Source organism: Caulobacter sp. GW821-FHT10E02, assembly GCF_059415225.1.
Genome location: NZ_JBWKMV010000002.1, coordinates 218,105 through 330,852, shown reverse-complemented (window position 1 = coordinate 330,852; position 112,748 = coordinate 218,105). Strand labels below are relative to the sequence as shown.

Sequence of the window (112,748 nt, the reverse complement as noted above, 5' to 3'; positions counted from 1 at the left end):
GGAAGAGTGGGAAGAGTTCTAAGTAAAGCGGCGGGTCAGCGTGAAACTAGACCTGCGGACAGCAGAACGCCCCCGCCGACCGAGTCGACGAGGGCGTTATGTTCCCCCTAGGTGGAGGAGAAGCTTACGCGCCGCCCGGGAAGCGGAACGGAACCTTCACGGTGCCGGTCTTGGCGCCCATCGGGAGCTTTTCGGCGATGCACATGGCGGCCTTGTCGAAGCCCTTACCGGCGGCGCTGTTGTCGACGACCTTGCAGTCCGACAGCTTGCCGGCGTCGGCGGTGCATTCCAGCATCACCTGAGCGGCGTCGCGGGTGTTCGCGAACTGCTGCAGGCAACGGCCCATTTGATCTTCAAAGCCGCCAGCGGCCGAAGCGGCCTGAGCGACGAAAAAGCTGCCAGCGATTCCCGCGGCAATAGCGATCGGATATTTCATCCCGCTGCTCCCAGTAAAAGTGTCACGTCCTGTGGACGACGCGCCAATCGGACGCAGGAGGGTTCTCGCAGAAGCGAGTTAAGAGAATCTGAGTCGGCGAATAATATTGTGGTTTACTTCCGGGTAACCACCGTCGCGGCCGTCACGAGACGGTCATTGAGCAATTCGCTCTTTATAGATTCCACGCGCGGGGACCTGCGACCAAATGACCACCTGGGGGCTACCAGCGCAGGTTATGTCGAATTCCTTTTAACCAAGTCAGAGGTTGTTAGGAATCTATCGGGATTATCCGGCTTCAATGTTGGCGATCCGTGGGCACGGACCGCTGGTTGGAGGGGACCTGCGATGAAACGGATTCGTCTCGTCGATCTGCCGTTGATCATTAAAATCGGCGTCGCGCCGGCTTTCGCGCTGTTGATGCTGGCCTTGATGGCCGGCGGCGCCATCGTCGTTCAGAAGAGCCAGTCGGCTGCTCTGAAGCAGGTCGTGGAAAGCGACATGCGCGAAAACATGGAGATCCAGAAGATCTCCAAGCGCATCTCGAACATCAACGGTGAGCTTTACACCGTGATGACCCACAAGGCCGGCAACATCGACGTCGCCAAGAACGACGCGCGCATGGCCGCCGTGCTGACCGAGACCGACGCGGTGAAGAAGGAGCTGGGCGCGCTCAAGGCCAAGCTCCCCGCCAGCGAACAGCCGAAGATCGTGGAGCTGATCAAGCAGCTCGATGAGTGCCGCAGCGCCATCGACACGGTCAGCGGCATGATCGGCGTCGACTTCAACATGGCCGTCGGCTTCATCGCTCCCTTCGAGGAGCAATACGCCAAGATGAGCACCACGCTCGACCAGGTCGTCGCCGCCGCCAACAAGCGCATCGACAGCGAAAGCGCCAAGCGCCAGGCCGAAGCGACCGCCGCGATGAGCGTGACGATCGTGATGTCGCTGATCACCCTGGCCGCCGTCGGTGGTCTGGCCCTGTTCACCGTCATGACGACCCGCAAGTCGATCAACGACATCGCCGGCGCCACCGACAAGCTGTCGAAGGGCGACAACACCATCGACCTCGAGAAGCTGACGCGCGGCGACGAACTCGGCGCCATCGTCTCGGCCCTGAAGGTCTTCCGCGACAACCAGCTTCACCTGGACACGCTCCGGGCCGAGCAGGAGAAGTCCGCCGCCCTCACGGCCGACGAGCGCCGCGCCAAGGAAGCCGCCGCCGCGGCCGCCGCCCAGGAAGCCTCGACCGTCGTCAGCAACCTGGCCCAGGGCCTGGAGAAGCTGGCCTCGGGCGACCTGACCTTCCGCGTCACCGCCGACTTCCCCGGCGAGTACCGCAAGCTGAAGGACGACTTCAACGGCGCCATGGGCTCGCTGCAGGAGACGATGAAGGTCATCGCCGCCTCGACCGACGGCCTGCGCACCGGCGCCGACGAGATCGCCCACGCCTCGGACGACCTGTCGCGCCGCACGGAACAACAGGCCGCCAGCCTGGAAGAAACGGCCGCCGCCCTGGACGAGCTGACCGCCACCGTGCGCCGCACGGCCTCGGGCGCCCGCCAAGCCTCGGACGTGGTCTCGACGACGCGTGGCGAAGCGACGCATAGCGGCCAGGTCGTGCATCAGGCAGTGTCGGCCATGGGCGAGATCGAGAACTCGTCCAAGCAGATCAGCCAGATCATCGGCGTGATCGACGAAATCGCCTTCCAGACCAACCTCCTGGCCTTGAACGCCGGCGTCGAAGCCGCTCGTGCGGGTGAAGCGGGCCGCGGCTTCGCGGTCGTCGCCCAGGAAGTTCGCGCCCTGGCCCAGCGTTCGGCCGAAGCGGCCAAGGAGATCAAGGCTCTGATCTCCAGCTCGACCCAGCAGGTCAGCCAAGGCGTCAGCCTGGTCGGCCAGACGGGCGAGGCGCTGCAACGGATCGTGACGAAGGTCGGCGAGATCGATGCGCTGGTCACCGAGATCGCGGCCTCGGCCGCCGAGCAGGCGACCGGTCTGAACGAAGTCAACACCGCCGTGAACCAGATGGATCAGGTCACGCAGCAGAACGCCGCCATGGTCGAGGAATCGACCGCCGCGACGCACTCGCTGAAGGGCGAAACCGCCGAACTGGTCCGCCTGATGGCCCGCTTCTCGGTGGGCTCGGGTTCCTCGGCCTACAGCCGCCCGGCTGTGGCCGACACGGCTCAGCACGCTCCGGCGCGCAACCCGGTGGCCGAGCAGCAGGCTCGCCTGAACACCTTCGCCCGTCCGGGCCGGAGCAGTGGTTCGGCGGCCGTCGCCCAAGCCCCCGCCGTCGATGGTTGGGAGGAATTCTAGATGGCCGCTGCGATCGCGCTGCCTGAAACCCTGGATCTGAAGGCCGCGGCCCCTCTCAAGGCCGCCTTCCTGGAACGCCGCGGCGCGGCGATCACCGTGGAAGCCGATCAGGTCCGTCGCCTCGGCGGTCTGTGCCTGCAGGTCCTGCTGGCCGCCCGCAAGGCGTGGGACCAGGACGGCCAAGTCTTTTCCATCAAGGGGCCTTCCGAGGCCTTTGTCGAAACCACCCGTCTTTTCGGCGCCGAAAGGGCGCTCCTCTCGGCGGAATTCCAAGGAGCTGAATCGTGACGCGTACGGTTCTCACGGTCGATGATTCCCGGACCATGCGGGACATGCTGCGCATGGCCCTGGTCGGCGCCGGTTTCAACGTAGTCGAGGCTGTCGACGGCGAGCATGGCCTGGAGGTTCTCTCCGCCCATCGCCCGGACATCATCATCACCGACATCAACATGCCCAAGCTGGACGGCTTCGGCTTCATCGAGGCGGTGCGGGTCGACGACGACTACCGCGCCATCCCGATCCTGGTGCTGACCACGGAAAGCGACCCGGCCAAGAAGCAGCGGGCTCGCGAAGCCGGCGCGACGGGCTGGATCGTCAAGCCGTTCAACCCGGAAAAGCTGGTCGACGCGATCCGTCGCGTCGCTGCTTAGGCCCGGCCAGTACCGCGTACCGAGTTTTTGACTACCCGTTGCTAGACGCGAATTAGGACGTACGGGATATGGACGAGCTAGAGGCCATCAAGGTCACCTTCTTCCAGGAATGCGAGGAGCTCCTCGCCGACCTCGAGGGCGGTCTCCTGGCCATGCAGGAAGGCGCCGGCGACAGCGAGACCGTCAACGCCGTCTTCCGCGCCGTACATTCGATCAAGGGCGGCGCTGGCGCCTTCGGCCTCGAGCCGCTGGTGCGCTTCGCCCACGTGTTCGAGACCCTGCTGGACGCCGTGCGCGCCGGCTCGGTGCCGAACACCGTTGATCTGGCCGCCGTCCTGCTGCGCGCCTCCGACATCCTGGCCGACCACGTCAGCGCCGCCCGCGGCCTGGGCGATGTCGACATGGCCGCCTCGGCCGCCATGGCCGCCGAGCTGGAAACCTGGACCGACCCGAACGCCGCCCCCGCTGCCGCCGCTCCGGCAGTGGTCGAGGAAGCCGCGCCGGCCCCCGTCGTCGCTGCCGAGCCTATCGTCGCCGCTGACGACGCCATGGACGATGACGACCTCGGCTTCATCTTCGTGCCGCAGACCATCTCGGTCGAGGCGCAGGCCGCCGACGCCGACCTGGTCCCCTCCAACGTCTGGACGGTGTCGATCCGTCCGAAGTCGGACCTGTACCGCAAGGCCAACGAGACGGCGCTGCTGCTTCGTGAGCTGAACCGCCTGGGTCCGATCAAGGCGACGCTGGACGACCGCGCCCTGCCGGCCCTGGAAGACCTGGATCCCGAAGCCGCCTTCGTGACCTGGAGCGTCCGCCTCGAGACCGAGGACGACGAGGCCGCGATCCGCGAAGTCTTCGAATTCGTCGACGGCGACTGCGACCTGGAAATCACCCGTGGCGAAGCCGCCGTCGAGGACGCCCTGGCCTCGCTGCTGACCGTCGCCGAAGCGCCCGTCGTCGAGGCCGTCGAGCCTCCGCTGGCCCCCGTCATCGAAATCGCCGCTCCGGCCCCCGTCGCCGAGGTAGCGCCCGTCGCGCCGGCTCCGGTCGCCGAAGCCCCCAAGCCCGCCGTCGCCGCCGCGCCGGCCGCCGCCACGCCGAAGGCCACCCAGGTCGAAGTCCCGGGTCCCGGACAGTCGGTCATCCGCGTCGACCCCGAGCGCATCGATCGCCTGATCGACCTGGTCGGCGAGCTGGTCATCAATCAGGCCATGCTGGCGCAACGCGTCGGCGAATATGGCATCGCCCCGTCCTCGAACCTGGCCATGGGTCTGGATGAGCTGGAACAGCTCACCCGCGAGATCCAGGACAGCGTCATGGCCATCCGCGCCCAGCCGGTGAAGTCGGTGTTCCAGCGCATGCCGCGCCTGGTCCGCGAAGTCGCCAACATGACGCACAAGCAGGCTCGCCTGGTCATGGACGGCGAGAACACCGAGGTCGACAAGACGGTCATCGAGCGTCTGTCCGACCCGATCACCCACATGCTGCGCAACGCCATCGACCACGGGCTGGAAAGCCCCGAGGAGCGCAAGGCGGCCGGCAAGAATCCCGAAGGCGTCGTGCGCCTGGCCGCGCTGCACCGCAGCGGCCGGATCGTCATCGAGGTCTCGGACGACGGCAAGGGCATCAACCGCGAGCGGGTCTTCTCGATCGCGGTCAAGAAGGGCCTGATCGCCCCCGACCTGCAGCTGACCGACGAAGAGATCGACAACCTGATCTTCCTCCCGGGCTTCTCGACCGCCGACAAGATCTCGGACGTGTCGGGCCGCGGCGTCGGCATGGACGTGGTCAAGCGCTCGGTCCAGGCCCTGGGCGGCCGCATCTCGATCACCTCGCGCCCCGGTCTGGGCTCGACCTTCACGCTCAGCCTGCCGCTGACCCTGGCCGTCCTGGACGGCATGGTGGTCGACGTCGCCGGCGAGACCCTGGTCGTGCCGCTGGCCGCCATCGTCGAAAGCCTGCGTCCGAAGCCGGAAGAAGTTCGCCCGCTGGGCCCGGTCGGTTCGGTGCTGGCGGTCCGCGACAGCTTCGTGCCGCTGATCGACGTCGGCCAGGCCCTCGGCTACCGCACGCACTCGCCCCATCCGACCGACGGCGTCGTGCTGCTGGTCGAAGGTGAAGACGGCTCGCGCGCCGCCCTGGTGGCCGACGCCATCCACGGTCAGCGCCAGGTCGTCATCAAGTCGCTGGAGCAGAACTACCAGCAGGTCGAGGGCGTCGCCGCCGCGACCATCCTGGGCGACGGCCGCGTCGCGCTGATCCTCGACGTGGACGCCACCATCGCCATGCGTCGCCGCGAAGGCGGCGCGCCTCGCCCCACCGAACCCACCCTCATCGCCGCGGAGTAAGTCATGACTGACCATGCCACCGCCACAGGGATAGACCGCAGGGAACTGATCTCCTTCCGCGTAGGGGACCAGGAGTACTGCGTGGACATCATGGCGGTCCGCGAGATCCGGGGCTGGAGCCCGGCCACGGTGCTCCCGCAGTCGCCCGGCTTCATGCGCGGCGTCATCAATCTGCGCGGCGCGGTGCTGCCGATCATGGACCTGGCCTGCCGTCTGGGCATGCCGGTGATCGAGCCGACCGTCCGCAGCGTCTTCATCGTCGTCAAGGCGGGCGACCGCACGGTCGGCCTGCTGGTCGACGCGGTCTCGGACATCCTGTCGGTCAATGACGACATGATCCAGCCGACGCCGGACATGGCCTGCGACACCGTCCGCAACTTCGTGCGCGGCATCATCTCGATCGAGGGCCGCATGATCAGCGAGATCTCCTTGGACCGCATCCTGCCTGAACGGGAGGCCCTGGCCGCCTGATGACCACTGGTTCCGCTTCCGTTTCGGACCGCCGCGAGGCCCTCGTCGATGGCGAGTTCGCGTTCACGTCCCAGGACTTCAAGCGCATCGCCGCGCTGCTGTACGACCTGGCCGGCATCAGCCTGCCCGACAGCAAGGCGACGCTGGTCTATTCGCGCCTGGCCAAGCGCCTGCGCAATCTCGGCATGCGCTCGTTCACCGAGTACTGCGCCTTCGTCGCCAGCGACAAAGGCCATGACGAGAGCCAGGAGATGCTCCGGGCGCTGACCACCAACGTCACGCGCTTCTTCCGCGAGCCGCACCACTTCGACGACCTGCGTCAGAACGTGCTGGAGCCGGTGGCCGACAAGGTCCGCGCCGGCGGCCGTCTGCGCCTGTGGTCGGCGGCCAGCTCGTCGGGCCAGGAGCCCTATTCGATGGCCTTCACGGTGCTGTCGGTGTGGCCGAACGCGGCCGATCTGGACATCCGGATCCTGGGCACGGACATCGACACCAACGTGCTCGCCACCGGTCGCGAGGCCGTCTACGACGAATCGCTGCTGGAAGGCATTCCGGCCTCGGCGCGTGGTCAGTATTTCGAGCGCGACGCCTCGGATCGCCGCGCCTGGCGCGTTTGCGAGGCCGCTCGCAGCCTGGTGGCGTTCCGGGAACTAAATCTCAATGGTCCGTCGTGGCCTATGAAGGGGCCTTTTGACGCCATCTTCTGCCGGAATGTCGTGATCTATTTTGATGAACCCACCCAGGAACGCGTCTGGAGCCGCTTCGCGCCGCTCGTCGCGCCTGGCGGCCGCCTCTATGTCGGCCACTCGGAACGTGTTGGCAGCAACATCACCGCGTTCGAGAGCAGCGGCCTGACCGCCTACCGGAAGGTGGGTCGCTGATGCCGAAAATTCGCGTTCTCGTCGTCGATGACTCCGCCACCATGCGGAGCCTGATCACGGCGGCCCTCAATCGTGACCCGGACATCGAGGTGGTCGGCGGCGCCGGCGACCCGTTCGAGGCTCGCGGCATGATCAAGACCCTGAACCCCGACGTCGTCACGCTCGACATCGAGATGCCGAACATGAACGGCATCGAGTTCCTCGAGAAGATCATGCGCCTGCGGCCGATGCCGGTGGTCATGGTCTCGACCCTGACCCAGGCCGGCGCCGAAATGACGCTGCGGGCCCTGGAACTGGGCGCGGTGGATTGCGTGGGCAAGCCCGCCGACGCCACCGGCACCCAGGAAGCCCTGGCCGAGATCGTCGCCAAGGTGAAGATCGCGGCGCGCGCCTCGGTCCGCACCAACGCCGGCGCCGCGCCGGCCTCCGCGCCGACGCGCCGCAAGGACTTCATGCCCTCGGGCGACATCGTGGCGATCGGGTCGTCGACCGGCGGGGTGGAAGCCCTGCTGTCGATCCTGACCCTGTTCCCCGAAACCTGCCCGCCGACGGTCATCACCCAGCACATGCCGGCCACCTTCACCGCCAGCTTCGCCGCGCGCCTGGATCGCGCCAGCGGGGCCAAGGTGCAGGAAGCCACCGACGGCGCGCTGCTGGAGCCCGGCAAGGTCTATGTCGCCCCCGGCGGCGCCACGCACCTGGAGGTCGTTCGCTCGGCCGGCCTGCGTTGCCGCCTGGTCCAGGGCGACCCGGTCAGCGGCCACCGCCCGTCGGTGGACGTGCTGTTCAACTCCGTGGCGGCCGCCGTCGGCGACAAGGCGGTCGGGGCCATCCTGACCGGCATGGGCCGCGACGGCGCTCAAGGCCTCCTGGCCATGCGCAAGGCCGGCGCCAAGACGCTGGGCCAGGACGAAGCCTCGTGCGTCGTCTACGGCATGCCGCGCTCTGCTTTCGAACTTGGCGCTGTGGAGAAGCAGGTTTCCCTGTCCCACATGGGCCAGTCCATCCTCGATCTGGCCTCCGCGAGGCGATGAACCATGCCGCAAGCTAGCACCATCTCCGTACTCGTGGTCGACGACCAGCTCACCATGCGGGCTCTGATCCGCAATGCGTTGCAGCAGATCGGCTTCAAGGACATCCGTGAGGCGCCGGATGGCGAGGAGGCTCTGAAGAACCTCCTGGCCAAGCCCGCCAACCTCGTCATCTCGGACTTCAACATGCCGAAGATGGACGGTCTGGCCTTGTTGCGCGCCGTGCGCTCGCACCCGCCGATCCGTCAGACCGCCTTCGTCATGCTGACGGGCCGCGCCGACCGCGAACTGGTCCAGCGCGCCGTGCAGTTCGGCGTCAACAACTACTGCGTCAAGCCCTTCACCGTGCAGGGCTTGAGGGAGAAGATCGAGCAAGTCTTCGGGCCGCTGACATGATGCAATTCTCCCATAACGACGACCCGGAACGGGCGATCAAGGTTCACGTGACCCAGGGCGAAAGCCATGTGACGACCGACCCGCAGGTGGTGATGACCACCGTGCTGGGTTCGTGCATCGCCGCGTGCATCCGCGATCCCCAGGCCGGCGTGGGCGGCATGAACCACTTCCTGTTGCCGGACTCCGGTGACGGCCGCACCGGCGGCGACGCCGTGCGCTATGGCGCCTACGCCATGGAAGTGCTGATCAACGATCTGCTGAAGAAGGGCGCCCGCCGCGAGCGGATGGAAGCCAAGATCTTCGGCGGGGCTAAGCTGTTCGACGGCCTGTCGGACGTCGGGGCCAGCAACGCGGCTTTCGCCGAGCGCTTCCTGCGCGACGAAGGCATCCCGATCGTCTCGTCCAGCACCGGCGGGGTATCGGCCCGTCGCGTCGAGTTCTGGCCGACCTCGGGCCGCGTGCGTCAGCGTCTGGTGGCCGTCGACAACGCGCCGCAGGATGTCCGTCGTCCGACCCCGGCCCCGATGCCGGCCGCGGCCAGCGGCGACGTGGATCTGTTCTGAACCTGATGACCGCCCAGCCGCTCCAGACGCCGACGATCGCACCGACCGAGCACCTGCCGGTCGGGGAGCTGTCGCGTCGTCTGGCGGTGGAACTGGCTTCGGCCGCGGCCATGTGCCGGGACTGCGAGCATCTGGCCGGCGACCTCGCCAAGGGCGGCGCCTCGCTGGAGAACCTCACGCGCCTGCAGTCGCTGGACGAGTTGAGCCAGCGCCTGCACGGCCTGTCCGAGGTGCTCGAGCGCATCGGCCAGCACGCCAACGGCGAATGGAACGTCTCGATCGAGCCGCTGCTGAGCGGTCTTGGCCTCTCCGACATGGTCGTGCGCCTGCGCGCCCAGGAACGCCTGGGGGAGCGCGCCGACCCGGGCGAGCTCGACTTCTTCTAGGCGCGCGATGGCCGACCCGCTCCTACCCTCGACGCGGATCAATCTTGAGAAGGCCACGGTTCTGGTCCTGGACGACAACGGCGCCTCGCTGGACATTTTGTCGCAGGTGGTCTCGGGTTTCGGGGTCAAGCAGCTGTTCCGGGCCGAGAGCGTCATGGACGCCCAGGCGCTGATCCGCACCAAGACCTTCGACCTGATCATCAGCGACGTGCAGATGCCCGTCACCGACGGTATCGAATTCATCGAATGGCTGCGGCGCGAGGGCGGCGAGAACAACCGCTACGTCCCGGTCATCCTGGTCACCGGCCACACCCGCACCTCGCAGATCTTCAAGCTGCGCGACGCGGGCTCGAACTATGTCGTGGCCAAGCCGATCACGCCCAAGGTGCTGCTGGAGCGCATCGTCTGGGTGGCCCGCGAGGAGCGGCAGTTCATCGAATGTGATAGTTACATCGGGCCTGATCGGCGTTTCAAACACGAGGGACCGCCGCCCGGATCGGATGGGCGGCGTAAAGACGATCTTCCGGCGGAGGTGGGCGAGGCGCAGGCGCCCAATATGTCGGACGACGAAATCGCCAACATGATGCGCCCAGCGAAGGTGCAGGTATGACCGTCCGCAAATTCCGTCCGCCCAACCGGCTCGCCGGCATGATCAAGGAGCGCGGCGGCATCCTGGCCAAGGACGCCATCGTCGCCGCGGAAGCCGGGGTGGAGACCCTGCGCGAAGCCTCGCTGGCCGCGCTGGATCAGACCATCGCCGAGATCGAGCGCCGCTTCGGCAAGGCCGCCGAGGACCGCGAGAGCGAGTCGTTCGAGGCGCTGTATCTGCTCAGCTCGCGGATCATCGACGTCGGCCACTTCGTGTCCGAGACCGGGGTCGACAAGGCCGCCGTGTCGCTGTGCACCCTGGCCGACAGCCTGGCGGAAGCCGGGGTCTGGCGCTGGGACGCGGTCGACGTCCACCTCAACGCCCTGCGCCTGCTGCGCGCGATGGGGGGAGAGCTGCCGGCCGATCAGCGCGCGGCCATGCTGGAAGGCCTGTACCAGGTCAGCCATCACAAGGCCGACGAGAGCTAACGTTTCAGTAGCCCCTACTGTGACAAATGCGTCGTTATGTGTCGGAAAGGCAACGGCGGCGTCGGTCTCTTGGGTTGTGTCCGCTTTGTGGCCTTGTCGGCCGTCATTCGCTTTGTTAGTCGTCTGATACCGGTGTCAAAAACCAACGTTTGCTTCTGACACCGGTGGCAAAAATGAAGATCTAAAGGCCGGGGGCGGTTTCGTGGGAAGGACGCGAAACCGAAACGAAGGCCAAGGACGGCGGTGACGCCGTCTTCAATGGTCAACGGGAGGAGGTTCTATGTCCAAGAATACCAAGGGGCGCGTGCGCGCTCTGCAATACGGCGTGTCCGGTAGCGCTCTGGCCCTGGCGATGGTTTTCGCCGGCGCCGCATCGGCCCAGGAAGCGCCCGCCGCCGCGGCTCCGAGCGATGAAGTCGAAGCCGTCGTCGTCACCGGTTTCCGCGCCTCGCTGGCCAACGCCCTCGACATCAAGCGTCGTGAAAACGACTTGGTCGACGTCATCAAGGCCCAGGACATCGCGGATTTCCCCGACCTGAACCTGGCTGAATCGCTGCAGCGCGTGCCGGGCGTGTCGATCGACCGCGACGGCGGCGAAGGCCGCACCATCACCGTCCGGGGCCTGGGTCCCGACTTCACCGTCGTGCGCCTGAACGGCCTGGAAGCCCTGGCCACCACCGGCGGCAAGGACAGCTCGGGCGGCGCCAACCGCGGCCGTCAGTTCGACTTCTCGATCTTCGCCTCGGAGCTGTTCAACAGCATCACCGTGCGCAAATCGACCTCGGCCATGAACGAGGAAGGCTCGCTGGGCGCGATCATCGACCTGCAGGCCTCGCGTCCGTTCGACTTCGGCGGCGCGGCCCTGAGCATGGGCGGCAAGATCGGCTGGAACGACCTGTCGCGTAAGAGCGATCCGCGCGTGACCTTCCTGGCCAGCAACCGCTGGGACACCGGCATCGGTGAAATCGGCGCCCTGATCTCGGTGGCCTATGCCGAGCGCAAGACCCTGGAAGAGGGCTCGTCGACCGGCCGCTGGGAAAACCCGAGCGTCGCCAACAACTCGGCCACGGCGTTCCCGTTCTACTCGAGCACGACCAGCTTGGTCGGCTCGAACTGTCCGAACCTCACGGGCCCCCTGTCGCCCACGGCCTATAACCCCGCTGTCCCGCCGGGCCTGTCGTGCGCGCAGATTGGCCAGACGACATCCAGCACCAGCGCGCCTAGCGGCGCCGCGGCGGGCACCGCCAACAACCTGTGGCACCCGCGCATCCCGCGCTATGGCCGCCTGCAGTACGATCAGAAGCGCCTGGGCGTGACCGGTTCGCTGCAATGGCGTCCGACCCCGAACTCGACGCTGAGCCTCGACGCGCTGGTGGCCAACTTCACCAACAACCGCGACGAGACCTATCTGGAAGTCATCTCGTTCAGCCGTAGCGGCGCGGGCCTGCCCCAGACGGACGTCGTCAACTACACGGCCGACAGCAAGGGTCACCTGATCAAGGGCACGTTCGACGACGTCGACGCCCGGGTCGAGTACCGCCACGACGACCTGAAGACCGAGTTCAACCAGTTCACCCTGGCCTACGACACCAAGTTCGGCGAGGCGGGCCACCTGAACGTCACGTACGGCCAGTCGCGCTCGATCCAGGACAACCCGGTCCAGACGACCTTCTCGTTCGACCGCTACGACAGCGACAACTACAGCTACGACTACTCGGCCAACGACAAGCTGCCGAACTTCAACTACGGCTTCGATCCGACCAACCCGGCCAGCTTCGAATACCGTCCGACCAGCGACAAGGGCGACGCCTCGCTGCTGCGCCTGCGTCCCAGCAAGGCGGTCAACACCTTCAAGACGTTCCGCGCCGATGTCGACTATCAGATCCTGAACGGTCTGAAGCTGCGCTACGGCGGCGACTACAAGGAATACGGCTTCAGCTCGTGGGAAAAGCGCCTGTACTCACGCCAGCTGGCCAACAGCGCCGCGGGTTCCTACACCGCCGAAGCCGGCTTCGCCCTGCCGGCGGGCGTCAGCATCGCCGACGTCTCGCGCCTGATCACCGGTTTCGGCCGTGGCCTGGACCTGCCGTCGGGCGTGCCGACCTCGTGGCTGGCCCCGGACCTGGACAAGCTGAAGGCCAAGCTCGGCTACGACTGTAACTGCATCAACGCCAACGGCGACTTCCGTCTCAGCACCCTGAACCAGCTGGGCGCCGTGCGGTCGATCACCGAGAAGGACACCGCCTTCTACCTGCAGGGCGACTTCGACTACGACGTCTTCAACATCCCCGTGCGCGGTAACCTCGGCGTGCGCTGGATCAAGACCGAGCAGGCCGCCCTGGGCCACTTCAACGCCGGCAGCATCGCGCCGGTGACGGTGGCGACTCCGTTCGGCAACATCGTCCAGACGGTGCCGGTCGACGGCGTGCAGACGACCTCGCGTGAGTACACCAACACGCTGCCGTCGCTGAACATCTCGGCCCAGCCGCTGGAGAACTTCTTCATCCGCTTCGCGGCCGCCAAGGTGATGACGCGTCCGCAGCTGCAGAACCTGACGCCGGGCTACACCGCGATCAGCCAGGCCAACCAGACCCTGACGCGCGGCAATCCCGACCTCAACCCGATGCTGGCCAACAACCTGGACCTCAGCTTCGAGTGGTACGTCGACAAGGAAACCCTGCTGTCGGCCGGCTTCTTCCAGAAGGACATCAAGTCCTACATCCAGCAGACCGCCGAGGTCATGCCCTACGGCGCGACCGGTCTGCCCACCAGCCTGCTGAGCAACAACAACACGGTCGACACGCCGTTCACGGTCACGACCAACGTCAACAGCCCGGGCGGCAAGCTGAAGGGCTTCGAACTCAGCGCCCAGCGTCCGTTCACCTTCCTGCCGGCTCCGTTCGACAAGTTCGGCGCGATCGTGAACTACACGCACGTCACGAGCGACATCCAGTACATCATCCGGGCGCCGACCTATGCCGGCACCCCGCGTGTGCAGACCGCTCCGGCCGTGCTGCTGACCCAGCCGCTGATCAACCTGTCGCCCGACGCCTTCAACGCCACGCTCTACTACGAGAACGCCGGCTTCAAGGCGCGCATCTCGGGCTCGTATCGCGACCCCTACCTGATCCAGGTCGCCCCTTCGGCGACCAACAACAACGACGTCCGGATCAAGGAAAAGACGTTCAACCTGGACACCCAGGTCAGCTACGAGTTCGGCAAGTTCACCGTCACCCTGGAAGGCATCAACCTGACCGACCAGGAAGACAGCAAGGTCGACGACTCGACCCGCATGTCCTCGGAAGAGTACGTGCACTACGGTCGTCAGTTCTATCTGGGCGTGAAGTACAAGTTCTAAGCCTGTACTGCCGCTCGGCCTAAAGAGAGGGCGCTGACCGCGAGGTCAGCGCCCTTTTCTTTGTCCGCTGCGAACCCGGTCCGACTAGTTGGAAACCCCGTCGATCCAGGTGGCCGTGACGTTCAGCTGCTCGTCCAGCAGGCAGAAGTCCGCCGCGTAACCCGGGGCGATCCGGCCGCGCTTTGCACCCAGTCCCAGGAACGCCGCCGGAGCGGCCGAGGCCATCATCACCGCGTCGGCCAGCGACAGGCCCAGCATCGACACCGCGTTGCGCACCGCGCCGGCCATGTCGAGGTCCGAGCCGGCCAGGGTGCCGTGGTCGTCGACGCAGACGCCGTCGCGCACGACGATCTCGCGACCCTGCAGCACGAAGCGCTTGTCGGCCATGCCCACGGTCGGCATGGCGTCGGTCACCAGCATGAAGCGGTCCAGCGGCCGGGTGCGCAGGGCGATCTTCAAGGTCGCAGGATCCACGTGACGGCCGTCGACGATGATGCCGGCCCAGGCGGTCTGGCTTTCCAGCGCCGCGCCCACGACGCCCGGCTCGCGGCTGGTCAGCGGCGACATGGCGTTGAAGAGGTGCGTGAAGCCGGTCAGGCCGTGAGCCAAGGCCTGGCGCATGGTCTTGTAGAGCGCGTTGGTGTGACCGGCGGCGACGTGGACCCCGGCGTCGGCCAAGCGCTGGATCATGTCCGGCGTGGTGCGCTCGGGGGCCAGGGTGACCAGGGTCTTGCCGACCTTCAGCGAGGTCAGCAGGTCCAGGGCCTCGTCATCGATGACGCGGAACTTGTCGGCGTCGTGGATGCCTTTGCGCTTGGGGTTGAGGAACGGGCCCTCGATATGGACGCCCAGCACGCCGGGCACGCCCTGCTCGATGGCCGCTTCCGTGGCGCGCATCGCCTGGTCGACGACGGACAGGTCGTCGCTGATCAGGGTCGGCAGGAAGCCGGTGGTGCCATAGGGGCGATGGGCCGCGCCGATCGCGGCGATCGCCTCGACCGTTGGGCTGTCATTGAACAGAACCCCGCCGCCGCCATTGACCTGGGTGTCGATATAGCCGGGGACCAGCAGACCGCCGGCCAGGTCGTGCGCTTGCGCGCCAGTCGGAACCGCGCCCGCGTCGATGACGCCGGCGACGAGCCCGTTCTCGACCAGGACGGCCTTGCCTTCGACGACGCCGGCTTCCGTCAGGACGCGGCCATTTACGAGTACAGCCTGCATCAGACGGTTTCAGTGACCTTGTTGAGGTGGGGCGGGCTGTCGGGATCGTAGCCGCGCGCGACCGAAAGCGCATTGGCCATTCGGTAGAAGCTCTGGATCATCAGGATCGGCTCCAGCACCGGGTGGCTGGACAGGGTCGGCAGGCCGCCGGCCTCACCGGGGCCGGCCAACAGGACGTCGGCGCCGCGCTCGCGCAGGCCCTTGGCCATGTCGTCGACACTGGCGCGGCTCTCGTCGTTCTGAGCGAAGACCAGGGCCGGGAAGCCCTCCTTCACCAGGGCCATCGGGCCGTGCAGCACCTCGGCGGCGCTGAAGGCCTCGGCGTGCAGGCCGCAGGTCTCCTTGAACTTCAGGGCCGCTTCCAGGGCGACCGCGAAACCGACGCCGCGCCCCAGGACATAGAGGTTGCGGGCCAGCTTCAGGCGCTCGACGGCCGGGGTCCAGTCCAGGGTCCAGGCCTCGGCCAAGGCGGCCGGCAGGGTCGACAGCGCCTTGGTCAGCGCCTCGTCCTCCGTCCAGGCGGCGATCAGCTGGGTGATGGCCACCAGGGCGGCGATGTAGGACTTGGTGGCGGCCACCGACAGCTCGGGGCCGGCATGCAGCGGGATCACCTCGTCGGCCAGCTCGGCCAGCGGCGAGTCGACGACGTTGACTAGGGCCACGGCATAGGCGCCCGCGGCCTTGGCCGCCTTCACCGCCGCCAGCAGGTCCGGGCTTTTGCCCGACTGCGAGATGGCCAAAACGAGCGCGCCTTCCAGGTTGGGCGAGGCGTCATAGACCGAGCTGACCGACAGGCCGGCCGACGAAGTCAGCACCCCGGCCTTGGTCTCGATCAGGTAGCGGGCGAAGGTGGCGGCATGGTCGCTGCTGCCCCGGGCGCAGGTGACCACCACGCGCGGCGGGTTGGCGCGCAGGCGCTCGGCCAGGGCCTGGATCTTGCGGGCGTTGGCGGCCAGCTGGGTCGCGGCGACGGCCGAGGCTTGCCCGGCCTCCAGGAACATCTTCGTGGATTCAGGCGACAGCCGCGCGGGCGCGGGGGACTCGGGACGGGTCAAGACGGTCGCCTCCAAAAGATGCTCCTTAGGACTCAAGCCAATCCACTCAAGAGAGCGAATTTAGTTCCGCGACGAAGTCGTACGCGTCACCGCGATAGTAGGATTGTGTGACTTCCACCGCCCGGCCGTCGCGCAGGAAGCCGCGCCGCTCGATCAGCAGCCCGGCGTCCTTGACCGGCACGCCCAGCAGGTCGGCCTGCTCGGCCTGGAACAGCACCGCGCGCAGCCGTTGCAAGGCGCGCACGGGCCGATGGCCGGTGGTCTCCAGCGCTTCATAGAGCGAGGTGCCGACCACTTCGGTGGAGGGCAGGGCGAAGGCGGCGATGGTGGTGTACTCGACGGCCATCGGCGCGCCGTCGGCGTAGCGGATACGGGCGAAGCGATAGACCGGCGTGCCGGGCGACAGGCCCAGGGTCAGCGACTCTTCCGGAGTCACCTGGCCCTCGGCGCGGCTGATCCATTCGCTGCGCGGCACGCGTCCGCGCGAGATCATGTCCTCGGTGAAGGACGACAGCTTGGAGAAGCTCTTCTCCACCCGCGCGGCGACGAAGGTGCCCGCGCCCTGGCGGCGCGTCAGCAGGCCCTCGCTGACCAGGCCGTCCAGCGCCTTGCGCACGGTGATGCGCGAGATGCTGAATTCTTCGGCAAGGTCGCGCTCGGCCGGCAGGGCGTCGTCGGGCGACAGCACCTTGGTCTGGATGGCCTCGCGGAGCGCGCGCTGCAGCTGCTTATAGAGCGGGGCGTGATCGTCCTTGGCGTCGAGCCGGCCGATCCGTTCAGCAAACGTCATTTACAGCCTCCCCGACAACAACCGCGCAAATCGACGGCGCCGCGATACCGGTCCTCGATAGCATATGACCATTTTCATACCAATAAGAACGTGGTCTGCAATTGGTTTCTTTTTGGCCTTGTCATCCGCAAAATTTCCGTCACAGTTCTCTCCCGAGGCCTGAGAAGTACCACTTTCTGCGGAACCTCCCAGAAAATTGGTATCATATTGGGCTTGGGGTTCGGCTCCGGTCCAGTAGGCCCGGCAAAAATGGGGAGAAGCCGAGTTATGAAGAGTTTCCACAAATCCGTCCTGGCCGCGTCAGCCAGCGCCCTGGCCGTCATGGCCGCCGCGCCCGCCTTCGCGCAAGCCAACAGCGTGGAAGAGGTTGTCGTCACCGGCATCCGCGCTTCGCTGCTGCAGTCCATTGAATCCAAGCGCCGCGCCGACGCCATCGTCGACGTCGTCACCGCCGAGGACGTGGGCAAGTTTCCGAGCACCAACGTCGCCGAAGCCCTGACCATCGTTCCCGGCGTCACGGTCGACCGCGCTTTCGGCCAAGGCGAGAAGGTCAGCATCCTGGGCACCGACCCGGCGCTGAACCGCACCCTGCTCAACGGCCAGACCGTCGCCTCGGCTGACTGGTTCATCCTGGATTCCCCGGGCCGCACGTTCAACTACGCCCTGCTGGCCCCGCAGATCGTCGGCAAGGTCGAGATCTTCAAGTCGCCGGAAGCGCGCATCGACGAAGGCAGCATCGGCGGCACCGTCATCGTCAACACCCGCAAGCCGCTGGACCTGAAGGCCGGTCTGGTCGCGGGCGCGGTGAGCTACCTCTATAACGACCGCTCCAAGAAGGGCGACGCCCAGGGCTCGCTGCTGCTGAGCTGGAAGAACGACGCCCAGACTTTCGGCGCCAGCTTCTCGGTGCAGCGCGCCAAGGACCAGCTGCGTCGTGACGGCGTCGAAAGCTACGGCACCATGGCGGCCAACCAGTGGGCCGGCGGCAATCCGGACAACCCGGTCGACTCGCGTAAGGCTGGCTGCGTCGGCACCTGCGCCTCGACGCTGACGGCCAACCTGAACGCCCGCAGCCCGAACGCCTTCGGCGCCTCGTACTTCGAGCAGGACCGCACCCGCACGACCTACACCACGGCTCTGCAGTGGAAGCCGACCGACGCCCTGTCGTTCGACTTCAACTGGATGAAGATCAAGGCCGACTACGACAACACCAACCAGTCGATGTACGCCTTCCAGGGCAACACCTGGAACAGCCTGGGCGCCCTGACGGGCATCGAGGTCAACAACGGCGTCGTCACCAAGGCCTCGTTCAAGAACGCGCTGAGCGTGCTGGACGTGCAGTACCGCGAAGCCGAGCTGAACTCCGACACCTACCACCTGAAGGGTCAGTACAAGGGCGACGGTTGGGACCTGAACGGCGAGATCGGCAAGTCGACCGCCGACGGCGGCACCAAGCGTCAGGTCTTCCTCGAATACCTGAACTGGGCCGACTACACCGTCGACCTGTCGGGCGCGCCGAAGACCCCGGGCAAGCTGACCTACGCGACCAACGTGATGGGCAACCCGTCGGCCTTCGCGACCGATCCGGGCTGGAGCGGCAACCTCGTTTCCAAGCCGACCAGCGACGAAGAGAAATACGCCCAGATCGACCTGGGCAAGGACTTCGACGGCGTCATCCAGCGCGTCCAGGTCGGCTACAAGCGTCGTGAACACCAGACCGGCCAGCAGTATTCGGGCATCGCCATCACCGGCGTCGCCGCTCCGGCCTCGCTGTTCAACCCGTCGACCGTGCCCAGCAACTACCTGAAGGGCTTCGACGGCGTCGGCACGCAGATGGAGACGCGCTTCCGCATCGATGGCCAGTCGATGGTCTCGTACGTCGACAGCGGCAAGTGGCTGGCTCCGGGCGCGACCATGCCCAAGCCGTCGATTTTCGCCGCCGCCGAGTTCACGGCCGGCAACTGGAACATCCAGGAAAACATCGACGCCCTGTACGGCCAGGTGAACTTCAAGGCCGACAACGTCCGCGGTAACTTCGGCGTCCGCTACGTGAAGACCTCGGTCGACAGCGCCGGTTACGTCTGCAAGCCCGGCGCGGCCTGCAACGCCCAGGCTGACTGGACCTGGCAGACCAGCAAGAAGAGCTACGACAACGTCCTGCCCAGCGTGAACGTCATCGTGGACGCGCGCGACGACCTGGTGTTCCGCTTCGCCGCGGCGCAGGTCATCGCCCGCCCGAACTATGCGGACATGACCAACTACTTCTGGCTGTCGGACGGCATCCTGACGGGTGGCGGCGGCAACCCGAACCTGGAGCCCTACAAGTCGAGCAACATCAACGGCTCGGTCGAGTGGTACTTCCAGCCGCAAGCGATCCTGTCGGCCGAAGTGTTCTACAAGGACATCTCGAACTACATCCTGACGCGCACGCAGCCGGAATCGTACTTCAACCAGTCGCAGAACAAGGTCACGACCTATCAGATCAGCCGTCCGTTCAACGCGGGCTCGGCTGAAGTGAAGGGCGTGGCGGTCGCCTACCAGCAGAACTTCGCCTACGGCTTCGGCCTGCTGGCCAACTACACCTACGCCGACGCTTCGGGCCAGGGCGGCGCGCCGCTGCCCTACAGCTCGAAGAACCAGATCAACGTCAGCCCCTTCTATGAGCACGGTCCGTTCTCGGCCCGGGCGACCTTCAACTGGCGTTCGAAGTACTTCACCGGCGTCGACCGCGGCGACGACATGTTCGTCAAGGCGGCCAAGTCCCTGGACGCGACGGTCGGCTACGCGATCAACCAGAACATCACGATGTCGGTCTCGGGCCAGAACCTGCTGGACACCGAGTACTACTCGTACGCCAACACGACGGCCCTGGCGCGCGGTGTCTACCGCACGGGCCGCAAGCTGCAGGCCACGCTGAACGTCAGCTTCTAAGCCGACGTCCGGCGGCGGAGGCTCCCCCTGGGGTCTCCGCCGGCCACGGCGCATTGATTGAACCCCTCCTGACTGCAAGCATGGAGCTTGGGCGGGGCGGCCTGGCCGTCCCGCCCGCTTTTTGCCGCCTATCCTTCTTGCGAGGCCGCGTGACCAAGACCCCGCTGCGCACCATCGCCGTTTCGGCGTTCGCTCTGGCTTCCGTGCTCGCGACGAGCGCCTTGGCCGATACCGCTGGCCTGACCCTGACCCCCGCGCCGGCCAAGGCGGTCCGCGCCGAAGGGGCCTTCAAGCTTTCCGCCGCCACCCGCATCCACGTCGCCAAGGGCGATGTCGAGGCCAAGGGTGTCGCGCAACAACTGGCCGACCTGATCCAGCGCTCGCGGGGCTTCCGTCCCGCCGTGGTCGAAGGCGCGCCGACTGCCGACGCCATCGTCCTGACCCGCGAGGGCCCCGCCGGCGAGGCCTACAAGCTCGACATCTCGCCCAAGTCCGTGACCATCGCCGCGGCCAAGCGCGCGGGCCTGTTCTACGGCGCCATGTCGCTGTGGCAGCTAGCGACGCCGGACGAGGCCAAGGGCCCGGTCGCCGTCCCCGCCGCGTCGATCGAGGACGCCCCGCGCTTCGCCTGGCGCGGCCTGATGGTCGACAGCGCCCGCCACTATCAGTCGCTGGACACGCTGAAGGCGGTCATCGACGCCATGGCGGCCCACAAGCTCAACACCTTCCACTGGCACCTGGTCGACGACCAGGGCTGGCGACTGGAGATCAAGAAGTACCCGAAGCTGACCCAGGTCGCCGCCTGGCGCCACGACCCGGGCGCGGCCGTGAACTACCCGAAGTACGGCGGCTTCTACACCCAGGACCAGGCCCGCGAGCTGGTCGCCTACGCCGCCGCCCGCAACATCACCGTGGTGCCGGAGATCGAGACCCCCGGCCACGCACTCGCGCCGATCGTCGCCTATCCCTCGCTGGGGACGGCCGCGCCGGACGCCAGCAAGATGGGCGACTGGGGCGTGTTCCCCTGGCTCTACAACACCGACGACGCCACCTTCGCCTTCCTCGACGACGTGCTGAACGAGGTGATGGATATCTTCCCCTCGACCTTCATCCACGTCGGCGGCGACGAGGCGGTCAAGGACCAGTGGAAGGCCAGCCCGAAGATCCAGGCCAAGATCAAGGAACTGGGCGTCAAGGACGAGCACGAGCTGCAGAGCTGGTTCATCCAGCGGGTCGGCAAGACGCTGGACAAGCGCGGCCGCCGCCTGATCGGCTGGGACGAGATCCTGGAAGGTGGCCTCGCGCCGAACGCTACCGTCATGTCCTGGCGCGGCATCGACGGCGCCATCGCCGCCGCCAAGCAGGGCCACGACACGGTGCTGTCGCCGCATCCGGTGCTCTATCTCGACAACCGCCAGAGCACGTCGCCGGAAGAGCCGACAGGTCGTGGCCACGTCTCCAGCCTGAAGGACGTCTACGCCTTCGATCCGGCTCCGGCCCAGCTGACCCCGGACGAGCGCAAGCACATCCTGGGCGTCCAGGCCAATGTCTGGACCGAGCACATGCAGACCGATGCGCGCATGGAGCAGATGGCCTTCCCACGCGCCGTGGCCCTGGCCGAGCGCGGCTGGTCGTCTGAAGCGGATGCGAACTGGGACGACTTCGCTCGCCGCCTGCCGGCCGAGATGGCGCGCCTGAAGGTCCTGGGCGTCACCGCCAACACCGTGCCGTTCGAGCCGCAAGGCGCGCCGTCGGAAGGCGAGGGCGGCAAGACCACTCTGGCGCTCTCGACCGGTCTCGGCGTCGGCGAGATCCGCTACACCACCGACGGCAAGGCTCCGACGGCGGCCTCGACGCCCTATGCCGGCGCCCTGGCGCTGGCCAGCGGCGCGACGGTGAAGGCCCAGACCTTCGTCGACGGCCAGGCCCTGGGCCGCGCGCGGTCGTGGACCATCACCCCGGCCTTGCTCGACACCCGGGTCAGCGGCCAGCTGAAGGCCTGCACCGAGAAGGTGCCGATCACCATGATCGACGATGCGCCCGTCGACCTCGCCAAGCGGCCGATGATGTATGTCGACATCTTCAATCCGTGCTGGATCTGGCAGGGCGCCAAGCTGGACAAGGGGGCGGTGCTGACCGCGCGGATCACCCAGATCCCGTTCAACTTCCAGGTCGGCAAGGACCGCGACGGCATCAAGCTACGCCCGCCGGCCACGCCGGGCGGCGAGCTGGAGGTGCGGCTGGGCTGTGACGGCGAACGCATCGCCGCCATCCCGCTGGGCGACAGCGCCAAGAATCCGGGCCTGTCGACGGTGGCCACCCGCCTGCCGGCCCATGCGGTCCAGGCGGACTTGTGCCTGACCTTCACCTCGAAGACGCTCGATCCCTTCTGGGTGATCGAGCGTGTGACCCTGAAGTCCCAATAAGCGTTCCAGACAGAGTAGCGCCCCGTGTCCAACCTCGTACTCACCGCGCCTCTGAAGGGCTGGATCGCGCCGCTCGACGAGACCCCCGACGCCGTGTTCGCCGAGCGCATGCTGGGCGACGGCCTGGCCATCGATCCGTTCGGCTCGACCCTGCACGCGCCCTGCGACGCGGTGGTCACCACAGTCCACCGCGCCCGTCACGCCGTGACCCTGCGCGCGGCCAACGGGGCCGAGATCCTGATCCATGTGGGCCTGGAGACCGTGGCCCTGAACGGCGAGGGCTTCAGCGTCTTCGTGAAGGAAGGCCAGAGCGTGAAGGCCGGGGACAAGCTGCTGGGCTTCGACCTCGACTTCCTGGCCCAGAAGGCCCGCAGCCTGATCACCCCGGTGGTGATCACCAATCTGGACGCCTTCGAGATCGTTCGCCGCGACCAGGATCGCGAGCTTGCGGTCGGCGACTTTCTGATGGAGCTGGCGCCCCTGGGCGGCGCGGCCGCCGCCAGCCTGGTCAGCGATGGCGAGGTGGCGCGGGAGGTCGTAGTGCCGCTGATCCATGGCATCCACGCCCGTCCCGCCGCCCGCATCGCCGAGACCGCCCGCAAGTTCGTGGCCGAGGTCGCCCTCGTGGCCGTCAACCGCCGCGCCAGCGCCAAGAGCCCGGTCGGTGTCATGTCCCTGGCCATCCGCCACGGCGACACCATCCAGGTGGTGGCCTCGGGCATGGACGCCGAAGCGGCGATCCAGGCGGTGGCCGAGCTGATCGACAGCGGCATGGGCGAGGGCGGGCCGGTCGCGGCTCAAGCCTCTGTGCCCGCCGCCGTGACGCCGGAGCCCGCTGGTCTCGCCGAGCTGCCACGCGACGGCGTGCTCAAGGGCGTGCTGGCCGCGCCGGGCCTGGCGATCGGCAAGGCCGTGCGCCTGGCCGCCGCCGACATCGTCGTGCGCGAAGCCGGCGAAGGGACCGCCCACGAGGAGGCCGCGCTCGCCGCCGCCCTCGACGTGGTCCGCGCCCGCATCGAGAAGAACGCCGCCAAGGGCGACAAGGCCCGCAAGGCCATCCTCGGCGCCCACCTGGCCTTTCTGGAAGACCCCGAACTGGCCGCCGGCGCCCGCCGCCTGATCGGCGAGGGCAAGAGCGCAGGCTTCGCCTGGCGAAAGGCCGTCGGCGGCTATGTCGAGGCCCTCCGCGGCCTGGGCGACCGCCGCCTGGCCGAACGCGTCGATGACCTCGTCGATCTTGAGCGCCAGGTGCTGCGCGCCCTGGCCGGCGAAGAGGACGAGGGGACCGTCCTGCCGCCCGGCTCGATCCTGCTGGCCGACGAACTGCTGCCCTCGCAGCTGATGGGCGTCGACCCCGGCGCCGTGGCCGGCTTCGCCACCGCGCGCGGTGGTCCGACCTCGCATGTGGCCATCCTGGCGGCCGCCATGGGTATCCCGGCCATGGTCGCCCTGGGCGGCGCGCTGCTGAAGGTCAAGGACGGCGCGACGCTGATCCTCGACGCCGACAGCGGCGTGCTGCGCGTCGCGCCTGACGCGCCGGCCCTGGAAGCCGCCCAGACCGCTCTCGCCCAGCGCCAGGAGCGCAAGGCCGCCGCCCAGGCCGCCGCCCACGAGGCGTGCGTCACCAAGGACGGCGTCCGCATCGAGGTGTTCGCCAACACCGGCTCGCTGAACGACGCCCTGGCCGCCGTGGCCAATGGCGCGGAAGGCTCGGGCCTGCTGCGCACCGAGTTCCTGTTCCTGGACCGCGAGACCCCGCCGGACGAGGACGAACAGGCCCGCCAGTACCAGGCCATCGCCTCGGCCCTGGACGGCAAGCCGCTGATCATCCGCACGCTGGACGTCGGCGGCGACAAGGCCGCGCCCTACCTGCCGATCCCAGCCGAGGAGAACCCGGCGCTCGGCCTGCGCGGCGTCCGCGTCAGCCTGTGGCGGCCGCATCTGCTGAAGACCCAGCTGCGCGCCATTCTTCGTGTGAAGCCGCTGGGCCAGTGCAAGATCATGGTCCCGATGATCGCCAGCCTGGACGAGCTGCGCGCCGTCCGCGCCGTGCTGGACGAGGCCAAGCGCGAGATGGGCGTGGTCGAGCGCGTCGAGCTGGGCGTGATGATCGAGACGCCCGCCGCCGCCGTCACCGCCGACCTGATCGCCGCCGAGGCCGACTTCCTCTCCGTCGGCACCAATGACCTGACCCAGTACGTGCTGGCCATGGACCGGGGTAATCCCGAGCTGGCCGCCCGTATCGACGCCCTGCACCCGGCCGTGCTGCGGATGATCGACCAGACCTGCAAGGGCGCGGCGAAACACCATCGCTGGGTCGGCGTCTGCGGGGGGCTGGCCTCCGACGTCGCCGCCACGCCGATCCTGCTGGGCCTGGGCGTCACCGAGCTTTCGACCACGGCGTCGATCGCGCCGGAGGTGAAGGCTCGCGTCCGTAGCCTTTCGCTTGAGTCTTGCCGTAGCCTCGCGGCCCAGGCCCTGGACCAGACCTCGCCCGAGGCGGTCAGGGCGCTCGTGAAATCCTTCGGAGCCTGAACCCGATGAAGTCTCCGCTCGAGATCCTCCAGCCCCTGGGCCGGGCCCTGATGCTGCCGATTGCGGTGCTGCCCGTGGCGGGTCTGCTGCTGCGCCTGGGCCAGCCCGACCTCTTGAACATCGGCTTCATGGCCGCCGCCGGCGATGCGATCTTCTCCAACCTTGGCCTGCTGTTCGCCATCGGCGTCGCCGTCGGCCTGGCCAAGGAGAACAACGGCGCGGCGGGTCTGGCCGGCGTCGTCTGCTTCTTGATCGCCACCGAAGGCGCCAAGACCCTGCTGCACGTGCCGGCCGAGGTCACCGCCAACCTGGTCAAGGAGCACGCCGACCTGGCGGGCGCGGCCTACAAGGCGAAAGCCTTGGCCAAGCTCAGCGCGCCGATCGGCATCATCTCGGGCGTGATCGGCGGGCTGTTCTACAACCGCTTCTCGACCTTCAAGCTGCCGGAATACCTGGCCTTCTTCAGCGGCCGTCGCTTCGTGCCGATGATCGCGGGCCTGGCCGGCCTGGTCATGGCGATGCTGATCGGCGTGGGCTACGACGGCATCAACGGCGCGGTCGACACCGCCAGCCGGGCCGTCGTCGGCTCGGGCGAGCTGGGCCTGCTGGTCTTCGGCTTCCTGAACCGGATCCTGATCGTCACCGGCCTGCACCACGTGCTGAACAACATCGCCTGGTTCGTGGTCGGCGATTACCACGGCGCGACCGGCGACCTGCGTCGCTTCTTCGCCGACGACCCCAGCGCCGGGGCGTTCATGAGCGGCTTCTTCCCGGTCATGATGTTCGGCCTGCCCGCCGCGTGCCTGGCCATGTACCACACCGCCCTGCCGGCCCGGAAAAAGGCCGTCGGCGGCATGCTGTTCTCGCTGGCCCTGACCTCGTTCCTGACCGGCGTGACCGAGCCGATCGAGTTCAGCTTCATGTTCCTGGCCCCGGTGCTCTACGCCGTGCACGCGGTGCTGACGGGCGTGGCCATGGCCCTGATGAACCTGCTGAACGTCAAGTTGGGCTTCACCTTCTCGGCGGGCCTGTTCGACTACGTGCTGAACTTCGGCAAGGCGACCAATCCCGTCCTGCTGATCCCGATCGGTCTGGCCTATGGCGCGCTCTACTACGCCGTCTTCCGCTTCGCGATCACGCGCTTCAACCTCAAGACCCCCGGTCGCGAGGACGAGGAGACTGTCGCCGTCGAGACCGTCACCACCGGCGGCGGACGCGGGGCCGACTTCGTGGCGGCCCTGGGCGGCGCGGCCAACCTGACCACCGTCGACGCCTGCACCACCCGCCTGCGCCTGATCGTCGTCGACCAGGGCGTCGTCAACGAACCGGCCCTGAAGGCCCTGGGTGCGCGCGGTGTCGTCCGACCTTCCGACAAGGCGCTGCAGGTCGTGCTCGGTCCCATCGCCGACGGCGTCGCCGGCGAGATCCGCGCGGCCATGGGGGCTCCGGCGCCGGCCAAGCCGGTGGCGGCGGCCAAGCCCGCGCCCTCGGTGCTGCCCAGCATCGAGGACGACCGCAAGGCCGAGAAGCTGCTGGGCGCCCTGGGCGGCGCGGCCAACCTCAAGAGCGTCGGCACGTGCTCCAGCCGCCTGCGCCTGGTCGTCGCCGACCAGGGCGCGGTCAGCGAGCCGGCGCTGAAGGCCCTGGGCGCGCGCGGCGTCGTCCGGGTCGGCGACCAGGTCGTCCACGTCGTGCTGGGCCCCGACGCCGAGCGCATCGGCGAAGCGGTGCGCTGCCAACTTCCCTAGAGCAGGTGGGCCTTGAAGAAGGCCGCCGTGCGGGCGTTGGCGGTCTTGGCGTCGGCGTCGTCATAGTGGTCGCCGCCGGGCCGCGCGAAGGCGTGGTTGCGGCCGGGATAGGTGTGGATCTGGATGCGCGGATGGCCGTCCAGCGCCGCGTGGATCTTCGCCTGGGCGTCCTTGCCGATATATTCGTCGTCGCCGGCCAGGTGCATCAGCAGCGGGGCGCGGATCTTGGCGCCTTCGGAGACGTAGTTGTCCGTGCCGCCGCCATAGTAGACGACGCCGACATCGGCGTCGCTGGCCGCCATGGCCCGGAAGGTCATCAGCCCGCCCAGGCAGTAGCCGGTCACCCCGACCTTGCCGTTGGCGCCCTCTAGCGTCCGCGCGGCCTTGATCGTCGCCACGACGTCCTCGACGCCTTTGTCGAAGTCGAAGCGATTGTAGTAGCCGAAGGCCTTTTCCATGTTTTCCGGCGAAGCCTCGGACAGCGCCATGCCGGGCTCGAAGCGCCAGAACAGGTCGGGGGCGACGACGATATAGCCCTGGTCCGCCAGTTCGCCGGCGATCTGTTTGATGCCGTCGTTGACGCCGAAGACCTCCTGGATGAGGACGATCGCGGGGGCGGGCTCGGCGCTGGGGCGCACCACCAGGGCCTGGAAGTCGCCATCGGCGACATGGATAGTCAGGTGTTCGGACACGGTCGCGCTCCTGCGGCGGATCGGGGGATGACCGCCAGTTTCGACCTGGGCGCGAGGCCATGATTGAACGATCGTGTCGGACGCGGTCCGATCCGAACTGACAGCGTTGGTCTTGGAGCGGGTTCTAGGCGGCCAGGTCGCGGATCTTGGCGACGATCTGCTCGGGCGAGAACGGCTTCATCAGATAGCCGCTGGCGCCGGCCTGCATGGCCATGACGATGCGGTCGAGGCGCCCTTCGCCGGTCAGCATCAGGATCGGCACCTCGGCGCATGCGTCGATCGACCGCAGGGTCCGAACGAGCTCGATGCCGTCGGTGGTGGGCAGGCGCACGTCGATGACGAACAGGCTGGGGACCGCCACCCGGGCCTTGCCCAACATGCCCTCGCCGGACTCGAACAGCTCGACCGTGAACCCTTGTGGCGCAAGGGCCGCCTGCAGGAACGCGAGCACCAGAGGATCGTCGTCGACGACATAGATCGAGGGCGCGACGGCGATTGGCGGCATCGGTCCATCCTGGCTTCGACGACGTGCTGTCGCCGCCTTCAGCCTTGCCGCCCGGCGCGGCGGGATCAAGAGGCTAAAGGTTGCACACAACGTGGATAACCCGCCCTTCATGCTTTTGACGCACGGATGAAGGTCCAGCCCCTCGCCAGGGGGCGACACAGAAAGTGCGTGATGGCCGGAGAGACCGCGGACGACGTCGCAAGCCTGCGCGCGCGCCTGGATCGCATGACGCGCCTGGCGGCCGCCCAGGCGGCGCTGGCCGAGGCCGGCCTCGACCTCGACGCCTTCATGCAGGCCATCGTCGAACACCTGGCCGACCTGACCGGGGCCAAGGGCGCGATCGTCGAGCTGGTCGACGGCGGCGACCTCGTCTACCGCGCCGCCACCGACAAGAGCCTGATCGGCATGCGCCTGAAGCGCGCGGACAGCTTCTCGGGCCTGTGCGTGGCGAGTGCGGAAGTGCTGATCTGCGCCGACGCCCTGACCGATGCCCGCGTCGACCGCGCCGCCTGCGTCAAGGTCGGGGTCGGCTCGATGGTCTGCGCGCCGCTGATGCACCAGGCCGAAGCCCTGGGCGTGTTGAAGGTGTTCTCCGAGCACAAGAGCGCCTTCGACGACGAGGACATCGACATCCTGCGCGTGCTGGCCTCGATGCTGGGCGCGCAGATGTCGCGCCAGCTGGCGTTCCAGCAGCATCAGGCGCTGCTGGCCGAGAAGACCGTGCAGGAGGAGCTGTTCGAGACCGCTTTCCACGAGGCGCCGATCGGCATGGGCCTGGGCGACCTCACCGGGCGGATCGTCAAGATCAACAGCGTGTTCTGCGACATCATCGGCTACACGGCGCAGGAGGCGCGGACGCTGGATTTCCGGGCGCTCACCCACCCCGACGATATCGAGTCCGGCCTCAGCTACATGAACCGGCTGCTGAGCGGCGAGATCCGCAGCCACCAGACCGAGAAGCGCTACATCCGCAAGGACGGCCAGGCGATCTGGGTGCGGCTGTCGGTGTCGCTGGCGCGCGGCGAGGATGGCGCGCCCAAGCACTTCATCGGCCAGATCCAGGACCTGACCGACCAGCGGGCCATCGAGAACCGCTACCGGCTGATGGCCGAGAACGCGACCGACATCATCGTCGCCAGCGACATGCTGGGCCTGGCGACCTTCGTCTCGCCGGCCTGCGAGACGGTCACCGGCTATGCGCCCGAGGACATCGTCGGCCGCTCGTCGCTGCCGATCACCCATCCCGACGACCAGGACCTGGTCCGCGACGCGTTCAGCCGCCTGCTGGCCGGGAAGGCCGTCGACCGGGTGCGCTGGCGCGTGCGTCACAAGCTCAGCGGCGAGTGGATCTGGCTGGAGAGCAATCCGGTCCTGATCCGCGAGCCGACCGGACAGGCCACCGGCTATCTGGACGTTCTGCGCGACGTCACCGTCCAGAAGGTCCAGGAGGACGCCCTGGCCGCCGCGCGCGTGGACGCCGAGGCCGCCAGCCGCTCCAAGGCCGACTTCCTGGCCAACATGTCCCACGAGCTGCGCACGCCGCTGAACAGCATCATCGGCTTCACGCGCCTGCTGACCGAGAGCCGCGATCTCTCGCCCGAGGATCAGCGGCGGGTCGCCCTGGCGCACGGCGCCGGCCAGGCCCTGCACGCGGTGATCGACAACGTGCTGGACTTCTCCAAGCTGGAGGCCGCGGCCCTGGAGCTGCACAAGGCGGCGTTCGATCCGTCGGAGCTACTGCGCCAGACCGTGGCCATGCTGGAGCCGCAGGCCGCCGCCAAGGACCTGCGCTTGCGCACCATGATCGACGCCCAGGCCCCGGCCCAGGTGGTCGGCGACGCCGGCCGCGTCCGCCAGGTGCTGCTGAACCTGTTATCCAACGCCGTGAAGTTCACCTCCAACGGCGGCGTCACCGCCAGCCTGAGCTGCGTGACCCTGGACCCGGCCGCGCCACGCCTGCGCATCGAGATCGCCGACACCGGTTCGGGCATTCCGGAGGCCAAGCAGACGGGTCTGTTCAATCGTTTCGTCCAGGCTGGCTCGTCGGTCTCGGCCCACTACGGCGGCACGGGCCTGGGCCTGGCCATCTCGCGCCAGCTGATCGGGCTGATGGGCGGCGAGATCGGCGTCGACAGCGCCGTGGGTCGCGGCTCGACCTTCTGGTTCGAGATCGCCTTGCCGACCGCGACCAGCACCGACGCCAAGCCGCTTCCCGAGGCCCAGCCGCTGCGCCTGAACGGCCGCCGCATCCTGGTGGTCGACGATGTCGAGCTGAACCGTGAACTGATGCTGGCCTTGCTGTCCAAGTACGGCTGCGAGGTCGGCTTGGCCGAGGACGGCGCCCAGGCCATCGAGGCCCTGGACGGCGGCGCGTTCGAGCTCGTGCTGATGGACTGCCAGATGCCGGTCATGGACGGCTTCGTGGCCACCGAGACCATCCGCAGCTCCGGCGCGCGTTACGCCGACATCCCGATCGTCGCCCTGACCGCCAGCGCCCAGCCCGAGCATCTGGCCCGTTGCGAGGCGGTGGGCATGAACGACCATCTGACCAAGCCGCTGAACGCCGGCGCCCTGGAGCGGGTGCTGGGCATGATGCTGCGCGGCGCGCCGGAAGCGCCGGCGCCCGCCGCCATGCCCGCCAACGATCCCGGCGAGGCGGTCCGCCGCGATCTCGTCGAGGTGATGGGCCCGACCTCGGTGCGCTCGCTGCTGGCCATCCTGCTGGCCCAACTGGAGGGCCGCTTCACCCAGTCCGCCGACACCCGCGCCATGCGCGAGGACGCCCACGCCCTGGCCGGCTCGGCCGGGCTGATGGGCTTCCTGGACCTCTCCAACGCCTGCCGCGAACTGGAGGGCGCGATTGTCGACGGTCGCGATCCCGGGCCGGCTCTTGATTTGACTCGCGCGCTCGTCTCGCGAACCATCGGCCTGGCTCAGCGCTGGGACGCGGACCTCGCCGTGGCCGAGGCGCCGGCCCGCCGCTTCATGCACTAGAGGAGTTCGCTCGTGCCCGCGTCCCCCGCCGTCCTCGTCATCGATGACGACGCCGTCGTCCGCCAGTTCGTCGAACTCGTCCTGGCCCAGGCCGGCTACAGCGTCTCGTCCGTGGCCACCGCCGAGCTGGGCATCAAGGCCTTGCAGACCGCCCGGTGGGACCTGGTGCTGCTGGACATCAACATGCCGGACATGACCGGCCTCGACGTGCTGCGCCTCTTGCGCAAGTACCAGAAGGTCAAGGCGGCGGTGATGATGATGACCGCGCGCGGCGACGCCGCCACGGTGCGCGAGGCCCTGGCCACCGGCGCCGACGGTTACCTGGTCAAGCCGTTCGGGCCGCAGGACCTGCTCAAGCGCGCCGAGGCGCTGCTGAACCCCGACAAGTTCCGTAGCCCGCCGCGCGACGAGGATCGACCGGTCGTCGAGCTGGACTAGTCGAGTGGCCGCTGACGGCGGGATCTGACGGCGTTGCACCAGGCAGAGGAGAGACGGCCATGCCGACGATCGCCGAGAAACGCGCCACCTTTCGCAGGCTGCATGACGGCGGCTTCTTCATCATCCCCAACGCCTGGGACGCGGGCGGCGCCGTCCGCCTGACGAAGCTGGGTTTCAAGGCCGTCGCATCGACCAGCGCCGGAGCGGCCTGGGCCGCCGGCAAGGACGATGGCGATCTGAGCCGTGACGCGGTGCTCGCGCATCTCAGGATGCTTGTCGACGCCACCCCTCTGCCGATCAATGCCGACTTCGAGAACGGCTTCGCCGATGACCCCGCCGAAGTCGCCGCGAACGTCGCGCTGGCGATGGAGACGGGGATCGCGGGCCTTTCGATCGAGGATTGGTCGGGCAGCGAGATGTACGCGCGCGGCCTCGCGGTCGAGCGTATCGCCGCCGCGCGGGCCGCCATCGATGCGGTCGATCCGACCATGATGCTGATCGGCCGCAACGAGAACTTCCGCGTGCCCGACATGCCCGTCGCCGAGAGCATCGCCCGCGCGGTGGCCTATGCCGAGGCCGGCGCGGACTGTCTGTTCGTGCCCTTCATCCTGGATCCCGGCGCCGTCGCCGAACTGGTGGCGGCCGTCGCGCCGAAACCAGTCAATGTGGTCGTGCACGACTACGATGCGAGGATCCATGCCTTTGCCGAGCTCGGCGTCCGTCGGTGCAGCGTCGGCGGCAGCCTGGCCAAGCGGTCATGGTCGGCGTTTGACGAAGCGGCCAGGGCGCTCAAGGACTATGAGGCGTGACGCCTGCGCGCGGCGGCTCGATCGCGTCATCATGCCTATACTGAAATACCGATAGTATATATGCTCCACCGAGCGGATAAGGCGGTCCTTATGAAGGAGCAAGTCTTGCTAAACGCGCCGGCGCTTGGGGCGGATCGCTTCCCTTTCCACGTTGAGGAATACGGTAGTGGGGACGCGATTTGCATACTTCTTCACGGGTTCGGCGAGGGTTCTTATGTATGGCGCGATCTGGCGCCTCGCTTGCCGGAAAAATATCGTTCCATACTTGTGGATTTCAGAGGTCATGGAAGATCTCGTGAAGATACTGCGGCGAACTATAGCGTTGAAACCTATTCCAGAGACATTCTGAATTTAATTACGACTTACAACTATAGCAACGTCTCCATTATCGGTCATTCTCTTGGCGCGGGGGTGGCGATCATGGTTGCCGCGTCGGCGCCCCACCTTGTGTCGAATTTGATCTTGGTGGATTGGCCTTTGAGCACCGCGTGGACTGTTCACGATAGTATTTTTTCGCAGTTCCACGAGCAGTGCGATGGTTACAATTCGCTCGCTGAGTATGCTGCTTGGATACTGGAAAGGCGGCCGCTGACCCATCCAAGAATGCTTCGTCACATTGTCGGCAATGCCTTGCGGGAGAACGCCGACGGGAAATTTGTGCTCAAAGCTGATCGGCGAGTCACGGAAATATTCGGAAAAATGTCGACGCGTACCAACAATGCTCAATATTTTCTGCATAGAATATTGTGCAGGACCTTGCTGGTGAGGGGGAGGGGGTCCGCGGTCTTATCTAAAAAGGAAGCTTTGAGTATAGTTGGGATGTTGAGAGACGGCCATCTATGCGAAATTTCCGGGGCCGGTCATGCCGTGATGGTCGACGATCCGGACCAGTTCGCGGATGCGGTTAATCAATTTCTCCTCGGATCGCGAACCTGACTCGATATCACGAGCGGCTATCCGATTTCAGGACCCTGTAGATACGCCGCGATTATTAGGCGCTGAATCTCCGAGGTTCCTTCGTAGATACGCAGCGACCGGATCTGCCTATAGAGACGTTCCGGCACGGTATCCTTCACGATGCCCGCGGCGCCGAAGATCTGCACCGCATCGTCAACAATTCGCTGAGCCTGCTCCGTCGCGAAGAGCTTGGCGATGCTGGAGTGCTTTCCATAGCCACGGACCTGCTGGTCGATTTCCCACGCCGCCTGAGCGATCAGCAACGCGCTGCCGGTCAGCGCCACCTCGCTGTCGGCGAGCTTCGATTTTGTCAACTGCATGTCCCACACCGTGCCGGTGGAGAGGCGTCTCGAGCGCGCCCAGCCTAGCGCCGCGCTCCGCGCGCGGCGCGCGAAGCCGGTCGCGGCGGCGCCGACCGTCGCCCGGTATCGTTCAAGGATCTCGCCCGCGATCTTGAAGCCATGCCCCGGCTTTCCGATCATCTGGTCGGCGGGCACGATGCAGTCTTCAAAGGTCAGGCTCCCAAAGGCGCGCGGCGCCATCGCCTCTATCGTTTCCGAGACGCGCACTCCGGGCGTCTGCGCGCTCACATAGAACAGGCTCAGCCCCAGCGGCCCGCCCGCTTCCGCCGTCCGGGCCAGGACAATCGCGAAATCGGCGATGTCGGCGTTGGAAATCCAGGTCTTCGTCCCATTCAGGACATAGGATCCGCCACGAAGTTCCGCGCGCAGCGATACATTGGCGAGGTCCGAGCCGACCTGGGGTTCGGACATCGCCAGGCACCCGATCGACCGTCCCGCCAATATATCGGGGAGCAGAGCGCTTCGCTGTTCCACGGACCCGTATTGGATCAGCGATGCAGCGGCGAGCGCCTGGATCGAGAACGCGAAATCGAACAGGTCGTGGACGAACGCAAAGCCCTCGCGGATCAAGCATATGCCGCGGAAGTCCGGGGGCGTGTCGGCGCCGCCGACAGCGGCGTACCAGCCGGCTTCGCCGAACCGCGCGGTCAGATGGCGTCCCATCTCGGCTGGCGGCAGACGTTCGATCTCGCCGAGTTCCGACGATATCTCGTCAGCCCAGCTTTCAATTCGCGCCGCGAGTTGCCGATGCCGGTCTTCGTAGAGCGGCAGCCGTAGAATCGATGGATCGAATATCTTCACGTCTTCTCCCAGGGGTCAGAGCGTAAAGGCGCAATGATCGCCAGCTTCGTCGTGGATCATGGCGGAGGGCGACGCTTCTAGCGTCCCGCCTTCCACGAAATAGGCAAAGGACGCATAGCCATTCCAGACGCGGCGCCATTCGACGGCGCATGCAGCGGCGCCGTATCGGCGCTCCGTTTCGGCGAGATGGGCCTGGATCATCGTCAACGCCTGCCGTGCATGTCCGGCGGAGAGGTTGTCGATGGACAGGTGCACCGCCTCATAGATGGGGTCGAAGCCCCAGTGCTTCAGCTTCTGGATCTCATGCAGTCGCACCTCGCCCAGGCCGAACATTTCGACGCCCAGGTTATAGCCCAGTATCTCTGGATAGAAGCGGTTCGGAAACAGGCCGAAGGACAGTTGATTCAACGGAAACGTATAAAAGATGTCGGGGATTTCGTCCTGATCGATGAACGCTTCTTCGCGGATATGCGGCTGATCGATGCCCAGGCTCTTCAGGACACGATAGATCAGCGTGATGTGGTTCTTCTCAAGGTCGCCCAGCCCCATCTCATCGGCGTAGATGGCGAATAGCCCCGTATCGGCGACTCTCTCGACGCGGCCCGTGCCGCTGCTTCGATAGGCCCACGCGCCATCGACCAGATTGCCTAGCGCGTAGTATTTCTGACCGAACACGACCTCGTCGCGGGACGGGATTTCGCCAAGCGGCGCATACGGATCGACAAGCTTGCTCCAGTAGATGGACTCGATCCGGGCCACGAGGGCGTCGGGCGAATATTCGAAGAAGCGCGCGTCCGTGTATCGCCCCGCGGTCTCGGCGTCGAAAAGGGTTTCCGCCTGAGCCAGTCCGGCGCGCACACGCTCCAGCGCGACCGGCAAGGTGTTGGCGAAATTCTCGATATTCACGAGCCGGTAGAACAGCGTCCGGTCATCGAGATCGGCGGCGGCCTCGAATACCGTGTCGTGGGGGGCGTGCTTCCTGATGTTGGCGAGCCACGATTGCGCTGCCGGTTCATCGGGCGCCTCCGACAGGAGGATTGGCGCGTCGGCCGTCCGCGCCGCGCCCTGGAACCACGACTTGAGGACGGATGCTTCGTGTTCGGAAAAAATGCCGAACATCGGCCCGCCGAACTTGATGGCGTCGAGAAAGCGGCAGCTGCCTTTCGCATCGGCTCGCAGATAGCTGGAACGCTTGAAGTCGCGCAGGAAGGCGGCGACATCCTGATCGGTTTCGACGACAACCTCCGACAGCGGCTTGCCACCGACCCGGACAAGCTTGTGCTGCTTCCCGGCGAAGGGCGCATGACGCTGGATAATCCCGGCGACCTGCAGATCCAGCGAATGGTCAGTCGATCGCCCGCCGCGTTCCGCCAGCCTGGACACCTGGCGCCTTTCCAGGGTGACAAAGACGCGCATCGCATTGACGAGGCGCCGGGACAGGGTTTCCGCCCCCGGGTCATCCTCCAGCGCATCGAGATAGGTGCTAAGCGCCTCCCACGCGGCTTCGCGGGTCACCACGGGGGTCAGCCCCGCGAGGTAGTCATCGATCCCCAGGGCGTGACAGGCGGCGTGGATCCCGACCAGTTCGGGGAGGTACGTGGCCGGATAGCGGGACAGGGATAGCAGGAAGGCGGCCTGCAACGAGGTCATCGCGTCGGGTGCGGCCGCGTGAAAGAAGTCCGCCTCGGAGATCGGCGGCAGGAAAATGTCTTCCGCTTCCAGGGACCGCCGGCGCATGGCGACGCTGGACCGGGGCAGACAGCCCTCACCCAGCAGCGACCATCTCTGGCTGAACAGGATGTTGACCACGGCGCCGGGCTGGGACGCGGGTTGCGACACGGTGTCGAGCCAGCAATCGCCGAGCAATGACAGCGCCGCTCGGCCGCGAAGGAGATCACGCTTCGCCGCCGTTCCCAGGGCGGCCGCGCCGTCCAGTGTCGCGGCGGCGGCGATGCGGTGCGCGTCCAGCCATTGCCACAAGGCGGCTTGGTCAACGCGGCCGTCGCGGAGCGCGGGCGCCGGAGCGATCGTCGCCAGCGTCCCATCGTCCCATTCCGCGAGGCCGAGGGTGGCGTCCAGGATTTGCTTGGCGGCCAGCAGAAGGTCTTCGCTCTCGCAATCCTTCAGCAAGGACGCGGCGATCTCGTTCGGCTCCGCGGCCAACAGGATGTCGGCCAGCGGCCGGGCCGTTGGAGTGAAGTGAAACTTGCCGATCTGGCCGCCAAGAAAGCGATGTACGGGCGTGTACTGAAATTCATTCACGCCGGTATGCGATTTCGGCGAAATATCGGTTGATTGTGGCAGGCCTTTCATTTCGCATCCCCGCTTAAAGACGTCCATCACACCAACTGGCGGATCGGCGCGGCATGGAAAAATCGCAGGTCTATATTCACGGCTGTCACTACTTCCTCGGGGAGGAAGAACGGCGCGTGGCGGAGATGCCTGGGCTGGCCGGCTGGCTCGCGCAAAATCAAATGATCGACGACGCGGGCCTGTGGGGCTGGGACCGCTTTCGCGTTTCGGACAGGCCGGCGGTTGAGCTGATGGCCGAGACGGCGCGCCGCAGCTTGGCGGATTTTGACGCGCATCAGCCGCCGATCGATGCCGTGATCCTGTGCGCGACGCGCTTTCCATCGGATGTCGATGGGCATGCCGATTTCATCGGACGCCTGCTCGATACGCTGGGTCTGCACCACGCCGTGCCGTACGGCTTCACCCTGAATCGCTGTGCGACGCTCACCTCCGCGCTTGGCCTGGCCGAGACTTTGGTCAGCAGCGGGCGGCACCATTCGATCCTGGTGACGGCCGGAGACACGAACGGCGCGGATGATGAAAGGCTGCGCCCTTTCGCCGTGTTCAGCGACGGCGCGGCAAGCTGCATCGTCAGCGCCGGACAGGGCGGTGAATTCCAGCTGCTCGGCGCCGCGGCGGCGGTCGACGCCAGGATGATGAAGCGCAATGGCGATATCTCGGCCGACCTGACCCGGCGGGTGAATGCCGAACTCTGCGAGCGGGCGCGGGTTGATCTGCGCGACATCAAGCGCCTCGCGCACAATAATCTGTGGAAGCCGATCGTCGTCATGAAGGAGCAGCAGGCCGGATTCCGCCGCGATCAGCTCTATCTCGATAACGTCCCGCGGATCGGCCACGTATTTTCCTGCGATCCGCTGATCAACATGATCGACCTGGCGGCAAGCGGGCTCGTGGCGCCGGGAGAACTGCTGGCCCTGGGATCGAGCGTGTCCGGAGCTCGCTTCGGCGCATTGCTGCGGAAGACGTGACTTCTGGCCTGATCCGGCTGAAACGGGGCGGTGGCAGGCCATATCACGCGCCCACACAGTATTTTTCGGTCCGGGCCTGTGCGGGATTCCCGCGCCGTAGATGAAGCTCGCCATCCTTTGGCAGCAGCACCACGGCGCCGACGGTCTTCTCGCGGCGGATATTGCCGGTGTCGGACACGTTGATCGGTTCCCGGCACAAAAGAGCCATGAAATCCTCCACGTCTCCCGCCCGTCCCAGGCTATCGAGCTGCGCCACGCACGCGTCCAGCCGGCGCACCGAGCTGTTGCGCGAGAACGGGTTCATCTGGTCCATCGCCACGAAGTCTTCCGACAGGAAGTGATTGGTGTGCGCCAGCGTCGCGCCCTCCCGGAGGGAAAGCCTCCCGTCGCACAGTTCGACGACAACGCTGCGGCGCGCATCACACAGCATCAGGGAGCGCGAACTGGCGAGTTGCGCTCCTGACAACCACTCCAGGCATGACTCTATGTCGCCGCAGGTATCGAGCAGATGCCGGATGGCGAGATAGGGGGGTATGCCGGGGCGCCACACGCCGCCGAGTACGAGGTTGAGCCCGATCGCGAGACCGTCGCTGTTGAGACCGAGGTAGCCTAGCAGTCCCGTGAAGCTGAGCAGCAGGACGCGGCGCGAACTGGCCTTGTGGGCGATCCGGAGAATGACGATCTGGTCCTCGAGGTCGCCATTGAGGTCGATCGTCTGGGCAAGCACCGGGCCGCCTTCGCCGCGCAGGCAAAGGGTCGTGCAGTCCCCCGTCGTGAACCGCGAATAGCCCATCACTTCACGGCGCATCTGCAGCAGCATCGCTTCGTCCGGCGAGATCCCGGCGCCTTCGGCCAGGCCCTCGATCTCCTCGGCTAGTGACGGCGTCGCCGCGGCGATCTCCCGACGATAGGCCGCGATCTCCGGCTCCAGCGCCGCGAGGCTGGTCGGTCGCGGCATGACGCGGTTGAGCCGCGCCAGATCGTCATCGAGAAAGCCGCGGATCTGCTGGCGTAGCGCCGCGCCATGAGCGCGTCCGAGCTCGAACGGCGCGCCCTCGAGGCACAGCGGCTTCACTGGCCCGCACCAACCAGCGCGCTGGCGGCCTGGGTCAGTTTCGCTCCCTGAAGGAGGCCAGACTGAACGATCGGCCATTCACGGCGCAGGATGCTGTAGTAGATCGCGTCGCGGCGCCGGTTGTCCGGCATGTAGTTGAAACTCCGCAGCACGCCTTCTTCGGTCGCGCCGATGTTCTGCAGGCCCTTGCGCGCCTGGAGATTGAGCACGTCGGTCTTGAATTCCACGCGTTCGCAATCGAGCTGTTCGAAGGCGTGCTGAAGCAGCAGGAATTTCGCCCAGCGGTTGACCCCCTTGCCCCGATAGGCGCGCCCGAGCCACGACCAGCCAATTTCCAGCCGCCGGTCGGCCTCGGCCAGATTGCCGTACGCCATACTGCCGGCCACCGCGCCCGTCGCCTTGTCGATGATCACGAAGACGGCCCGGCGGTTGGCGGCGGTGTCCTCGACCGCTAGCTGGATGAAGCGGTCGAGATCCGCATCGTTGTCGATCCGCTGCACGAAGTAGCGCCAAATATCGGCGTCGAAGGCGATGTCGGCGAGCGCCGAACGATCGGTGAGGGCGATGGGCCGCAGCCGGACATGCTCGTTTTCGAGCTCAGCGCCGGCGAGCTCCTTGAACCAGTCAAGCGTCCTGGTTGGCGGCCGTTGCGAACATGGTGACGACATCACGCAAAGTCCTCAGATTGGCAATATCATTGTCGGTAAAGCTGAAAACGGGAGTATCCGTTTCTTCGCAGATGTTTGTTATTAGAACGACTAGGTTTAACGAGGTTAAGCTATAATGGTCGAAAATATTGAAATCAATGTCAATGCGATCTGCATCGATATCAATTAACTGCGCCAGGTTCTTTTTCGCTATGAGCTCGATATTCTTCATGAGGCCACCTTGGTCGTATGCGCCATTTTATCGGAGAACCGGGCGAGAATTTCCCTGCGTTTCGGCTTGTACTGTGATGTGAGCAGCCCGTTCTCGATGCTGAACGGCTCGTCCACGATCAGGAACCTACCGATCCGCTCATCCTGTCCGGTGAGATGGTTGAGCTCGGCGATGTGACGCTTGATGGCGTCGCGCGCCGCCTCGCCGCGCGGCGCGCAGAGGATCGCTGAAAGGCAGTCTTCCCCCGAGCCGGCGACGATGCAGTTCTCGACCTCGGGACAGGTCCGAAGCTTTTCCTCGATCGACCGGACGAGCACGTTGCGGCCGTTGGTGAGCACGACGATGTCGTCCGCCCGGCCCAGTATGTAGAGAAATCCGTCTTCGTCGAAGCGGCCGAGATCGCCGGTGCGCACCGAGCCGTCGGGCTGAAAGATGCGTTCCGAGTCGCCGGGCGCGCAGAACAGATAGCGCGTATTCACCGGGAAGGCGCTGTGCACGACGATAATGCCGTCCTCGTCGATCGAGAGACGTTTGCCGTCTATCGGCCGGCCGACACTGCCACGCCGATGCGCGCCTGGCGCATTCTTGGTGACGATGCAGGTCTCGTTCATGCCGTAGCCTTCGAAGATCGCCGTGCCGCAATCTTCGAAGAAGCGTAGCATCTCCGGGGCCGCCGGGGCCGAGCCGGTCCAGAGGTAGCGGATCCGGGCCCCCATGGCCTCGACCGCCGCGCGGCGAAGCGCCGCCGGATCATCGCCCTCGGCGCGCGCCGCGATCGCCTTGCGCAGCGTCTCGAAGAAGGCGGGAACCCCCATCGCGACCGTCGGCGCCTCGCGGGGCAGCGCGTAGTAGGCCAGCTGGTACGTGGACAGCACCACGTCATGCCCATAGACGAGCGCGGAATAGACCCAGTAACGCTGTTGCAGCAGCGACAACGGCAAGAAAATGAACAGCTTGTCGTCCGACGAATGGTTGAACAGCACCTGCGTCGCGCTGATCGAGCTGTCGATGCTGCCGACCGTGGCCGCCAGCCCCTTGGGCTCACCGGTGCTCCCGGACGTGAACTTGATCGTCGTCACGTCGTCCGGGGCATAGGCGACGGGGCCAACGTCGCTGTCCTCAGGCAGCGCCTCCAGCGCGGCAAGCAGGTCGTTCATCGGCAGGATATTGGGCGCGTCCGATGCTTCATCGCTGAAGACGATGCGGAGCGAATATCGCTCGGCGAGCGTGGCCGTCGGCGCGAACTTCCCGGCTTCGAAAGCGGCGGTGACCGCCTTGATCTTCAGCGCGGCCAGATCAAGCAAAAGCCATTCGAGCCGGTTCTTGGCGACGATGCCGATCCGGTCCCCGGCGGAAATGCCAAGGTTCTGGAGGTAGACGGCCGTCTTGCGGGCAAGCCGGTCGAGCTCGGAAAGCGGCAACACGGTTCGCCCACCCGGACCATAGATGGTGATCGAATGCGCGGTCGACGGCCGGCCGTTCGCGACCCGGTTGATGATCTGTTCCATGTCAGGCCGTCTCCGCGTGGGATCGCGCTTGATCGAGATGGCTGGCCATCTTCCGCGGCGTGTCGAGGCGCGGCAGGTTGGCGATCGGCACGGAGACGCCGAATTCCTTGCGTATGCGCGCGAGGAGCCGAACACCCGACAGCGACGTGCCGCCCAGTTGGTAGAAGCCACTGACCGGCTCAATCGCGTCCTTGCGCAATATGTCGGACCAGATGTCGATAATCTTGGCTTCGATTTCGGCCGGCGGGGCCGGATCGGCTTCGGTGGTCGCGGCGGGCGCGTCGTCCGGCATCGCGGTCTGGGTCAGGAAGGTCCGGTCGACCTTGCCGTTGCGGGTCAGCGCCATACGCTCCAGCCAGACGAATTGGCGCGGGACCATGTAGGCGGGCAGGGCCGCTTCGAGCTCAGCGGTCAGGGTGCATTCGCCAACCACGGTTCCGTCGCCCGTCTCGACGAGAAAGGCGACGAGGCTGGGACCGTCCCGCGTGTCGCGGCCAACCACGGCGGCGGCGGCGATGCCGGGCTGGTTGACCAGTATGGCCTCGATCTCCGCGGGGTCGATGCGATAGCCATTGAGCTTGATCTGAAAATCGACCCGGCCGAGGATTTCGATGTTTCCATCCGGCCGATAGCGGGCGCTGTCACCGGTGCGATAGAGCCGTTCGCCCAGCGGCTCGTGGTGGAAGAACTTGGCGGCGGTCAGCGCCGGATCACCGAAATAACCTTTGGCGACCCCCTCTCCAGCGGCATGAAGTTCGCCGGGCGCCCAGTCGGGACACTCGCGACGCTGCGCATCAAGAATATAGGCGCGGTTGTTCTCGTTCGGCTTGCCATAGGGGATCGGCCCGTCGATCGCGTTCGGGTCGTCGATGGGATACAGGATGTTCCAGACCGTCGTCTCCGTCGGCCCGCCCAGGCTGACGATCCGGACATCCGGCTGGAGCGCCGCGATCCGCGCCGGCAACGTCGCCGGAATGCGGTCGCCGCTCATCATCACGCAGCGCAGCGACCGTGGCAGCATCCGATCGGACGCAACGGCTTCTTCTACCAGCAGCTCCACGATCGCCGGCACCGAATTCCACATCGTGACGCCGGCGCGCGTCGCCAGATCAAGCCAATGCGCCGGATCGGTCGCGCGGACCGCGTCGGGAATGACCAGCGCGGCTCCGGCCGAGAACGCCCCGAATATATCGAAAACCGACAGATCGAAGCTGCAGCTGCTGACCGCGATGATGCGGTCCTCGGCGGAAATCGCGAAGCGCCTTGTCGTATCGGCGATCAGGTTGATCAGGTTGCTCTGGGTGACCATCACGCCCTTCGGCTCGCCCGTCGAGCCCGAGGTGTAGAGGACGTAGGCGAGATCGCTTTGCGCCGCATCGGCCGGGGCGAAATCCTCGGGCCGCGTATCGGCTTCCGCGTGCTTAGCCGCCTCCAGGAAGGCGTCGTCGATCGTCAGCGTCGCCGTGCCCTCGCGGCGCAGCGCCTCTCCATGCTGCACGAGCGCGCACCGGATCGACCCGCTGGACAGCAGCGCCTCGATCCGGCCTGCCGGAAGCCCGGCCTCGATCGGCACATAGGCGGCGCCCGCGAGGCCTATTCCCATGATCGCGACGATCTGCTCCCACCCCTTGTGCATCACGACGCCGACGAGGTCGTCGCGGCCGATGCGATTGTGGTTGAGCCAGCGCGCCACCGCGCACGCCCCGGCGCACAGCTCGCCATAGGTCAGGCGTCTCGCGCTGCAATCGATCGCCAGGGCGCCTGGCGCCACCGCGACCTGCTTGAGAAAGCCGGCGTGGGGCCGCCCGAGGGGAAGGGGGACGGCCGTATCATTGGCGGCCCGGCGTTGCGCCCTTTGGTCCTGGGGCAGGAGTTCCTGATCGATGCGGGACCATGCCGCGTCACCGGCGGCGAGCGCGAGGAGGAGCTGCTCATAGGCCCCGGTCAGGGCGCCGATCAGTCCCTCCGGAAACAGCACGTCCACCGAATCCATCTGGATGACGAGGGCGCCGTCGCTCTCCAGTGCGAAGGCGTTGAGCCATACTTGCGGCGTCTGGCTGACCGAATAGACCTCGTTCCCCCAGGCGGAGACCGCCGAACCGTCCGGAAACGCGCCGAGCGTGCTGTTGAAGGTGAAGGGCATTGGCGCCGCCTGACCCGCGCCGGCGCGCCGGCCGATTTCCCGCATGACGTCGAGGCCGGAGAACTGGCGATGATCCAGTCCCTCGCGCAGGCGGGTCTGAACCGCTACAGCGCGCGTCGCGAAATCGGCTTGGGTGTCGATCTCGATCGGGAGCAGCATGCAATCGGTGAAGTTGCCGATGACGCGGTCGATATCGCCATGGACCGGCAGGCGGTTCGCCAGGGTGACGTTGAGCGTGAAACGCTCGCCCGCGCCCCAAAGCGACAAGACCTCGGCATAGGCGGCGGCGAGCGCGGCCGTTGGTGTCAGGGCCCGGTGGACCGCCTGCGCCTTGAGCGCGGACCAGCGCTCGGGCGCGATGCGAAATCCATGGCGGACCGAGATCGGCTTCCCGATCGTCTCGGGATTGCCGGCCAGCGGCAGCTGCGGATGGGGCGGAATTGTCTCCAGCTGGCCCAGCCAGTAGTTGCGCGCGCGCCGGTATTCGGGCGCGAGTTGCGACGCCGCGAGCGCGCGAACATGGTCGAAAAACGATACCTGCAGGGCATCGCGCGGGCCCTGTCCGTTGGGCTCGACATAGGCCCGGCGCCAATCGTCGAAGAACAGGAATGCGCTGCCGCCGTCGATGATCAGCCCATCATGACTGACATGCAGGATCATTTCGGCGTCGCTGAAGATGCTCAGGCGCACATCGATGAGCGGCGCCGTGGCGGCCGGCAACACCTGGTGGGCCATTTCCGTCCGCGTGCGATCCCGCGCCGCTTGCTGGGCGGAGGCGGGAAGGTCGCGCAGGTCCGCTACCGCGATACGCACCGGCGGCTGCTCCGCCGGACCAATCTCGACCTGCGTCGCATCGTCGGCGAAGCGGGTCCGCAGCATGCCATGCCGCTCGACGACCTCCGCCAGAGCCGCTTCGAGCCGGACGGCGTCGAACACGCCCTCAATCTCGCGGTAGACATGCGAAGACACGCCCCCCATCGAGAAATGGTCCTGGCGGCCATAGTAGTAGCTCGCCTGCATCGGCGTCAGTGCGATCCGTCCGTCGTCGCTCGTCGCCGTCGTGGCCTGCAAATGCTGGAGCAACTCGGCTTTGGACTCGCGGATCAGCGCGATCAGCGCCGGATCGATCGCCGAGCGTGGCCCCTCCAGGCGCAGGTTCGAGCCGTTCCGCAACAGGACGAGGCCGCGTTCAGCGACAGTTCTCAGAATGGTTTCGGCGCTCATATCAACACCCCCTCTTCCTCCCGGGCGGCGCTCCGCTCGACCGTCAGGGCAAAGAGCGTGTTGACCGTCTCCGCTTCCAGAATGTCGCTGACCAGCAGATCGACGCCCCAATCGGTCTGCAGCTTGCGTTGCAGCGTGATCGCGCCGAGCGAGGTAAGCCCAAGGTCGCGCGGCGATTTCGACTGGACGGGCGCATCAGGCTCAAGGCGCAGGATTGCCCGGAGTATCGCTTCCAGCGCCGGCTGTTCGATCGCTCCCGGATCGGATGGCGGCGGATGCGGCGGATCCTGAACCTCCACCTGCATGGCGGTGCGAGGCGGTGCGGTTCTCGGCACGGTGAAGAACGGCGCGCCGGCGAGCCGTATCTCGGCGCCGGGCGGCAGCAGCGTTACGCGATCACGCCAATGCGACGTGGCGTCGTCGGCGCCGAGCGCCTTGGCCAGCTTGTCGGCGAAGCGTGGCATGACCGGCGCGGCGCATTGAGCGAGCAGCCGAGCCGCCGCCAGTTCGAGCGCGATGACGGTCCGCCACTCGTCATGGAGGGTGGGATTGCCGGACAGACTCTGGTGCGCTTTCGAGAAGCGCGTCACGTCATCGACCAATGCGTTGAGCTGACGCATCACGCCATTGAGCGAAAAACCATCCGCGCCATAGTGTATCGCGACCGTGTCGAGCCTTGCCTGCAGCTGTGCGAGGAACGCGCTCTGGATCGGCGACCATACGCCGGCATCCGGAGCATGGCCGTCGAACTGCGAGCTGACACGTTCCCCCAGCCCGTTCAGCCAACCCTGCCACTGTCCGATCAGGGTCTCTTCAATGACGGCCTGGCAGGCCTCCAGCTCGAAATTGGTTCGCTCCGTTTCGCCGCGCGTCAGGCAGAGATAGTAGCGCACGGCATCCACCGTCTCGGACGACAGGATGTCCTTGCCCCAGATCGCATGGCGCCGGCTGGTCGAGAACTTCGCGCCGTCGAGCAGGTAGAATTCGTTGACGTTATACTCGATGTCGCAAGCCCAATCGGGATGGGCGAGGGCGTACAGCACGGGGTACAGGATGGTGTGGTAGAAGCTGTTATCGTAGCCGAAGAAGTGGACGATCTTCCAATCGCGTTGGGGCGCGTCCGCCGACCAGGCCTGGCCGTGGCGGCGGCCAAGCTCCGCGATTCCATGTAGGAATCCATAGGCCATTTCGGGCCAGACCCAGATGACCTGGCGCCCTTCGACCGGTTCCACCGGCGGCACCCCCCACTCGGAAGGGTGGGTGACGGGTATGTGGAATTCCTCGCGCGCAAAGACACGCCGGGCGAGGTCCTGGAGCCGCGGCGAAACCTTGCCGGCGCGATGATGCGCCAGCACGGTCTCGCGGAAATCCAGAAGCGACAGAGAGAAGCGATCGGCCGCCCCGCGCACCGGTTCCGCGGCGGAAAGTTTGGACTTCGCATCGACAAGGTCGACGCAGAGATTGGGCTCGCCGCATTCCTCGCAGATATTCCCTCCGGTCGGCGACGAGCAGTTGGGGCAGCGCCCGCCGACATCGACCTCATAGAGGTATTTCCGGGTCTCCGCGTCGAAGAGCGCCGGCTCGGTCCGCCGCTGCACGGCGCCCGAGCGAACGAGGCGCGAGAAGAAATCCTGCAGCCCTTCCCGGTAGGTCGGGTCCGTTCCCGTCACGGTGAACTGGTCGATCGGGATGTCCATGAGCGAAAGCGTCGCGCGAATTTCCGCGGCGTAGTGCTCGGCGACCTGCAGCGGTTCGCTGTTCTCCTGGTGGGCGCGCGCGACCACATAGCTTTGGAAGTCGTCGCTGCCGGTCAGGTGATAGGCCGTGACCCCGTTCATGCGCTGGAAGCGAACGAAGACGTCGGCGCCGAGATAGGGGCCGGAGAGATGGCCCAGATGCAGATCGCCATTGGGCGTCGGCGGTGTCGAGAAGACGAAGACAGGCCGATCGAGAAAGCGTTCCCGGCCGGTATTCTTGGCCGCTTCGGTCGCGCGAGCCGGGTCGCGGCCATAGAGATCCAGAAACTCCAGCGGGACGTCGCCGGTGTTGCGCAGCGTATGCGTTTCAAAGGGCTCGAACACCGCCACGGAGCCTGGGCGGACGCGATGGACGATGTTGTCGACCACCAGCTCGCCTTCGCCCGTCAAGATGACGAATGCCTCGGCTTCGTCATGCTGGTGCGCGGTTGTCTCGCCCCCCGGCGGCACGCGTCCGAAGCTCGCGGCGCCGGCCGGACCGGCAAGGGTGTCGATCGCCGCCATCCCGATGCCGAACGCAGCCGAGTAAGCACCTTCATCCAAGGTCGTGATTTTCATCGCGTGCGATCTCCTGAGGTCGGGTGATCAGTCATCGAGCAGACCCAGCGTTTCGGCCGCGATGGCCGGCGCCAGGCGGTAGCCTGAGCCATTCGCGGCGCCGGCGAAGATGATCCGCCCGCTTCCACCAATCGCGGCGACGATCGGTTCTCGGCTCGGGCTATAGGCGTCGCAGAACACTCGGCCGGATCGCAATCCGCCGGCCAGATCCGGTGCGTAGCGCCGAAGCACCGCCTGCGCCTCGTCGAGGTTCTGTTGATTGACGCCGGGCGGCGGCGCGTCCGGATCGACGTCCCAGTCGAGGCAGGTGTAGCTGAAGAGCCAATGGCCACGATGCTGGAGAGGCAGGAGGAAAGCGTCCTCTTCCGGGAACAGGACCGCGGCGTCCGCCTCGCCCACCGGAGCGTCCAGATGGAGGGCGACGATCTTCTTCACGCGGATGCCTAGCGGCGCGACCATCGCGCGCCACGCGGAGGCGTTCACCCACGGGCCCGGCGCCAGGACCAGTCTGTCGGCCCTCACCGTCTCGCCGGTTGAGAGCACCGCTATGGCGCCGTCTTTCTCTTCCTCGATACGAGTGACGGCGACGCCTTCGAGCATCGAGATCGCGGGCCGGAAGTCTCGGACAAGGCGAGCCGCAAGGGCCCCCACATCGGAATAGTGGCACGCCGGGACCGACCAGACCGAAGCGCCCGGTGGCTGGCCTGTCGCCGCCTTTTCGCGGGTTGGCGATGTTTCGATCGGCCCCGGATCAACAAATTTCGATCGAGCCGGCTCCGCGGCTGCGCCGAAGGCGACGGCATTCAGGGCCACCGGGTAGATCGGCAGGCTGGGATCGTTGGCCGCGAGCGCTTGATAGTAGCGCTCGCTCATCGCGGCCATGGCGCGTACGCGATCGGTCCGGCCGGCCGCGAAATGCAGACCGGCGGAACGCCGTGTCGCGCCCGAACCGGCCAGATCCCGGTCGATCGTGATAATCTCCGTGCCGGGTCGCGCGGCCAGAATTTCTCTGACGATGACGGAGCCGATGATCCCCGCGCCCGCGACTATGACCCGTTCGCGCATCGCTGCCCCATCACCCTGCGCGGTGCTGCCGCTCAGACCAAGCGTGGCTCGGCTGCCAGGTCACGAACGAACGCTTCTGCTCAGCGCGCCCGCCGGCCCCCCCGCTCAGCATCGCATCGATCACGCATTGGCTGCGCCACGCGATCAGGCTGAGGTTGGGCTCGGCCAAGCCGCGTTGCCGCCGCGCGGCGTTCAGCATGAAAATGCGCCGATCAGCGGGACCGTCCCAGACCGCCGCGAAGTTGGAGTCGATGCGAACCTCGACGTCTTCATACTCGAGGCGCGGCACGAGCGGCTCGAGGAACGGCATGGAGTGACTGCGGAAGCCCGTCGCCCATATGACGATGTCGGCGTAGATGGGCTTCTCTTCCGATCCCGTCGCCTGATGGGTCACGGACAGTTTCCACTGCCGCCCGTCGTGCTGCACCTGGTCCACCGTTCGGCCAGGCATCAGGACGGGCATGTCGCCGCGGTGCTCGATGAAGCGGAGCGTGTAGAGGCGCTGATAAATGTCTCGTATCGTCTTTTCCGAGATGCCGTCGCTCGCCAGGATATTGCGTTCGAGGAACGTCTTCTTGAAATCCGTATCCTGATCAAAGAAGTATTCGGAGAAGCACGGCATGAAATAGTCGTTGACGAACGGCGAGTCGTCCAATGGGAAGAAGTTCTCCCGGCGCGAAATCCAGGTAACTTCCTTCGGCGACAAGTCGTGATCGCAGGTGATCGTATTCAGGAAGGCTTCAGCGCCGGACTGACCGCCGCCGACGATGACGACGCGCTTGTCTTTCAACGACTTCGCCATGACGCCATAGTCACTGACGTGGAACTGCGTTGGCCCGATATGCTTCCGGGCGAAGTCGGGGATATGCGCCTCGGTGCCGACGCCGACCGCGATATTCTCGGCACGGATGCTGCGCCTGTCCGTTTCCACGACGAAATGCCCGTCGAACCGGATGTCGACGACCTCTTCACCGAAATGGACGTTCTCGTTCAGGTCGCATGCCCATTTGAGGTAGTTCCGGAATTCCCGTCGCGGAACCGCATCGAATTGCGCATTGAGAAAGTGATGAATCTTTCCCTCGGCAAATAGGTAGGAAATAAACGAGAACGGATTCGTGGGGTCCGATAGTGTCACCAGGTCCTTGAACAGCGCCACCTGCAGTGTCGCCCCGGGGAAATACATCCCATCATGCCACGCGAATTCCGGCTTTCTGTCGAAGAAAGCACAATTCACGCCCTTGTAAGGGTAAAGCAACGAGGCAAGGCTCAGGTTTGACGGCCCGACGCCGATACCGATACAATGATATATCATGGCCTCCCTCGGCGTTAAGGGTTCAGTTGCCTTGTAAGCTCAGCCTTCAAAGACTATGGCGCGCCGCGCAGGCGAACCTGCGATCGGTGATATTGAGTTTTATTTTCGCACCACGTCGAGAGGGTTGGTAGGTGCTCTCGACGACGATCGAATACTATAGTCCGGCAAAGTTCAATGTGCTTTCCGCCTGCGCGATCCCAGGCGAGACGCCCCCAAATTTACAGCGTTCAAAGCGCGCGAAACCAACATCCCATGCGGCTTTTGTCTCACGAGTTCTGGGGTGTAATTTGCATATTTACAACCTTCTCGCGAAGACATATCCTATTATTCGATCCTGGGAAAGCGGAAGTATCTGTCCGCGAAAATCGCGACTTATCCGAGAAAATCGAGCTTTTCCAAAAATAATCGAGATTTCCCCATTGGAATCTTGGTCTTCACAAGAATAATGGTGATTTCTCTAAGCTACTTTTGGGGGTGAATTTTATGTTTAATGAAATTCAAATGAAAGTAGTTGTCAATCATCAAAAACAGTACTCTATATGGCCGACGGATCGGGACAATCCACTAGGTTGGAGCGATGCGGGCAAGGTTGGTCCGAGGGCGGATTGCCTCGCCTATATCGAGGAAATCTGGACGGACATGCGCCCTCTAAGCCTCAGGGAATACATGTACCCAGGTGAGCATGGCGGGCCGGCATGAGCCTGCTCGCCCGCGTTCCAGGCATAGCTAGGAGGCGGCGCGTGACGCCGCAGTAGAAGAGCCAATCCATTCGAGCATAGGAGGTTCTTATGAAGCCGGTGACCCAAGGCGAGCAAAGCGCGCCCTTAGCCACGGACGAGAGAAGATCGACCGAGCCACTGCACAGAGAGTTGCAGTTGATACACGAACGATACTTTCGCGATGTGGCCGATGCCTGTGCGGATTCACAGAGCAGGAGCCTGAGCGTCCAGACCGAATTCCAGCGCAGGCTCGAAAAGGCCTACCAGAGCCAGCAGCCCGAGCTTTTCCGCGACGCGCAGGACGACTATCAGCAGAAAATGCAGTCGCTCTACAGCGAGCCGACACTGCCGCAGCAATATGCGGACGCGTATGACCGGTATAAGGCCGCGTTGCAGCGCCTGATCTCCCAGGCCGACATGAGCGACCTGGGCTTCACCGATATCTGGAATCTGGGACAAAGCCTGTTGTCGGTTTCAACGACGGCGATGAACTTCCCACCGCCGAGCTCCGCCCCGGCGGCCGTCGTCAACGACCCCTTCACGCCCCCGAGCGGAGCCGTTTGAAGCGCCGCTGAGGAGATCACGTCGGGGAGTTCGGCATGTCGCGCGTGAATGTTGTTTTCACTGGGACGCCCGGCCTTTTGGCGGCCTTTATCGCCGCCGAGCAGTTGTCGCGCTCCCAGTGCGTGGGCGTCTTGGTTCCAGCGGCGGCGTACGCGCGCTTCGAGTCCCTGGTGCGGCGAATTTCGCTCCGCCGCTCCCCCGGGGGCTCGATGGGGCGGATCGAGCACCTGTCCTCATTGAAGAAGGCCGCCGGCGCTGAAGCCTGGCACTTCGCGCCAAGTGGCGAATCCGCTCCCGGACCGCTGCTCGAGGCGCTGCGGCTTGCCTCCATCGGGACGTTGAACCTGGTCACGACGCCATATTGCGGTGGTCAGCGCTGGCGCTGGATTCTGCCGGGAGGCGAGCCGGCCGCCGACAGCGATCCCCTCGCGGCCGATTTCCCCGTGATGAGGTCGTTCCGCACGACGCTCACGCTTGACGGCGGGCACCCCGACGACATCGCGCAGGAAGGCGTCCTCCATTTCCTGTCCACTCTGTTCGATCTCAAGACGGAGATCGATGAGCGCACCGATGACCTGTTTGAGTATCGCGGGCTCCGGTGCCTGATCTCGCCGAGCGATCGCGTGAATGTAATCGGCACGGAGCAGGCCGCGGCGGTCATAACCGCGATCGCGGGCCGGTCCGGGGCGGGTGACCATGTCATCGCGAGCGTGGATAGTCTGTCGGGAGAGGATTTCCTCGAACGGGTCGGGGATATCTACGGCGTCAGCCTGATGCCATTGGACGGCAAGGCGCTGTTCTCCCGGCAGCTGACGGCGATCGACGCGCTGTTCGATCGGCGGCTGATGAACTTCGCCGAGCATTTGGGGCAGCCGGACCGTGAGGCGATCGAACAGGCCTACGCCGCCGCGGGGATGGCCTCCATCTCATCTGGCCTGGATCCGGCCGAGTTCGATGATCTCGTCAAGGCGGCGCGTCAGGCGCAGCTGTCTGCGCATAGCGCGCTCGACTCGCACGCGTCGAACCCGCCGGAAATCCGGACGACGCGGAGTGGCGGCCGGGAGTTTTCCTACAGTTCTGCCGGCGACGGGGAGGCGGTGGTGTTGCTCAATGCGCTGGGGCAGGGGCCGAAGCCTTTGTCTCGCCTGACGGCGCATCTGAGCCCGCGGTTCCGGGTCCTGAGTTGGCAGCCGGGCGGACTCGATAACGCGGAATCCGAGATCTCGCTTCTCGATCATGTCGCCGACCTGGCGGCGATCGTCGAACGAGAGGCGCCCGCGGGAGTCCATCTGGTCGGATGGTGCACCGCCCCGAAGATCGCGGCGGAATTCGTTCTGCGCCACCCCGATCGGGTGCGCTCCATGACGTTTCTGAATATGCAGGTGAAGCGCCTCGAGAATCCTCTCGGTTTCGACACGCCGTACGAAGTCGATTTCGAAGCGCTTTTCAGCGATCTGGAGCAGAGGCCGTCGACGGCGTCCTGGATAGCGACCTCGCTGACGTCGCGCGGGAGCGAGCCCGACCCGGACGGTATGGAGACCGAGGCCGACGAGTCCGAGGCCGTGCTCGCGACGATGAACCGCGATCTGCGAATGCCCGTGCTTCGGCCGTTTCGCGACGCGGACTCGACAATCAGATTCGCGCGCCAGATGACCGACTTCTGGCGCTACGACATCAACGATGTCGCGGGTCAGGTCGACGTGCCGGTCCTGCTCCTTTCGTCGGAGTACGATCGCATCGCATCGCCCAAGGCTTCGGAATGGGCGCACGGCCTGTTTCCTCGCGCCCGCCTGGTGCACGCTCCGGGAGCGACCCACTATTTCCTCTATGATCGCGCGGACGTCGTCGCCCGCATGATCGAATGGTTCGTGTCCGGTAACGGGCTGCCCGAAGCCCGTGATGGGCATGGGTCGCTTGCCGCCTTGAACGGTTCAGCTGAAACGGCCAGATCGCATCGGGCCGAAATCCGATGAATACGGGAGAGAAGGATCGGCTCTCCCCCGAGCTTTCGGCGCGTATCGCGGCCCTGTCTCCTGAAAAGCGAGCCCTGCTCGAACGCCAGCTCGGCGCCACGGCGTCGATGGCCGCTGCTCGCCGATCCGAGCCGGCGGCGGATGTTCGCCGCCTAGGCCTCTCGATCGCGCAGCAGCGCGTCTGGTTCCTGGAGCAATTGGACTCTGGGCACGCGCTCTACAATCTTGCGATGACGAGGCGCTTCAGCGAGCCGGTGGATCACCGGAAGATCGAGACGGCCATAAACGACGTCGTTCGGCGCCACGACAGTCTTAGGACCACCTTTCGCCTCGAAGAGGGCGGCCCGGTCCAGGAAGTCAGGTCCGATCTGCCCGTGCGCGTGGAGGTCACGGACCTCGAGGCCGTTTCCACGGAAGAGCGACAGGCCGAAGCGGACCGGCGCGCCCTTGCCGCCGCCCGCCAGCCGTTCGACCTGCGGTCTGGGCCTCTCGTCCGCGGGACCCTATTACGCCTCGACCCTGATAACTGCGTGCTGGTGGTGACCATCCACCAGATCATCGCGGACAGATGGTCGCTTGGCGTGTTCGCTCGCGAGTTCGATGCGATCTACGATGCTCTGCGTCGTGGGGGCGGCCACGCCCTGCCGCCACATGAGGAAGTCATCGTCCGGCAACGCGAGTATCCGCAAGGCGGCGCGCTGAAACGCCTGACGAATTACTGGACCCGGAAGCTGGATGGCATGGCGCCATTGCTCGATCTTCCGACGGACTGGCCGCGACCACGCTCGCAAACCTTCGAGACCCGCTCGCTTGTCCGACGGTATCCGAGAAGCGACGCCGACGCGCTCTATCGACTAGCCGAGCAGCAGGGCGCGACCCCGTTCATGGTCCTGCTGACGCTTTTCGACATCTTGCTGCACAGGTTTAGCGGCGTTTCAGACATCGTCGTGGGCACGCCGGTAGACAACCGGGAGGAGCCTGAACAGGCCCAGCTGATAGGGCTACTCGCCGATACGCTGATCCTGCGGACCGATCTTTCGGGAGATCCATCGTTCCGTGAAGCTCTGGAACGCGTCCGAACTGTCACCACTGAAGCCTACGCGCACCAGGATCTTCCGCTTCAAAAAATTCTCGAGAGCGTGAAAACAACGCGCACGCTTCGTTACAATCCATTGGCTCAGGTTTCGTTTGCCGTGGGCAATCTGAATATTGAATCGATGAGCGGAGCTGAGTTTTCTCCTTTCAATAAAAACTCTTCAGAGTTCGATTTATCTTTCAGTGTTATTCAATGCGGTGAAAATCTAGAGCTAACGCTTGAATTTAACTCCGATATATTTTGTGACGGAACCGCACGGTCTTTGGCGGACGCCTATGGCGCCCTGGTCGAGAGTGCGGCGATTTTCCCGGATCGCCCAATAGCGGAACTGCCGCTCGTATCCCGCGCGGCCCGTGAAATGATAGTCGACGCAGCCGCCACCCCGGGCGGCATGTCACAGCCATCGACGCTTCACGCCCTATTTGAACTTCAGGCGCAAGCGACGCCGAATGCGCCCGCGCTTCACTACGGTCGTGAAGTCCATAGCTACGAAGCCGTCGACACGAACGCCAATAAGGTCGCGCGCGCTCTTCAAGAGCTGGGGATCGGCCCTGAGACGGTCGTCGGCATCTGCATGGAGAAGTCCCCCGACTGGGTGATTTCCCTGCTCGCCGTCATGAAGGCCGGGGCGGCGTTTCTTCCACTGGACCCGTCCTATCCTCCGGACCGCATCGCCTTCATGCTCGCCGATGCGAATGTCGGAATCATTCTGACCCAAGAGGCCTTGCGAGATCGGTTGCCCGCCTTCTCCGGCGTAACCTGGCGCCTGGAGCACGAATGGCCTCGCATCGCGGAGCTCCCGTCACAGCCGCTGCAAGTCCCGGTCAATCCCGACAGCCTGGCCTATATCATCTACACGTCAGGCTCCACCGGATGGCCCAAGGGCGTGATGGCGCCGCATCGCTGTGTCTGCAACACGATGCAGACGATCGTCGATGCGCTGGAATTGCCCGCGGGCGCTCGCGTGCTGCAGTTCGGGTCGCTGAGCTTCGATATCTCCATCTACGACCTGCTGATGACCTTTGGTTGCGGCGGCGTGTTGTGCCTGGCGCCGACCAATGACCTGCTGCCTGGGCGCCCGCTGGCCGATACCCTGCGCGAATTGCGGATCAACGCCGTGGCGCTCCCGCCGTCGGCCCTGAACGCCATTCCGACGACGGACTTGCCCGACCTGCACACAATCATGTCCGGCGGCGAGGCCCTGTCGGCTGAATTGGCCATGCGCTGGTCGAGCCCGGGGCGTCGCCTCATCAACGGCTACGGCCCGACTGAAGCGACCATCTGGTCCACCTATTACCAATGTTCCGGAGACGAGGGCGCGCCCCCGATCGGCAAGGCCGTGTCGGGAACCCAGGCCTATGTGCTGGACCCGCTGGGCGAACCGCTTCCCTACGGATTTCCGGGGGAGCTCTATGTCGGCGGCGCCGGCATCGCGCGGGGATACGTGAACCGGGCGGATCTGACCGCCGAGCTCTATGTCCCCGATCCGTTTTCCGGCCAAGCCGGTAGCCGTCTGTACCGGACGGGCGATCGCGCATCGGTGCGACCCGACGGCAACATTCGCTTCCTTGGCCGGATGGATAGCCAGATCAAGCTGAACGGCTATCGCATCGAATTGCAGGAGATCGAGGCCACCCTGACGCGGCATCCCCGGGTCACGGAGGCCGCGGTCGTGATTCAACGGTCGCGCGACGGCGAAGCACAGCTCGCCGCGTTCTGTGCGGTTGATGGCGACACAGCGGCCCTGCGTCCGGAATTGCTGCTGTATCTTCGCCAGCACCTTCCGAAATACATGGTCCCGGCGGTCTTCAAGATAATGGAGCGGCTTCCGGTCAGCGGCAGCGGCAAGCTCGACCGCCAGGCCTTGTCGCAGTGGACGACGCAGGAATTCGATGGCCCCGGTGAGCTCGCGCCTGGGACGGAGCCGGAAGAAAAGATCGCGCGGATCTTCGCCGGGATCCTCAACGTCGATCGTGTCGGTCCCAACGACCATTTCTTTGAGCTGGGCGGTCACTCCCTCCTGGCGATCCGCGCCATCGACCGCCTGAACGAGGCGTTCCTGGTGTCCCTGACGATCCGGGATCTGTTTGAAAATCCGATCGTCTCCGATCTCGTCCGCGTCGTGGCGCTCGCGCGGGCCGCGGGCGAGCACGCTTATCCGCCATCAATTCCATACATGGCTCGCGGGGCGGCGACGTTCCCGGGGGCAAACAGCACGAGCTAGACTCAATCGCCGGGGACTTCCCGCAACAAGTGGGTGCAATATTGGCCACCATTTCTCAGGTAACCGCCAATCCGCAAGACTCCGTTTCCCATTCGGCCAGGGATGATGGACGACGTGTCTGTCCCATGTCCTTCGCTCAATCCAGATTGTGGATTCTTGACCGGTTCCAGCCGGGCAATCCCGCGTACAATATTGCGACATCGGTGCCGCTTTACGGTCGCGTTGACGCGCGAGTTCTTGAGCGAACCATCAACGAGATCGTCCGGCGGCACGAAGCCCTCAGGACGACCTTCGAGGTGGTCGACGGGCAACCCGCTCAGGTGATCAAGGCTTCGTTGAAGATCCCGCTCAACATGGTGGACCTGAGATCACGGTCGGGCGTGGCCCGGGCGGAGGATGTCGACAAGTTCATCTATGCGGAAAGCCGGCGGGCGTTCGATCTCAGAACAGGCCCGTTGCTGCATGCTTCCCTGGTGCAGCTCAATGCGAACCAGAGCTTTCTGATGCTGGGGATGCATCATATCGTCTCCGATGGTTGGTCGATGTCGGTGCTCAATCGCGAACTGACCACCATCTACATGGCGTTCCTGAATGGACGCCCCTCTCCGCTGCCGGAACTTACGGTTCAATATCCGGACTTCGCGGTCTGGCAGGCGGACTGGTTCCGTGGGGAGCCGCTGCAAAAGCAGCTCCGCTACTGGCGCAATCAGCTTTCGGGTCTGCGGCCCGTGCTCAATCTTACCACCGATCGTCGCAGGCCGCCGGTGCGGACCAGCAATGGGTCGGTGCGCGGGTTCACGCTGGACGAGAAGCTGTGCGAAGCGCTCAAGGCGCTGGGCAACGAAAACCGCGCCTCGCTGTTCATGACGCTGCTCGCGGCGTTGAAGGTATTGCTCCACAGATTGAGCGGCGAAACCGACATCGCCATCGGATCGCCGATCGCCAACCGGACCCGTTCAGAGCTGGAAGGGTTGATCGGCTTCTTCGTCAACACCTTGGTATTGCGGACGGATCTGTCGGGAGACCCCAGCTTTGTCGAGCTGCTCGTGCGCGAGCGTGACGTCGCGCTGGACGCCTATGGCAATCAGGACATGCCGTTCGAGAAGCTGGTCGACGAACTGCAGCTCGAACGGAACCTGAGCCACAATCCCTTCTTCCAGATTCTGTTCGGCGTCCAGAACATCGGAGCGATCGATCGTAGCGCGGCGCCGATCCAGCCGCTCGGATCCCAGATCCTGGCCGGCTCGGTCGGCAACGGCACCGCCAAGTTTGATTTGACGATGTCCGTGGTCGACACGGGCGCCGGAGCACAGGGATTTCTTGAGTTCAACACCGACCTTTTCGACGACTCGACCATCGACACCATGATCGCGCGCTACATAGCGCTGCTGCACCGGATCGCTGAAAATCCGAACGAGGCGCTTTCCCGCCTCTCCATCTGGATCGCCGACGAGGCGCTGCCCACCGTGTATTCCGCTGACGACGCCGGCGACGCCGAAGTCGTGGCGCCGCCGACGGAGGCCATAGGAGCGCGCGTCGCCGCCCACGCCGCCCGCGCCCCCACGGCCGTCGCCACGATCGGGTCCAATGGCGGCTCCACCTATCTCGAGCTGAATCAACGGGCGAACCGGATCGCGCGCACCTCTTTCCTCGCCCAGCTCAGCGCCGGCAGCACCGTCGCGGTGGCTTGCGGGCCCGGAACAGGGTGGCTCGCGGTCGTCCTGGCGATCCTGAAGGCGGGCCTGGTCTGGGCTCCGATCGATCCCGCCGACATCGTGAAGCCAGGCGGCGGCGCGCTGAACTCCGATCGGACGGAGCGAATGCTGACGGCGCTTCGGCCCGCTTTGGTCGTCGTGGACGACGCTACCGAGCCATGCGTCGGAAAATTCGGAGCAGAGGCCGTTCGGATTGAAGCGCTTTGGAATGAGGCGGAGGGCCAGCCCGACGGCGAACTCGAAGTCGCCGTAGCGCCCGAGGCTCCCGCCGTGGCGCTGGCGCGGATCGACGGCGCCGGCGAAACAGCCGTTACACACGTCAGCCATCGGGTGCTCGGCCGCGCTGGCTACGACCGCTTCCTGCGCCTGACGCCGGAAGATCGCGTCGTGCATCTTTCCAACATCGCTTCCGATTTCGCCCGGTATGAAATCTTCGGCGCGCTCTCCGCCGGGGCGTCGATCGTCTTCGTGCCGCCCGCCTTGCCGGTTCGCTCGCGGCGGTTCGCGGCCCTGCTGCAGGACGCTTCGGCGACCGTCCTGTCTATCGCCATGGCGGATCTGGAGCGGCTGAACCGGGAATTTCCGCGATCCCTGCGGAACGTGCGGCTCGTGCTTTCCGCTGAACGGCAGCTGGATTGGGGCGAGCTTCAGCGAACGCTCCCGCCGGAGATGCTCGAACGGATCCACATGGTTTCCGGGGACCCGAGCGCGGGCGGATTCTATTTGGTGCAGCCTTTGGCGCTCCTCGATCCGGACGCCGCGGTCATTCCGCTCGGAATTCCCGCTTCGGGTGTCCAAATCAAGGTTCTGGGCAGTGACCTGGACACCGTGCCGGAACGGGTTCCCGGCGATCTCTACGTACAGCATCCCGACTTGACCGGTCCCGATCCGGGCTATCGGACGGAAGATTTCGTTCGGCTCGAGGAGGGGCAGCTGGTCCTCCAGGGCGGGATGGACGATGCGCTGCTGACGGGGAATCTGAAGACCTACTTCGCCGAAATCGAGGCCATGCTTTGCGAGCATCCGACGGTGGAGGCGGCGGCCGTCACGGCGAGATCCCGCCAGGGATTGGCTGACCGGGGGTTGGTCGCCTTTCTGAAGCTGTCGCAGAACGTTTCCGTATCCGAGCTGCAGAGCTTCTTCGCGGAGCGGTTGCCGGCAAGGCTGATGCCCGCCCGGTTCGAACTCGGGCGAGAAATTCCCCGTGACAGAAAGGGCGCCATTGACCGGCGTGCGTTGGCGGACGCCGGCGCGCAGCTCGACGCACCGATGGCCGGCACGGAAGAATATCTGGCGCCCCGCGACAATCTGGAAATCCACCTGACGCAGATCTGGATGGACGTCCTTCACACGGACCTGGTCGGAATCCGCGACAATTTCTTCCGGCTTGGCGGGCACTCCCTGATCGCCACGCAAATCGTCGCGCGGATCAACGATACGCTGCAGGTCGAAATACCGCTCCAGCGTCTGTTCGAGGCGCCGACGATCGAGCAGTTGGCCGCGCTGGTCCGGCCCATGGCCCGGTCGGATCCCCAACCCCAGGCCACCACCATCGCTCGCGTTGACCGGGACCGGCCGATCCCGCTCTCCTTCGCGCAACAGCGCCTATGGTTCCTGGATCAGTTCGATCCGAACAGCGCCGTCTACAACATCGCGCTCCCGGTGCACTTCGCTGGGCCGGTCGACGCGGCGATGCTCGAAGGCGCTCTCAACGACCTCATTGCACGCCACGAGACGCTGCGTACGACGTTCAGCACGGTCGAGGGCAACCCGGTCCAGGTCATTGCCCCGTCGCTGAAGATCAAGATTCCGGTCCATGACCTTCGCAAGATAGCGGCAAAAAACAGGAAGGCTGAGCTACAGCGCCTGATCACACAACAAGCGCAGATGCCGTTCGATCTGAAGAACGGACCAGTATTGCGTGGCGAGCTCATATGCTTGTCCAACAACGAAAACCTGCTCCTCATGACCATCCATCACATCGCGGCCGATGGCTGGTCGATGGAGATCATTTCCAGGGAGCTTCTCGAACTGTACGACGCCCGGCGTAACCGCAGACCTTCGGCGTTGCCCGATCTGCCGATCCAGTATGCGGACTTCGCCTGTTGGCAGCGTCGGTACTTGTCCGGCCCCTTGCTGCAGCGCGACACGAACTACTGGAAAGAGAAACTCCAGGGCATGCCGCCGCTGCTCGATCTGCCGGCGGACCGACCGCGACCGGCGATGCAGTCCTTCACTGGCGGCATGCATATGTTCGCCTTGTCCCCGTCGCTCCTGAAGGGCGTCAAAAGCTTCTCCGAGCGGGAGCAGGTGACCCTTTTCACGACGTTGCTGTCGGCGTTCTACATTCTTCTCTATCGATATACCGGCCGGGAAGACCTGGTGGTGGGCTCCCCGATCGCCAATCGAGTGCGCCCGGAGCTCGAAGGGTTGATCGGCTTCATTACGAACACCCTCGTGCTTCGCACCCAGTTCACGGCGGATTCCTCATTCCGCGCCCTGGTTTCGGAGGTGCGCGAGGTGACGATGGAAGCCTTCACGCACCAGGGCATTCCGTTCGAGAGGCTGGTCGAGGAGATCCAGCCGGAGCGGAACCTCTCGTACAATCCACTCTTCCAGGTGATGTTCGCCCTCCAGAACATCGGCCGCCCCGTGGAAGTCGGCGGCGCGCCCAACGAGGAAACGCCCACGCTGAGCGCGGGGGTCTCCAAATTCGACCTGACGATGTTCCTGTCGGAAACCGCGAAGGACTTCAGCGCCGGAATTGAATACAATTCCGACCTGTTCGACCTGGCGACGGTCGAACGTTTCGCGGGACACTTCAGCGCCTTGCTCACCGCGGCGCTGGACGAGCCGGACCGTCCGATATGGTCGCTGCCGATGCTTCTGCCGGCCGAGACGACCGCGCTCACGGACTGGAACGACACTGAAGATCCGATCCATTCGGAAATCTGTCATGTGCTGTTCGAGAAGCAGGCGGAGGCGCATCCCGACGACGTCGCGCTCGTTGTCGGAGGGGAAAAGACGACCTACGGGGCGCTCAATTCCCGCGCCAACGCCCTGGCGCACCACCTGATTGAGCTTGGGGTGAAGCCGGGTTCCCGCGTCGCGATCTGCATCGAGCGTGGGGTGGATCTGATCGTCGCCCTGATCGCGACGCTGAAGGCGGGGGCGGCATATGTCCCGATCGACCCTGCCTACCCGAAAGAGCGCATCGCCTTCATGGCGGCGGACGCGCAGGTCACGCTCGTGCTGACCCAGAGCGCGCTGAGCGGCGAATTGGCGAGCGCGTCTGGCACGCTCGTCGCCGTCGACGCGTTCGAGCCCTCGGCGGTCGCCCACGACAATCCGAACGTACCCGTTGCCGCCGACAGCCTCGCCTATGTCATCTACACCTCCGGATCGACGGGCAAGCCGAAGGGGGTCGTGATGCCCCATGGCCCGCTCGCGTCGCTGATCCGCTGGCAAATCGCTCGATCCGCGCTGCCGAGGGGCGCGGCCACCTTGCAGTTCGCGTCGTTGAGCTTCGACGTCTCGTTCCAGGAAATCTTTTCGACCTTGGGCGCGGGTGGAACGCTTGTACTCGTCAACGAGGATCAGCGCCGGGATCCGCCCGCCCTATGGGACTTGCTGCAGAAGGAAGACGTGCGACGGCTCTTCATGCCGTATGTCGCGCTCCAGCAGCTGGCCGAGCATGCTCGGCACGCTCCCGCCCTTCCCCAATCTTTGACGGAGCTGATCACAGCCGGCGAACAGCTCCAGGTCACGCCGCAGATCGCCGAAATGATCGGCCGGCTCGGCGCCAATCTGTACAATCAATACGGGCCCACCGAGTCCCATGTCGTCACCGAGCTCGAGCTCACCGGCGCGCCCGGCGACTGGCCGGCGCGCCCGTCGATCGGCCGAATGATCCCCAATGCGAAGGTTCAAATCCTCGACCCGCATGGGCAGCCATGCCCGATCGGGGTTCCCGGCGAGCTTTGCATCGGCGGCGCCGCGCTTGCGTACGGCTATCTGGAACAGCGCGCCCTGACGGCCGAGCGCTTCATCCCCGACGCCCAGAACACGAACGGAGGACGGCTGTATTGTACAGGCGACCGCGCGCGCTTCTTGGCGAACGGAGAGCTCGAGTTCCTCGGACGGTCGGACCAGCAGGTCAAGATCCGCGGCTACCGCGTCGAACTCGGCGAGGTCGAGGTCGCGCTGCGGACGCATCCGTCGGTCCAGGAGGCGGTCGTGGTCGCGCGCGAAAGCCGCGGCGAGCTTCGTCTGGTTGGGTACATTCAGGCCGATGCGGAAGCGTCGGTGTCCACCGAGGACCTCCGGGCTCACCTTCGAGCCATCTTGCCCGAACACATGATCCCGACGTCGCATGTCGTCATGGAATCATTGCCGCTGACGCCGAGCGGCAAGCTCAGCCGTAGCAATCTGCCCGATCCGCACGAGGCGGCGTCCCGTCCCGCCATCGGGGCGGTCCCGAGCACCCCCGTGGAAATCGCCTTGGCGCGCCTGTGGAGCGAGATCCTTCAGGTGGAGAATGTCGGCGTCAAAGACAATTTCTTCGAACTGGGGGGACACTCGCTGTTGGCCACGCGCGTCATTTCGCGGATCAGGGACGAGTTCGGGGCCGACCTGCCGGTCCGCCTCATGTTCGACAACCCGACCGTCGAAGCGCTGGCGCTTGCGACGGTCGAAGCGATGCTCGAGACACGGGGAGACGATCAGATCGCCCGCCTGCTCGCGGACCTCGAGCAAATGCCAGAGGGGGCAGTCACAGCCTGACTTGATGGTCGCCCTCCGGCGGGCCGGGCTCGCCGCTTCCAATCCTCCCGCTGAACGTAGAGCCTGGCGAAGAGGCCGGAAAACCGGAGAGGCGACTTCGATATGCTGACGGCTTGCCCCAAAACCGCACTCGGGTCAGGCGAGATCCTGCTCTATCGCGCTGAGGCGCCGCCGCTCTCTCGCGCGATGATCGCTCGTCTGAACGCGAAGCTGGACCGCCACGAGCAGGACCGCGCCGAACGTTTTGTCTTCGACGCGGATCGAGCCGTATTCGTCGCCGCGCACGCGCTACTTCGGCATGCGCTAGGGATGATATTCGAGGAAGGCGCGCTTCATTTCCGCACCGACGCCCACGGAAAGCCGGAACTCGACCTTGGTTTCGAGCATGACGTCCACTTCAACCTTTCGCATACCCGCGGGATGGTCGTCTGCGCCATTTGCCGTGGTCATCCCATCGGGGTGGATGTCGAGGCGATGGATCGAAGCGTCGATGTCGAGATGCTGGCCCAGCAATACTTCGCCGCCTGGGAACACGAGCTGATCGTCGAAGCCCCGCCACAACAGCGTGCGGAAATATTCTTCCGTCTCTGGACCCTGAAGGAAGCCATGTTGAAGGCCGTCGGCATCGGACTTGCCGCGCCGCTGCGAGAGTTCGCGTTTACCCTGGAGCCCGCGACTTCGAAGATGCGGCTCACGCGAGCGGAGGCGGCCTCGGAGTGGCAGGTTCGCGAATATGCGCCGACCGCCGTCCATCGCCTGGCGCTCGCCGTGCGTCGGTCGTCCGCGCAACCCGTCAAGGTCATCAGCCAGCTAGTTCCACTGGAGGACCTGGCCTGAACGGCGCTGCCCGTTTTCCGGAAGCGCTCTAAAGCGGGATTTTACAAAGGATGGCTGGCGGAGAGGGTGGGATTCGAACCCACGGTGCCCTTCCAGGCACGCCGCATTTCGAGTGCGGTACATTCGACCACTCTGCCACCTCTCCAGGCCGCCGTTCCGAGCGGTTTTGAAACCGCCCGAGGTCGAGGGCGCGATACCTAGCGGCGTCGCCGTCGGGAAGCAAGCCCTTCTTCCCAGCTTTTTTCCGATCAGCCTTTTGGTCGCAGAATCATCTGGGTGCAGCGGAAAAGGGCGATGGTTTTCCCGCTGGCTTCGGCGGTCACCACGGCGTCCCAGACCTGGGTGGTCTTGCCGCCGTGGACCAGCTTGGCCTCGACCGCCACGCCGCCTTCGCGGGCGGTGCCCAGGAAGTTCGACTTCAGCTCGATCGTGGTGAAGCTGGTCGCGCCCTCGGGCAGGGAGATCATGCAGCCATAGCCGCAGGCCGAGTCGGCCAGGGCGATGACGCTGGCGGCGTGCAGGAAGCCGTTGGGGGCCATGTGGCGCTTCTCGACGTCGAAGCGGCCCTTCACGTGGCCGGAGACGGCGACCTGCCATTGCAGGCCCAGGAGGTCGGGCAGGGTCCCGGCCTGGCCGGCGGTCAGGGCGGCGCTGAAATCCTCGGCCATGACGGCATGCTCCATATGCTTCGCGTGCGAACCATATGGGTGGCGCTGACTGGCGGCGCAACTCCCTTCCGAAAGGAAGTACTAGAGCGTGGTGATGTCGACCGGCGGGAAGCGGGGGCCGCTTTCGGGCTCCGACGGCAGCTTGCCCGAGCGGATGGCGACCCGCAGGGCGGCGCTGGCCAGTTCGGGATCGGGCAGGATGGCGTCGGCGGCGGTGCGCAGGGCGATGAAGTCCAGCCGGTCGATCTTGTCGTTCAGCTGGATGTTGCCGGCCTTCTCCTCGGCCACGGTCGACTCGCGGGCCTCGCCGGCGCAAACGCCGGGCAGGATGCGGGTCTGCGGCGGCAGCTTGAGGAACTTGCGGGCGTCGTCCCAGGCCTTGCCGGGGTCGGCGCCGGGGACGTCGCAGCGGCCGGCGCCCTCGGCGGGGGCCAGCATCAGGTCGCCGGTGAACAGGATGTCGCCCAGCTTGTAGGCCACGGCGCCAGGCAGGCGGCCGGTCAGGGCGATGGTGGTGATCTGCAGCCCGCCCATCGGCAGGGGCTCACCGTCCTTGGCCAGCTTGTCGAAGTCCCAGCCGTCCAGGTCGACCATGGTCTCGCCGAACTTGGGGGCCAGGCGCTTGAGGCTCTCGACGACCTTGGCGCCGATGCAGACCGAGGCGCCGGTCTCGTACTTCAGGTGGCCGGCGGCCGACAGGTGGCCGGTGTGCAGGCCGGTCTCCAGGATCCAGGTCGGACCCAGATCCTTGGCGCGGATGTCGGCGATGATCTTGTCGACGAAGCTCGTATCCACGGCTTCGCTGGCCGGATCGAAATCCAGCACGGGGTCGACGATGGCGCAGAGGAAGGTGGCCGGATCGACGATAAGATAAGTCACCGTCCCGGTGGCGGGATGGCGGTATGCGGTGATTTCCGGCTGCATCAACAAGCCCTAGACGCCCGAGGCCGGCAACATGGGGGCCAAGCCGTTAAACATCCGCGAACAGCGCTGCAGCTTTCGACAGTTTCAGCGCCAGTTTAGCCCAAATCAGCGGGAAGGGCCGGCGGCCGAGCAGGGATGGGCCCCGTCGCGCATGCCCTCGACCCACAGCGGTTCGACATAGCGGCCGCCGTCGCGGAAGCCCGGGGCGCAGCCGTCCGGCGTGTCGTCGCCGCCGCGCCGGTTGCCGCTCATCACCGACAGGGCGACCGACTGGCTCTCGCCGCCGCGCCCGCGGTAGTAGCCGGGGCCGTACCCATATCCGGGACCGCCGCCGTAATAGGGGTCGTACCAGCCGCCGCCGTTCTTGCCGTAGTTGGTCTTGGAGACGGCGACGCCGACCGTGGTGTTCTCGCCGACCGGGAACAGGCCGCTGGCGTAGACGCTGCGATAGCCGCCGGTGCCGACCGACACGCCCATCTCGCCATGGACCTTGCGCTTGCCGTTCGCGTCCCGGTCTTCCGAGAGATCGGCGGGCAGCACGCCGCGCGGGCCGTCGTCATAGGCGGGACCGGGATTGGCGGCGATGAAGGCGGCGATCTGTTCCTGTGTGGTCAGCTGCTTGACCGGCGCTGTGGGCGTCGGAGCGACAGGCGCGGTGGCGGTCAGGGCTTGAGCCGTGGGCTTGGCCTGGGCGGTGGCGATGACCTCGTCGTCATCGCTCGCGAAGGCTGGGCCCGCGAGCACAGCGGCGGCGCTCAGGGCGATAAGCGCGAGATGATGCCGCATGGGACGCTCCAACATGACCAGGCTGACAAACTGGACCGCCAAGCCAGCGCAATTAGGGCGCTTTTGTTGCCGGTGCGCAAGTTTAACCCGCTCTTCCAATATGGGCCGGGTTCAGAGCGTTTCCAGTCCCGCCTCCAGCGCCGCCATGTCCGGCGGCAGGGGGGTCTCGAAGCGCAGCGTCTGGCCGGTCACCGGATGGACGAAACCCAGCACCGCCGCGTGCAGGGCCTGACGCTTCAGGCCCGCCGCCGCGATCTGTTCCCGCACCGGTCCCGCCGCCTGGCTGGCGCCGTAGACGGGGTCGCCGAGGCAGGGCGAGCCCTTGCTGGCCATATGGACGCGGATCTGGTGGGTGCGGCCGGTTTCCAGGCGGCACTCCACGCGCGCGGCCAGTGGCTTGGCTGGAGGGCCGAACGCTGCTTCGACCTTGTAGTGGGTGATCGCCTGGCGGCCGCCGGACTTCAGCACGGCCATCTTCTTGCGATCGCTGAGCGAGCGGCCCAGTTGGGTGTCGATCGTGCCCGACGAGGGCGACGGCGCGCCGCGCGTCAGGGCGACGTAGAGTCGGTCGATGTCGTGGGTGGCGAACAGCTTCGACAGGCCCTGGTGCGCCACGTCGCTCTTGGCCGCGACCATGACGCCGGAGGTGTCCTTGTCCAGGCGGTGGACGATGCCCGGCCGGGCCACGCCGCCGATGCCCGACAGGCTGTCGCCGCAGTGGTGCAGCAGGGCGTTGACCAGGGTGCCGTCCGGTGTGCCAGGGGCCGGGTGCACGGCCATGCCGGCGGCCTTGTCGACCACGATCAGGTGCTCGTCCTCGTAGAGGATGGAGAGCGGCAGGTCCTGGGGCTCAGGCTCGGCGGCGGCCGGCGGCGGGACGGATAGCGCGTAGGTCCCGGCCTTGGCCTTGCGCGAGGCGTCGGTGATCGGCTGGCCGTCCAGGCTCAGGCGGCCTTCGCCGATCAGAGCCTGGAGACGGGCGCGGGAGATGTCGGGGAACAGCGGGGCCAGCACCTTGTCCAGCCGCTGGCCGGCCAGGTTGTCGGGCAGGTCGGCGGTCAGCGGCTCGCCGGCGCCGGTTTCGGGCGCATCGACGTCCAGAGCGTCATCATCCAACTGATCTTCCGCTCTTTCCACCGGGGGTTTCATAGCTCCGTCACGCTCTCGTCGCGTCGCCGACACGGCCTATCCCTACGGCCGAGGTCAGTATTGCACCGAGGGGATAATCGATGCGCGCTTTCCGCACCACCACGCTGTTGACCGCCAGCCTTCTGGCGCTGGCTGTCGCCGCTCCGGCCTTTGCCGCCGACGAGACGCCGCCGGCCGCCACTCCGGAACAGGCCAGCCACGTCGACGAGCTGGTCATCACCGCCCAGAAGCGCGCCCAGGACCCGGTCGAGGTGCCGATCGCCATCACCGCCTATTCGGGCAAGTTCCTGGAAGCCATCGGCGTCAAGTCGTTCGAGGAGCTGTCGGCCTTCACGCCCGGCTTCCTGGTCCAGAACCAGTCGAACAACAATTCCGGCTTCGTGATGCGCGGCATCACCTCGGACAGCGGCTCGGCCGCCGACGAGGCCCGCGTCTCGATCTATCAGGACGGCGTGTCGATCTCGCGCTCGCGCGGCTCGTATGTCGAGCTGTTCGATATGGAGCGCGTCGAAGTCGCCAAGGGTCCGCAATCGACCCTGTTTGGCCGCGGCGCCCTGATCGGCGCGGTGAACCTGGTGCAGAACAAGGCCAACCCGGCCAAGACCGACTGGGCGCTGAAGGCCGAAGGCGGCACCGGCGGCTATTTCAACGGCGACGCCATGGTCAACTTCGCGTTCGGTAACGGCAGCGCCCTGCGCATCGCCGCCCGCTCGCGCCAGATCGACGGCTATGTCGACGACGAGGCCGGCGGTGACGACTACAACTCGACCGACACCCAGGCCGTGCGCGTCGCCTATCACCTGGAGCCGGGCAACCTGAAGTTGGATCTGATCGGCAACTACCAGGTCGACGACACCAGCGGCACCTCGTTCAAGAGCCACACCTTCAACCCGACCAACCCCGTCACGGGCGCGGTGCTGGGCGACACCGGCGTGTCCTCGGGCGCGACCCTGTCGCCGGGCGCGGGCTTCGAAGGCGGCAAGCCGCTGGGTCTGGACCGCAAGGTCTACGGCCTGACCGCCCTGGCCGAGTACAAGCTCACTGATAGCCTGAGCCTGTCGTCGATCACCGCCACGCGCGCCTTCCACTCCAACGAAGTGTTCGATCCGGATGGCACGAGCCTGCCGATCCTGACCTTCGCCGAGGACGCCAAGGGTCGTCAGCAGAGCCAGGAACTGCGCCTGCGCTATGACAACGGCGGCCGCTTCACCGGCTTCGTCGGCGCCAACTACTTCCACGAGACCGGCTCGTGGCGCATCCCGGGCCAGTTCGACGAGCGCCTGGTTCTGGCGCTGCTGGCCGGCAACACGCCGCTGGGCATCAGCCGTCCGAACCCGCAGCCGCTGGCCGTGCTGACCAACCCGGCCTATCTGGCCCAGGTGCTGCAGCTGGGCTTTGGCATCCCGTCGTCCATCGCGCCCGGCATCGTCTCGAACCTGAAGCCGATCCACCGCGAGACCTTCGCCAACTACAGCGAGAACACCGCCTACGACGTCTATGCCGACGGCACGTTCAAGCTGACCGACAAGTTCGAGATCACGGCCGGCATCCGCTACACCAGCGAAGACCGCGAGGCCGCCTACGCCTCGAGCGTCGACAACGGCGGCTCGATCCTGGGCATCCTGCTGGCCGCCCCGACCCCGACCAACCTGTTCCTGGCCGCCCAGCCGAACGCGCTGAACAACCCGGCCCTGCCGAAGGTGGGCCTGATCGCCCAGCCGACCACCAACAACGGCGACCGCTTCAGCAAGAAGATCGACGACAGCGGCCTGACCTGGCGCCTGGTCGGTCGTTACGCCGCATCGGACAATCTGAGCTTCTACGCCTCGGCCGCCCGCGGCCGTCGCCCGGACGTGATCTCGACCAGCGCCCCGGCCGCGTCGATGGGTCCGGCGCGCTTCAACGTCGTCGCCTCGGAAACGGTCGACAGCTACGAGGCCGGCGCCAAGGGCAAGCTGGCCGATGGCCGCGTGTTCCTGTCGGGCTCGGTGTTCCGCTATGGCTACGACAACTTCGCCACCAGCTTCCGCCAGGGCGCGCAGGTCGTGACCCTGAACGCCGGCAAGGCCGAGTCCTACGGCTTCGAAGGTGAAGTCCGGGCCCAGGTCGACGACTACTGGACCCTGTTTGGCACCTACGGCTTTAACCACGCCCGCCTGAAGACCGGCCTGCGCGAGGGCAACCACTTCCGCCTGTCGCCGGACAGCAGCTTCTCGGTCGGCGCGGCCTTCGCCCACGAAGCCCTGGGCGGCAAGCTGACCTTCACCCCGACCTACACCTGGCGCTCGAAGATGTTCTTCGACGACGACAACGATCGCTCGGACCTGCAGTCGGCGGGCCTGTTCCCCGACACCCAGGTCGACGAGTTCCAGAAGGCCTATGGCCTGCTGAACGTCCGCGTCGGCTTCGGCGCCGTGGACGACCGCTGGAAGATCGAGGCCTTCGTCGAGAACCTCACCGACCAGTCGTACCTGAAGGACGCCGGCAACACCGGCGACAGCTTCGGCATCCCGACCTTCATCGCCGGCAAGCCGCGCTTCATGGGCATCGGGATCAGCTTCCGACACTAGCCCCTTCGAACCGTCATCCCGCGCTCCAGCGGGGTGACGGTTCCTTCGTCCTATTGTTCTGTACGCGTAACCGCAGCCGGGAGGGCCGCCCCGTGAAGATCGATCGCCGTAAGGTTCTGGGCCTGTTGGGCCTGTCGGGCGCCGCCGCCGGTGAGGCCGTCGCCCAGCCGATCACCTGGTACAAAGGCGCCGTGGCCTTCGCCCACGGCGTGGCCAGCGGCGATCCCTCGCCCACGGCGGTGGTGTTCTGGACCCGCGTCACGCCCAAGGACGCTCCGGCCGGCGACATCGCCGTCGAGCTGGAGGTCGCGGCCGATCCCGACTTCAAGACCCTGGTCGCCAGCAGCAAGACCTTGCGTGCCAAGGCCAGCGCCGACTGGACCGTCAAGCACGACCTGGACGGCGCGGGCCTGAAGCCCGGGACCGAGTACTGGTATCGCTTCAAGGCCAATGGCGTCACGTCGCCGAGCGGCCGCACCAAGACCCTGCCCAAGGGCGCGACCAAGGACGTCGTCCTGGCGGTGGTGTCGTGCAGCCTCTATCCGAACGGCTACTTCAACGCCTACGACGCCATCGCCAAGCTGGCCCGCGTCGACGCGGTCGTGCACCTGGGCGACTACATCTACGAATATGGCGGTGGTCCCAAGGACTACGGCATGAACTCAGCCGTCGCCGCCCAGCGCACCCATGATCCGATCCACGAGATCGTGACGCTGGACGACTATCGCCGCCGCCACGCCCAGTACAAGACCGACCCCGGCGCCCAGGCCGCCCACGCCCGTGCGCCGTGGATCGTCGTCTGGGACGACCACGAGACCGCCAACGACAGCTGGATCGGCGGGGCTGAGAACCACGATCCCAAGACCGAAGGCGACTGGGCGACGCGCAAGGCCGCGGCCCTGAAGGCCTATTACGAGTGGATGCCGATCCGCGATCCGGGCGCCAAGACCCTGCCCGAGGCCGCCTGGCGCGGCTTCCAGTTCGGCGACGTCGCCAGCCTCTTGATGGTCGAGACGCGCCTGACGGCCCGCACGCACCAGATGGACTATGACACCGACATGCCGATGGTCGACGGCAAGCCGGACGTCGCCGCCTTCGTCAAGGCGTGGAAGGACCCCGCTCACCGCATGATGGGCGAGGGCCAGGAGCAATGGCTGGCCGGCGAGGTCGGCGCCTCGGTGAAGACCAACACCGCCTGGCAGGTGCTGGGCAACCAGGTGGTCATGGCCCGCGTCTCGCCGCCGAACCTGAAGGCGACCATGGGCGAGGAGAAGTTCAACGCCCTGCTGGCCAAGCTGCCGGACTATGCGTCCAAGCGCATCGCCCAGACGGTGGCGATGTCGGCCTTTGACATCCCCTCGAACCTCGACGCCTGGGACGGCTATCCGGCCGACCGCCAGCGGGTCTACGACATCTTCACCGCCGCCAAGGCCCGGCCGATCGTGCTGGCCGGCGACAGCCACATGTTCTGGGTCAACGAGCTGTGGGACGACGCCGGCAAGAGCCGGGTGGCGGCCGAGTTCGGCGCGACCTCGGTGACCTCGCCCGGCTATGGCGACATCCTGCCCGGCGTGCCGCTGGGCGAGGCCTTCGCTCAGCGCAACAAGGAAGTGAAGTACGCCCACCCCAGCGCCAAGGGCTTCCTGCTGCTGACGCTCGAGCACGGCAAGGCGACCGGCGAACTGATGCAGGTCTCGACGATCGTGGAGACCAAGTACGAGACCAGCGTGCTGAAGCGGTACGTGGTGACGCCGGCGAGCGGCGGTGGTGTCGAGGCGCTGAAGGAAGGCTAGCGCCGCTCCAGCGCCAGCCGCAGGCCGAACGCCACGAACACGCAGCCGGTCACCCGGTCCAGCCACTGGACCACGACCGGCACGCGCAGCAGGCCGGCGATCGGCACGGTCGCGGCGATCAAGGCGGCGAACCACAGCAGGCCCAGCACCACGTGGATGCCGGCCAGCAGCAGCCCGAACCGCGCCGGCGCGACCCCGGCCGGGATGAACTGCGGCAGGAACGACACATAGAAGATCCCGACCTTGGGATTGAGCAGGTTGGTCAGCAGGCCCCGCCGCAGGGCCGCGATCGGGCCGGCGTCGATGGCCTTCATCTCGCCGGGCTCGAACTGGTCGCGGGGTTTCAGGATCATGCGGATGCCGGTCCAGGCCAGGAACAGCGCGCCGGTCCACTTCAGCACCGCATAGGCCATCTCCGAGGCGGTCAGCAGCGCCCCGACCCCGAAGGCCGCCGCCGCGCCCCAGATGAAGCAGCCCAGGCCGATGCCGATCGCCGCGCCTGTGGCCCGGCGCGGACCCTCGGCGGCGGCGGTGCGGATCACCAGCGCGGTGTCCAGGCCCGGGGTCAGGGTCAGCAGGCCCGCGGCCACGGTGAAGGCGATCAGGGCCTCAGGGATGGTCATGGATCGGCGCTTCCCGCTCGACGAGCTGTCCGTCTTCAAGAACGCGATAGAAGCACGAACGGAAGCCGACGTGGCAGGCGCCGCCGTCGCCGCGCGGGCGCACCTTCAGCAGCACCGCGTCCTGGTCGCAGTCGACCCGCAGCTCGGCGACGTCCTGCAGCTGGCCGCTGGTCTCGCCCTTCTTCCAGAGCTCACCCCGCGAGCGGCTGAAGTAGTGGGCGATGCTGGTTTCCACTGTCAGCTTCAGCGCCTCGGCGTTCATCCAGGCCAGCATCAGGATCTCGCCGGTGTCGGCGTGCTGGGCCACCGCGACCACGAGGCCATCTGCGTTGAAGCGTGGAGCGAGGGACGAGCCGCGCTCCAGATCGTGCTTGGTGTGGGCGTGAAGGAACAGGTCGGTGCTCATGGCGCCACATATGGCGCAGGCCTGAGCCCCGCGCTAGTTTCCCCGACTTCTAGGGGACGAGATGAACCTGAAAGACCGCATCAAGGCCGGCGTGGCGGCGCTGGACGTGAAGGCGAGACCGTGGGCGCGCCAGTCGCGCTGGCATGGCTATGCCTACGAGTTCCTGCTGTTCGGGCTGAAGCAGGCCTGGGCCTGCCTGTTCGGCGGCCTGATGCTGGCCCTGCTGGTCGGCACGCACCTGTTCTGGCCAGCTGGCGCGCCGCTGGCGCGCTACGACTTCCTCGTCATCGCCGCCGTCGCCATCCAGGCCATGCTGCTGGCCCTGAAGCTGGAGCGCTGGGAAGAGGCGCTGGTCATCTTCATCTTCCACCTGGTCGGCACGGTCATGGAGCTGTTCAAGACCGCCCACGGCTCGTGGATCTATCCCGAGCCCAGCCTCTTGCGGATCGGCGGCGTGCCGCTGTTCACCGGCTTCATGTACGCCTGCGTCGGCAGCTACATCGCGCGGATCTGGCGGCTCTTCGACATCACCTTCATCCGCTATCCGCCGTTCTGGAGCACCCACATCCTGGCGGTGCTGATCTACGTCAACTTTTTCAGCCACCACTACATCATCGACTTCCGGATGGGGCTATTCGCCCTGTCGGCGATCCTGTTCGGCCGGACCTGGTTCGTGTTCACGCCCGACCAGGTCGCCCGCCGCATGCCGATGCTGATGGGCTTGGTGCTGGTGTCGCTGTTCATCTGGTTCGCAGAGAACCTGGGCACCTTCGCCGGGGCCTGGATCTATCCCAGCCAGGCCAAGGGCTGGCATCTGGTGCCGATCGAGAAGATGGGCGCCTGGTATCTCTTGATGCTGATCAGCTTCGTGCTGGTGACGCTGGTCCACCGCCCCGTGGATGCGTGCGTGGCGCGGCTGCGCGAAGGCATCTGGCGGGCGGCTTAGGGTCAAGATCCTCCCCCGCGATGCGGGGGAGGTGGCCCGGAGGGCCGGAGGGGGCGAGCTGGACGCAGGCCGCGTTGGCCCCCTCAGTCACTCCGTGACAGCTCCCCCGCATCGCGGGGGAGCATCTATCCAGACTACTTCCGCACCAGGTCCATGAACCGCTGCTGCAGGACCTTGTCGGTCTTGAAGACGCCGCGGAACTGGGTGGTGATGGTCGAGACGTCGTGGTGGTGGACGCCGCGGGTGCTCATGCACTGGTGCTCGGCGTCGATCAGCACGGCCACGCCAGCGGCCGAGAGGTGGTCCTCGATGGCGTCGGCGATCTGCATGGTCATGGTCTCCTGGGTCTGGAGACGCTTGGCGAAGATCTCGGTCAGGCGGGCCAGCTTGGACAGGCCCACGACCTTGCCGGTCGGCATGTACGCGATCCAGGCCTTGCCCAGGAACGGCGCCATGTGGTGCTCGCAGTGGCTCTGCACGTCGATGCCGCGCAGCATGACCATGTCGTCATAGCCCTGCACGTCCTCGAAGGTGCGCGAAAGCTCCTTGGCCGGATCGCCCTGATAGCCGGCGAACCACTCGCCATAGGCGTCGACCACGCGCTGGGGCGTGTCGAGCAGGCCTTCGCGGTCGGGGTTGTCGCCGGCCCAGGCCAGCAGGGTCCGGACGGCGGCCATGGCCTCGTCTCGGGTGGGGCGCTGGGCGGGTTCAAGATCAAGACCGGCGTCATCCGTGCCGATCAGGGTTCGCTCGCGAGACAGTGCGTCCATGTTGTGAAGGGGGTTCTTCCCGGGCTGAGTTGCGCCGAAGCGCCTGTCGCTCCGGAATTACGCGTGCCACCCGTCGCGCGCTCAGGACCAAACAAGTGGTGGAGAGCGTGCGTCCTAGCTATATGGGGCCGGCTCCCTCGGGGAGCAACACCTCCGTTACGTTAGGTTGCCGCGACCCAATGACCCTGAAGATCCACGACACCCTGACGCGCGAGAAGCGCGACTTCGTCCCCGCCGACCGGAACCGGGTGACGATGTATGTCTGCGGTCCGACGGTCTGGAACCATGCCCACATCGGCAATTTCCGCCCCGTGGTGGTGTTCGACGTGCTGTTCCGCATGCTGCGCCACCTCTATGGCGAGGACGCGGTGGTCTATGCGCGCAACGTCACGGACGTGGACGACAAGATCAACAAGAAGGCCGCCGAGGAAGGCGTCGATATCTCGGTGATCACCGAGCGCTACCTGGCCGCCTATCACCAGGACGCCGACGCCCTGGGCGCGCTGCGTCCGACCCTGGAGCCGCGCGCCACCGACCACATCGGCGCGATCGTCGAGATGATCGGCAAGCTGGTCGAGAACGGCAGCGCCTACGCCGCCGAAGGCCACGTGCTGTTCGACACCCAGAGCTTCGCCGACTACGGCCAACTGTCGGGCCGTGCGCTGGACGAGATGATCGCCGGCGCCCGCGTCGAGGTCGCGCCCTACAAGCGCCACCCGGCCGACTTCGTGCTGTGGAAGCCGTCCAAGGAAAACGAGCCCGAGTGGGAAAGCCCCTGGGGCGCGGGCCGTCCGGGCTGGCACATCGAGTGCTCGGCGATGATCGAGAAGGCCCTGGGCCAGACGATCGACATCCACGCCGGCGGCATCGACCTGACCTTCCCGCACCACGAGAACGAGGTCGCCCAGAGCCGTTGCGCCCACAAGACCGAGGTGCTGGCCAACTACTGGATGCACAACGGCTTCCTCGACATGGCCGGCGAGAAGATGTCCAAGAGCCTGGGCAATGTCGTCATCCCGCACGAGCTGTTGCAGAACGTGCCGGGCGAGGTGATCCGCTGGGCGCTGCTGTCGGCCCACTACCGCCAGCCGCTGGACTGGACGCCCGAGCTGATCGAGCAGTCGCGCAAGTCGCTGGACCGCCTGTACGGCGCCCTGCGTCGCGCCAAGGACGTGCCGATGGACCAGGCCATGGAAGCGCCGGAAGAGACCCTGGCCGCCCTGCTGGACGACCTGAACACGCCGCTGGCGGTGTCGAGCTTCTTCGAGGTGTCGAGCCTGATCGAGAAGGCCGTGACGGCCGGCGACACGGTCGCCATCGCCGCCAACAAGGCTCGCCTGATCGAGGCCGGCGCCTTGCTGGGCTTCCTGCAGGCCGATCCGGACAGCTGGTTCGAAGGCGACGCCTCCGACGAGCTGAAGGCCCAGGTCGAGGACCTGCTGGCCAAGCGCCTGGCCGCTCGCGCCGCCAAGGACTGGGCCGCCGCCGACGCCATCCGCGCCGAGATCGACGCCCTGGGCGTGGTGGTCATGGACGGCCCGTCGGGCGCTACCTGGCGCATGAAGGACTGAACGACGTGACGTTCGAAAAGCAGGTGGTCCTGGTCTCCGGCGCTGGCCGGGGACTGGGGGCCGCCATCGCCCGCGCCTTCGTCGACAACGGCGCCCGGGTGGTGGTCAACTACCGCCGCAGCGAAGCGGCGGCCAAGGCCTTGGTCGATGAGCTTGGCCAGCGCGCCGTGGCCATCCAGGCCGACGTCTCCGATCCGATCGAGGCTCGCCGGCTGGTCAATGACGCGGCCGAGGCGTTCGGCCATCACGTCACCACGGTGGTCAACAACGCCCTGGGCGACTTCAGCTTCAACGGCGACGGCCGGGCCAAGATCGACACCATCGAGTGGTCCGACTTCCTGAGCCAGATGGATGTCGCCCTGCGCGGCTCGCTGAACCTGATCCAGGCCGCAACGCTCGCCATGAAGACGGCGGGGTTCGGCCGGGTGATCAATATCGGCACCAACCTCTTCCAGAACCCGGTGGTGCCGTATCACGACTACACCGCCGCCAAGGCCGCGCTGCTGTCGCTGACCCGCACGGCCGCCGGCGACCTCGGCCCCGACGGCATCACGGTCAACATGGTCTCGGGCGGGCTGCTGCGCACCACCGACGCCAGCGCCGCGACGCCGGACGCCATCTTCGATCTGATCGCCCAGAGCACGCCGCTGCGCCGGGTGACCACGCCGGCCGAGTTCGCCGACGCCGTCCTCTTCTTCGCCTCGCCCTGGAGCCGCGCCGTCACCGGCCAGAACCTGGTGGTCGACGGCGGCTTGGTTCGGGATTAGAAATTACACTCATGAAACGCGCCGTCGAACACCGCATCGGGGTCCAGGCCCCCGCCGAGATCGTCTGGGAACTGGTGTCGGACTTCGACACCTGGAAGGACTGGAACCCGCTCTACCGCAAGGCCGAGGGCCAGCTGAAGATCGGCACGACCCTGACGCTGGAGCAGCACCTGCCCGGTCAGCCGGCCACGGTGATCACGCCGATCGTCCAGGACTGGGTGCCCTACGAGCAGCTGCACTGGCGCTCGACCCGGCTGGGCGGCTTCGTCACGGCGATCCGCTATCTCGAGGTCGAGAGCATGGGGCCGGGCAATTCGACCTTCTCGAACGGCGAGCTGTTCATGGGCCTCTTGCTGCGGTTCGTCAGTCGCGACGAGCGCCGCAAGCTGAAGGCCGCCTTCACCGAGATGGGCGAGGCCGTGCGCGATCGAGCCGAGGCCATCTGGTCCGAGCGCCAGAAGTCCCCATCTTAAGCTAGCGATGATCGACGACCTCTACAGCGCCAGGATCCTGACGCTCGTGGCCAACATGCCGCGAGCCGGACGCCTCTCCGCGCCCGACGCCAGCAGCGAGAAACACGCCAAGCTGTGCGGCAGCCGGATCGTCGTCGATGTGGTGGTCCAGGACGGCAAAGTCGTCGACTACGCCCAGGATGTTTCGGCCTGTGCTTTGGGCCAGGCATCCGCCGCGATCCTCGGCCAGAACATCATCGGCGCGGAACTTTCCGACATCGAGTTGGCGCGCGACTCTCTTGCCGCTATGCTGAAGACGAACGGTTCGCCTCCCGCGGGCCGCTTTGCGGAGCTCGCCGTGCTGGAGCCGGTCAAGGACTATCCCGCCCGTCACGCCTCGACGCTGCTGGCGTTCGACGCGACGGTCGAGGCTGTCCGTAAGGCCACAGGCGTCGGTGAAACGCGAACTAGCACCGCCGGCGCGGCTTGATCGCCCCTCAAAGGGGGTTAGTGCTTTACTGGACTAACAGGCGTCGCGCGCAGGCATGACCTTCTACGAACGCACCGTCGATTTGGGCCTCAGGGCCTACAAGTTGACGCTCTCGCCCCTCATCGGGCGGCAGTGCCGTTTCGCGCCGAGCTGTTCGGAGTACGCGGCGGCCGCCCTCAAGGATCATGGCCCGCTCAAGGGTTCCTGGTTGGCGTTGCGACGGATTTGCCGATGCAATCCGTTAGGTGGCTCGGGCTACGACCCGCCGCCCCCGCGACATCAGCCACGCAAGTGGATGTGTGAAGAATGATCGATCTGGTTTTCCCCGACGGTTCGGCCCGTCAGTATCCCGATGGCTCGACGGGGCGTGACGTCGCCGCCGCCATCTCCAAGTCGCTCGAGAAGAAGGCCCTGCTGATCAAGCTGGATGGCCAGGTTCTCGACCTCGATCGCGCCCTGACGCCCGACCTGCTGCAGGGCGAGCGCAAGTTCGAGATCCTGACGCGCGACGCGCCCGAGGCCCTCGACACCATCCGCCACGACACGGCCCACGTGCTGGCCGAGGCCGTGCAGGAGCTGTTCCCCGGCACGCAGGTCACGATCGGCCCGAACGTCGAGGACGGCTTCTATTACGACTTCGCCCGCGAAGAGCCGTTCAGCCTGGAAGACCTGCCGAAGATCGAAGAGCGGATGCGTCAGATCGTCGATCGCGACGAGAAGATCCGCCGCGAAGAGGTCGATCGCGACGCGGCCATCGCCGATTTCGAGGCCATGGGCGAAAGCTACAAGGCCCAGATCATCCGTGACCTGCCGGCCAGCGACACGATCACGGTCTATCACCAGGGCGAGAAGTGGAAGGACCTGTGCCGCGGTCCCCACCTGCCGTCGACCAAGCATGTCGGCAAGGCGTTCAAGCTGACGAAGCTGGCCGGCGCCTACTGGCGCGGCGACCAGAACAACGCCCAGCTGCAGCGCATCTACGGCACGAGCTGGGCCTCGGAAGCCGACCTGGAAGCGCATCTGAAGCGCATCGAGGAAGCCGAGCGTCGCGATCATCGCAAGCTGGGCAAGACGATGGACCTCTTCCACATCCAGGAAGAGGGCAAGGGCATGGTGTTCTGGCACGCCAAGGGCTGGGCCCTGTACCGCGTGCTCGAGGACTATATGCGCCGTCGCCTCGACGCGGCCGGCTACCGTGAAGTGAAGACGCCGCAGATCCTCGACAAGAGCCTGTGGGAGAAGTCGGGCCACGCCGAGAAGTTCGGCCACGCCATGTTCATGTGCGAGAGCGCCGAGGGCGAGGTCCTGGCCGTCAAGCCGATGAACTGCCCCGGCCACATCCAGATCTTCAACGTCGGCCAGAAGAGCTATCGCGACCTGCCGCTGCGCATGGCCGAGTTTGGCGCCTGCCACCGCTACGAGCCGTCGGGCTCGATGCACGGCATCATGCGGGTGCGCGCGTTCACGCAGGACGACGCCCACATCTTCTGCCGCGAAGAGCAGGTCACGGAGGAAAGCGCGAAGTTCATCGAACTGTTGCGCAGCGTCTATAACGACCTGGGCATGACGCTGGCCGACACCAAGTTCTCCACGCGTCCGGACTTGCGCGCCGGCTCGGACGAGGTCTGGGACAAAGCAGAATCCGCGCTTTCCGCCGCCGCCGAGGCAGCCGGCGAGACCTTGGTGCTGCAGCCAGGTGAAGGCGCCTTCTACGGCCCGAAACTGGAGTTCTCGCTGAAGGACGCCATTGGCCGTGTCTGGCAGTGCGGCACGCTGCAACTTGATTTCGTTTTGCCGGAACGATTGGACGCCGAGTACGTTTCGGAGGATGGTTCGAAGAAGCGTCCGGTGATGCTTCACCGTGCGATCTTGGGGTCCTTCGAGCGTTTCATCGGCATTCTGTTGGAAAACTTCGCGGGGGCGCTGCCTGTTTGGCTGGCGCCGACGCAGGTTGTCGTAGCCACGATCACGTCCGACGCCGATGATTATGCCCGCGAGGTCGTCGAGAAATTGACGGCTCTGGGGATGCGCGCGGAAGTGGATCTGCGTAATGAGAAGATCAACTACAAGATTCGCGAGCACAGCCTCGCCAAGGTGCCAGTGATCGCGGTGGTGGGACGTAAGGAAGCTGAGACGGGTCAACTGGCCCTTCGTCGCCTGGGCGGTGAAGGTCAGAACATCCTGTCGCTGGAAGACGCCCTCCGCGTGCTGAAGATCGACGCCACGCCGCCGGACCTCGCCCGCATCCAAGGCCTGGCCAAGGCTGCCCCGGAGGCCGTGACCGCCTGATGAACAGCATCCTCCCGTCCGTCTCGACCCTTGCCGTCGGTGCGCGTCCGGCCCGTCCGAACGTGTCCGTCGTCATGGTCGTCTACCGGACGGGAGAGGCGCTGATCGAAAGCATCAAGCATGTCCTCGCCGAGCCGCTGGTCGACGAGTTCGTCATCGTCGACAACGGGTCCCACGGACGCGACGAGGACATGCTGCGCTCGCTGGCCCTGACCGAGCCGCGGGTCGTGCTCAAGCAAGGCCACGGCAATATCGGCTTCGCCCGCGGCGCCAATCTGGGCGCCAGCACGGCGGGCGGCGAGTACATCGTCTTCCTCAATCCCGACGCCAACCTGCAGCCCAACTGCGTGGCGTCGCTGGTCAAGGCCTTCAAGGGCCAGCCGACCCCGACCGTGGTCGGCGCCCGGGTGATGAACGTCGATGGCACCGAGCAGCGCGGCGGTCGTCGCGGCGAGGTCACGCCGATGACCACGGTGCTCAGCTTCGGCCAGTTCACCCGTCGCCACCCGCAACTGGCCAATTTCGAGATCCATCGCGAGAACGAGCCGTTGCCGGCCGGTCCCGCCCCGATGCCGACCATCTCGGGCGCCTGCTTCGCCATGCGTCGCGGCGACTTCGAGGCCCTGGGCGGCTTCGACGAAGGCTATTTCCTGCACGTCGAGGACATCGACCTGTGCTGGCGCGCCCGCCGCTCGGGCGGCCAGGTGCTGTTCCAGCCCAAGGCCGAGGTCGTCCACCTGGGCCACACCAGCCAGGAACACCCGCTGAAGGTCGAGTTCCACAAGGGCGTCGGCCTGACCCGCTACTTCATCAAGCGCGCCGACAGCCTGCAGCTGTTCGCGGCGGCGGTGCTGCTGGCCCCGGCGATCATGCTGATGAGCGTGTGCCGGCCGCTGCTGTGGAAGCTGACCGGGCGGCCGATCTAACCTTTTCCTTCTCCCCTTGCGGGAGAAGGCGACGGATGAGGGGTTTCTCGGCCTTTCCGGTGCGACCCCTCACCCGACCCGCTGCGCGGGCCACCCTCTCCCGCAAGGGGAGAGGGAGATACTCCGATCACATAGGCCCGATCGTCTCGAACCGCGCTCCATCCGGCCCTTCGATCGAGGTCGGAGCCTTCACGCTTTTCGCCGGCAGCAGCGCCCGATAGCGCTCGTACGTCGCCTTCACGTTCCGACCCTTCTTCACCATCAGGCATTGGTCGAATTCACCCTCGCGGCCCCAGGGCTTGCGCTCCGAGCGGGCGATGTCGGGGTCGGTCTTCACCATGTCGGCCACCGTCGCGGCCAGCGGCTGGTCGACGCCCATGCCGTAGCTGCCGAACTTGATCGTCACGTCGCAGCGCCCAGGCGCCGGAGCGGGCGCGGCCGCGCAGGCGGTCAGGCCGAGGATCACGGCGACGGCGGTGAGACGGATCATGCGGGGAAACCTCCGGCGCGGGCCAGGGACGAGGCGGGGGCCTTGCCTAGCTTGGCGCTGATCTCGCGGCCGATGTCGATCAGGGCCGCAAGGTCGTAACCCGTCTCGAAGCCGGCCCGTTCCAGCATGTAGACGAGGTCTTCCGTGCCGATATTGCCGGTGGCGTTCGGCGCGAATGGACAGCCGCCCAGGCCGCCGACCGAGGCGTCCAGTACGTCGACCCCGGCCTCGACGCTGGCGAAGGCGTTGGCCAGGCCGGTGTTGCGGGTGTCGTGGAAGTGCATGCGCAGGCGGGTATCCGGCGCGACGGCGCGGGCGGCCTCGATGCGCTTGCGGACGGTCCAGGGATCGGCGACCCCGATGGTGTCGGCGATGGCGATCTCGGGCACGCCCAGGGCGGCGGCCTCGCGGACGATGGCCACGACCTGGTCTTCCGAGACCTCGCCGTCGAACGGACAGCCGAAGGCCACCGAGATCGTCGCGGTGATCGGCGGACCGCCCTCGACGGCCTGGCGTTCGGCGATCGCGGCCAGGGTGTCGATCTGCTGGCGCACCGTCGCGCCCTGGTTGGCGACGCCAAAGCCGTCCGAGGCGCAGACCACGACATTGGCCTCGTCGCACTGGGCGGCGACGCAGCGCTCCCAGCCGCGCATGTTGAGCACCAGGCCGATGCGGGAGTGCTCGAGGTCAGCCGGTAGGGCGGTCATGATCTCTTCCGCGCCGGCCATCTGCGGCACGCGGTTGGGGTTCACGAACGACACCACCTCGGTGCGCTTGGCGCCGGCGGCTTCCAGCTTGCGGATCAGGTCGAGCTTCTCGTCGACCGACAGCGACAGCTTCTCGTTCTGCAGGCCGTCGCGCGGCCCGACCTCGACGATCTGGATGAAGCGGCTCACGGCTGGCCCTCCTCTTCAGGGGCGACCACTTGAGGCTCGCCGCGGTAGATGGTCAGGCGTTCCTTGTCGCCGTCGGAATAGTTCAGGCCCTCGACCGTCGCCACCGGGTGCGGGGTCAGGCCCAGGGCGGCGAGCGCCTCGCGGAAGGGCTTCTCCTCGCGGCCCTCGACCACGGCCGGGCGGCCCTCGGAGATCGCGTCGGCCGCGCCCTCGCCATCGGTCAGCTCGGTGGCGGTGCCCAGCTGGAAGATCAGGCTGGGCTCGGAATAGCCGGTCAGGGCCACGGGGCCAGCGGCCCCGGAACGCGGTGAAAGTCTTGTGCGGTCCAGCGCGTCGGCGACGTCCTTGGACAGGAACAGCGGCTCCAGGTGCGGGATCAGGCCGGCGGTCAGGGCGATGTGGGCGCCGACGCCCAGCACCCCTGCCGTGACCAGGGCGCGGGCCGAGTGGTGGCGCAGCAGCAGCACCGCCCCGGCGATCCCGGCGGCCAGGGCCAGGACGGCGGCCAGCACGGTCCAGGCCATGTCGCCGCCCGTGCCGAACTGGACTTGCCCATAGACGGCGACCGCGGCCAGCAGCGCGCCCATCAGCACCGACAACCCGCCGCCGATGAAGCGGACCAGCTTGCCCAGCGGCTCGCGTACGGCGGCGGCCATCAGCATGGCCAGGGCCCCGTAGGCGGGCAGCTCGTAGTGGACCAGCTTGGTCGGCAGGATCTCGAACATCAGCCAGGTCGGGACCAGCCAGCAGACGGCGAAGCGCACGCCCGGCTCGTTGCGCTTGGTCCAGCCGACCACCAGGCCGGCCGGCAGCAGCAGGGTGGCCGGGAACGACAGCAGAGGGGCGAGCAGGGCGTGATAGCCGAACGGACCCGCGTGACCCTCCTGGCCGCCGGCCAGCTTGGGCGCCAGATCCCCGCCCACGGCCGCGCCCCAGAAGGCGCCGTCGGTGGCCACGGTGATCATCATCGCCCAGGGCAGGCAGATGGCGGCGAACAGGATCAGACCCCAGGTCCAGCCCAGGTCCTTCATCCAGGCCGCCTTGCGGTCCCAGACGCCCAAGCCGACCAGGGCGAAGATCGCGACCAGCAGGCCGACCGGACCCTTGATCAGGGCGGCGACGGAGAGGCCCAGCCAGAAGGCCAGCTTGGTCCATTTACCAGCTTTCTCGCCCTTCAGCTGGGCGGCGTAGACGCGGGCCAGGGCGGCCATGGCCAGGGTCGTGGTCCCGCACAGGGCCGCGTCGGTCTTGGCGATGAAGGCCTCGGACGACAGCAGGAAGGTCGCGCCCAGGATCGAGCCGGCGATCAGTCCGGTGCGCGGATCGAACAAAGCCGCCGCGCCCCAGGCGCAGGCCGCCGCCGCCAGCATCGCGCCCAGCAGGGACGGGATGCGATAGGCCCAGATCCGGCGGTCCTCGGCGTCGGAGAACGCCTTGACGCTCAGCGACTGCAGCCAGTGGATGCCGACCGGCTTCTTGAAGCGCGGCTGGTCCTGGAACTTGATGACCACATAGTCGCCCGTCTCCAGCATCTGGGACGTAGCCTGGGCGAAGCGCGACTCGTCGCGATCCAGCGGCGGCATGGCGAACAGGCCGGGCAGGCCGGCGATCAGGGCGACGAGCGCGGCGAACAGAGGGCCGCGCCAACCGCGGCTCCAGTCATCCAGGCGAGATTCAAGCGTCATGCGGCCACGTTTAGCACGATCCTTTCGTGTGGGAATTTTTCGGCTATTAGAAGCCGATGAACGCCACCCCCGATTTTTCCGTCGTCGTCCCCGTCTTCGACGAAGGCGAGGCCGCCCCGAAGCTGGCGCGCGAGATCGCGACCGCTTTCGCCGGCGAGGCCTATGAGATGATCTTCGTCGACGACGCCAGCCGCGACGACACCAAGGCCCGCCTGGTCGCCCTGAAGGCCGAGATCCCGCAGCTGCGCGTGCTGGGTCACCGCAAGAATTCCGGCCAGAGCCGCGCCGTGCGCACCGGCATCCTGGCCGCGCGCGGTCCGATCATCGTCACCCTGGACGGCGACGGCCAGAACGACCCGGCCGACGCCCCGCGCCTGGCCAAAGCCCTGCAGGCCGGTCCCGAGACCCTCGCTCTGGTCGGCGGCGAGCGGGTCAAGCGTCAGGACAGCAACGCCAAGCGCTTCGCCTCCAAGTTCGGCAACGGGGTTCGCAAGCGCCTGCTGAAGGACACCGCCAACGACACCGGCTGCGGCCTGAAGGCCTTCCGCCGCGAGGCGTTCATCCGCCTACCGTACTTCGATCACATCCACCGCTACATCCCGGCGCTGATGCTGCGCGAGGGCTATGAGGTGGCGTTCCAGCCAGTGAACCATCGCCACCGCGAGACGGGCGTGTCGAAGTACACGAACTTTGGCCGCCTGAAGGCTTCGGTCTCCGACTTGCTCGGCGTGATGTGGCTGCAGTCGCGGGCCCGCAATCCCCAGGGCGTCGACGAAGTCTGACCCCTGTGAGTTGCGGCAGCTTCACCGCAACGAAAAATCCCGCTACGCCTTAACCATGGCATGAGACTGCATTCTCGCGCCAAAGGGGGAACTTCGATGTTCGCAGCCGTTCCGCTGCTGGCGCTGCCGGTCATTGTCTACAACCTGGTCGCCCTGACCCTGGCGGGCGGCTTCAAGGCCGTCGACGCCGGCGTGCGCATGTCCGACAAGCTGTTCACGATCCACATGACCTCGCGGGCCGAATGGGGCGTCAGCCTGGGCGACCTGCTGCTGGCCGCCTCGCTGGTGGTGCTGTTCGTCGAACTGCTGAAATCGACGACCAGCCGCAAGATCGCGATCATCAACCACTCGCTGTCGATGGTGCTGTTTATCCTGTGCCTGGTCGAGTTCCTGCTCGCCCCGGCCTTCGCGACCTCGACCTTCTTCCTGATCACCCTGATGGTGCTGCTGGACGTCCTGGCCGGCTTCATCGTGACGATCGTCGCCGCGCGCCGGGACGTCGACTTCGGGGATCACTGATCCCCGGGAAAGCCCTGGGTCTGCCGTAGCGCCTCGCCCAGCGCCATCGCCGCGGTCGTCGCCAGGTTCATCGAGCGGGTCTCGGCCCGGATCGGGATGACGATGCGGCCCTGCGCCGCTTCGTGGACCTCTTCGGGCGCGCCGCGACTCTCGTTGCCGAACAGCAGCGTATCTCCGGGGGCGAACGAAAACCTGTGGAAGGGCGTGGCGCCCTTGGTCGTGAAGAGCAGCAGGCGCCCGTCAACACGCTCCGGCGCCTTAAGGAAAGCCTCCCAGCTGTCGTGTCGCATCAGCTGCGTGAGAGGGCCATAATCCAGGGCCGCGCGCTTCAAGCTCTTGTCATCCAAGGGAAAACTACAGGGCTCGATCACGTCGAGCCCGACCCCGAAGCAGGCCGACAAACGGATGGCCGCGCCGACGTTTTGGGGAATGCCTGGTTGAAAAAGTGCGATACGCATAATAAGCGAACCAACCACAAGGGCAGCAGGGGCTTTGCCGGGAATCGAAAGGGCTTGCGGACTCGGTCCGCGCGTCCGATACGACGATCCGACCGCTGCCTTGTGGCGGAGATCCGCTTGCGGGTCGAGCAAGATATGGCGCTGAAAAGCGCTTCTCCAAGTCGGACCGCTTTTCGTGGACTGACGGAATAAGAGGGTGACGTAGGTGGCCGACACCGCCGTGGGCGCAACGACCGAGCCGGAACACGGGAGCGATCCCTCCCGGCGCGATTTCATTCACATCGCCGCGATCGCGGCCGCCGCCGGCGGCGCAGCGACCCTGGTGTGGCCGTTCATCGACCAGATGAACCCGTCCGCGGACACGCGGGCCCTGGCCTCGACCGAGTTCGACCTGACCAAGGTGGCCGAGGGCCAGCAGGTCACGGTCAAGTGGCGCGGTAAGCCGCTCTTCGTGCGTAACCGCACCAAGGCCGAGATCGCCAAGGCCGTCGCTGACGACCACGCCGCGATGAAGGACCCGGAAACCGACGCCGCGCGCGTGAAGCCGGGCAAGTCCCAATGGCTGATCGTCGGCGGCAACTGCACCCACCTGGGCTGCGTGCCGACCTTCGGCGGTGGCGAGTACGGCGGCTGGTTCTGCCCGTGCCACGGCTCGGTCTATGACACCTCGGGTCGTATCCGTAAGGGCCCCGCGCCCAAGAACCTGGTGGTTCCGGAGTACGCCTTCCTCACCGACACCAAGGTCAAGATCGGTTAAGCGAGATGAGCGGACATTCGACCTATCAACCGAAGACCGGTATCGAGCGCTGGCTCGACGCCCGTCTGCCGATCATCCGTCTGGGCTACGACTCGTTCGTTGACTACCCCACGCCGCGGAACCTGAACTATTGGTGGACCTTCGGCGGCATCCTGTCGCTGTGCCTGGCCTCCCAGCTGATCACCGGCATCATCCTGGTGATGCACTACACGCCGAGCGCCCAAGGCGCCTTTGCTTCCGTCGAGCACATCATGCGCGACGTGAACTACGGCTGGCTGATCCGCTACATGCACGCCAACGGCGCGTCGATGTTCTTCATCGCCGTCTACATCCACATGCTGCGCGGCCTCTACTACGGCTCCTACAAGGCGCCCCGTGAAGTGCTGTGGCTGCTGGGCTGCGTGATCTACCTGCTGATGATGGCCACCGCCTTCATGGGCTACGTCCTGCCCTGGGGCCAGATGTCGTTCCACGGCGCCGTCGTCATCACCAACCTGTTCGGCGCCCTGCCGCTGGTTGGCGAGAGCATCACCACCTGGCTGTGGGGTGGTTTCGCGGTCGATAACCCGACCCTGAACCGCTTCTTCTCGCTGCACTACCTGCTGCCCTTCATGATCGCGGGCGTCGTGATCCTGCACATCTGGGCTCTGCACGTGGTCGGCCAGAACAACCCGACCGGCGTCGATCCGAAGTCGAAGGCCGACACCGTCGCCTTCACGCCGTACGCCACGGTGAAGGACGGCTTCGCGATGAGCGTCTTCCTGATCCTCTTCGCCTTCTTCGTCTTCTACATGCCCAACGCGCTTGGCCACGCCGACAACTATGTCGAGGCCAACCCGCTGGTGACGCCGTCGCACATCGTTCCGGAATGGTACTTCCTGCCGTTCTACGCGATCCTGCGCGCCGTGCCGGACAAGCTGATGGGCGTGCTGGCCATGTTCGGCGCCATCGCCTGCATGTTCGCTCTGCCCTGGCTGGACACCTCGAAGGTCCGCTCGATGCGCTACCGCCCGACCGCGAAGATCTACTTCCTGTTCTTCCTGGTGGCCTGCATCGTCCTGGGCTTCTGCGGCGCCAAGCTGCCTGACGATCCGGTGATCCCGCACCTGACCACGTTCCAGCTGGGCGGTTCGGACCTGAACAGCTTCGTGTGGCTCAGCCGCGTCGCCTCGCTCTACTACTTCGCTTTCTTCCTGGTCGTGCTCCCGGTCCTGGGTCTTGTCGAAAAGACCCTGCCGGTTCCGGACTCGATCGCTTCGCCGGCCCTTTCGGCCGACGCTCACAAGGGTTGATCCCGATGCTCCGCAAACTCTCGGTTATCGCGGCTGCGGCGGGTCTCCTGGTCGTCGGCGCCGCCAGCCCGGCCCTCGCCAACGGCGGGGCCCTGCCGGCCAAGGAAGTGCACTGGTCGTTCGAAGGCCCCTTCGGCAAGTTCGACCAGGCGCAGCTGCAACGCGGCTACAAGGTCTATCGCGAGGTCTGCTCGGCCTGCCACTCGATGAAGCTGGTTGCGTTCCGTAACCTCGGCGACAAGGGCGGCCCGTTCTACAGCGAGAAGTATCCGAACTCGAACGACAACCCGTGGGTCAAGGCGATCGCCAAGGACTACGAGGTCGCCGACATCGACGGTGAAACCGGCGACGCCATCAAGCGTCCGGCCACCAGCGCGGATCACTTCCCCGGCCCGTTCGCCAACGAAGCCGCGGCCCGCGCCTCGAACGGCGGCGCCCTGCCGCCGGACATGTCGCTGCTGGCCAAGGCCCGCGAAGAAGGCCCGGATCACATCTATTCGATCGTGACCGGCTACAAGACTCCTCCGGCTGGCCTCAAGGTCCCGACCGGCGGCCACTACAACCCGTACTTCCCTGGCGACCTGTCGTCGGCGTGGTCGGGCAGCCACGAGCACATTCCGGCCGGTGGCTTCATCGCCATGGCCCCGCCGCTCAAGGACGGCCTGGTGACGTTCGACGACGGCACCAAGTCGACCCTGGACCAGCAGGCCAAGGACGTCTCGGCCTTCCTGATGTGGGCCGCCGAGCCCAAGCTGGAAGAGCGCAAGCAGACCGGCTTCGCCGTCCTGATCTACCTGCTGCTGCTCTCGGGTCTGCTGTACGCCAGCTACAAGACCGTGTGGCGGAACGAGTCGCACTAAGCGACGCGTAGAGCTGAAAGTTCGAAGGGCCCGGTGGAAACACCGGGCCCTTCTTCTTTGTGGCCTACAGGTCTAACCGCCAGCAGATCAGGGGCCCGTCCTCGCTGTCCTCGCGCTCGCTCACGGCCAGGAAGCCGTTGCGGCTGAGCACCGTCTGCGAGGAGGGATTGTCGATCGAGGTTTCGGCGGTGAGCGCCAGAACGCGGTCGTCGTCCCTCGCCCAGGCCGCCAGGTCGGCGACGGCGCGGGTGGCGACGCCTCGGCCCCAGCGGGTGGGCGCGACGCCGTAGCCGATCCGCAAGGAGCGGTCGGCGGCGTCCAGCGGCCGGGTGGGCGAGATCAGGCCGACGATCTCGCCGTCCTCCACGATCATCCAGGCGCTGGGGCTGAACACCATGCGGATCTGGTCGGCGAGCTGGGCCAGCATGGCCAGCACCTCGGGCGGGGCCAGGTCGCTGTCGGCCAGGCGATAGGGCGCGGGGGCCTCGCCGCGCAGCAAGGCGGCGAAGTCTTCGGTCTTGGCTTCGATGAGCATCAAAAGTCTCGGCTTTGAAGAAGCGCGCTGGGATCAGCGCGAAGGCCGAGCGGCGGACGTCAGGCGCGCAGGCTCGCGTCGCCGCTGCGGCGGCTGTTGGCGATGGCGACGACGATCAAAGGCGCTCTCCTGCGTCTAAGCGTCCAGACTTACGGCCTCAGGGCGCGACCGACAAGGTCCGGGCGTCGGCGGCTAGGCGCAGGCGGTGACGCGCCCACAGGGCCGTGCCCAGGGTCCCATCGACGCCTTCCGGCAGGTCGTCGGCGAGGGAGGCGGGGACGTTCTCGGCCAGGACCCCGCCGATCGACAGCGCCCGCAGCCGCGCTGGAGCCTGGTGGCGAGCGCCGGCGTCCAGCTTGCCGGTGGCGGCCGCCCCGCGGGTCGACAGCCGCGCCATGGCCTTGGAGGCGGTGTCTATGGCGAAGGCTCCGCGCAGGGCCGTAGGACCGTCACTGACGGCCGCAGGGATGGTCGGCAGGCCCTCGATCATCTCGACCGGCAGCACGACCTGCCGGCGCGCGCGCCACGGCTGGTCGATGCGCACCCGGCAATGGGCGAAGTCGATCTCGACGCTGTGGCCGGCCAGGACGTCCATGCCGATGACGCCGGCGATCGGGGTGACGAAGCCCGCGCCCCGCGCGTCGAGGTCGGCGACCTTGACCGACACGGCCGACGCCTTGAGGCCCGCGAGCTCCACGGGCAGGGTCAGCTCCGGGACGGTGATGCCCTCCATCTGGGCCTTGGTCTCGTGCAGCAGGGTGCGCGGGGCCGATAGGTCGATGACATAGTCGCCAGCCATGCTGCCGAGCACCGCCGGGGCGATGATCGCCCCGTTCTCGAACCAGCACGCCGTCTCGCCCGCCCGCGCCGCGCCGGCGAGGGGCAGGGCGAGCATCAGGACCAGGACGGTTACGCGGCAACGCATGGGCGCCAGCGTAACTCAGCCGTGACGCTTCGGCGACGGTCTCGACATCCCCGAAGAACGTCGTTCATCCTGCGCCTCCGGGCGGAGGGGCGAGCATGACCGACGGACACGATGCGGAGCACGAGGCGGGCAAGCGGCTGGACGCCTTCGTCGATGCGGCCTTCGCCTTCGCGGTCACCCTGCTGATCATCGCCAGCGCCGAGCCGACGGCCACCATCGACGCCCTGTGGCGAGCGCTGGGCCGCATTCCGGCCTCGCTGGGAGCCTTCGCCCTGATCGCCATGTTCTGGCTGGCCTATCGTGAGTACGGCCGCCTGGTCCCGCGTCGCGACACCCTGTCGACCCTCAACGCCCTGGCCATCGTCTTCACGGTGCTGGTCTACGTCTTCCCGCTGCGGATGCTGATCGAGTCCGGCTTCGGCTGGTTGTCGCGCGGTGTGCTGAGCGGCCGGGAGATCGTCCGGACCCTCGACGACCTGCGTGGTCTCTTCCGGATCTACGGCGTCGGCTTCGCGATCCTGGCCGGACTGTTCACGGCGCTCTACCAACACGCCTTGAACCATCGCGACCAGCTGGGCGTCGTGGCCGAGAGCCTGGCCTCGATCCGCATGAGCCGCGACGTATGGACCATCGCCGCCGTTTCCGGCCTGGTCTCGGCGGGCCTGACCTTCGGACCGATGGCCCAGGCCCCGTGGTTGCCCGGCTTCGCCTTCTGGCTGATCCCGCTGGCGATCGCCCTGCGCGAGCCGCTGATCCGCCGGTTGGTCCGCAAGCCTGTTGACGACAAGAACTTTGCATAACAAAGTATGGGCGAATTCCTGGAGGGGATCGCCATGCCCAGCAAGCTGTTCGCCGCGTCGTTGACCGCCTTCGCGCTCGCCGCCGGCGTCGCCCATGCGCAGATGCCGCCCGACCCCGGCCCGCGCATCGCCGCCCAGACCGAGGCGATGAAGAAGCTCTCCTGGATGGACGGGACCTGGCGCGGTCCGGCCTGGAACGTCGGTCCCACCGGCCGTCATGAGATCACCCAGGCCGAGCGGATCGGCCCGTTGCTGGGCGGCGCGGTCAAGGTCGTCGAAGGGCGCGGTTACAACGCCGATGGCTCGACCGGCTTCAACGCCCTGGGCGTGATCTCCTTCGAGCCCGCGACGGGCGTCTACAGCATGCGCTCCTACGCCATGGGCCAGGCCGGCGACTTCAAGCTGACGCCCACCGCCGACGGTTATGTCTGGGAGATCCCGGCCGGGCCGATGACCATCCGCTACACCGCCGTGATGAAGGAGGGCGCCTGGCGCGAGATCGGCGAACGGGTCGTGGCCGGCCAGGCCCCGGCGCAGTTCTTCGAGATGAACCTCAAGCGCCTGGGCGACAGCGCCTGGCCGACGGCCGGGGCGATCCCGCCCAAATAGCTTCAGCAAGCCTTGGTCGGCTCGCCATAGCGTGTGTGGATCGCTCGGGGCGTCGCGCCCAGCTGAATGACCGTCATGTGGTCGTACTCGCAGTCGGTCAGCGCCTCGGGCGCGGGATCGCCCAGGGCGCGGGCGATGTCGGTGACCGTATTGCTGTGACCGACGACCAGCACCGTGGTGTCGGGGGCGGCCTTGCGAGCCGCCTCCGCGACGCGCTGGGCGTGGGCGGCCGCGCCGCCATCCAGGGCGATCGGGACGATCTTCAGGCCCGCCGCGTCGGCCGTGGGCTGGCCGGTCTGCTGGGTGCGTTTCAGCGGCGTGGCCAGCACCAGCGCGACCTTGGCTCCGGCCAGGCTGGCCGCCAGCGCCTGGGCGCGGGCCTGGCCAGCCGCCGAAAGGTCCGGATCACCGTTGGGCGAGACCTTCTCGCCGTGGCGGACGATGACCACCGTCTGGGCCAAGGCCGGCGAGGCGGCGAGCAGGAACGACAGGGCGGAGACGGTCAGTGAGCGGATCATGCGCCGAGCCTAGGCGGGGCGTGGCGAGGCGGCAAGCGGGTCAGAAGAACGTCGCCGAACCCCTGAAGAACGCTTTCCGGGCCTCCGGATCGTAGTCCACGAACTCGGCGTCCGAGGCCAGGCCGAACGCCACGCCGACCACGAACTCGGCGGTCTCGCCGTCGTGCCTCCGGACAGTCGCGGCGTATTTTCGGTAGGTGGGATACTGGAATTCCCGGCCCCAGGCCGTGCCGACGCGGCGGATGGCGGTGACGGTCCGCCCCTGACCCTCCAGGTCCCGCTTGATACGCAGCACGTCCCGTTGCGGGTTGAGGCGCAGCACCAGCAGCGGTTTGGTGATCAGGAACCAGCCGACGAAGATCGCCGCCGGACCCCAGACGAATAGGATCAGGCCGGCGTTCAAGCCTCGCCCTTGCTCCCGCTGGACCGATGGAACAGCTGCGAGGTCCGCAGCAGGGCCAGCTTGGCGCTGTCGGGGTGGTGGCCGTTCGGCGCGACGAAGGCGTGACCCGCGTCGTAGAGATAGATCGGCATCTCCGGGTGCGTGTCGCGGATGGCCTCGACATCGGCCAGCGGGATCATGCCGTCGGTCTTGCCGAAGTGCAGGATGGTCGGGACCTTGGGGGTCTCGTCGCGATAGGCCACGATGTCGCCGCCATAGAAGGCCGAGACCGCCGTCAGTCCCTCGCAACGGCAGGCCGCCAGCCAGGCCGTGGTGCCGCCATAGCAGAAGCCCATGGCGAACACCGGACCCTGTAGAGCGTCGATACAGGCCTGGACGCGGGGCAGGGTCGAGACGCCCCAGCCGGTCGCCTTGCCCATGGCCATGCGGGCGTCGAGGATCGAAGGCGTGGTGTCCTCGACCGGGAACTCGGCGTCGGCCGCGTCCATCAGGCTGGGGACGATGACCTCGTAGCCCTGCTCGGCCAGGCTGTCGGCGAGCTGGCGCAGGTGAGGCGTGACGCCCCAGATCGCGTGCAGCATGACGATGCCACCGCGCCGGGCTTCCTGCGACGGCGCGTGGTAGGCGGCGAACGGGGAGCCGTCTTCCTTGCAGGCCAGGGCGATCCGTTCGCCCATCAGGCGGCGCCGTTGGCGACGAACAGCGCCAGGGTCCGCTCGCGGGCCAGCTCGGCGTCGGCCAGGTCGCTGTCGGGCCGGCCGTCGTTGTTGAAGCCGTGGCCGCTGTTTTCGTAGACGTAGACCGGCACGTCCGGGTGGGCGGCCTCGACCTTGGCCTTGACCTCGTCGGCCGGGATGTGGCCGTCCTGGCGGCCCAGGTGCACGATCACCGGCGCGTTCAACGCCAGCTCGGCATTGGCGGCGATCATGCTGCCGTAATAGGCCGAGCCCGCCGCCAGGCCCTTCAGCCGGCCGGCCGACAGCCAGACCAGCGAGCCGCCCAGGCAATAGCCGACCGCGAACACCGGACCACGCGCGGCCAGCTCGTCGATACAGGCCTGGATGTCCGACAGCATGGCGTCGATCCCGACCTTCTGCACGTAGCTGACGCCGGTCTGGAAGCCCTTCGGATCGTGCTCGGCGGTGAAGCCCGGCTCGGCGCGGTCGAAGATCGACGGGGCCAGGACCTCGAAGCCCTTGGCCGCCCAGCGCGCGACATCGGCCTGGACGTACTGGTCGAGGCCGAAGATCTCCTGGATCACCACCACGCCGCCTTTACGCGCGCCCTCCGGCTGGGCGTGCAGGGCGGTGAAGGCAAAGCCGTCGATGGCGGAGGTCAGGGTGACGGTGTCGGACATAGGCGTACTCCCCAATGCGAAACGGCCGGGGCGTTTCCGCTCCGGCCGCTGGTTTGTTCTGGATGCTTAGACGTTGAAGCGGAAGTGCATCACGTCGCCGTCCTTGACGACGTATTCCTTGCCTTCGGCGCGCATCTTGCCGGCTTCCTTGGCGCCGTTTTCGCCGCCCAGGCGGACGAAGTCGTCGAAGGCGATGGTTTCGGCGCGGATGTAGCCCTTCTCGAAGTCGGTGTGGATGACGCCGGCCGCCTGCGGGCCGGTGTCGCCGACGTGGATGGTCCAGGCGCGGGCTTCCTTGGGGCCGACCGTGAAGTAGGTCTGCAGGTCCAGCAGCTTGTAGGCTTCGCGGATCAAGCGGTTCAGACCCGGCTCTTCCAGGCCCAGGGTTTCGAGGAACTCGGCGCGCTCCTCGGAGTCCAGCAGGGCGATCTCGCTCTCGATCTGGGCCGAGATGACGACGCTCTTGGCGTTGTCCTTGGCGGCGCGTTCGGCCACGAGCTCGCTGTACTTGTTGCCCTTGTCGGCGCTGCCTTCGTCGACGTTGCAGACGTACAGGGCCGGCAGCGAGGTCAGCAGCTGCAGCATGTGCCACGCCTTCTCGTCGTCGGCGTCGATCTTGGCGGCGCGGGCCGGGCGGCCTTCGCGCAGCAGAGCCAGGGCGATATTGGCCAGGCGCAGGGTGTTGGCGCTTTCCTTGTCGGCGCCGACCTTGGCGCGCTTCTCAAGGGCGGGGACGCGCTTTTCCAGGCTTTCCAGGTCGGCCAGCATCAGCTCCATCTCGATGATCTCGAGATCGCTGATCGGGTCGATGCGGCCTTCGACGTGGACGATGTCGCCGTCCTCGAAGCAGCGGGCCACGAAGGCCACGGCGTCGCAGTCGCGGATGTTGGCCAGGAACTGGTTGCCCAGGCCTTCGCCCTTGGACGCGCCGCGCACCAGGCCGGCGATGTCGACGAAGGTGATCCGGGCCGGGATGATTTCCTTGGAGCCGGCGATCTTGGCCAGGGCGTCCAGGCGCGGCTCGGGCACGGCGACTTCGCCGGTGTTGGGCTCGATCGTGCAGAACGGATAGTTCGCGGCCTGGGCCGACGCCGTCTGGGTCAGGGCGTTGAACAGGGTGGACTTGCCGACGTTGGGCAGGCCGACGATGGCGACTTTAAGGGCCATGGAACTCTCGTGGATTTCGTTGGGCGGGCGATTACCACGGATGGTCGCGAAAGGCGAACGACGGCGCCTCTTGAACAAACTGCAACCGCATCAGATATCAAAGGCGCAAAGGAGCACCCCATGAGCGTTCGTCCCGTCCTGAAGATCGTGAAAGGCATGCCCGCCTCGGATGGCGACGGCGTGCGGCTGACCCGGATGCTGGGCACGCCGGAAGCCCAGATGTTCGACCCGTTCCTGATGCTGGACTGTTTCGACAACGACCAGGCGTCGGACTACATGGGCGGCTTCCCCGACCACCCGCATCGCGGCTTCGAGACCGTGACCTACATGCTGGAAGGCCGGATGCGTCACAAGGACAACACCGGCCGCGAGGGGATCATCGGTCCCGGCGGCATCCAGTGGATGCGGGCCGGCAAGGGCATCGTCCATTCCGAGATGCCCGAGCAGGCGGAAGGGCGCATGCGCGGCTTCCAGCTGTGGGTGAACCTGCCGGCCAAGCTGAAGATGAGCGAGCCCGGCTATTCGGAGTTCGAGAGCGACGCGATCCCGGTCGAGGCCCGCGACGACGGCGTCACCGTGAAGGTGATCTCGGGCGTCACGGATGGCGGCACCGCCGGTCCGATCGGCGGCGGCGCGGTCGACGCCCTGTACTTCGACGTCGTCCTGCCGGCCGGGACAGTGTTCGAGGAGCCGGTCGGCGACGACCGCAACACCATGCTGGCCGTCTATGAGGGTCAGGTCCGCGTCGCCCATGACACGGTCGACGCGCTGTCGGGCGTGTTCCTGGGCCGTGGCGACACGGTGCGGGTCGAGGCCGTCACCGATGCCCGCGTGCTGCTGCTGGCCGGCCGTCCGATCGACGAGCCGGTGTTCTGGCACGGCCCGTTCGTCATGAACTCCCGCGAGGAGATCGTGCAGGCGTTCGAGGACTTCCAGCGCGGGCGGTTCTGACCCGCTCTACGACTGGCCGGCCGACAGCGGATCGGGTGAGCGGCCCAAATGGCGGCCGCTCAGGCGCTCCAGCTCCTGCTGCATGCGCACGACCTGGCCGCTGAGGCTGGTGACATCGCCCTGCAGCTGGGCGTTCCGGGTCTTGAGATAGGCGTTCTCGCGACGCATCGCCTGGGCGTCTTCGTCGGTCATGAGCGGACCTCCTGCTTGGCGGTCCGAGGCGTCATGCGGATGACCGCGCGCAGCAGGGCGGCGCGATCGGGCGTCAGCCCGGGCGCCAGCAATTCCCTTTCCGCGCCTTCCCGGATCTCGCCCTTGTGGCGATTGCCCAGGAAGAAGGCCTCGGCCTTCACCTCTCGTTGCGAAACCTGGCGCGCGCCGAAACCGGCCAGCAGGGCGCTCCACGGGCTCATCGAAGCGCCGTCGGGGCGAGAGTGTTCGAGGGGGCGGACATGACGTCCTTTCGGGCCGACGAGCCCCGCATGGCGCGGGGTAATCCGTGGCGCGGAGATGATAGCGCGATCCGAGGGGGATGGCTCCCCACGACGCAATCATTTCCCCGTCGCGCGGCCGCGCGTGCTAAGGTCTTCCCGAGGCGCGCAGTCACGCCATCTGGACCGGTCCCCCTGGCGGACGGTCCCAAGGCCCCGAAGCCGGGGCGCCCCAGACGTCATCAAAAATCACGGTCGACCGCGACGGGTCGGGCTTGGCCCGAACGCTGCGCCCCTGGTCGCCGTCCGCGTCTTCCCCCGAAAGGAACGCTCCTTGTCCAAAGGCAATCGTGAAGTCCGCAAACCCAAGACGGCCAAGCCCAAGGTGATCGCCGCCGCGCCGTCGGTGCTGTCGCAGACCCTGGCGCCGCGCAAGAAGTAGCGATCGGCCCCAAGCAGACCGAGCGCCGCGGATCGGCGCGCTCGACGAAAGGCCATGCCATGAAGACCTACCCCGGAACCCGCCCCTCGGGCCCCAAGGGCCTGTACGACTCCCGCTCGACGGGCAGCCAGCCCATCCGGCCCCGGCCGATCGACCCGGACGCCCTGCGAGGCACCAAGTCTTGAGCCAAGTCCCGCGCCACGCGCCGCCGACCATCGCCTACCTGATCCTGGTCCACCGCTATCCCGAACAGTTCAAGCGGCTGTTCAAGGCGATCCACGATCCGGCCAACCACTACCTCGTCCATGTCGACAAGAACGCCGGCCCGGAGCTGGAGAGCGACCTTCGCGGGTTCCTCGCCGCCTATCCCAACGCCGCCGTCCTGGAGAGCAAGCGCGCCCTGTGGGGCGGCTACAGCCTGGTCGACGCCGAGCTGCGCGGCATGGCCAAGCTGCTGGAGATGGACGCCCGCTGGGACTACTTCATCAATCTGAGCGGCCAGGACTTCCCCCTGGCGACGCAGGAGCAGATCCGGGGCTTCCTGGACGCCAACCGGGGCCGGGAGTTCATCCGCGTCCTCGACCAGGCCAGCATTCGCCCCGAGACCATGGGCCGGGTCCTGCAGCACGTGGTCGAGCAGGGCGGCCGCATCGTCGACAGCCTGGTCACCCGGCTCTTCCTGAAGGACGCCACGCCTTACATCGGCAATCAGTGGAAGATCGTCAGCCGCAAGTTCTGCGACTTCGTCTGTCACGACCCGTCGGTGGATCGCTACAAGGCCTTCTACCGCAACACCTTCATCGCCGATGAGGGCTTCTTCCAGACCGTGATGATGAACACCGCCGCCCATGGCGAGGTCGTCAACGACGACAAGCGGATGATCGACTGGGTGCCCGACGGCGACATCAAGCTGCGTCCCCGCACCTACACGGCGGCCGACGCGGACGCCCTGACCTCGAGCCCGGACCTCTTCGCGCGCAAGTTCGACGCCGAGGTCGACTCGGAGATCCTCGACATCCTGGAAGCCCACCTGCGGGCTCAGGAAGTCGCCAACGAGCGCTCGCCGGCGGTTGAGCTGGCGCCGGTGCTGGTGGCCTAGTGGTGACGAGCCGAACCCGTCTCGTGGCGCTGTGCGCGGCGGCGTATGTGGGCGCCATCGGCGTCTCGGTGGTGGGTCTCATGCGAGACCCGCCGCTGAAGTCCTACGTCATCACCCCGGGCGGCGACTGGGCGCGGTGCGTGGAGATCAGCGCCACCAGCGAGCGCTTGGCCCACCGGGAGGCGCTACGGCGTCCTGCGCCGGCGAGAGTGAAGGACGGCGACTGCCCTGTCCTGCCCACCCTCAAGGCGGTGGACTCGCTGCTGATGATCGAGCGCGGCTTCAACGCCGCGCTGATCGTCTCGGCGATCCTGGCGGCGCTGTGGGGTATCGGCGTGGCGCTCCGCGCCTGGCGTCGAGGCGACGACCCGTTCGACTAGCCGGCGATCGCCGCCGCCGCGAAGTCCCGCCAGCTCTTGGCCTCCTTGCGGAAGTGGGCGTGGGTCTTGGACAGGCGCTTGTCGATCTCGGCCAGCTGCACGCGGGCCTCGTCCTTGCGCTCCGTGCGGGCCAGGAAGACGGCGTAGCGGGCGATGCCCTCGAAGCCCGGATAGTTGTCGGCGGCCCAGCGCAGAGCGGTCTCGGCCTGCTCCTCGCGGCCCAGGGCGTGATAGACGCGGCCTAGCGCCAGCATGACGTGGGCCGTGCGGCCGCCGGTGGGCGACTCGGCCAGCTTCTCCAGCAGCGGCAGGGCGTCGTTGGGGCGCGAGAGCTCGATCAGGGCGTTGGCGCGGCCCAGCAGCAGCTGCGGGTCGTCGGCGTACATGCCCGTCAGGCTGTCGGCATAGAGCTTCTCGGCCTCGGCGTGCTTGCCCAGCTCCGAGGCGGCGACAGCCAGGCGGACGCGGTTGGCGACCGTGGCGGTGTCCTCGACGGCGCGGGCGGCCTCGCGGTACTCGCGCTGCGGGTCGATGGCCTTGCGCGCGGCCTGGCCCATCTTCTGGGCCGTGCGGCCGCCGAACCAGGGCGGGGCGATGATGGCGACGAAATAGACGATCCCGCCGATCGGCTGGAACGCCAGGATGATCCACAGCCAGTACATCTGCTGGCCGGTGCGGACCACATGGACGCACAGGACGATGGCGATCAGGAACGACAGGCCGATCAGCGGCAGCGGAAGCGAGAACATCGATAACCTCGGACTTGCTCCCGGTCTTTCTCGCGACTGCGAGCGGTCGTCAATCGTCCTTGGGCGGCTTCCTGGGATCGGCTTTGGGCGCCGGGGCCAGGCGCATGACCTCGGCCTGGTAGCGCTCGTCGTCGCCCACGGCGGCGAAGGGCAGGGCGTCGGCGATGGCGTCCAGCATCGGGTCCAGCCACTGGTGCTCGACCTTGTGGAAGTCGCCCAGCACGTAGTGCATGACCGCGTCCTTGTGGCCTGGATGGCCCACGCCGATGCGGCCGCGGCGGAAGGCGTCGCCGACCTGGCTGGTCACCGAGCGGATGCCGTTGTTGCCGGCCGCCCCGCCACCGGCCTTCATGCGGAAGCGGCCCGGGGCCATGTCGATCTCGTCGTGGAAGACGATGACGTCCGACGGGGCCAGCTTGAAGAACTTCATGGCCTCGCCCACCGCGCGGCCGCTCTCGTTGTAATAGGTCTTGGGCTTGAGCAGCAGCAGCTTGACGAGGCCGTCCGGGGTCGAGACCTGCCCCTCGCAGGCCAGGCCCTGGAAGCGCGCGCGCCACGGGGCCGTACCCCATTTCCGCGCCAGCGCATCGACGGCCATGAAGCCGACGTTGTGGCGGTTCTTCTCGTACTTGGACTCAGGATTGCCCAGGCCGGCGAGGATCAGCATCGCTTGGATCTCAAGAGGACAAAGAAAAACGGGCGGACCGTGAGGCCCGCCCGCTCTTTAGATCGGTTCGGTTCACCGACCGAGAGGCGATTAGCCTTCGGTGGTGGTGTCGCCGGCGCCCGACTGGGCGGCCGACGAGGCCTTCAGGGTCGCGATCACGAAGTCGCGGTCCGTGGCCGGCTTCACGCCTTCCGGCAGCTTCACTTCCGAGATGCGGATGGTGTCGCCGATGTCGTGCGTGGCCAGGTCGATGACCAGCTCTTCCGGGATCTGGTCGGCCGGGCAGGCCAGCTCGACGGTGTGACGGATGACTTCCAGCGAGCCGCCCTTCTTCAGGCCGACCGAGGTTTCGTGGTTCTTGAAGTGCACCGGCACTTCGATCTTGATCAGCTGGTGTTCGCTGACGCGGAACAGGTCGAAGTGGACCGGCTCGTCGGTGACGGGGTGGAACTGGATCGCCTTGGCGATGACCGATTGCTTTTCTTCACCGTGTTGCAGGGTCACCAGGTGGCCCAGCAGCTTGCCGGTGTACAGCGACTTGCGGAATTCGTTCATCTTCACGGCGATGTTCACCGGAGCCTTGCCGCCGCCGTACAGGGTGCCCGGGACCTTGCCTTCGCGGCGCACGGCGCGCGCGGCGCCAGTGCCGGCGCCTTCACGGACTTCAACGTTCAGAATGATCTCGGCCATTGTCGTATCTTTCTGAGAGCCGGATGCTCTCGATGTGACCTAGCGCCTATGGCTGTATTGCCACGCTCGCCAGCGTCGTTTTGGGGTCGCGCTACATACACAAAAGGGCCGGGCGACGCAACGCCCGGCCCTTTCGGCAGGAATGGGGTGGAAGATCAGCCCTTCTTGGCGGCCGGCTTCTTGGCCGGACCCTTCTTGGCCACGGTCTTCTTGACCGGCTCGACGTGGGCCGGCGGGGGCGGTTCGGGCGGCAGGGTCGCGCCCGAGGCCTTCACCACGCAGGCGCCGGTGTCGATCAGGATGTGCTGACCCAGGCAGAAGATGTCCTCGTAGTGCGGCTTGGACACGGCCAGGCACTGGTAGAGGTTCAGCTTGGCCATGTTCAGGCAGTTGGCCGTGGCCCAGTCGGCGCTCAGCGCGTCGATCGAGGCCAGGTTGCTGTCGCCGGCCGCGCCCAGGGCGGCCAGGGCCGCGACCGCCAGGCCGCGGATGACCACGGGCTGGTAGGGAGCCGGAGCGGTGCGCGGGGTCAGGCCCAGCGACTGACCGCCGGTCGAGGCCTGCTGCAGCACGGCCACGTCGGCGCTCTCGGCCAGGGCCGGGCTGGCCGACAGGCTTTTCGCGGACGCCAGGCGGCCGTCGCGATCGACGACCGAGCTCTTCGACCAGGTCGACTTCTGCACGTCGTAGGCGGCTTGCTTCACGGCCTTGCCGGCCATGTAGACCTTCAGGCCGTCGTTTCCGATCGTGTCGATGATCAGGCCCGCGGCGCTGTCGCTGCCCTTGAACACGGCGGCGTACGAGGGGTTGGAGAAGATGTTGGTGATCATCTCCTGGCGCTGGGCCGGGTTCTTGGCGACCTCGCGCACCGAGGCGACGAAGGTGGGGTCCTGCAGGGCCAGGACGGCGGCATAGGCCACCGCGCCGTTCATGAACGACTTGGTCTCGTAGGACGCGCCCAGCTTCAGCGACGCCTGGATCTGGTCGCCGTTCTGGAAGGTCGGCGAGACGGTGGCGGCGCGGGCCATGTAGCCGCGGAAGGCGCTGGCGCGCTCGACGATGCTGGCCGACAGGGTGATCGGCGGCGGCGGCGGCGGAGCCTGCACGACCGGCGGCGGCGGAGGAGGCGGCGGGGAGCTACAGGCCGCCATCAGGGCGGCCAGCGCCACGACGGTCGTCGTCAGGACGACGCGCGTACGCGATTGAAAACGCATGTCTAGAAGTTCCCCATCAAGTCTTTGGTGGCGCGCTTAGCAGGCCAGGTCGGCGACAATGTGACTGTCGCCCCGTTAACCAGACTTTTACAAGCGTGGCCGTGCGCGAGGCGAGTTTGCGCTCGCGAGCACCCCAATAACCCGATTTCCCCCATCTCCGTTTTCCCCGGCGAAAGCCGGGGCCCAGATGGAAGAGTGCTGGGGCGGGCTCTAGGGGCGCTGAGCCCCTCCAATCATCCCCAGCGCCATGAGATCTGGCTCCCGGCTTTCGCCGGGAAGATCGGGAGAGGGGCGTTTAGTCGAAGAGCTTCGAAACCGACTCTTCGTTGGCGATGCGGCGGATCGCCTCGCCGATCAGCGGGGCGCACGAGACGTAGCGGATCTTGGGGCAGGTCTTGGCCTGGTCCGAGGCCTCGATCGAGTCGGTGACCACCAGTTCGGTCAGGACCGAATTGGCGACGCGGTCCACCGCCGCGCCCGACAGGACGCCGTGGGTGATGTAGGCGCTGACCGACTTGGCGCCGTGGCTCATCAGGGCCTGGGCGGCGTTGCACAGCGTGCCGGCCGAGTCGGCGATGTCGTCGAACAGGATGCAGCGGCGATCCTTGACGTCGCCGATGATGTTCATGACTTCCGACTGGCCCGGGCCCGAGCGGCGCTTGTCGACGATGGCCAGATCGGCGTCTTCCAGGCGCTTGGCCAGGGCGCGGGCGCGCACCACGCCGCCGACGTCCGGCGACACGACCATCAGGTCGTCGCCCATCGGATAGTGCTTGCGGATGTCGTCGGCCATCAGGCGCGAGGGCAGCAGGTTGTCGGTCGGGATGTCGAAGAAGCCCTGGATCTGGCCGGCGTGCAGATCCATCGTCAGGACGCGGTCGGCGCCCGAGCGGGTGATCAGGTTGGCGACCAGCTTGGCCGAGATCGGCGTGCGGCCGCCGGTCTTACGGTCCTGGCGGGCATAGCCGAAATAGGGGAGCACGGCGGTGATCCGCTTGCCCGACGCGCGCTTCAGGGCGTCGATGCAGATCAGCAGCTCCATCAGGTTGTCGTTGGCCGGGTAGCTGGTCGACTGGATGACGAAGACGTCCTCGCCCCGCACGTTCTCGTCGATGGTGACGAACACCTCGAGATCGGCGAACCGGCGCACCTGGGCGCGGGTCAGCGGCATGTCGAGATATTCCGCGATCGCCTGGGACAGCGGGCGGTTGGAGTTGCCGGACAGCAGCTTCATGATGATCTCGGGTGTGGGGGTCGCCGTTGCCGGGCCTTCTAGCAGCGATCGCCTCAGGCACAAGTGTTAACGGCCAGACTTTTTCGCTTCCGTACGCGGAGGATCGCCGGCGTGTTCCGGAAGCCTCACGCCTCGAGACTGATCGCCGACAGCAGGCGGCCATAGTCGCCCTCGCCGTTCAGGAAGGCGCGGCGGTTGGAGAAGAACCATTCCTCCTCCGCCCGGGTGTCGCGGCCGACCCATTCGCGGCGCTCGACGCCGGCGGTCTCCAGGCGGTCCAGCACGAACGCCGGCAGGTCGAAGAAGCGCTTGTCGTCGCTGGCGCCCGGCTTGAAGAACCGGCCCGAGCCGGGGCAGTCGGCCTCGAACTTGTGCAGGAACTCCAGGCCCACCTCGTAGGACTTGGGGCCAATGCAGGGGCCGACGACGCCGGTGATGCGTTCGGGCCTGGCGCCCAGCTCGACCATGGTGTCGACGGCGGCCTGGACGACGCCATCCAGCGCGCCCCGCCAGCCAGCGTGGGCGGCGGCCACGATGCGGGCCTCGGGATCGACCAGCAGCACCGGCGCGCAGTCGGCCGCCAAAGCCCCGCAGATCACGCCCGGCGTCTTGGTCACCACCGCGTCGCCTTGCGGCCGCACGTCGCCCCACGAGCCGTCGGCCTTGATCGCGATGGTCGAGTGGATCTGGTAGCAGGTGTTGAGGTCTTCGGGATCGCCGCCGAACCAGCGCGCCGCGCGGGCCCGGTTCTCGACCACGTCGGCCGGATCGTCCTTGCTGCCGCGCCCGACGTTCAAGCTGTCGTAGATGCCGGTCGACGTCCCGCCCTTGCGGGTGAAGAAGGCGTGCTTGATCCCCGGCAGGCTGGAGAGCAGCGGCGACTGGATGGTCGGCAGGTCGGGCTTTTTCACGGTCATGTCGCGTCCTCGAAGAGGGGGGGCGAAAGGTCGGGCGCGGTCAGGCACGCGACCTTGAACAGAGCGCCCATCTGCGCCTTGCCGACGAGGCGATCAAGCTGTCTTGCGATCTGCTCGGCGCGATCGGGGCGGGCGGTCGCCAGCGCTTGGGCGCGGGCCTCGATGCCCAGGGCCAGCAGGAACTCGGCCTGGGTCAGGATCGGCCCGGCCTTGGCCCCGGTCTCCCGCGCGGCGGCGACCACCGAGGGGAAGTCGGCCCAGACGGTGAGGTCGGCCAGGCCCGCCGTGGTCAGCGGATCGACCTTCTGGTGGCCGCGTACGGCCTGCAGCGTGTCGCCGGCTTCCGGGACGTCACGGCCGTAGTCGATCAGCAGCGCCGCGCCGCCGTCAGTCAGCAGGCGGTGGGCGATGTCGGAAGCGAGCGCCGCCTGGGCCGGCGACGACTCCAGAACCGCGCCCAGCGGCAGGCTCTCCTCCCCCTCTGGGGGAGGGGGACCGGCGGAGCCGGTGGAGGGGCCCTTCGCCGACAACGCCCGCAACCCGAACGCCAGTTCCCCGTCCTCGCCGAGGCCGATAACCCGCTCGGCCCAACCGGTTTCGGTCCGCACGAACTGCCGCGCCGGCAGGCAGTCGAGCAGCTCATTGGCCACCAGGATCATCGGCGCGCCGGCCGGAACCTCGTCCAGCCGCCCGACCCAGCGAGGCGCATCGCCCAGCCGCTCGGCCTGCCGAGCCCGCAGCGGGGCCGACACCTCGACCAGCCACACCTGCGCGGCGGCCAGGAAGTCCGGATCCAGCTTCCCCGCCCGTAGCAGGTCGCTCATCAGCGTGCCGTCGCCCGGTCCCATCTCGACCAGGCGGAATGGCGAGGGCCGGCCCATTCGGGTCCAGGTCTCGACTGCCCACAGGCCGATCAGTTCGCCGAACATCTGGCTGACCAGCGGCGCGGTGATGAAGTCGCCGCCCGCGCCCAGATCAGGGCGCATGGCGTAGTAGCCGTCGCGCGGGTCGTGCAGGCAGCGGGTGAAGAACTCGGGGACGCCGATCGGCCCGTCCTGGGCGATCTGCGCCTTCAGGCGATCAAGCAGGCTCATGGACCTCGACGGGCTCGCGCAGCGCCTTCCACATCAGCCAGCCGCCGACCAGGATCATCGGCGTTGACAGCATCATCCCCATGGTCAGGCCGAACGGGAAGTCGGGCATGCCGATGTCGGGGTTGCGCACGTTCTCCAGCGACAGTCGGAACAGGCCGTAGGCGATCAGGAAGGTCGCCACGATCGCCCCGCGCCGCTGCAGCCACTTCAGGCGATAGACGGCGAAGGCCAGGATCAGGAACAGCAGCAGGCCTTCCAGGCCCGCTTCGTAGAGCTGGCTGGGGTGGCGCGGATAGGGACCGGCCGGGCAGATGTGCTGCGGATGGGCGGCCTTGATGGTCTCGTTGCAGAAGATGATGCCCAACGGCCCATCGGTCTGGCGACCCCAAAGCTCGGCGTTGATGAAGTTGGCGATGCGGCCGAAGAACAGGCCGATCGGGGCCACCGGCGCGATCAGGTCGCCCAGCTTCAGCACGTCGATCTTCTGCTGGCGGGCGAACAGGGCGATCGCCGCGCAGACGCCCAGGAAGCCGCCGTGGAAGGACATGCCGCCCTCCCAGATTTTGAAGACGTCCAGCGGGTGCGCGAACAGCCAGATCCGCTGCTCCTGGTTCATCAGCATATAGAAGAGGATGTAGCCCAGGCGTCCGCCCAGGATGATGCCCAGGGTGATCCAGAGGACGAGGTCGTCGATCTGCAGCGGCGTGGCGGTCGGCGTGCGGCCGCCCCACAGGCTGGGCGTGCGGGTCATGCGGATCGCGAAGCGCCAGCCCAGCAGGATGCCGGCGACATAGGCCAGGGCGTACCAGCGCAGGGCCAGCGGCCCCCATTGCAGGGCGAACGAGCCGATATGGACGACCGGATCGATGTTCGGGAAGATCACGCGCGGCTCCGTGCGGGACAGATGGTCGCACCACTATAGCCTTCGGGCTTCGCTTTCATCCCCCGTTTCCCATATAAGAGCGGTCGCCCACCTAACGGGCCCCTCGGAATTGCGATGCACAGCCAGAACCCCTTCCTCGACGAATTCGCCAAGCTGACCCAGGCGGCCATGGGCATCGCCCAGACGGCCGGCGAGGAAGCCAAGACCGCCATGCGGGCGCAGGCCGATCGTCTGGCGGCCGAGTTCGACCTGATCCGTCGCGACGATTTCGAGGCCCTGAAGGCCGAGGTCGCGGCGCTGCGTGAAGAGGTCGCCGAGCTGAAGGCGGCCAAGAAACCGCCGGCGAAAAAAACCGCGAGTTCAGGCGAATAGCCGAATCGGTGCTCGCTCCGGACGTGAAGCGAGTTGAGACGAACGCAACGAAGCAGATTAGTGTCCCTTGGCACGTGAGCGATTCATGGCGGGGGCTCCCCCCGCCGTCGCGGGCGGGGACGTAGGTTTTTCATGGACACCCAACCGGAAGACGACGACGTCCTGATGGCTCTCGATCCCCTCGAGGTGGTCGAGCATGTGCTGTCGGCCGAAAACCTCACCTTTGATCGCACCGAAGACGGTGACCTGGCGTTCGCGCTGAAGGGCGACTGGAAGGACTACGAGCTGTGGTTCGCCTGGCGGCCCGAGGCCGACTGCCTGCAGCTGTGCTTGTCGCTGGACCTGCGCGCGCCGAAGTCCAAGCGCGCCAACGCCTATGAACTCCTGGCCCTGATCAACCAGCGCGTCTGGCTGGGTCATTTCGAGGTCTGGACCGAGGACGGCGAAGTCGTGTTCCGTCACGCCCTGGCCCTGCCGGCCGGCGAGCGCCCGACCATGGCTCAGGCCGCCTCGATGATCGACGCGGCGGTGGAAGCCGCCGACCGCTTCTTCCCGGCCTTCGAATTCCTGCTCCAGGGCGCCAAGACCCCGGACGAAGCCATGGCCGCCTGCATGTTCGAGACGGTGGGCCAGGCCTAAGGCCCCTTGGCCGCGACCTCTGGGAAGCTTAAGGGCTCCGACGAGACATCGTCGGAGCCCTTTCCATGACCCCCATCCTTCTTCTCGGCGCTGGGCGCATGGGCGGGGCCCTGATCGAGGGCTGGCGCGACGCCGGCGCCTTCTCGACCGCCGACCTGATCATCCGTGATCCGAACGTCGACGCTGCTGCCTTCGAAGGCGCGGTGGTCAATCCCGTGCTGGAAGCGTTGGGCGCGGCCAGGACCGTGCTGCTGGCCGTGAAGCCGCAGATCTGGCGCGAGGCGGTCAAGGACGTGGTCCCGCATCTGGCGGCGGATGCGGTGATCGTGTCGATCGCGGCCGGGGTGCGCGCGGCGGATATCTCCGAGGCGTTTGGCGGCCGGCGGGTGGCGCGGGTGATGCCGACGACGGCCGTGGCGATCGGCCGGGGGACCGCTTCGATCTTCGCCGAAGACGCTGACGCCCGCGCCGCTGCCCATGCCTTGTTCGCGCCAGTCGCGACCGTGGTCGATCTGCCGAGCGAAGAGCTGATGCACGCGGCCACGGCCGTGTCGGGCTCGGCCCCGGCCTATCTCTACGCCTTCGTCGAAGCCCTCGAAGCCGCCGGCGCCGCTCAGGGCCTGAACGCCGCCGACAGCGCCAAGCTCGCCCGCGCCACGATCATCGGCGCCGCCGCGCTGATGGAGAAGGGCGGCGAAGAGCCGGCCGAGCTGCGCAAGCAGGTGACCTCGCCGGGCGGCACGACGGCCGCGGCGCTGAGCGTGCTGATGGGCGAGGGCGGGTTTGGTGAGCTGCTGCCCAAGGCGCTGGAGGCGGCGGTGGCCCGTTCGAAAGAACTGGGCGGCTGAGCGTCTTGCTCTCGTCGCTTTCCGCCGCCACATGACTCCCATGACCGCCCCCATCACTGCAAGCGACGACATCCTCGACCGCGCCGCCGCCGCCGCGCTTTCCCTGGCCGCCGACAAGCCCTGGCCGGCCATCGCCCTGCGCGACATCGCCGTGAAGGCCGAGGTGCCGTTCGCCGAGCTCTACGGCCTGGCCGACAGCAAGCATGCGGTGCTGGCCCACCTCTCGGCGCGCTTCGACCGCGCCGCGCTGGGCGTCGACTATGCCGAGACCGCCGACGTCCACGACCGCCTGTTCGACGCCGCCATGGCCCGCCTGGAAGCCATGGAGCCCCACCGCGCCGCCCTGATCGCCATCGCCAAGTCCGAGGGCGTCATCATCTCGGCGACCCGCTTCCCCCGCATCGCCCGCGCCGTCCTGGAAGCCGCCGGCATCGAAGCCACCGCCCCGCGCCTTGCCGCCATGACCGCCGTCTGGGCGCGCGTGGTCCAGGTCTGGCGCGACGACGAAGGCGCGCTGAACCGCACGATGGCGGAACTCGATAAGCGCCTGAAGCAGATGGCCGACCGGCTCGGGAAGATCGGGGCCGGCTTCTAACCCGGCAGCCGGATCGAGGCTCTCAAGCCCCCCATCATCGACCGCGACAGCACCAGGTCGCCCCCCAGTCCGCGCGCCATGTCCCGCGCGATGGCCAGGCCCAGGCCGACGCCCTTCTCGTTCTGGTTCCGGCTCTCGTCCAGCCGCGAGAACGGCTTGAAGGCCTCCTCGTAGCGATCCTCGGGGATGCCCGGGCCGTCGTCGTCGACCGCCACCTCGACGCCGCCCGTCAGCCGCGCCGTCGCCGTCACCTTCACCCGGTTCGCATGGGCCACGCCGTTGTCGATCAGGTTGGCCAGCGCCCGCCGGAAGGCCAGCGGCCGCAGCCGCGCTTCCAGGTCCCGCGTGATCTCGGTCTCGACCATCGCGCCGCCGCGCTCGGCGTCGGCGACCACGCCCTCGACCAGTTCGGAGAGATCGACGACCTGGGCGGTCTCCCCGCCTTCGCCACGGGCGAAGGCCAGGTACTCGTCGATCATGTGCTCCATCTCGGAGAGGTCGCCCTTCATGGCCTCCAGCTGTTCGCTGGGCTCGGACATGGCCATTTCCAGCTTCAGGCGGGTCAGCGGCGTGCGCAGGTCGTGGCTGACGCTGGCCAGCAGGGCCGTGCGCTGCTCGATGTGGCGGACGATGCGGGCCTTCATGGCCATGAAGGCCGTCGCCGCCTGGCGGACCTCGCGCGCGCCGTGCGGCTTGAAGTCGTGGTCCTCGCCCCGGCCGAAGGCGTCGGCGGCGTCGGCCAGGCGCTCGATGGCGCGGACCTGGTTGCGGATGAACAGAATGGCGATCCCGGTCAGCAGCATGGTCGCCACCACCATCCACAGGATGAAGATGTGGCCCTGGGTGGCGTAGGCCCGGTCGCGCAGGGCGTAGATCTGCAGGACCCCGCCCTTCACCTGCACGCGGATGTCGATATAGGCCGTGTAGCGGGTGGTATCGAACCAGAACCGGTTGTCGAGCCGGTCGTCCAGCGCCTTGTCCAGCGAGCGGTCCAGGGCCGCGAACAGCGAGGGCCGGTGGCCGGTCGGCAGCGTCTTGCCCTTCTGGAAGGCGATCGACAGCGACATCGAATCCTCGGCCCGCTTGGCCAGCTTGTCGATGGCGGCGGGGCTGGGATCGTCCTCGTAGGACTGCACGGCCCAGGCGATGTCGCCGGCCAGGCCCTCGGACAGCTTGCTGGTCACGCTCTGCCAGTGGGCGTCGAAGAAGGCCCAGGTCACGGCGATCTGCATCACCGCCACCGGCAGCACGATGATCAGCAGGCTGCGCCCGAACAGAGTGGTCGGCAGCCACCGCTTGATGAACAGCGGGATGTAGAGCTTGGTCCGGAGACGCATACGTCGATCAGTCCGGCGCCAGCCGGTAGCCGATGCCGCGCACGGTCTGCAGATAGCGCGGGTTCTTCGGGTCGGGCTCGATCTTGCGGCGCAGGCGGGTGACCTGGACGTCCACCGCCCGGCCGGTGGCGTCGGCGGTGTCGCGGGCCAGCTCCAGGCGGTCGACGGGCTCGTGGGCCGAACGGGCCAGGCGGCGCAGCAGGGTGACCTCGGCCTCGGTCAGGCGGATCACCTCGCCGTCGCAGGTCAGTTCGCCGCGATCGGACTCGAAGCTGCACCGGCCGAAGACCAGCGCCTTGGGACCCACCGGCCGGGCGGCCGAGCGGCGCAGGATGGCCTCGATGCGCAGCAAGAGTTCCTGCGGTTCGAACGGCTTGCCCAGATAGTCGTCGACGCCGCTGGACAGGCCCTCGATGCGGTCGGCGGTCTGGTCGCGGGCGGTCAGCATCAGGATCGGCGTGCGGCCGCTCTCGCCGCCCTTGGACCGCAGGCGCTTGGTGAAGGCCATGCCGTCCTCGCCCGGCATCATCACGTCCAGCACCATCAGGTCGAAGTCCAGCGCGCCGAACAGGCGGTCGGCCCCGGCCGCATCGGCGGCGGCGGTGACCCGGAAGCCGGCGCGGGTCAGGAATTCCTTGATCAGCTTGCGCAGGCGGTCGTCGTCGTCGACGACCAGGATATGACGTTCGCGGCGCTCTTCAGGAGTCATGGCGAAACTCTATCAGGTTTGGCGCCGCGCGGCGCCGACCCCTTGTCGAGGTCCCGCCAGCGCCGCCAGGATGCGCCGGGCGCCGGCCACGCCGTCCAGCCCGCCGGTGCGATAGGCCCGGGCCAGCAGCGCCCGCAGCCGCTCGGCCGTGCGCTGCTCGAAGGCAACGCCCTCGGAGGTCAGGGACGCCGGACGCCGGCGGCCATCGAGATCGCCCGAGCCGCGCTCGACCAGCCCGGCCTTCTGCAGGTCAGCCAGGGTGCGGCTGGCGGCCTGTTTGGAGAGGCTGGTCAGCTTCGACAGGTCCTGCACCCCGATGCCCGGCCGGCGGCGCAGCAGGAACGCCGCGCGCCAGTGCGAACGGCCCAGGCCCAGGGTCTCGGCCTCCAGCGCCGCGTCGACGGCGGCCCACAGCGAGGCCTCGGCCAGCAGGATCAGCTCCAGCCCGCCGTCCAGCTCCTCCTCGCGGAGGATCAGACGGGGATCGTCCGAACCGGGCTGCAGCGGGGCTATCATCGCATGGAGTCCATTTTATTTGACGCGTTGGCCCTCGGAGCGTCTAAGGGCCGGGTTCCCAAATAAGGAGGTCTTGGGCCGATGTCTCTGGTTCCCTTCGACGATCGTGACGGTTGGATCTGGCTGGACGGCCAGTTCGTTCCTTGGCGCGAAGCGAAGGTGCACGTACTGACCCACGGCCTGCATTACGCCTCGTCCGTCTTCGAGGGCGAGCGGATGTACGGCGGCGAGATTTTCAAGCTCACCGAGCACACCGAGCGCCTGTTCAAGTCGGCCGAGATCCTCGATTTCAAGATCCCCTACACGGTGGCTGAGATCGACGAGGCCTGCAAGGCGACCGCGGCCAAGAATGGCCTCAAGGATTGTTATGTCCGTCCGATCGCCTGGCGCGGCAGCGAAATGATCGGTGTTTCGGCGCAGCAGACCAAGATCCATGTCGCCATCGCCGTGTGGGACTGGCCGAGCTACTTCGACCCGGCCACCAAGGCCAAGGGCATCCGCCTGACCTGGGCCAAGTACCAGCGTCCGGACCCCAAGACCGCCCCGGTCGCGGCCAAGGCCGCCGGCCTGTACATGATCTGCACCATCTCCAAGCACGCCGCCGAGAAGGACGGCTATGCCGACGCGATGATGCTCGACTATCGCGGCTATGTGGCCGAAGCCACGGGCGCGAATGTGTTTTTCGTCAAGGACGGCGCGCTGCACACGCCCAAGCCCGACTGCTTCCTGGACGGGATCACCCGCCGCACGGTGATCGACATCGCGCGCGGCAAGGGCGTCGAGATCATCGAGCGCCACATCCAGAAGGAAGAGCTCTCGACCTTCACCGAGTGCTTCATCGTCGGCACCGCCGCCGAGGTGACCCCGGTCTCGGAGATCGGCGAGTTCAAGTTCACGCCCGGCAAGCTGTCGCTGGACCTGATGGACACCTACGCGGCGCTGGTTCGCAACGAGGAACTGACGCCGGCCTGAGCCCGCGTCCGTCGCTAGAAATGATGACGCCGCCCGGAGCGATCCGGGCGGCGTTTTTCTTGGGCTACGCGTACGCCACCCAGCCGCGCCAGGTGAAGGCGGCCCAGAACATCGCCACGTCGTGGAAGCCCGCCTCACGCAGGATGGCTTCATCTTCCTCGGGAGCGATCATGGCCGCCATGCTGGCCACGGCCGAGCGGGCGCCCAGGGCCTTGTCGGCCTCGACGCCCTGCGAGATGGCGAAGGCGGCGTAGCGGTCCAGCCAGAGGTCGCGCTCGCCCGCGCCTTGCGGGAAGCTGCCATGAGCGGCGACGAACGGCGCGCCGGGCTTCAGGCGCGCGCGGATGGCGGCGGCGGTGTCGACACGCTCGGCGTGTTGCAGGAAGTGCAGGGTCAGCAGGCACGTGGCCGCGTCGAAGCCGTCGACGGCGACGTCCTCGACATAGCCCTCGACCAGCTCCACCCGGTCCATCAGCGGGCCCAGGGTCCGTTCAGCCTGGCGCAGCATCTCGCCGGCCGGATCGACGCCGACGAAGGTCCAGCCCGGATGCGCCGTCGCCAGGGCCTTCAGCTCCAGTCCGCCGCCCGCGCCGACCACCAGCACCCGAGCGTTGTCCGGCGCGCGCTCGGCCAGCAGCAGGCCGCACATCTGGTGCATGGCCTCCAGCCCCGGCACGAAGCGGCGCGGGCCGTCGGCGTATTTGGCGACCGCCTCGGGGTCCGAGAAGGCGGCCAGGAACTGTTTTGAACCGTCTTCAGTGCGCATGGGGCGTCTCCTGGCCGCGCGCGACCATGCCAGCGTGGAAATCCTGTCTGAGCATGGCCAGCGTCACCGCGCCGAAGCCGGCCCGCAGCACGGCCTCGGCCTGGTCGAACACCGCGCCCAGGGCGTTGTTGACCGCCTGCTCGACCAGGCACTGAGGGGCCTCGGTGCGGTTGCCGATCGCCAGCAGCTCGGCCGAGCCCAGGGCCTCGTGCACCTGCAACATCGTGATTTCGCTCAGCGGCCGGGCGATGACCCAGCCGCCGCCGTGGCCCTTCTCGGACGCCACGAGTCCCGCGTCGCGCAGGCCGCCGAGGATGCGCCGGACCACCACCGGATTGGTGGTCATGGCCTTGGCCAGGTCCTCGGACGTGGAGGGGCGATCGTGCTCGGCCATGTGCAGCAACACGTGCAGTACGCCGGAAAGCTGGCTGTTCCTTCTCATGTAACTTTATATGTTGCGAGAATCGGCAGGCGTCAAGCGCACAACGAAAAGGCCGCCCGGGATCGCTCCCGGACGGCCTGATTTCGAACTCGCGAAGGGGAAGGGGCCTTAAGCCGCCTCCGCCTCCTCGTTCGCCGGGACCTGGCGGATCATGTAGTCGAAGGCCGAGAGCGAGGCCTTGGCGCCTTCGCCCATGGCGATGATGATCTGCTTGTAGGGCGTCACCGTCGCGTCGCCGGCGGCGAAGACGCCGGGCAGCGAGGTCTCGCCGCGATAGTCGACCTCGATCTCGCCGCGGTTGGTCAGGGCGACGCCGCTGTCCTTCAGCCACTCGGTGTTGGGCACCAGGCCGATCTGGACGAAGACGCCTTCCAGGTCCACGCGGTGGACGCTGTCGTGGTTGCGGTCCTTGTACGACAGGGCCGAGACCTTGCCGTTCTCGCCATGGATCTCGGTGGTCATGGCCGAGGTGACGATCTTGACGTTCGGCAGGCTGGCCAGCTTGCGTTGCAGGACGGCGTCGGCGCGCAGCTGGCTGTCGAACTCGATCAGCGTCACGTGGGCGACCAGGCCGGCCAGGTCGATGGCCGCCTCGACGCCGCTGTTGCCGCCGCCGATCACCGCCACGCGCTTGCCCTTGAACAGCGGGCCGTCGCAGTGCGGGCAGTAGGCCACGCCCTTGTTGCGGTACTCGGCTTCACCGGGGACGTTGACGTTCCGCCAGCG

104 protein-coding genes, 1 tRNA gene and 3 pseudogenes (2 of these 108 running past the window's edge) are annotated in these 112,748 nt (G+C 66.8%); 56 read left to right on the top strand and 52 right to left on the bottom strand.

The annotated features are described in order from the left end of the window. Positions 1–22 carry the 3' portion of a methyl-accepting chemotaxis protein gene (locus AC07NI_RS11330; RefSeq protein ID WP_494618905.1) on the top strand. Its footprint begins 1,577 nt before the window's first position, so the window shows 22 of its 1,599 coding nt (coding positions 1,578–1,599); the start codon falls outside the window, past its left edge; it ends in the stop codon at positions 20–22. Positions 23–124: 102 nt separating this feature from the next. On the opposite strand, the gene AC07NI_RS11325 is transcribed toward AC07NI_RS11330, so the two are convergent. Then, positions 125–436, bottom strand: a complete 312-nt coding sequence (locus AC07NI_RS11325; protein ID WP_099444777.1) for a hypothetical protein — start codon at positions 434–436, stop codon at positions 125–127. 298 nt (positions 437–734) lie between these two features. Here AC07NI_RS11325 and AC07NI_RS11320 point away from each other — a divergent pair. The 13 genes and pseudogenes from AC07NI_RS11320 (at position 735) to AC07NI_RS11260 (ending at position 13,916) form a co-directional block, all read left to right on the top strand. Further along, positions 735–2,755, top strand: a pseudogene (locus AC07NI_RS11320) (methyl-accepting chemotaxis protein). Next, positions 2,756–3,043 (top strand): STAS domain-containing protein, encoded by a 288-nt coding sequence (locus AC07NI_RS11315; protein ID WP_454718051.1) that lies wholly within the window; start codon positions 2,756–2,758, stop codon positions 3,041–3,043. Continuing rightward, positions 3,040–3,405: a response regulator gene (locus AC07NI_RS11310; RefSeq protein ID WP_099581620.1), complete on the top strand. Its 366-nt coding sequence runs from the start codon at positions 3,040–3,042 to the stop codon at positions 3,403–3,405. The genes AC07NI_RS11315 and AC07NI_RS11310 overlap by 4 nt, the downstream gene beginning before the upstream one ends. 68 nt (positions 3,406–3,473) lie before the next feature. Further along, positions 3,474–5,753, top strand: a complete 2,280-nt coding sequence (locus AC07NI_RS11305; protein WP_494618904.1) for a chemotaxis protein CheA — start codon at positions 3,474–3,476, stop codon at positions 5,751–5,753. A 3-nt stretch (positions 5,754–5,756) separates the two neighbouring features. Next, on the top strand, positions 5,757–6,224 hold the full coding sequence (locus tag AC07NI_RS11300; RefSeq protein WP_494618903.1) for a chemotaxis protein CheW: 468 nt from the start codon (positions 5,757–5,759) through the stop codon (positions 6,222–6,224). Next, entirely contained in the window at positions 6,224–7,105 is an 882-nt protein-coding gene (locus AC07NI_RS11295; protein WP_494618902.1) for a CheR family methyltransferase, read from the top strand. The genes AC07NI_RS11300 and AC07NI_RS11295 overlap by 1 nt, the downstream gene beginning before the upstream one ends. Beyond that, the gene (locus tag AC07NI_RS11290; protein WP_494618901.1) at positions 7,105–8,139 is read left to right on the top strand and encodes a protein-glutamate methylesterase/protein-glutamine glutaminase; all 1,035 of its coding nucleotides are present in this window, start codon (positions 7,105–7,107) and stop codon (positions 8,137–8,139) included. The genes AC07NI_RS11295 and AC07NI_RS11290 overlap by 1 nt, the downstream gene beginning before the upstream one ends. 3 nt (positions 8,140–8,142) lie before the next feature. Next, on the top strand, positions 8,143–8,532 hold the full coding sequence (locus AC07NI_RS11285) for a response regulator (protein ID WP_494618900.1): 390 nt from the start codon (positions 8,143–8,145) through the stop codon (positions 8,530–8,532). Beyond that, entirely contained in the window at positions 8,532–9,095 is a 564-nt protein-coding gene (locus tag AC07NI_RS11280) for a chemotaxis protein CheD (RefSeq protein ID WP_494620511.1), read from the top strand. The genes AC07NI_RS11285 and AC07NI_RS11280 overlap by 1 nt, the downstream gene beginning before the upstream one ends. A 5-nt stretch (positions 9,096–9,100) precedes the next feature. Continuing rightward, positions 9,101–9,481 (top strand): DUF8776 family protein, encoded by a 381-nt coding sequence (locus AC07NI_RS11275; protein ID WP_494618899.1) that lies wholly within the window; start codon positions 9,101–9,103, stop codon positions 9,479–9,481. Between the two features lie 7 nt (positions 9,482–9,488). Further along, positions 9,489–10,091 (top strand): response regulator, encoded by a 603-nt coding sequence (locus AC07NI_RS11270; protein ID WP_494618898.1) that lies wholly within the window; start codon positions 9,489–9,491, stop codon positions 10,089–10,091. Then, positions 10,088–10,558 (top strand): chemotaxis protein CheE, encoded by a 471-nt coding sequence (locus AC07NI_RS11265; RefSeq protein WP_494618897.1) that lies wholly within the window; start codon positions 10,088–10,090, stop codon positions 10,556–10,558. The genes AC07NI_RS11270 and AC07NI_RS11265 overlap by 4 nt, the downstream gene beginning before the upstream one ends. 280 nt (positions 10,559–10,838) lie before the next feature. Beyond that, a complete protein-coding gene (locus AC07NI_RS11260; protein ID WP_494618896.1) occupies positions 10,839–13,916 on the top strand; it encodes a TonB-dependent receptor in 3,078 nt (1,025 codons plus the stop codon). An 84-nt stretch (positions 13,917–14,000) separates the two neighbouring features. Here the strand turns inward: AC07NI_RS11260 and nagA are convergent, their stop codons facing one another. The 4 genes from nagA to AC07NI_RS11240 form a co-directional block, all read right to left on the bottom strand. Continuing rightward, positions 14,001–15,137 (bottom strand): N-acetylglucosamine-6-phosphate deacetylase, encoded by a 1,137-nt coding sequence (gene nagA / locus AC07NI_RS11255; protein ID WP_494618895.1) that lies wholly within the window; start codon positions 15,135–15,137, stop codon positions 14,001–14,003. After that, positions 15,137–16,207 (bottom strand): SIS domain-containing protein, encoded by a 1,071-nt coding sequence (locus AC07NI_RS11250; protein ID WP_494618894.1) that lies wholly within the window; start codon positions 16,205–16,207, stop codon positions 15,137–15,139. The genes nagA and AC07NI_RS11250 overlap by 1 nt, the downstream gene beginning before the upstream one ends. A 31-nt stretch (positions 16,208–16,238) precedes the next feature. After that, positions 16,239–16,982 (bottom strand): GntR family transcriptional regulator, encoded by a 744-nt coding sequence (locus AC07NI_RS11245; RefSeq protein ID WP_494618893.1) that lies wholly within the window; start codon positions 16,980–16,982, stop codon positions 16,239–16,241. Positions 16,983–17,056: 74 nt separating this feature from the next. Next, positions 17,057–17,125: a hypothetical protein gene (locus AC07NI_RS11240; protein WP_476064238.1), complete on the bottom strand. Its 69-nt coding sequence runs from the start codon at positions 17,123–17,125 to the stop codon at positions 17,057–17,059. Between the two features lie 124 nt (positions 17,126–17,249). Here AC07NI_RS11240 and AC07NI_RS11235 point away from each other — a divergent pair, with 124 nt between their 5' ends. The 4 genes from AC07NI_RS11235 to nagE all read left to right on the top strand — a co-directional run bounded on the left by AC07NI_RS11235 (position 17,250) and on the right by nagE (position 26,622). After that, on the top strand, positions 17,250–19,913 hold the full coding sequence (locus AC07NI_RS11235; protein ID WP_494618892.1) for a TonB-dependent receptor: 2,664 nt from the start codon (positions 17,250–17,252) through the stop codon (positions 19,911–19,913). A gap of 149 nt (positions 19,914–20,062) precedes the next feature. Next, the gene (locus AC07NI_RS11230) at positions 20,063–22,339 is read left to right on the top strand and encodes a beta-N-acetylhexosaminidase (RefSeq protein ID WP_494618891.1); all 2,277 of its coding nucleotides are present in this window, start codon (positions 20,063–20,065) and stop codon (positions 22,337–22,339) included. 24 nt (positions 22,340–22,363) lie between these two features. Then, positions 22,364–24,874, top strand: a complete 2,511-nt coding sequence (ptsP, locus tag AC07NI_RS11225) for a phosphoenolpyruvate--protein phosphotransferase (RefSeq protein WP_494618890.1) — start codon at positions 22,364–22,366, stop codon at positions 24,872–24,874. Positions 24,875–24,879: 5 nt separating this feature from the next. After that, positions 24,880–26,622 carry an N-acetylglucosamine-specific PTS transporter subunit IIBC gene (nagE, locus tag AC07NI_RS11220; protein WP_494618889.1) on the top strand — a complete coding sequence of 581 codons (1,743 nt, stop codon included), beginning with the start codon at positions 24,880–24,882 and terminating at the stop codon, positions 26,620–26,622. Here the strand turns inward: nagE and AC07NI_RS11215 are convergent. Together AC07NI_RS11215 and AC07NI_RS11210 are read right to left on the bottom strand one after the other, a co-directional pair. Continuing rightward, a complete protein-coding gene (locus AC07NI_RS11215; RefSeq protein ID WP_494618888.1) occupies positions 26,619–27,314 on the bottom strand; it encodes a dienelactone hydrolase family protein in 696 nt (231 codons plus the stop codon). The genes nagE and AC07NI_RS11215 overlap by 4 nt on opposite strands. 124 nt (positions 27,315–27,438) lie before the next feature. Then, the gene (locus tag AC07NI_RS11210) at positions 27,439–27,819 is read right to left on the bottom strand and encodes a response regulator transcription factor (protein ID WP_494618887.1); all 381 of its coding nucleotides are present in this window, start codon (positions 27,817–27,819) and stop codon (positions 27,439–27,441) included. 171 nt (positions 27,820–27,990) lie between these two features. Here AC07NI_RS11210 and AC07NI_RS11205 point away from each other — a divergent pair, with 171 nt between their 5' ends. The 4 genes from AC07NI_RS11205 to AC07NI_RS11190 all read left to right on the top strand — a co-directional run bounded on the left by AC07NI_RS11205 (position 27,991) and on the right by AC07NI_RS11190 (position 32,996). Further along, positions 27,991–30,813, top strand: coding sequence for a PAS domain S-box protein (locus AC07NI_RS11205; RefSeq protein ID WP_494618886.1), 2,823 nt, complete (start codon positions 27,991–27,993; stop codon positions 30,811–30,813). A 12-nt stretch (positions 30,814–30,825) separates the two neighbouring features. Next, entirely contained in the window at positions 30,826–31,251 is a 426-nt protein-coding gene (locus AC07NI_RS11200) for a response regulator transcription factor (protein ID WP_494618885.1), read from the top strand. Between the two features lie 59 nt (positions 31,252–31,310). Beyond that, the gene (locus AC07NI_RS11195) at positions 31,311–32,060 is read left to right on the top strand and encodes an isocitrate lyase/PEP mutase family protein (protein ID WP_494618884.1); all 750 of its coding nucleotides are present in this window, start codon (positions 31,311–31,313) and stop codon (positions 32,058–32,060) included. Positions 32,061–32,150: 90 nt separating this feature from the next. Further along, positions 32,151–32,996 carry an alpha/beta fold hydrolase gene (locus AC07NI_RS11190; protein WP_494618883.1) on the top strand — a complete coding sequence of 282 codons (846 nt, stop codon included), beginning with the start codon at positions 32,151–32,153 and terminating at the stop codon, positions 32,994–32,996. A gap of 17 nt (positions 32,997–33,013) precedes the next feature. On the opposite strand, the gene AC07NI_RS11185 is transcribed toward AC07NI_RS11190, so the two are convergent. Together AC07NI_RS11185 and AC07NI_RS11180 are read right to left on the bottom strand one after the other, a co-directional pair. Beyond that, positions 33,014–34,180: an acyl-CoA dehydrogenase family protein gene (locus AC07NI_RS11185; RefSeq protein ID WP_494618882.1), complete on the bottom strand. Its 1,167-nt coding sequence runs from the start codon at positions 34,178–34,180 to the stop codon at positions 33,014–33,016. A 15-nt stretch (positions 34,181–34,195) separates the two neighbouring features. After that, a complete protein-coding gene (locus AC07NI_RS11180) occupies positions 34,196–36,493 on the bottom strand; it encodes an iron-containing redox enzyme family protein (RefSeq protein ID WP_494618881.1) in 2,298 nt (765 codons plus the stop codon). Between the two features lie 53 nt (positions 36,494–36,546). On the opposite strand from AC07NI_RS11180, the gene AC07NI_RS11175 reads away from it, so the two are divergent. Then, positions 36,547–37,461 carry a beta-ketoacyl-[acyl-carrier-protein] synthase family protein gene (locus tag AC07NI_RS11175; RefSeq protein WP_494618880.1) on the top strand — a complete coding sequence of 305 codons (915 nt, stop codon included), beginning with the start codon at positions 36,547–36,549 and terminating at the stop codon, positions 37,459–37,461. Between the two features lie 43 nt (positions 37,462–37,504). Here AC07NI_RS11175 and AC07NI_RS11170 read toward each other — a convergent pair whose 3' ends face one another. The 8 genes from AC07NI_RS11170 to AC07NI_RS11135 are packed head-to-tail and all read right to left on the bottom strand — an operon-like array spanning position 37,505 to position 48,982. After that, a complete protein-coding gene (locus AC07NI_RS11170; RefSeq protein ID WP_494618879.1) occupies positions 37,505–38,536 on the bottom strand; it encodes a C45 family autoproteolytic acyltransferase/hydrolase in 1,032 nt (343 codons plus the stop codon). After that, positions 38,533–39,204, bottom strand: coding sequence for a GNAT family N-acetyltransferase (locus AC07NI_RS11165; protein WP_494618878.1), 672 nt, complete (start codon positions 39,202–39,204; stop codon positions 38,533–38,535). The genes AC07NI_RS11170 and AC07NI_RS11165 overlap by 4 nt, the downstream gene beginning before the upstream one ends. After that, positions 39,161–39,415, bottom strand: a complete 255-nt coding sequence (locus AC07NI_RS11160; protein ID WP_494618877.1) for a phosphopantetheine-binding protein — start codon at positions 39,413–39,415, stop codon at positions 39,161–39,163. The genes AC07NI_RS11165 and AC07NI_RS11160 overlap by 44 nt, the downstream gene beginning before the upstream one ends. Continuing rightward, complete coding sequence (locus AC07NI_RS11155) at positions 39,412–40,923, bottom strand: AMP-binding protein (RefSeq protein ID WP_494618876.1); 1,512 nt, start codon at positions 40,921–40,923, stop codon at positions 39,412–39,414. Before AC07NI_RS11155 ends, AC07NI_RS11160 begins: the two co-directional genes overlap by 4 nt. Before the next feature lies 1 nt (position 40,924). Then, positions 40,925–44,290 (bottom strand): amino acid adenylation domain-containing protein, encoded by a 3,366-nt coding sequence (locus tag AC07NI_RS11150; RefSeq protein ID WP_494618875.1) that lies wholly within the window; start codon positions 44,288–44,290, stop codon positions 40,925–40,927. Then, a complete protein-coding gene (locus AC07NI_RS11145) occupies positions 44,287–46,605 on the bottom strand; it encodes a class I tRNA ligase family protein (protein ID WP_494618874.1) in 2,319 nt (772 codons plus the stop codon). The genes AC07NI_RS11150 and AC07NI_RS11145 overlap by 4 nt, the downstream gene beginning before the upstream one ends. 27 nt (positions 46,606–46,632) lie before the next feature. Beyond that, on the bottom strand, positions 46,633–47,670 hold the full coding sequence (locus AC07NI_RS11140) for an NAD(P)/FAD-dependent oxidoreductase (protein ID WP_494618873.1): 1,038 nt from the start codon (positions 47,668–47,670) through the stop codon (positions 46,633–46,635). A gap of 10 nt (positions 47,671–47,680) precedes the next feature. Next, complete coding sequence (locus tag AC07NI_RS11135) at positions 47,681–48,982, bottom strand: lysine N(6)-hydroxylase/L-ornithine N(5)-oxygenase family protein (protein WP_494618872.1); 1,302 nt, start codon at positions 48,980–48,982, stop codon at positions 47,681–47,683. A 483-nt stretch (positions 48,983–49,465) separates the two neighbouring features. Here AC07NI_RS11135 and AC07NI_RS11130 point away from each other — a divergent pair, with 483 nt between their 5' ends. The 6 genes from AC07NI_RS11130 to AC07NI_RS11105 all read left to right on the top strand — a co-directional run bounded on the left by AC07NI_RS11130 (position 49,466) and on the right by AC07NI_RS11105 (position 62,892). Continuing rightward, entirely contained in the window at positions 49,466–49,681 is a 216-nt protein-coding gene (locus AC07NI_RS11130; protein WP_494618871.1) for an MbtH family protein, read from the top strand. Between the two features lie 89 nt (positions 49,682–49,770). Further along, a complete protein-coding gene (locus AC07NI_RS11125) occupies positions 49,771–50,265 on the top strand; it encodes a hypothetical protein (RefSeq protein ID WP_494618870.1) in 495 nt (164 codons plus the stop codon). Positions 50,266–50,300: 35 nt separating this feature from the next. Continuing rightward, on the top strand, positions 50,301–52,238 hold the full coding sequence (locus tag AC07NI_RS11120; RefSeq protein WP_494618869.1) for an alpha/beta fold hydrolase: 1,938 nt from the start codon (positions 50,301–50,303) through the stop codon (positions 52,236–52,238). Further along, a complete protein-coding gene (locus tag AC07NI_RS11115; protein ID WP_494618868.1) occupies positions 52,235–55,558 on the top strand; it encodes a non-ribosomal peptide synthetase in 3,324 nt (1,107 codons plus the stop codon). Before AC07NI_RS11120 ends, AC07NI_RS11115 begins: the two co-directional genes overlap by 4 nt. A 125-nt stretch (positions 55,559–55,683) precedes the next feature. Next, positions 55,684–62,055, top strand: coding sequence for an amino acid adenylation domain-containing protein (locus AC07NI_RS11110; protein WP_494618867.1), 6,372 nt, complete (start codon positions 55,684–55,686; stop codon positions 62,053–62,055). 102 nt (positions 62,056–62,157) lie between these two features. Then, positions 62,158–62,892, top strand: coding sequence for a 4'-phosphopantetheinyl transferase family protein (locus AC07NI_RS11105; RefSeq protein ID WP_494618866.1), 735 nt, complete (start codon positions 62,158–62,160; stop codon positions 62,890–62,892). Positions 62,893–62,947: 55 nt separating this feature from the next. Here the strand turns inward: AC07NI_RS11105 and AC07NI_RS11100 are convergent. The 5 genes from AC07NI_RS11100 to AC07NI_RS11080 form a co-directional block, all read right to left on the bottom strand. Continuing rightward, a tRNA-Ser gene (locus AC07NI_RS11100) sits at positions 62,948–63,037 on the bottom strand. A 103-nt stretch (positions 63,038–63,140) separates the two neighbouring features. Further along, a complete protein-coding gene (locus AC07NI_RS11095) occupies positions 63,141–63,560 on the bottom strand; it encodes a PaaI family thioesterase (RefSeq protein WP_494618865.1) in 420 nt (139 codons plus the stop codon). A gap of 81 nt (positions 63,561–63,641) precedes the next feature. Beyond that, positions 63,642–64,487, bottom strand: coding sequence for an MBL fold metallo-hydrolase (locus tag AC07NI_RS11090; protein WP_494620505.1), 846 nt, complete (start codon positions 64,485–64,487; stop codon positions 63,642–63,644). A 102-nt stretch (positions 64,488–64,589) separates the two neighbouring features. Continuing rightward, entirely contained in the window at positions 64,590–65,270 is a 681-nt protein-coding gene (locus AC07NI_RS11085; RefSeq protein ID WP_494618864.1) for a hypothetical protein, read from the bottom strand. 111 nt (positions 65,271–65,381) lie between these two features. Beyond that, a complete protein-coding gene (locus tag AC07NI_RS11080; protein WP_494618863.1) occupies positions 65,382–66,419 on the bottom strand; it encodes an RluA family pseudouridine synthase in 1,038 nt (345 codons plus the stop codon). An 80-nt stretch (positions 66,420–66,499) separates the two neighbouring features. Between AC07NI_RS11080 and AC07NI_RS11075 the strand changes: the two genes are divergently transcribed. Next, the gene (locus tag AC07NI_RS11075; protein WP_494618862.1) at positions 66,500–68,989 is read left to right on the top strand and encodes a TonB-dependent receptor; all 2,490 of its coding nucleotides are present in this window, start codon (positions 66,500–66,502) and stop codon (positions 68,987–68,989) included. A 92-nt stretch (positions 68,990–69,081) separates the two neighbouring features. Next, positions 69,082–70,782, top strand: coding sequence for an alkaline phosphatase D family protein (locus AC07NI_RS11070; protein WP_494618861.1), 1,701 nt, complete (start codon positions 69,082–69,084; stop codon positions 70,780–70,782). Here AC07NI_RS11070 and AC07NI_RS11065 read toward each other — a convergent pair. Both AC07NI_RS11065 and hisI read right to left on the bottom strand, forming a co-directional pair. Continuing rightward, the gene (locus AC07NI_RS11065; protein ID WP_494618860.1) at positions 70,779–71,405 is read right to left on the bottom strand and encodes a LysE family translocator; all 627 of its coding nucleotides are present in this window, start codon (positions 71,403–71,405) and stop codon (positions 70,779–70,781) included. The genes AC07NI_RS11070 and AC07NI_RS11065 overlap by 4 nt on opposite strands. Continuing rightward, complete coding sequence (gene hisI / locus AC07NI_RS11060; RefSeq protein ID WP_494618859.1) at positions 71,392–71,811, bottom strand: phosphoribosyl-AMP cyclohydrolase; 420 nt, start codon at positions 71,809–71,811, stop codon at positions 71,392–71,394. Before hisI ends, AC07NI_RS11065 begins: the two co-directional genes overlap by 14 nt. A gap of 61 nt (positions 71,812–71,872) precedes the next feature. Between hisI and AC07NI_RS11055 the strand changes: the two genes are divergently transcribed. Beyond that, a complete protein-coding gene (locus tag AC07NI_RS11055; protein WP_494618858.1) occupies positions 71,873–72,757 on the top strand; it encodes a DUF817 domain-containing protein in 885 nt (294 codons plus the stop codon). Between the two features lie 134 nt (positions 72,758–72,891). Here the strand turns inward: AC07NI_RS11055 and folE are convergent, their stop codons facing one another. Continuing rightward, on the bottom strand, positions 72,892–73,527 hold the full coding sequence (gene folE, locus AC07NI_RS11050; RefSeq protein ID WP_494618857.1) for a GTP cyclohydrolase I FolE: 636 nt from the start codon (positions 73,525–73,527) through the stop codon (positions 72,892–72,894). 179 nt (positions 73,528–73,706) lie between these two features. Here folE and cysS point away from each other — a divergent pair, with 179 nt between their 5' ends. The 8 genes and pseudogenes from cysS to AC07NI_RS11010 all read left to right on the top strand — a co-directional run bounded on the left by cysS (position 73,707) and on the right by AC07NI_RS11010 (position 80,157). Next, on the top strand, positions 73,707–75,098 hold the full coding sequence (cysS, locus tag AC07NI_RS11045) for a cysteine--tRNA ligase (RefSeq protein WP_494618856.1): 1,392 nt from the start codon (positions 73,707–73,709) through the stop codon (positions 75,096–75,098). 5 nt (positions 75,099–75,103) lie between these two features. Continuing rightward, positions 75,104–75,865: a 3-oxoacyl-ACP reductase gene (locus AC07NI_RS11040; protein ID WP_494618855.1), complete on the top strand. Its 762-nt coding sequence runs from the start codon at positions 75,104–75,106 to the stop codon at positions 75,863–75,865. Positions 75,866–75,876: 11 nt separating this feature from the next. After that, entirely contained in the window at positions 75,877–76,338 is a 462-nt protein-coding gene (locus tag AC07NI_RS11035) for an SRPBCC family protein (protein ID WP_494618854.1), read from the top strand. A 7-nt stretch (positions 76,339–76,345) separates the two neighbouring features. Then, positions 76,346–76,807 carry an iron-sulfur cluster assembly scaffold protein gene (locus tag AC07NI_RS11030; protein ID WP_494618853.1) on the top strand — a complete coding sequence of 154 codons (462 nt, stop codon included), beginning with the start codon at positions 76,346–76,348 and terminating at the stop codon, positions 76,805–76,807. Positions 76,808–76,862: 55 nt separating this feature from the next. After that, positions 76,863–77,117, top strand: coding sequence for a membrane protein insertion efficiency factor YidD (yidD, locus tag AC07NI_RS11025; RefSeq protein WP_494618852.1), 255 nt, complete (start codon positions 76,863–76,865; stop codon positions 77,115–77,117). After that, a complete protein-coding gene (gene thrS, locus AC07NI_RS11020) occupies positions 77,114–79,096 on the top strand; it encodes a threonine--tRNA ligase (protein ID WP_494618851.1) in 1,983 nt (660 codons plus the stop codon). The genes yidD and thrS overlap by 4 nt, the downstream gene beginning before the upstream one ends. Beyond that, positions 79,096–80,022 (top strand): glycosyltransferase family 2 protein, encoded by a 927-nt coding sequence (locus AC07NI_RS11015; protein WP_494618850.1) that lies wholly within the window; start codon positions 79,096–79,098, stop codon positions 80,020–80,022. The genes thrS and AC07NI_RS11015 overlap by 1 nt, the downstream gene beginning before the upstream one ends. Before the next feature lie 16 nt (positions 80,023–80,038). Beyond that, positions 80,039–80,157: pseudogene (locus AC07NI_RS11010) on the top strand (hypothetical protein). Here the strand turns inward: AC07NI_RS11010 and AC07NI_RS11005 are convergent. Genes AC07NI_RS11005 through AC07NI_RS10995 form a run of 3 tightly spaced genes read right to left on the bottom strand, consistent with a single transcriptional unit; the run spans position 80,150 to position 83,093 of the window. Further along, positions 80,150–80,512, bottom strand: a complete 363-nt coding sequence (locus AC07NI_RS11005; protein WP_494618849.1) for a hypothetical protein — start codon at positions 80,510–80,512, stop codon at positions 80,150–80,152. The pseudogene AC07NI_RS11010 and the gene AC07NI_RS11005 sit on opposite strands and share 8 nt — an antisense overlap. Next, positions 80,509–81,408, bottom strand: a complete 900-nt coding sequence (locus tag AC07NI_RS11000) for a hydroxymethylglutaryl-CoA lyase (protein WP_494618848.1) — start codon at positions 81,406–81,408, stop codon at positions 80,509–80,511. Before AC07NI_RS11000 ends, AC07NI_RS11005 begins: the two co-directional genes overlap by 4 nt. Further along, complete coding sequence (locus tag AC07NI_RS10995) at positions 81,405–83,093, bottom strand: ArnT family glycosyltransferase (RefSeq protein WP_494618847.1); 1,689 nt, start codon at positions 83,091–83,093, stop codon at positions 81,405–81,407. Before AC07NI_RS10995 ends, AC07NI_RS11000 begins: the two co-directional genes overlap by 4 nt. Positions 83,094–83,149: 56 nt before the next feature. On the opposite strand from AC07NI_RS10995, the gene AC07NI_RS10990 reads away from it, so the two are divergent. Both AC07NI_RS10990 and AC07NI_RS10985 read left to right on the top strand, forming a co-directional pair. Next, on the top strand, positions 83,150–83,875 hold the full coding sequence (locus AC07NI_RS10990) for a glycosyltransferase family 2 protein (RefSeq protein WP_494618846.1): 726 nt from the start codon (positions 83,150–83,152) through the stop codon (positions 83,873–83,875). Positions 83,876–83,971: 96 nt separating this feature from the next. Next, positions 83,972–84,394 carry a hypothetical protein gene (locus tag AC07NI_RS10985; RefSeq protein ID WP_494618845.1) on the top strand — a complete coding sequence of 141 codons (423 nt, stop codon included), beginning with the start codon at positions 83,972–83,974 and terminating at the stop codon, positions 84,392–84,394. Here AC07NI_RS10985 and AC07NI_RS10980 read toward each other — a convergent pair. Continuing rightward, positions 84,388–84,852 carry a tRNA (cytidine(34)-2'-O)-methyltransferase gene (locus AC07NI_RS10980; protein ID WP_494618844.1) on the bottom strand — a complete coding sequence of 155 codons (465 nt, stop codon included), beginning with the start codon at positions 84,850–84,852 and terminating at the stop codon, positions 84,388–84,390. The two genes, AC07NI_RS10985 and AC07NI_RS10980, sit on opposite strands and share 7 nt — an antisense overlap. A 205-nt stretch (positions 84,853–85,057) precedes the next feature. On the opposite strand from AC07NI_RS10980, the gene petA reads away from it, so the two are divergent. Genes petA through AC07NI_RS10965 form a run of 3 tightly spaced genes read left to right on the top strand, consistent with a single transcriptional unit; the run spans position 85,058 to position 87,761 of the window. After that, a complete protein-coding gene (gene petA, locus AC07NI_RS10975; RefSeq protein WP_494618843.1) occupies positions 85,058–85,609 on the top strand; it encodes a ubiquinol-cytochrome c reductase iron-sulfur subunit in 552 nt (183 codons plus the stop codon). A 5-nt stretch (positions 85,610–85,614) separates the two neighbouring features. Next, entirely contained in the window at positions 85,615–86,901 is a 1,287-nt protein-coding gene (locus AC07NI_RS10970; RefSeq protein ID WP_494618842.1) for a cytochrome b, read from the top strand. A 5-nt stretch (positions 86,902–86,906) separates the two neighbouring features. Continuing rightward, positions 86,907–87,761: a cytochrome c1 gene (locus AC07NI_RS10965; RefSeq protein ID WP_494618841.1), complete on the top strand. Its 855-nt coding sequence runs from the start codon at positions 86,907–86,909 to the stop codon at positions 87,759–87,761. A 64-nt stretch (positions 87,762–87,825) separates the two neighbouring features. Here the strand turns inward: AC07NI_RS10965 and AC07NI_RS10960 are convergent, their stop codons facing one another. Beyond that, positions 87,826–88,296, bottom strand: a complete 471-nt coding sequence (locus tag AC07NI_RS10960) for a GNAT family N-acetyltransferase (RefSeq protein ID WP_494618840.1) — start codon at positions 88,294–88,296, stop codon at positions 87,826–87,828. Positions 88,297–88,453: 157 nt separating this feature from the next. Beyond that, entirely contained in the window at positions 88,454–89,221 is a 768-nt protein-coding gene (locus tag AC07NI_RS10955; protein WP_494618839.1) for a pepsin/retropepsin-like aspartic protease family protein, read from the bottom strand. A 95-nt stretch (positions 89,222–89,316) separates the two neighbouring features. Here AC07NI_RS10955 and AC07NI_RS10950 point away from each other — a divergent pair, with 95 nt between their 5' ends. Together AC07NI_RS10950 and AC07NI_RS10945 are read left to right on the top strand one after the other, a co-directional pair. After that, a complete protein-coding gene (locus AC07NI_RS10950) occupies positions 89,317–90,021 on the top strand; it encodes a TMEM175 family protein (RefSeq protein WP_494618838.1) in 705 nt (234 codons plus the stop codon). 33 nt (positions 90,022–90,054) lie between these two features. Next, positions 90,055–90,630: a DUF1579 domain-containing protein gene (locus tag AC07NI_RS10945; RefSeq protein ID WP_494618837.1), complete on the top strand. Its 576-nt coding sequence runs from the start codon at positions 90,055–90,057 to the stop codon at positions 90,628–90,630. Positions 90,631–90,632: 2 nt separating this feature from the next. On the opposite strand, the gene AC07NI_RS10940 is transcribed toward AC07NI_RS10945, so the two are convergent. The 5 genes from AC07NI_RS10940 to ychF form a co-directional block, all read right to left on the bottom strand. Further along, entirely contained in the window at positions 90,633–91,148 is a 516-nt protein-coding gene (locus AC07NI_RS10940) for a SixA phosphatase family protein (protein ID WP_494618836.1), read from the bottom strand. 40 nt (positions 91,149–91,188) lie between these two features. Beyond that, on the bottom strand, positions 91,189–91,551 hold the full coding sequence (locus tag AC07NI_RS10935) for a hypothetical protein (RefSeq protein ID WP_494618835.1): 363 nt from the start codon (positions 91,549–91,551) through the stop codon (positions 91,189–91,191). Further along, positions 91,548–92,228: a dienelactone hydrolase family protein gene (locus tag AC07NI_RS10930; protein ID WP_494618834.1), complete on the bottom strand. Its 681-nt coding sequence runs from the start codon at positions 92,226–92,228 to the stop codon at positions 91,548–91,550. The genes AC07NI_RS10935 and AC07NI_RS10930 overlap by 4 nt, the downstream gene beginning before the upstream one ends. Beyond that, positions 92,228–92,908, bottom strand: coding sequence for a dienelactone hydrolase family protein (locus AC07NI_RS10925; RefSeq protein ID WP_494618833.1), 681 nt, complete (start codon positions 92,906–92,908; stop codon positions 92,228–92,230). The genes AC07NI_RS10930 and AC07NI_RS10925 overlap by 1 nt, the downstream gene beginning before the upstream one ends. A gap of 66 nt (positions 92,909–92,974) precedes the next feature. Then, positions 92,975–94,075, bottom strand: a complete 1,101-nt coding sequence (gene ychF, locus AC07NI_RS10920) for a redox-regulated ATPase YchF (RefSeq protein WP_494618832.1) — start codon at positions 94,073–94,075, stop codon at positions 92,975–92,977. Between the two features lie 120 nt (positions 94,076–94,195). On the opposite strand from ychF, the gene AC07NI_RS10915 reads away from it, so the two are divergent. Beyond that, complete coding sequence (locus AC07NI_RS10915) at positions 94,196–95,026, top strand: pirin family protein (protein WP_494618831.1); 831 nt, start codon at positions 94,196–94,198, stop codon at positions 95,024–95,026. 6 nt (positions 95,027–95,032) lie between these two features. Here the strand turns inward: AC07NI_RS10915 and AC07NI_RS10910 are convergent, their stop codons facing one another. Together AC07NI_RS10910 and AC07NI_RS10905 are read right to left on the bottom strand one after the other, a co-directional pair. Then, positions 95,033–95,218 carry a coiled-coil domain-containing protein gene (locus tag AC07NI_RS10910; protein WP_494618830.1) on the bottom strand — a complete coding sequence of 62 codons (186 nt, stop codon included), beginning with the start codon at positions 95,216–95,218 and terminating at the stop codon, positions 95,033–95,035. Next, positions 95,215–95,439, bottom strand: coding sequence for a hypothetical protein (locus AC07NI_RS10905; protein ID WP_494618829.1), 225 nt, complete (start codon positions 95,437–95,439; stop codon positions 95,215–95,217). Before AC07NI_RS10905 ends, AC07NI_RS10910 begins: the two co-directional genes overlap by 4 nt. A gap of 519 nt (positions 95,440–95,958) precedes the next feature. On the opposite strand from AC07NI_RS10905, the gene AC07NI_RS10900 reads away from it, so the two are divergent. The 3 genes and pseudogenes from AC07NI_RS10900 (at position 95,959) to AC07NI_RS10890 (ending at position 97,378) form a co-directional block, all read left to right on the top strand. Next, entirely contained in the window at positions 95,959–96,084 is a 126-nt protein-coding gene (locus AC07NI_RS10900; RefSeq protein ID WP_494618828.1) for a hypothetical protein, read from the top strand. Between the two features lie 26 nt (positions 96,085–96,110). Next, positions 96,111–96,998 (top strand): annotated as a pseudogene (locus tag AC07NI_RS10895) (beta-1,6-N-acetylglucosaminyltransferase); the annotation flags it as partial. A gap of 2 nt (positions 96,999–97,000) precedes the next feature. Then, positions 97,001–97,378 (top strand): hypothetical protein, encoded by a 378-nt coding sequence (locus tag AC07NI_RS10890; RefSeq protein ID WP_494618827.1) that lies wholly within the window; start codon positions 97,001–97,003, stop codon positions 97,376–97,378. Here the strand turns inward: AC07NI_RS10890 and AC07NI_RS10885 are convergent. The 8 genes from AC07NI_RS10885 to lgt all read right to left on the bottom strand — a co-directional run bounded on the left by AC07NI_RS10885 (position 97,375) and on the right by lgt (position 104,826). After that, positions 97,375–98,127, bottom strand: a complete 753-nt coding sequence (locus tag AC07NI_RS10885; protein ID WP_494618826.1) for a tetratricopeptide repeat protein — start codon at positions 98,125–98,127, stop codon at positions 97,375–97,377. The genes AC07NI_RS10890 and AC07NI_RS10885 overlap by 4 nt on opposite strands. Positions 98,128–98,176: 49 nt before the next feature. Then, entirely contained in the window at positions 98,177–98,794 is a 618-nt protein-coding gene (pth, locus tag AC07NI_RS10880) for an aminoacyl-tRNA hydrolase (protein ID WP_494618825.1), read from the bottom strand. Between the two features lie 90 nt (positions 98,795–98,884). Further along, complete coding sequence (locus AC07NI_RS10875; protein WP_494618824.1) at positions 98,885–99,484, bottom strand: 50S ribosomal protein L25/general stress protein Ctc; 600 nt, start codon at positions 99,482–99,484, stop codon at positions 98,885–98,887. A 155-nt stretch (positions 99,485–99,639) separates the two neighbouring features. Beyond that, a complete protein-coding gene (locus AC07NI_RS10870; RefSeq protein ID WP_494618823.1) occupies positions 99,640–100,698 on the bottom strand; it encodes a hypothetical protein in 1,059 nt (352 codons plus the stop codon). 295 nt (positions 100,699–100,993) lie between these two features. After that, a complete protein-coding gene (locus AC07NI_RS10865; RefSeq protein WP_494618822.1) occupies positions 100,994–101,932 on the bottom strand; it encodes a ribose-phosphate pyrophosphokinase in 939 nt (312 codons plus the stop codon). A 125-nt stretch (positions 101,933–102,057) separates the two neighbouring features. Then, on the bottom strand, positions 102,058–102,843 hold the full coding sequence (pgeF, locus tag AC07NI_RS10860) for a peptidoglycan editing factor PgeF (protein WP_494620502.1): 786 nt from the start codon (positions 102,841–102,843) through the stop codon (positions 102,058–102,060). Between the two features lie 2 nt (positions 102,844–102,845). Next, a complete protein-coding gene (locus tag AC07NI_RS10855) occupies positions 102,846–103,943 on the bottom strand; it encodes a class I SAM-dependent methyltransferase (RefSeq protein ID WP_494618821.1) in 1,098 nt (365 codons plus the stop codon). Further along, on the bottom strand, positions 103,930–104,826 hold the full coding sequence (gene lgt / locus AC07NI_RS10850; RefSeq protein WP_494618820.1) for a prolipoprotein diacylglyceryl transferase: 897 nt from the start codon (positions 104,824–104,826) through the stop codon (positions 103,930–103,932). The genes AC07NI_RS10855 and lgt overlap by 14 nt, the downstream gene beginning before the upstream one ends. A 114-nt stretch (positions 104,827–104,940) precedes the next feature. On the opposite strand from lgt, the gene AC07NI_RS10845 reads away from it, so the two are divergent. From AC07NI_RS10845 to AC07NI_RS10830, 4 genes are all read left to right on the top strand, one after another. Continuing rightward, positions 104,941–105,198 (top strand): accessory factor UbiK family protein, encoded by a 258-nt coding sequence (locus AC07NI_RS10845; protein WP_494618819.1) that lies wholly within the window; start codon positions 104,941–104,943, stop codon positions 105,196–105,198. A gap of 132 nt (positions 105,199–105,330) precedes the next feature. Then, positions 105,331–105,837: a type III secretion system chaperone family protein gene (locus AC07NI_RS10840; RefSeq protein ID WP_125156682.1), complete on the top strand. Its 507-nt coding sequence runs from the start codon at positions 105,331–105,333 to the stop codon at positions 105,835–105,837. A gap of 65 nt (positions 105,838–105,902) precedes the next feature. Then, positions 105,903–106,685: a pyrroline-5-carboxylate reductase gene (gene proC / locus AC07NI_RS10835; RefSeq protein ID WP_494618818.1), complete on the top strand. Its 783-nt coding sequence runs from the start codon at positions 105,903–105,905 to the stop codon at positions 106,683–106,685. Positions 106,686–106,725: 40 nt separating this feature from the next. Next, positions 106,726–107,280: a TetR family transcriptional regulator gene (locus AC07NI_RS10830; RefSeq protein WP_494618817.1), complete on the top strand. Its 555-nt coding sequence runs from the start codon at positions 106,726–106,728 to the stop codon at positions 107,278–107,280. Here AC07NI_RS10830 and AC07NI_RS10825 read toward each other — a convergent pair. The 3 genes from AC07NI_RS10825 to AC07NI_RS10815 are packed head-to-tail and all read right to left on the bottom strand — an operon-like array spanning position 107,277 to position 109,842. Further along, a complete protein-coding gene (locus AC07NI_RS10825; protein WP_494618816.1) occupies positions 107,277–108,617 on the bottom strand; it encodes an ATP-binding protein in 1,341 nt (446 codons plus the stop codon). The two genes, AC07NI_RS10830 and AC07NI_RS10825, sit on opposite strands and share 4 nt — an antisense overlap. Before the next feature lie 7 nt (positions 108,618–108,624). Further along, complete coding sequence (locus AC07NI_RS10820; RefSeq protein WP_494618815.1) at positions 108,625–109,326, bottom strand: response regulator; 702 nt, start codon at positions 109,324–109,326, stop codon at positions 108,625–108,627. Between the two features lie 12 nt (positions 109,327–109,338). Beyond that, on the bottom strand, positions 109,339–109,842 hold the full coding sequence (locus tag AC07NI_RS10815; RefSeq protein WP_494618814.1) for a MarR family winged helix-turn-helix transcriptional regulator: 504 nt from the start codon (positions 109,840–109,842) through the stop codon (positions 109,339–109,341). An 81-nt stretch (positions 109,843–109,923) separates the two neighbouring features. On the opposite strand from AC07NI_RS10815, the gene AC07NI_RS10810 reads away from it, so the two are divergent. After that, entirely contained in the window at positions 109,924–110,814 is an 891-nt protein-coding gene (locus AC07NI_RS10810; protein ID WP_494618813.1) for a branched-chain amino acid aminotransferase, read from the top strand. 64 nt (positions 110,815–110,878) lie between these two features. Here the strand turns inward: AC07NI_RS10810 and AC07NI_RS10805 are convergent, their stop codons facing one another. The 3 genes from AC07NI_RS10805 to ahpF all read right to left on the bottom strand — a co-directional run. After that, positions 110,879–111,580, bottom strand: a complete 702-nt coding sequence (locus AC07NI_RS10805; RefSeq protein WP_494618812.1) for a class I SAM-dependent methyltransferase — start codon at positions 111,578–111,580, stop codon at positions 110,879–110,881. After that, on the bottom strand, positions 111,570–112,022 hold the full coding sequence (locus tag AC07NI_RS10800) for an RrF2 family transcriptional regulator (protein ID WP_494618811.1): 453 nt from the start codon (positions 112,020–112,022) through the stop codon (positions 111,570–111,572). Before AC07NI_RS10800 ends, AC07NI_RS10805 begins: the two co-directional genes overlap by 11 nt. A 108-nt stretch (positions 112,023–112,130) precedes the next feature. Next, positions 112,131–112,748: the end of an alkyl hydroperoxide reductase subunit F gene (ahpF, locus tag AC07NI_RS10795; protein WP_494618810.1), read on the bottom strand. The gene runs 969 nt beyond the window's last position; the window shows 618 of its 1,587 coding nt (coding positions 970–1,587); its start codon lies off the right edge, out of view; the stop codon is at positions 112,131–112,133.

What these genes read in the sequence shown, in the direction of transcription:
- AC07NI_RS11325 (WP_099444777.1), bottom strand. Translation starts at nt 436, where the DNA reads ATGAAATATCCGATCGCTATTGCCGCGGGAATCGCTGGCAGCTTTTTC.
- AC07NI_RS11315 (WP_454718051.1), top strand. Translation starts at nt 2,756, where the DNA reads ATGGCCGCTGCGATCGCGCTGCCTGAAACCCTGGATCTGAAGGCCGCG.
- AC07NI_RS11305 (WP_494618904.1), top strand. Translation starts at nt 3,474, where the DNA reads ATGGACGAGCTAGAGGCCATCAAGGTCACCTTCTTCCAGGAATGCGAG.
- AC07NI_RS11300 (WP_494618903.1), top strand. Translation starts at nt 5,757, where the DNA reads ATGACTGACCATGCCACCGCCACAGGGATAGACCGCAGGGAACTGATC.
- AC07NI_RS11295 (WP_494618902.1), top strand. Translation starts at nt 6,224, where the DNA reads ATGACCACTGGTTCCGCTTCCGTTTCGGACCGCCGCGAGGCCCTCGTC.
- AC07NI_RS11290 (WP_494618901.1), top strand. Translation starts at nt 7,105, where the DNA reads ATGCCGAAAATTCGCGTTCTCGTCGTCGATGACTCCGCCACCATGCGG.
- AC07NI_RS11285 (WP_494618900.1), top strand. Translation starts at nt 8,143, where the DNA reads ATGCCGCAAGCTAGCACCATCTCCGTACTCGTGGTCGACGACCAGCTC.
- AC07NI_RS11280 (WP_494620511.1), top strand. Translation starts at nt 8,532, where the DNA reads ATGCAATTCTCCCATAACGACGACCCGGAACGGGCGATCAAGGTTCAC.
- AC07NI_RS11275 (WP_494618899.1), top strand. Translation starts at nt 9,101, where the DNA reads ATGACCGCCCAGCCGCTCCAGACGCCGACGATCGCACCGACCGAGCAC.
- AC07NI_RS11270 (WP_494618898.1), top strand. Translation starts at nt 9,489, where the DNA reads ATGGCCGACCCGCTCCTACCCTCGACGCGGATCAATCTTGAGAAGGCC.
- AC07NI_RS11265 (WP_494618897.1), top strand. Translation starts at nt 10,088, where the DNA reads ATGACCGTCCGCAAATTCCGTCCGCCCAACCGGCTCGCCGGCATGATC.
- AC07NI_RS11260 (WP_494618896.1), top strand. Translation starts at nt 10,839, where the DNA reads ATGTCCAAGAATACCAAGGGGCGCGTGCGCGCTCTGCAATACGGCGTG.
- nagA (WP_494618895.1), bottom strand. Translation starts at nt 15,137, where the DNA reads ATGCAGGCTGTACTCGTAAATGGCCGCGTCCTGACGGAAGCCGGCGTC.
- AC07NI_RS11245 (WP_494618893.1), bottom strand. Translation starts at nt 16,982, where the DNA reads ATGACGTTTGCTGAACGGATCGGCCGGCTCGACGCCAAGGACGATCAC.
- AC07NI_RS11235 (WP_494618892.1), top strand. Translation starts at nt 17,250, where the DNA reads ATGAAGAGTTTCCACAAATCCGTCCTGGCCGCGTCAGCCAGCGCCCTG.
- nagE (WP_494618889.1), top strand. Translation starts at nt 24,880, where the DNA reads ATGAAGTCTCCGCTCGAGATCCTCCAGCCCCTGGGCCGGGCCCTGATG.
- AC07NI_RS11210 (WP_494618887.1), bottom strand. Translation starts at nt 27,819, where the DNA reads ATGCCGCCAATCGCCGTCGCGCCCTCGATCTATGTCGTCGACGACGAT.
- AC07NI_RS11205 (WP_494618886.1), top strand. Translation starts at nt 27,991, where the DNA reads ATGGCCGGAGAGACCGCGGACGACGTCGCAAGCCTGCGCGCGCGCCTG.
- AC07NI_RS11195 (WP_494618884.1), top strand. Translation starts at nt 31,311, where the DNA reads ATGCCGACGATCGCCGAGAAACGCGCCACCTTTCGCAGGCTGCATGAC.
- AC07NI_RS11190 (WP_494618883.1), top strand. Translation starts at nt 32,151, where the DNA reads ATGAAGGAGCAAGTCTTGCTAAACGCGCCGGCGCTTGGGGCGGATCGC.
- AC07NI_RS11180 (WP_494618881.1), bottom strand. Translation starts at nt 36,493, where the DNA reads ATGAAAGGCCTGCCACAATCAACCGATATTTCGCCGAAATCGCATACC.
- AC07NI_RS11175 (WP_494618880.1), top strand. Translation starts at nt 36,547, where the DNA reads ATGGAAAAATCGCAGGTCTATATTCACGGCTGTCACTACTTCCTCGGG.
- AC07NI_RS11165 (WP_494618878.1), bottom strand. Translation starts at nt 39,204, where the DNA reads ATGTCGTCACCATGTTCGCAACGGCCGCCAACCAGGACGCTTGACTGG.
- AC07NI_RS11160 (WP_494618877.1), bottom strand. Translation starts at nt 39,415, where the DNA reads ATGAAGAATATCGAGCTCATAGCGAAAAAGAACCTGGCGCAGTTAATT.
- AC07NI_RS11155 (WP_494618876.1), bottom strand. Translation starts at nt 40,923, where the DNA reads ATGGAACAGATCATCAACCGGGTCGCGAACGGCCGGCCGTCGACCGCG.
- AC07NI_RS11150 (WP_494618875.1), bottom strand. Translation starts at nt 44,290, where the DNA reads ATGAGCGCCGAAACCATTCTGAGAACTGTCGCTGAACGCGGCCTCGTC.
- AC07NI_RS11145 (WP_494618874.1), bottom strand. Translation starts at nt 46,605, where the DNA reads ATGAAAATCACGACCTTGGATGAAGGTGCTTACTCGGCTGCGTTCGGC.
- AC07NI_RS11140 (WP_494618873.1), bottom strand. Translation starts at nt 47,670, where the DNA reads ATGCGCGAACGGGTCATAGTCGCGGGCGCGGGGATCATCGGCTCCGTC.
- AC07NI_RS11135 (WP_494618872.1), bottom strand. Translation starts at nt 48,982, where the DNA reads ATGATATATCATTGTATCGGTATCGGCGTCGGGCCGTCAAACCTGAGC.
- AC07NI_RS11130 (WP_494618871.1), top strand. Translation starts at nt 49,466, where the DNA reads ATGTTTAATGAAATTCAAATGAAAGTAGTTGTCAATCATCAAAAACAG.
- AC07NI_RS11125 (WP_494618870.1), top strand. Translation starts at nt 49,771, where the DNA reads ATGAAGCCGGTGACCCAAGGCGAGCAAAGCGCGCCCTTAGCCACGGAC.
- AC07NI_RS11120 (WP_494618869.1), top strand. Translation starts at nt 50,301, where the DNA reads ATGTCGCGCGTGAATGTTGTTTTCACTGGGACGCCCGGCCTTTTGGCG.
- AC07NI_RS11115 (WP_494618868.1), top strand. Translation starts at nt 52,235, where the DNA reads ATGAATACGGGAGAGAAGGATCGGCTCTCCCCCGAGCTTTCGGCGCGT.
- AC07NI_RS11110 (WP_494618867.1), top strand. Translation starts at nt 55,684, where the DNA reads ATGTCCTTCGCTCAATCCAGATTGTGGATTCTTGACCGGTTCCAGCCG.
- AC07NI_RS11105 (WP_494618866.1), top strand. Translation starts at nt 62,158, where the DNA reads ATGCTGACGGCTTGCCCCAAAACCGCACTCGGGTCAGGCGAGATCCTG.
- AC07NI_RS11095 (WP_494618865.1), bottom strand. Translation starts at nt 63,560, where the DNA reads ATGGCCGAGGATTTCAGCGCCGCCCTGACCGCCGGCCAGGCCGGGACC.
- AC07NI_RS11085 (WP_494618864.1), bottom strand. Translation starts at nt 65,270, where the DNA reads ATGCGGCATCATCTCGCGCTTATCGCCCTGAGCGCCGCCGCTGTGCTC.
- AC07NI_RS11080 (WP_494618863.1), bottom strand. Translation starts at nt 66,419, where the DNA reads ATGAAACCCCCGGTGGAAAGAGCGGAAGATCAGTTGGATGATGACGCT.
- AC07NI_RS11075 (WP_494618862.1), top strand. Translation starts at nt 66,500, where the DNA reads ATGCGCGCTTTCCGCACCACCACGCTGTTGACCGCCAGCCTTCTGGCG.
- AC07NI_RS11065 (WP_494618860.1), bottom strand. Translation starts at nt 71,405, where the DNA reads ATGACCATCCCTGAGGCCCTGATCGCCTTCACCGTGGCCGCGGGCCTG.
- hisI (WP_494618859.1), bottom strand. Translation starts at nt 71,811, where the DNA reads ATGAGCACCGACCTGTTCCTTCACGCCCACACCAAGCACGATCTGGAG.
- AC07NI_RS11055 (WP_494618858.1), top strand. Translation starts at nt 71,873, where the DNA reads ATGAACCTGAAAGACCGCATCAAGGCCGGCGTGGCGGCGCTGGACGTG.
- folE (WP_494618857.1), bottom strand. Translation starts at nt 73,527, where the DNA reads ATGGACGCACTGTCTCGCGAGCGAACCCTGATCGGCACGGATGACGCC.
- cysS (WP_494618856.1), top strand. Translation starts at nt 73,707, where the DNA reads ATGACCCTGAAGATCCACGACACCCTGACGCGCGAGAAGCGCGACTTC.
- AC07NI_RS11035 (WP_494618854.1), top strand. Translation starts at nt 75,877, where the DNA reads ATGAAACGCGCCGTCGAACACCGCATCGGGGTCCAGGCCCCCGCCGAG.
- AC07NI_RS11030 (WP_494618853.1), top strand. Translation starts at nt 76,346, where the DNA reads ATGATCGACGACCTCTACAGCGCCAGGATCCTGACGCTCGTGGCCAAC.
- yidD (WP_494618852.1), top strand. Translation starts at nt 76,863, where the DNA reads ATGACCTTCTACGAACGCACCGTCGATTTGGGCCTCAGGGCCTACAAG.
- thrS (WP_494618851.1), top strand. Translation starts at nt 77,114, where the DNA reads ATGATCGATCTGGTTTTCCCCGACGGTTCGGCCCGTCAGTATCCCGAT.
- AC07NI_RS11015 (WP_494618850.1), top strand. Translation starts at nt 79,096, where the DNA reads ATGAACAGCATCCTCCCGTCCGTCTCGACCCTTGCCGTCGGTGCGCGT.
- AC07NI_RS11005 (WP_494618849.1), bottom strand. Translation starts at nt 80,512, where the DNA reads ATGATCCGTCTCACCGCCGTCGCCGTGATCCTCGGCCTGACCGCCTGC.
- AC07NI_RS10995 (WP_494618847.1), bottom strand. Translation starts at nt 83,093, where the DNA reads ATGACGCTTGAATCTCGCCTGGATGACTGGAGCCGCGGTTGGCGCGGC.
- AC07NI_RS10990 (WP_494618846.1), top strand. Translation starts at nt 83,150, where the DNA reads ATGAACGCCACCCCCGATTTTTCCGTCGTCGTCCCCGTCTTCGACGAA.
- AC07NI_RS10985 (WP_494618845.1), top strand. Translation starts at nt 83,972, where the DNA reads ATGTTCGCAGCCGTTCCGCTGCTGGCGCTGCCGGTCATTGTCTACAAC.
- AC07NI_RS10980 (WP_494618844.1), bottom strand. Translation starts at nt 84,852, where the DNA reads ATGCGTATCGCACTTTTTCAACCAGGCATTCCCCAAAACGTCGGCGCG.
- AC07NI_RS10970 (WP_494618842.1), top strand. Translation starts at nt 85,615, where the DNA reads ATGAGCGGACATTCGACCTATCAACCGAAGACCGGTATCGAGCGCTGG.
- AC07NI_RS10965 (WP_494618841.1), top strand. Translation starts at nt 86,907, where the DNA reads ATGCTCCGCAAACTCTCGGTTATCGCGGCTGCGGCGGGTCTCCTGGTC.
- AC07NI_RS10960 (WP_494618840.1), bottom strand. Translation starts at nt 88,296, where the DNA reads ATGCTCATCGAAGCCAAGACCGAAGACTTCGCCGCCTTGCTGCGCGGC.
- AC07NI_RS10955 (WP_494618839.1), bottom strand. Translation starts at nt 89,221, where the DNA reads ATGCGTTGCCGCGTAACCGTCCTGGTCCTGATGCTCGCCCTGCCCCTC.
- AC07NI_RS10950 (WP_494618838.1), top strand. Translation starts at nt 89,317, where the DNA reads ATGACCGACGGACACGATGCGGAGCACGAGGCGGGCAAGCGGCTGGAC.
- AC07NI_RS10945 (WP_494618837.1), top strand. Translation starts at nt 90,055, where the DNA reads ATGCCCAGCAAGCTGTTCGCCGCGTCGTTGACCGCCTTCGCGCTCGCC.
- AC07NI_RS10940 (WP_494618836.1), bottom strand. Translation starts at nt 91,148, where the DNA reads ATGATCCGCTCACTGACCGTCTCCGCCCTGTCGTTCCTGCTCGCCGCC.
- AC07NI_RS10930 (WP_494618834.1), bottom strand. Translation starts at nt 92,228, where the DNA reads ATGGGCGAACGGATCGCCCTGGCCTGCAAGGAAGACGGCTCCCCGTTC.
- AC07NI_RS10925 (WP_494618833.1), bottom strand. Translation starts at nt 92,908, where the DNA reads ATGTCCGACACCGTCACCCTGACCTCCGCCATCGACGGCTTTGCCTTC.
- ychF (WP_494618832.1), bottom strand. Translation starts at nt 94,075, where the DNA reads ATGGCCCTTAAAGTCGCCATCGTCGGCCTGCCCAACGTCGGCAAGTCC.
- AC07NI_RS10915 (WP_494618831.1), top strand. Translation starts at nt 94,196, where the DNA reads ATGAGCGTTCGTCCCGTCCTGAAGATCGTGAAAGGCATGCCCGCCTCG.
- AC07NI_RS10910 (WP_494618830.1), bottom strand. Translation starts at nt 95,218, where the DNA reads ATGACCGACGAAGACGCCCAGGCGATGCGTCGCGAGAACGCCTATCTC.
- AC07NI_RS10905 (WP_494618829.1), bottom strand. Translation starts at nt 95,439, where the DNA reads ATGAGCCCGTGGAGCGCCCTGCTGGCCGGTTTCGGCGCGCGCCAGGTT.
- AC07NI_RS10900 (WP_494618828.1), top strand. Translation starts at nt 95,959, where the DNA reads ATGAAGACCTACCCCGGAACCCGCCCCTCGGGCCCCAAGGGCCTGTAC.
- AC07NI_RS10885 (WP_494618826.1), bottom strand. Translation starts at nt 98,127, where the DNA reads ATGTTCTCGCTTCCGCTGCCGCTGATCGGCCTGTCGTTCCTGATCGCC.
- pth (WP_494618825.1), bottom strand. Translation starts at nt 98,794, where the DNA reads ATGCTGATCCTCGCCGGCCTGGGCAATCCTGAGTCCAAGTACGAGAAG.
- AC07NI_RS10875 (WP_494618824.1), bottom strand. Translation starts at nt 99,484, where the DNA reads ATGGCCGAGATCATTCTGAACGTTGAAGTCCGTGAAGGCGCCGGCACT.
- AC07NI_RS10870 (WP_494618823.1), bottom strand. Translation starts at nt 100,698, where the DNA reads ATGCGTTTTCAATCGCGTACGCGCGTCGTCCTGACGACGACCGTCGTG.
- AC07NI_RS10865 (WP_494618822.1), bottom strand. Translation starts at nt 101,932, where the DNA reads ATGAAGCTGCTGTCCGGCAACTCCAACCGCCCGCTGTCCCAGGCGATC.
- AC07NI_RS10855 (WP_494618821.1), bottom strand. Translation starts at nt 103,943, where the DNA reads ATGAGCCTGCTTGATCGCCTGAAGGCGCAGATCGCCCAGGACGGGCCG.
- AC07NI_RS10845 (WP_494618819.1), top strand. Translation starts at nt 104,941, where the DNA reads ATGCACAGCCAGAACCCCTTCCTCGACGAATTCGCCAAGCTGACCCAG.
- AC07NI_RS10840 (WP_125156682.1), top strand. Translation starts at nt 105,331, where the DNA reads ATGGACACCCAACCGGAAGACGACGACGTCCTGATGGCTCTCGATCCC.
- proC (WP_494618818.1), top strand. Translation starts at nt 105,903, where the DNA reads ATGACCCCCATCCTTCTTCTCGGCGCTGGGCGCATGGGCGGGGCCCTG.
- AC07NI_RS10830 (WP_494618817.1), top strand. Translation starts at nt 106,726, where the DNA reads ATGACCGCCCCCATCACTGCAAGCGACGACATCCTCGACCGCGCCGCC.
- AC07NI_RS10825 (WP_494618816.1), bottom strand. Translation starts at nt 108,617, where the DNA reads ATGCGTCTCCGGACCAAGCTCTACATCCCGCTGTTCATCAAGCGGTGG.
- AC07NI_RS10820 (WP_494618815.1), bottom strand. Translation starts at nt 109,326, where the DNA reads ATGACTCCTGAAGAGCGCCGCGAACGTCATATCCTGGTCGTCGACGAC.
- AC07NI_RS10815 (WP_494618814.1), bottom strand. Translation starts at nt 109,842, where the DNA reads ATGATAGCCCCGCTGCAGCCCGGTTCGGACGATCCCCGTCTGATCCTC.
- AC07NI_RS10810 (WP_494618813.1), top strand. Translation starts at nt 109,924, where the DNA reads ATGTCTCTGGTTCCCTTCGACGATCGTGACGGTTGGATCTGGCTGGAC.
- AC07NI_RS10805 (WP_494618812.1), bottom strand. Translation starts at nt 111,580, where the DNA reads ATGCGCACTGAAGACGGTTCAAAACAGTTCCTGGCCGCCTTCTCGGAC.
- AC07NI_RS10800 (WP_494618811.1), bottom strand. Translation starts at nt 112,022, where the DNA reads ATGAGAAGGAACAGCCAGCTTTCCGGCGTACTGCACGTGTTGCTGCAC.